We start from the raw sequence: 115,343 nt of genomic DNA, 5'->3' as shown, positions 1-115,343 counted from the left end.
CAATTTTCAATATACCTTTGACCAAATTACTGAAATAATGGAAGCCTTTATGAATCAGCTTAGGATTACTAAATATGCTTTATATGTCTTTGACTATGGAGCGCCGATTGGCTTTCGTTTAGCTATGCGCCATCCAGAAAAAGTAACAGCAATAATAAGTCAGAACGGCAACGTTTATCGTGAAGGACTTGGTCAAAAATGGGCGGCTCGAGAAGAATATTGGCGTAATCCAACACAAGAGAAACGAGATAGTTACCGGACCGCCTTTGCGCCTGATACAATAAAAAACCAATATGTTGACGGAACAAAGGAAAATCAAGTTTCCCCAGACGGGTACACTCTTGATATTGCGTATATGTCCCGACCGGGAAATGATGAAAAACAACTGGATTTAATTTTTGACTACCAAACTAATGTGAAGATGTACCCAGAGTTTCAAAAATATCTGCAACAATACCAGCCGCCTTTATTAGCAGCTTGGGGTAAAAACGATAGCTCTTTTATTCCGGATGGCGCTAAAGCTTTTAAAAAAGATTTACCCAATGCTGATATTCACCTATTAGATACAGGTCATTTTGCTTTGGAAACGCACGCGAAAGAAATTGGGGAGTTAATGTTGCGTTTTTTTGATAAAAACGGGATTTGATACATCGACGGGAGCAATCGATATGTTTACAGGGGTGGAGCTAGTAAGGAATGCATTCAATTGATAAAAACATAGGATAAAACAACAACGGGACTTCGTTTAGTTGATCCTAATAATGATTTCTTATCACCGGAATGCAAGCTTTTCCCTCGTGCTAAAGAAGTAGCAGGCTCCGTAAACGTGATAGGACATTTAAAAGAGATCCTTAGGCTATACACTCCTATCCAAATCCTATAGCACTATCATGAGTACGGGCCACCTTTCGGGGTGGTTTTTTTTTGATAATGATTGATTTGTCTGCAAAAAGGATGCGGCATGGAATATCGGATTCGAGTAGGTAGTAGCAATATCGACCGGAAGTTATAAATCTTGCAGGGGAGTTTTTTAATCAAAACCCAAATATATGATGACAAAATGGAATAGCGTGGTTCTCATTACCAACTCCTTGTACTTGTTAAAGATACAAGACGGAGGTCAACCAGTAAAGGTTGGCTGACCTCATCATGCGGGGAGCAAATTTATTCAATCATGATGTGCTATTAAGAAGGAGTATAAGAAAGAGTAGCGCTAAAGGAGAGTTGAGTGATATCAGCAGCTGAAGGATCTGTCGACAAGAGCGTCCTTATACGAATGCCTATACGGTCACCCGCTGCAACTACTAATGATCCCCCAACATTAATATTCGTTGCGGATCGGAAAGTACCAGCTGTTATGACATTATTGGGAAATCCGAATCTAACCGAACTAGTAAGCGGTGTGGTCACGTAAGATGAAGACAGATGATCTATGCCATTATTAGGAACTGAGGGTGCTCGGAATACTGTAAAATCATATTGAAGACCGAGAGTATTTATAGAAACCACAGAAGCAACCAATAAATCTACACTGATTTGTAAATTTTGAATGGTACCCGCAAATGGAATTGGGAAAGCAAAACCACCAGCTTCAGGTGGACTAGTCGATTCTCCAGAACCATCAATAACTTCGACTGTGTGACTACCAAAACCCATTAAAATTGGAGCGGCTGAAACTACTGTAGCACCGCTAAGAATGATCCCCGTTGAAAATGGAATTAATCCTCCAGCTCCAGTTGCTCCAGTTGCCCCGGTTGCTCCAGCTGTTCCTGCAAGTCCTGCTGGTCCTGCTGGTCCTGCTGCTCCAGTCGCTCCGGTTGCTCCTGCAAGTCCAGCTGCTCCAAGTGCTCCTGCGAGTCCCGCAAGTCCAGCAGGTCCAGCTTCACCAAGTGCTCCTGCAAGTCCTGCTAATCCAGCTGGTCCAAGTGCTCCTGCCAATCCTGCGGGTCCAGCTGCTCCGATTGCTCCTCCAAGTCCTTGAAGTAATTGCTGTCCTTCTGCTATTGGTCCTTGGGGCCCACGCGGTCCTTCAGGTCCAGGAGGACCGGGGGGACAATTACATCTACCCATCATTTCATCTCCTTATTATCAATCTATTTCATCATATTAAAAGCCTAATAAGAGAAACACTCCAAATACCTATCAAACTTAAAATAGGAAAATAAAGTAAGATATTCGCTGATATATGTTCGTCTATGTTATTGTCCCATACCATTGCGTCTGTGCCAGCATTAGATAATAAAAGTGATTGAAGGCCAGGGAGTGAAGAGGATTGGAGAATCGGCCGTTAGTAGGGATTTTGGTGAGCAAAAAAAACAATAGAAAAAGTGTTCTGAAGCTTTATCAGCGATATGATCATTTAAACTTAAAGCTATTCGTTTTTACACCTGCGGACATTATTTGGGAGAAACAACGAATTAATGGACTCAGCAAGATTAAGGGCGTATGGAAACAAGGCTCTTTCGCTTTTCCCCATGTCGTCTATAACCGGTGCTTTAACAAAGAGACAAAAACGATTCAACGTCTTGAAAAGGTGATCGGCAGTAACAAATGCTTCAACAATATCAACTTTTTCAATAAATGGGATCTTTACAATTTTTTAAAACAGTCTGTGCTTAATCCTTATGTACCAGACACGGTATTATACGATCAAGCAAATGTATCAGCGTTATTAGAAAAATATCATGTCATATATTTTAAGCCTGACTATGGATGCAAGGGGAAGTCAGTGTACCGGGTTGAACGAACGAATGATGGGGATGTCAATATATCTTTGCACGCTTTGGCTCCGAGGTATATTTGCAGGAAAAATGAAAGCATTGAGGAAAAATTAGATGAACTTCTTGGATCAGAGAAATACATGGTTCAGCAAGGGGTTTGTATCCAGCAGATTAATCAACGCTATTTTGATATTCGTGCCCTTGTTCAAAAAGATATTTTGGGAGAGTGGAAGGTTTCCACAATCGCATGCAGAGTGGCCTATGAGCATTATTTCAACACGAGTATGTGTGAGTTCATTTTTGATGCCGCAGAAATTCTCCCCTTATTATTTAGTGAGGACAATACAGATGAGATTTTCCATTCTCTTCATGAGTTAAGCATAACGGCTGCGCAAGAAGCAGAAGCTCATATGGGTTCATTGGGAGAATTGAGTGTGGATTTCGCTTTAGACGAACAAAGTAAGCTATGGATTATTGAATTAAACGGAAAACCACAAAAAGATATATACAAAGATCTTAAAAGTTTTAAAAACAAAAATTTAATATTTAGTAGACCATTGGAATATGCTTATTATCTCTCTCATTCATAAGAAATCTGCTGATTCATTAGATTTTCTCGACTCTTACCAATAAAGAAGAATATCATCTGACCTAAGCAGGAAAAACGATACTGCTTATGAAATCCCCATCCACCTATGGATGGGGATTTGGCATGCTCTTTTTTCAAGACGAACTATTTTACAATAATTACAAACTGATAAATTAATTAGTGATGATTAATAAAATACAAAAATTCTTATCGGTCCCCTAATGATTAGTGGATTTCTTGGTCGCGTTCTCGTACTAATACGATTTTTCCTTTAGTGCGGCCAGTTTGATTGGACATATGAGCTTCACGTACTCCTTCAACCGTCATCGGATATGTTTCAGTAACAGTCGGTTTTAGTCTGTCCATCTCTACCAACCGTTTGATGTGATGGAGATTAGACGCATCTGGACGCGTAAATACATATTCGATTCGGATGTTTTTCTCTATCGCTACCGGAGAGAAAGGTCTGGATTCATGTGGCCCGCCAAAAATGGTAGCAATCGTGCCATTTGGTTTCATCCAGCCAACGGCATCCAAATAGTGCTGGCCGCCAAGGGTATCAAGAGCGAAGTCGAATACATGAGGAAAGGTATGGCTTTGTGGCTGGTCATAGGTGATTACCTCGTCGGCTCCCAGGGAGCGGACGAAGTCTACGTTTCGAGTACTCGTCGTTGTCGTAACGCGGGCTCCAAGTGTTTTGGCCAATTGAATGGCAATTGATCCAATTCCGCCGCTACCGGCTAAGATCAGTACGTTCTGTCCTTCCGTGACATTACCGACCTCCACCAGCGCCTGCCATACCGTTAAGCCGACGAGCGGCAGCGATGCCGCTTCGGCATACGTTAGTCCCTTCGGCATTAAGCTGACGAATCTTTCCGGCACGTTGATTTCTTCCGCATAGGTTCCATGCTTTTCGATTTCCGGACGGAAAAAAACATCGTCCCCCGCTTGAAGAGAATGAACTTTTTCTCCCACTTCCAAGACGACTCCCGCACCATCCCAACCTAAAACGAGCGGCAATTCATAAGCAAAGCTATGTTGAAGCAGGCCTTCACGTATTTTCCAATCAACGGGGTTAACGCCGCTTGCCCGAATGGCAATACGAACCTCGTCCGGTTGAAGCGGCAATGTCGGCATGTCGATAACCTTCAGCTGTGAGACAGACCCGTACCGCGAAATCCCAATTCCTTTCATGCTAACAGCTCCTTTTTCATATGATGATAGATCCAAAAGTGTGTACGCTATTAAATGCTATTATCGTGCGGTGGAACATGCGGCAATACGCATTCTCCAAGTTCATGAATGAGCATGTCAGCCGAAATTTAGTTTTTAGAGCGAGCGTCGCTTGTTGAATTTGGCCATAATAGCATTCGATATTATTATATAACCATAAAAACGATATTGATAAGTACGTACTTTGAAGTGACATAGGCACTAACAAGTACCCTTTGAAGGTACGCTTGATGCTATTTGCGGCAAGTGGAAAGTTTGAATATGTGTCATTTGATTAAATAGCAATCACGCAAACATTCTAGCAAACATCTAATCCTTTAGATCGAATGATGGAGGTAATCATGAAAGCAGTGAGGCGCTCAGCTAATAATCAAATAAATAATAAAATAAAATTTTATTCATTATTTACAATAAGAAAATATAATTCTATAATGAAAGCGTAATGAACGGGACTAAAATAAAGAATGAGCTATGCGAGGGGGTGGAAATTACGGAAAATATTCGTACGGTTCTAGGGGATATACCAAAAGAACAATTAGGCTTTTGCCATAGTCATGAACATCTATTTATTGCCAAAGGAACGCCTTCACAGACCAATCCTGTACTGCAAATCGATGACTTTGAGAAAACGAAACAAGAATTGCAAGTCTTTCAGCGTCTAGGAGGCAAAGCCATCGTGGATGCGCAGCCCATTGGCTGCGGTCGAATGGCGGATTGGCTGGCAGAAGTATCAAGGCAAACCGGCATTCACATTATAGCTTCTACAGGATTCCATAAGCAGAGCTTTTATCCGGAAGATCATTGGCTGCTTCGATGGAGCGAAGATCGTTTGGCAACGCTTTTCATCAATGAAATCGAATCGGGGATGTATATTCATGCAGATAATCGTGACCCAGTTGACCGGATTGATGCCAAAGCCGGGTTAATCAAAACCGCGATTGAGGAGGATCGGCCAGGCTTGATGGCCATCAAACTGTTAAATGCCGCGGCGCAAGCTTCGCTTGAAACCGAGACTCCCATCATGTGCCATACGGAGACGCATCGCCAAGGTATCGTTGTGGCAGAACATTTCATGAAGCTGGGTGTAGCTACTGAGAATCTGATCATTTGCCATTTGGACCGTACGCTTGAGGATTACAGCGTCCATAAACAGTTGGCTGAGTACGGCGTTTACCTAGAGTACGATACGATCGGCAGGTTTAAGTATCACAACGATGAGGAAGAAGCGGATTTGATCATTCATATGCTGGACTCCGGATACGGGGAGTCTTTGCTCATGGGTCTTGATACGACCCGAGCGAGGCTGAAGAGCTACGGAGGCGAGATCGGTTTGGATCATATGACGGCTAAATTCATCCCGTTGCTGCGTCAACGCGGGGTATCGGAGTATGCCATAGCAGATATGATGGTTCATAATCCTTCCAAGGCATTTACAAGGAAAAAACGAAGAGGTGAAAACAAATGGCTTATAAAGTGATGGTAACTCCTCGTTCCTTTGGAAAGGGTAATTCCCAACCGATTGATATTTTAAGGGAGAACGGCTGCGAGCTTGTTCTTAATCCGTACGGCCGCATTCTTAACAAACAGGAAATGGCGGAGATGATCCGGGATGCAGATGCAGTCATTGTCGGCGTTGATCCTATCGATCAAGAGGTACTTGAGCAAGCGACCAAGCTTAAAGTTATTTCCAAATACGGTGTCGGCACCGATAATATCGACTTGAATTATGCGCGGGACAAGGGAATACCCGTAACCGTAACGAATGGAGCCAATAAGGATGCCGTTGCAGATTATACGATGACGCTAATGCTCGCTGCCGCAAGAAAAATGATTCCGATTGACAAAGCCTGCAGGCAACTGAATTGGAATAAGATTACCTCGGTCGACGTATGGGGGAAAACGCTGGGTCTCATCGGACTCGGTGCCATTGGGAAAAGCGTTGCCGCTAGGGCAAAAGGGTTTAACATGGACATCATTGCTTATGATTTGATGAAAGATGAAACCTATGCTTCTGAAAATCAGATTAAATATGTAAGTTTGGACGAGCTTCTGCGCTGCGCTGATTTTATTAGCCTGCATTTGCCGTTAACGGATAAAACGTTACATTTGATAGGTGCGCAAGAGCTTGCAAGCATGAAAGAAACGGCCGTTATCGTGAATACGGCTAGAGGCGGTCTTATTCATGAACAAGCGCTTCTTGAAGCTTTGAAGGAAAAACGGATATGGGGAGCAGGTCTCGATGTATTCGAGCAGGAGCCGCCGCAGGATAAAGGTTTTCTGGAGCTGGACAATCTGATCATCGGATCGCACTGTGCCGCTTCAACCTATCAAGCTATCGAGAATATGGGAATTATGGCTGCAGCAAATGTTCTGGAGCATCTAAAGCAATCATCTTTGATGGAGGGGAAATGAGATATGAGCATGAATAAGCTGAAAGTGATCAATCGATTGTGCGAGGAAGGAATTGTCGCTGTTATTCGTGCGGATCATAGCGATCAAGCTGTCAAAATCGCAGAAGCATGCCTGCGAGGCGGTATTTCGAGCCTGGAAATTACGTTCACAGTTCCTTATGCTCAACGAGTCATCGAGAAGCTGTCGAATCACTTCGCGCCTGGAGAGGTTACGATCGGTGCTGGAACGGTTTTGGATTCAGAAACGGCCCGTATTGCGATTTTGTCAGGCGCACAATTTGTTGTCAGCCCGTTCGTCAATACGGATGTGATACAGTTATGCAACCGTTACGGTATTCCTTGCATGCCGGGAGCCATGACGGTGAAGGAAGCGCTCGAAGGCATGGAAGCGGGTGCCGATATCATTAAGCTTTTCCCCGGCGAGACTTATGGACCTCCGATGATCCGTTCCCTAAAAGGCCCGCTGCCCCAGCTGAATCTGATGCCGACTGGCGGTGTTAACGTCGATACGATTACAGAATGGCTTGAGGCGGGAGCGGTAGCCGTAGGCGTCGGCGGATCTTTGATTAGTTCGGCTAAACAGGGAGATTTTGCAACTATTACTGAAAAAAGCCGGCAGCTCGTGGATAAAGTGAAAGCTTTCCGAGGAGTATAAGATCATGAGAATTGCTATATTTCGTGATGCGGGGCAAGCCGATCATATAGGAGCGGAAATTCTAATCCACACCATTCGTGAAAAAAACAATCCCAAGCTTGGGTTAGCAACAGGCTCTTCGCCTGTCGGGATTTACAAAAGAATGGTTGATATCGTTAGAAAAAGCAAGGTCAGCCTTAAGCATGTATCCACCTATAATTTAGATGAGTATGTAGGTCTGTCTAAGGATCATCCCCATAGTTATGCGGCATTTATGGAGGAGCATTTGTTCCGGCATGTCGACATCTTGCCTGAGCATGTTCATATACCGAGTGGAACCGCCGAATCTGTCGAGAAGGAATGCATTCGATATGAAGAGCTGTTGCGGGAGACCGGTAATTTGGATATCCAGTTGCTTGGCATCGGGTTAAACGGGCATATCGGTTTCAACGAGCCGGGAGAACATCTTTCCAGCGAGACTCATCTCGTGACGTTAACGGAAGAGACCCGTTCGGCAAACGCCAAATGGTTTCATTCGGATGACCAAATCCCAAGGCAGGCCATTACAATGGGCGTCGGTCCAATCATGAAGGCTGGAAAAATATTGTTTATAGCGAGCGGCGAAGGTAAAAGCAACATCATTAAGGAAGCGTTTACAGGTCCTCTTACGACCAGGTGTCCGGCGTCCTTCCTTCAATTGCATCCCGATTTGATTGTGCTATTGGACGAAGAAGCGGCAGCTGGCTTGACTTGCGGCAGCAAACCGTCTTTTCGGATGAATGGGAACAAAAAAATCGAATTTCTATATGACCCTAATGAACAGGATTTAGTTGGAGTAGTCTGAGCGAAAAAGAGTATCATGCCTTAAATAGAATAAAATTTTATTTTATTATTGACAGTGAAGAATAATATTCTATAATGAGGATATGAAGTCCTTATTCATTAGCTAGAGAGTCAACCAGAACAGATTTTAAATGAGAGAGGAAGAAGTAAATGTACGCTCAAGGAACTCAATTGGAAGGTAAAGTTGCTATCGTCACTGGAGCTGCTTCTGGAATTGGTGAAGCTGTATCGAAAATATTCGCAGCAAATGCAAGCAAGGTTTTATTGGTGGATATCGACGAGAACCGCATGAAGCAAGTTGCGGCAGAGATCGAAGCTAATAACGGAATTTGCGATTGGATCGTTGGTGATGTTACCGAAGAGCAAACGGTTGCCGATTTCTTTAAATATGCAAAAGACAAATGGGGCAGCGTCGATCTGCTTGTAAATAGTGCCGGACGCGATTCGTTGTCTCCTCCGATCAGCGATACGACGCTGGAAGAATGGAACAAGACGATCGGACCAAATTTGACGGCGGTCTTCTTATGCTGCCGAGAAGCGTTCCGTTACATGGAAAAGCAAACGACTGGCGGTAGAATTATTAATATGGGATCTTCTTCAGCCAAAGTAGCATCTTGTCCTGGACATAGTCCTTATCGCGCTTCTAAGCATGGCATGATGGGGCTAAGCAAAAACATTTTGCTAGAAGGCAAAGACAAGAACATCGGCGTAACTGTAATCAATCCGTCTCATGTTAAGACGCCAATGACAGAGGTTATCGACAAAGGTATTTACGACGGAGAAATTCCTGCTTATATCGATGGATGGTTGGATGAAAAGGAACTTAAAGAGGGAATCTATAATAGCTGCATCGACGTCGACAATGTTGCGGAAGCAACCTTATTCGTAGCAACGAGAACGCCGGACGTTACGATTCCTTCATTCTCCTTCTATCCGACGCACAAGGTACATCGTTACGGGATGGAAGTATAGAGCACGGATAGTAAATTAAAAAAACAAGCCATGATTAGCTCGATCATCCATTGCAGCAAGCCATTATGCCGCATCGGTCAGTCGAGCTAATCATGAAATGGATAGGATGAGGCTTAAAATAGTACTTAAAAGAGCAGATTGATTTATGATAGTCATTATTGAAAGCGTTTAAATAGTGCAGACTTCTTCAATTAGCACAGGAAAGCGGGAGGTTTGGCGTGACAAAGAAATATGTGATGTCATTTGATTGTGGAACGACTAGCGCAAGAACTATTTTGTTTGACCATAATGGCAATATCGTTTCAGTGGCTTATCAAGATTTTGCCCAAATTTATCCGAAGCCAGGCTGGGTGGAACATAATCCGATGGATATCTGGGAGGCCCAATTAATAACTGCAAATGAAGCGTTGAAGAAAGCGAACGCAAGCGCACTGGATATAGCAGGGATCGGAATTACCAATCAGAGAGAGACCACTATTATATGGGAAAAGGCAACAGGAAAACCTGTGATGAACGCTATCGTGTGGCAGGACCGCCGGACTTCCGATGTTTGCCAACAGCTGAAAGAACAAGGATTGACTGATTACGTTAAGGAAAATACAGGCTTGCTGATCGATTCCTATTTCTCGGGGACGAAAATTAGATGGATTCTCGATCATATCGAAGGGGCAAGAGAGAAGGCTGAAAGAGGCGAGCTGCTCTTCGGTACTGTAGATTCTTGGCTTATATGGAATCTGACCGGCGGGAAGGTGCACGTTACCGACTACTCCAATGCTTCGCGAACGATGCTATTTAACATCAACCGGATTGAATGGGATGACAAATTGTTAAAAGAGCTGGACATTCCGCGAGCATTGCTTCCCGAGCTTCGTCCTTCCAGCGAGGTTTACGGCAGGACTGATGAATCCCTGTTTGGCGCAAGCATTCCGGTTGCAGCAGCTGTTGGAGACCAGCAGGGAGCGCTTTTCGGACAGGCATGCTTTCAAGAGGGGATGGTGAAGGCGACTTATGGAACGGGAGGCTCGCTGCTCATGCACACCGGATCTAAGCCGATCCGATCTGATTCCGGTCTCCTTACTACTGTAGCTTGGGGATTAAACAACAAAGTGGAATATGCGCTTGAAGGTCTGTTATATGTAGTAGGCGCTTCCGTACAGTGGCTTCGAGACGAGCTGAAGCTGATATCCGATGCTAACGAGACGGAGCAGCTCGCTCAAGAAGTCCCGGATACAAACGGCGTTTATGTCGTACCGGCTTTTGTAGGGCTTTCCGCGCCATACTGGGATCAGTATGCGCGTGGCGCAATCCTTGGATTGACCCGCGGCGCGAACCGCAACCATATCGTTCGAGCAACGCTTGAATCGATCGCATATCAAATTCGTGATGTCATTACATGTATGGAGTCGGATTCCGGCATTACGAATCGCGAGCTCAAGGTCGACGGCGGCGTTTGCTGCAATAACTTCGTCATGCAGTTTCAATCCGACCTTCTCGGTGTTCCGGTTATCCGCCCGAAAGTTGTAGAATCAACCGCGCGTGGAGCCGCATTTCTGGCAGGTTTGGCAACAGGTTTTTGGAGGAATCAAAGCGAGCTGCTTGACACGTTTGAACTTGATCGCAGGTTCGAGCCTTCAGTCGAAGAATGTAAGCGTAATCAATTGTACGCCGGATGGCAAAAAGCAGTGGATAGATCGAAAGCATGGGAAGAGCATTAAACCTATTTTAAAGGGGGATATATTCTATGAAAACAGGAAAAGGAATTAAGTCTTTAACCCTTGTTCTTGCGATGGTTCTAACGATGGCGACCGTATCGGCTTGCGGAGGAAATACTCAAAATACGGCTGATTCGGCCGGTTCGAATGGAACGAAAAAACATGTGTTTGCTGCCTCTTATTTTACATTAAATAATCCGCATTTTATTGATTGGAGCAAAGGGCTGAAATCCGAGATTGTGGATAAACACGGCGACAAGCTGATAGAGGTTGATGCACAGCTTGATATCAACAAGCAGATTTCCGATGTCGAGGACTTCATTCAACAGAAGGTAGACGCTATATTTATTGCCCCCGTCGACAGTAAAGGGATCAAGACGGCGCTAATATCCGCGCAGAAAGCAAATATTCCGGTCATTATTATGGATGTTCCCCCTCAAGACATTGAGCTTATAACAGCTCTGGTAACCACAGATAACTTTATGGCCGGTAAGGTTCTTGGAGAAGCAATGGTTAAAAACACGGATGGCAAAGCTAACGTAGCCATTATCGATTGGTCGGTCGTTCAGGCAGTTGTGGACAGAACGGACGGTTTCTCCGCTGCTGTTAAAGACGCTCCCGGCATTAAAGTTGTCGCAAGACAAGATGGCAAAGCTTCTACGGAATCCGCCCTGCCGATCATGGAAAACTTCCTGCAGTCCAACCCTGAGATTAATACCGTATTTACAATAAATGATCCGTCAGCCGTAGGCGCACTGGCTGCCATTGAAGCGGCAAAAAGAACGGATATCAAGATTTATTCCATTGACGGGTCGCAAGATGTGCTGAAGCTCATCCAAGATAAGAAGATCGTAGGCACATCCGCACAGTTCCCGGTTAAGATGGGCGAGGTTGCCGGCGCTCTGGTATACAAGATCCTGAACAAAGAAAGCTTCGAAAAGTGGGTTAAAGTTGAAAGCGTATTCGTAGATGAATCGAACTTGCAACAGTATTTGAAATAGAGATTTTGTACTCTGTAATAAAGGAAGGTATCCTATGGAAAACAATACACCTCTATTGCAAATGAAAAATATATGTAAGAGCTTCCCGGGAGTCAAAGCGCTTGACAACGTTCGCCTTGATGTCCAGTTAGGCGAGGTTCACGCTCTGCTTGGCGAGAATGGGGCAGGGAAATCGACACTGATCAAAATCCTTGGCGGAGTATTGATTCCAGACGAAGGAGAAATTTACTTTGACGGTAGGAAAGTGGAGATTAAGGATGTAAGTTTTTCAGAAAGTATCGGGATTGGCATTATTCATCAGGAGCTTTGCCTCGCGCCAAATATGACGGTAGCTGAAAATATTGTTTTAGGAAGAGAGCCCTCGAAGGGCCCATTCCATCTTGTAAATTCGAAAGCGATTACTCAGTTCGGACAGAAAATTCTCGATCAATTTGGATTGGATATCGATGCGGGCGAGTATGTAAGCAATCTAACGGTTGCGCAACAGCAAATGGTTGAAATTGCAAAAGCGTTATCCAAAGATAATCGTATCATCGTTATGGATGAGCCAACATCATCGTTGACGGAGAAGGAAGTCGTGAAACTGTTGGATACGATACGGGGACTGAGTCAAAAGGGCGTTTCTGTTATTTATATATCCCACCGAATGGAGGAATTGTTTGCAATCGCGGACAAAGTAACGATCATAAGGGACGGCAATTATATAGGCACTAGAAGCATGAAAGATACGAGCTATTCGGAACTCGTCCAAATGATGGTCGGAAGAGAATTGTCGGAAATTTATGCAAAGCCGATTATGCAGCGGGGAGAGAAAATTTTCGAGGTTCGTAATCTTTGGTGCGGCACGCGAGTGAAAAATATTAGCTTTAGCTTGCACAAGGGTGAAATTCTCGGATTTTACGGGTTGGTGGGCTCTGGGAGAACGGAACTGATGAGGGCTATTTTCGGAATCGACAAACTCGTCAGCGGCGAGATCTATCTTAATCAGGACAAGATAAGCATTCAAAATCCCTGGGAAGCGATACAAGCGGGAATCGGATTCGTGCCGGAGAACCGGAAAGAGCAAGGAGCAGTCCTTATTCAAAGCGTTTCTTTCAATATCAGTCTCAGCGTGCTTGGTTCTTTAGTCAAGTTGTTTCAGGTGAACAGGAGACAAGAGGATCAATTGGTGGATGAATATATCGCTAAACTATCGATCCGGACGCCTTCGCCCGAGCAGAAATTAATGAATCTTAGCGGAGGGAACCAACAAAAAGCAATCATCTCCAAATGGCTAGCCATGAAGCCTAGCATATTGATTTTAGATGAGCCTACCCGCGGGATCGATGTCGGCGCCAAAAAAGAGATTTACTCTATTATGTCGGCTTTGGCGCAGTCGGGAGTAAGCATTATGATGGTCTCTTCTGAGCTCCCAGAAATCATCAATATGAGTACGCGAGTGATAACCTTGAATCAAGGGGAAATCAGTGGTGAATTAACGATGGAAAGCGAGATTACCCAGGAGAATATTCTTACTCACGCAACTGGAGGTTTAAAAAATGAAAGCCAACTATCAACGCTTTAGCCAAGCACCCCTAAAGAAGAAGGATTCATGGAAAAAAAATCCCGCCGTGCAGTATTTCATTTCGAACTCTGGCATATTAATTGCCCTTCTTAGCCTCATTGTTTTTTTTGCCTTAACGACTTCGACGTTTATGACAACCAGCAATATATTAAACGTCCTAAGACAGATTTCTATTAACGCTATAATCGCGTTTGGAATGACTTTTACGATACTGATTACTGGCATTGACTTATCTGTCGGATCGCTTCTCGCTGCTTCCCAAGTGATTACGATAGGTTTGCTGTTTATGGGCGTGCCCATCGTCCCGGCTCTTGCGGGCGGTGTGTTAATAGGCGGCGTGCTTGGTCTAATAAACGGGTTCGTTATTACAAAGGGCAAGATACCTCCCTTTATTGTTACCTTATCGATGATGATTATGGCACGAGGCTTATCGTACGTGCTAACCGGCGGCAGGCCGATGAGCTTCAATAATGATGTGCTTTCTTTTATCGGAAACGGATATATCGGTCCCATACCCGTACCGGTTATCATTATGATTATCTGCCTTATGCTCACATCATTCCTATTAAATAAAACAAAGTTCGGAAGACATGTATATGCTGTAGGAGGGAATCGCGAGGCTGCAAAGTTCTCAGGCATTCGCATCTCGAAGATTGAAATGATGGTATATACGCTATCAGGGCTTTTGGCAGGATTAAGCGGAGTTATTTTAGCTGCGAGAATGTCATCCGCCCAACCGACATCCGGCAGCGGATTCGAGTTGGATGCCATAGCGGCCGTAGTCTTAGGCGGAACAAGCTTCTCCGGGGGAATAGGTAAGATTGGCGGAGTATTCATTGGTGCGCTCATTATCGGGGTTCTGAATAACGGGCTGAATTTGCTGCATGTATCGTCGTATTGGCAGATGATCATCAAAGGACTTGTTATCGTAACAGCCGTTTATGTCGACTCTCTTAAGAAGAAAAAACGGAGATGATGGATTTCTTGCAGAAAAGGGGGGCTTCGAGTTGATAAATAGGTTCTACTTGAATAGAATAGTTTGTATCGCCCCTTAGGATGGATGAAAATCCTGGTGAATATTCATGATACGAGGTGCACCGCAAATGGAAGAAGGAAACCAAGCCCCATACCAGGACGTTTTTAGACTTATTAATAAGAAAATAGCCTATTTAAATCCTGCTCTTCGCCGAATTGCGGAGTATATTATTGAAAATCCGATACAGTGCAAAATCATTACGACCAAGGAACTTGCGGCTGCATGCAACGTGGCAGAATCCACAATTACCCGTTTTGTCAAAGAGATTGGATTGGATAGCTACCGGGAGTTGAAAATCGGTATCGCCGAGTCATTAACGATGAACGATACCTCTAGCATAGCAGCTGAAGAGAAGTATGTTTATGAAGACATTACTCAAACGGATACAATGGAAATGATTCTTGAGAAAGTGCTGTACCGTAACGTGCAGACGATGACGGAAACCAAGCAGCGCATAAACCTTGAAGAGCTAGGCAAAGCGGTAGAAGCAATCGACAAAGCAAATGTGATTCTCTTCAGCAGCATGGGTTCCTCGAAGGCAGCCGCAGCATCGGGCGTTTTGCGCTTCACTCGTGCTGGCAAGAAATGCATGCTGCTTGGGGACCAAAGCTCTTTACTGATGAGCGCCGCGATTGCTGGCCCCGAGGATGTGATGATTGGAATCAGCAACTCAGGCCGTTCGAAGGATGTCATCGATTCCATGAAACTTGCTCAATCGAGAGGAGCTCGCACGATTGGCATTACATCCTTTGAGGATTCACCTTTAACGAAGTATTCGGACATCTCTCTGTTCACGTCAGCCAAATCGTCTAACGATGGATCTGCGCTTTACTGGGAGGCTGCGGCATCCAAGACAGCCCAAATCTTGGTGCTTGATTTGATTTACGCATCCTACGCAGCGAAAAATTCCACTCAAACATTAAATTATATGGAAGAAACGTATAAGGTGCTTCGCAGTTCGAGAGAGAAGTGACTTCAGCATCTAGTAGTTGACTCTGTCAAAGTAGGCTGCAGCTACTTTGACGGGGGAGTCTTATGTCATGAATAAAATAAAATAATATTTTATTGTTGACCTAATAGAATAAAATTTTGTATAATCCAGTTGATTGAAATGCTATTAGAGAGGGGCTTTTATATGAAAGCAGCGTATTATTACGGCATCGGCGACATTCGTGTTGAAGATGTGCCAATCCCGGAAATTCAAGAAAACGAGATGCTTGTTAAGGTCAAAGCATGCTCCGTTTGCGGAACGGACAACCGCATCTATAGGCACGGGCACTTCAAAGTTCCCGAAGGTGTAAAACGCGTGCTTGGCCACGAAACCTCCGGTGAGGTAGTCAAGATCGGATCGAATGTCAATGGCTTTAAAGGCGGAGAACGGGTCGCCCTGCCGCCAAACGTAGGTTGCGGCACCTGCCATATGTGTATACGGGGCTACAATCAGCTTTGTCCGAACTATCAAGCTTTCGGAATCAGCATGGACGGCGGCTTTGCTGAATATGTGAAAATCCCTTCCTTTGCGGTAAGCAACGTCATTAGAATCCCGGACCATGTAAGCTACGAAGAGGCAGCTTTGGCAGAACCGCTTTCTTGCGTGCTGCACGCCTACGAATCTCATAAAACGGTCCCGGGCGATACGGTTCTTATTATCGGACCCGGCCCAATCGGCGCCCTACATGTCATGATGAACAAAATGGCCGGCGGACGCATTATCGTTGCGGGAAGATCGGACTCGCGCCTCGAGAAAATGAAACGATACGGAGCGGATATCGTCATTAACAACCGCGAATCGGATTTGAAGGAAGAAATCGATAAAATAACGAACGGTTTCGGCGTGGACGTCGTGATCACTTCTAATTCCGATCCCGAGATGCAGAAGGTCGCGCTTGAAGTTGCAGGTTATCACGGCCGGGTCTCGTATTTCGGAGGCTTACCGAAAGGCAAGGAATATGTGACTTTAAATACAAATCTCATTCACTATAAAGAGCTTCTCGTGACTGCCACTACAGGCTCCAGCTTATTGGATGTGCACAAATCTATGGACATGATTTCCACAGGCAAAATAGATGTTAAATCGCTCATTACAGCAAAATTTTCGATCGAAGAAACCGTTGCCGCTTTAGACTATGCGGCACAGGGATCAGGCATGAAGGCTCTTATTACATCCGAACGTTAACTTTTAGGAGGAAGCATATGAACATCAAGGTTATGAATGCTGCTGTCTTGCATGCGCCTGCCGATTTACGATATGAGGAGGTAACGGTGCCATCCTATAATGAGGACGAGGTTCTGGTGCGCGTACGGGCAGCAGGGGTTTGCGGCTCCGACTTGGGACGTGTGATGAAGACCGGAACGTACAGCTTTCCGACTATTCCCGGCCATGAGTTTTGCGGCGAAGTTGCGGCGGTCGGAGCTAACGTGAAAGATTTCAAACCGGGTGACCGGGTTGCCGTTGCTCCGATTCTCCCATGCGGAAGATGCAAGTTTTGCGAAGCGGGTGATTACGGTCTATGTGATGATTACAATTATCTCGGCTCCCGAACGCATGGCGGATATGCGGAGTACGCGGTTGCTCCGTCTAGAAACCTGATCCGATTGCCGGATAGCATGAGCTTTATCGAAGGGGCCATGGTAGAACCAGCAGCTGTCACTCTTCATGGCATGATGCGCGTAGGCATCAACGTAGGCGATACGGTTGGGGTACTAGGCTGCGGGACAATCGGACTCTTTGCGATACAATTTGCCAAAATTATGGGCGCAACACATGTGATTGCGACAGATGTCGCTCCGGATAAGCTTGACTTAGCGAAGCAATTGGGCGCTGATCTATGCCTGAATTCTAGTGAACTCGATGCTGTCCTGAAAATGAAGGAGTTGACCGGAGGTAAAGGAGTCAATGTGGCGGTAGAAACCGCAGGAGTGGTGCAAACACAGGAGCAATGCTTGAGAATTGCCATGAAGAAAGGCCGTGTTCTTTATCTGGGAACCGCTCACCGGGACGTTGTCTTACCGCCAAAAAGCTTCGAATGCATAGTGAGAAATGAGCTTACCCTTGTCGGCTCTTGGAATTCTTACAGCGCTCCGTTCCCTGGCGTAGAATGGCAAGCAACGATCGATTATGCGAAGAGCGGAGCTTTAAGGCTTCAACCTTTAGTGACTCATATCTTTAATCTCTCTGAGGCTCCGCAAGTGTTCGTTGATCTAGTTGACCGCAAATATCCGTTTACGAAAGTGATTTACGTAATGAAGTAAGTGGTTACGCTGCATTCATCAAATACGTTTAGGAGAATGAATATGAATCTACCATCTAAAGCAACCCAGCCGACGATGTACTTTATTGGGGTAACGACAATAAAATCGTCCATCATGAAACTTTTCCCGCTGTGGGCAGAAGCCCTTGGATTGAATGGTGCCGTAATCAAAGGAATCGATATCGACATTCACGCGAAACCGGAAGCGTACAGAGAAGTCGTGGAATTTATTAAAAACGATGAATTGTCACTTGGCGCTTTGGTGACTACTCATAAAATCGATCTCTATCATGCCGCCAGCGACCTGTTCGACTATTTGGATCCCCATGCGCAAATGTTCAAAGAGCTTTCTTCGATTTCCAAGAAAAATGGGAAATTGGAAGGTTACGCGAAGGATCCGATATCGAGCGGATTAGCGATGGAAGCTTTTATACCGGACAATTATTGGACTGACCACGGCGGTGAAGTATTGATTTTAGGCTGCGGGGGAAGCGCCCTTGCGATTAGCTCTTATTTAACGGAAAAAGAGCATGGCAATAATAAGCCTTCGAAGATTATTCTTACGAACCGCAGCAAGCCGAGATTAGATTCAGCCAAGGAGCTGCTGTCGCAGATACACACGGATGTTATCTTGGAGTATCATCTTTGTCCGGATTCTGCCCAAAATGACGAGGTATTAGCTGCACTTAAGCCCCATTCTATGGTTATAAATGCCACGGGACTTGGCAAAGACAGACCAGGATCCCCGTTAACGGATCAGGGCATCTATCCGCAAAACGGATTGGTCTGGGAGCTGAATTACCGTGGTGAGCTTGATTTTATGTTTCAAGCTTTAAAACAAAAAGACGAGCAAAATCTTCATGTGGAAGACGGCTGGATTTATTTCATACACGGTTGGACCCAGGTTATTGAAGAAGTGTTCCATATCGATATAAAAGGTGACTTGCTGAACAAATGCGCGAAAATTGCGGAAAGCATTAAATAACAAAATCAAAGACCGAGGGGTGTTTAGGATGACTAAGGAAATATCAGTTAAACCATTTTCGATGTATTTTGATTTGATCAGCGGTATGTCAAACGAGAAGAGTACGACCAAGCGATACCTATCTAATATGAGAGGCATGTTTTCAGACAGTGAAGCGCTGGAAGCCATGATCCAAAACGAGAATACGCTGATATATGAATTTTTCGAATTGGAGATGCCGGAAAAAGACGGTCACTTGTTATTTGGCACAAGCATCGTATATCCGGGCAAAGTAGGCAACGAATATTACATGACTAAGGGACATTTTCATACGATTCTAGATACAGCCGAAGTCTATTACTGCCTGGGAGGCAAGGGTTATATGCTTATGGAAAATCCTGAAGGTGATTGGATCGCCGAAGAAATGACCCCGGGAAAAGCCGTTTATGTACCGGGGCGATACGCTCACCGAAGCATCAATGTGGGCGATGAGCCCATGATTACTTTCTTTGTCTTTAGAGCGGATGCAGGTCATGATTATGGAACCATTGAATCAAAAGGCTATAGAAAATTAATTGTAGAAAATGACGGCAAAGTTGAAATCGTAGACAATCCTAAATGGGGGGGTTAAAGTCACCCTAGAATGTAGAAGACAAAGCATCAAAACAGCCATTGCTGCTATAGCAATGGCTGTTAATGTTAGGTGGTGAATATTTCTAGATCAATTTTGTCATAATATGGTGACACAAATAATGGAATTGATGTTTCTGTTCAAATCGCAAAGCGGCAAAGAGGGGATTTAAGTGGCTGAGCAGTACGAAAAAGGCATTATTTCAGGTAATTTGATCAGCGATGACGCACGTTTTCGTACTCTTTTCGATCGATGCGATGATATCGTATTTCGAAGCATCCGCTTGGGAGGGGACTTAAGCTGTCTACTTGTCTTTGTAGACGGCATGGTGGATGAGCATCGGATAGAGTCACAATTGCTTCAGCCGCTGCTTTCATGTTTTCTTTCGGAAGAAGAATGGGAAAAAGGCAAATGGGCAGGGTTGATTCACAAGGTGCTGCCGACGGAAAAAATCAACGTCATCATGAACGAGGATCAAGCAACAGAAGCGATATTAAATGGAGAGGTTCTTCTGCTGGTCGATGGCGTGCCAGGCGCTCTTCTAATTGGAATGACTTCCATTATAACGAGATCCATCGAAGAGCCGTCGTCAGAACCAGTCATACGGGGACCGCGAGATGGATTTACAGAATGTATTCAGATTAATGCCACCTTAATTAGACGCAGATTAAAAACGCCAAGATTAAAGAGCGAATCTTATCAGGTCGGCGAACTATCCCGAACAAAACTAACGGTCATGTACGTTGAAGGAATTGCGGCGCAAAGCCTAATCGACGAAGTAAAAGCGAGGATTCAAAACATTCATTTGGAAGTCGTGCTTGAAAGCGGATTTATCGAGGAGCTTATGGCGGATAACCGTCATTCCCTTTTCCCACAGATGATGCCTACCGAACGCCCGGATCGAGCTGCGGCTGCACTAGCCGAGGGGAGAGTGGTTATTCTCGTCGATAATACGCCATTTACGCTAATCGCACCTAATACAACGTTTGAGATGCTCCAAGCGGCGGAGGATTACAGCCAAAACTATATTATAGTGACAGCTACTCGCTGGCTTCGCTTTTTTTTGGCCTTGATCGCCCTTATATTTCCCTCTATGTATATCGCAATAACGACGATGCATCAGGAAATGCTGCCAAGCGACCTTTTGCTAAGTATCGCTTCATCTCGGGAAGCTGTGCCTTTTCCGGCTATCGTGGAAGCTATCATTATGGAGCTTGCTTTTGAAGGCTTAAGGGAAGCTGGGATACGACTGCCTCGCCAAGTGGGACAAGCCGTAAGCATCGTTGGGGCATTGGTTATCGGACAAGCGGCCGTGCAAGCAGGTCTCGTATCAGCCTCTCTTGTTATCGTTGTATCCTTTACAGGAATTGCATCCTTTATCTTTCCGACTTACAGCCAAGGCTTAGCGATTAGATTTCTTCGTTTTCCTTTAATGATCATCGCGGGGACTCTCGGCCTATACGGCATTTTCATTTTTATGCTCGCTTTACTTATTCACTTGTCTAAATTGAAATCCTTCGGTGTGCCTTATCTTACCCCCGTGTCTACGATGAATAATTTCGTTGGCGTGAAGGATGTTTTCATGCGAGTGCCTTGGTGGAACCGTAATAGAGAAAAACGAACGTAAACGGCAGGGAGAGAATGAGGATAAGACTGCTTTCAGGCGATACGAGTACTTCGAAAGGAAAAGTTGCCGATGCTGCATTTGATCAATCGAACGATCATTTTTGTACTCGCTTTTATTCTGCTCTCCGGTTGTTGGGGCAGAAGGGAAGTAAACGATATTGCTATCGTTGCCGCTACAGGCGTTGATTTGGTGCAGAACAACCTCATTCGAGTGACTCTTCTCCTTGCCGTTCCACGGCTTGTTGGCACCTCATCCTCGAACGACGGGGGAGACTCAGGGCTCGAAGCAACCGCCGGCTGGGTCGTTTCGGAAGAAGGGGAGACCGTGACGGAAGTATTTCAAAAATTGCAAAAAAAGCTCTCCCGAAAAATTTTTTTCTCCCATAATCGAATAATCGTCATCGGAGAGTCGCTAGCGATGCATGGGATGTTCCCGATTACCGATTTTTTCATTCGCAACAGACAGTCGCAGCTAAAGAGCTATGTCATTGTCACAAAATCAGAAGCGTCAGATTTACTAAGCTACAAACCGAAATTCGAGAAGCTTGTCTCTGAAGTCATAAGGGGAGAGTTGAAGATGAATGTGGGTTCCTCCGTTCAATTAAGCAGGTTTTTAGCTATGTTGACGGATGTAGGACAGGAAGCATATGCTCCATTAATCTCGATTGCCCCTCCTCAGAAATGGGTTGCCAACTCAACCAGTTTAATGGTTTCCAAGGGCGCAGCCATCTTTCAAGAAGACAGACTCATCGGGTGGCTAAACGAGACGGAAACGATGGCTTTGCTATGGATACGCAATGAGATGAAAGACGGCGTAGTCGCCGTGAACGTTCCGGAAGAGCTCGGCGGCGGACACGTCATTGGGGAAATATCGAGCGTGAAAAGTAAAATATCACCCATTGAAGGGAATGGTGCGCTTAAGATGGCCATCAACATTTCATCCTCGCTGACCATCATTGAAAATACGACGAAGCTTGACTTGAAATCAGCCTCTAATCGGAAAATGCTAAACCGCTTATTTACGGATGCCGTAAAAAAAAGAGTTGAAATGTTATGTGCGAAAGTACAGAAAAAATTACATTCAGATGTTTTCGGTTTTGGACAAGCCATCTATCAACAAGACCCTCAATCGTGGAATAAATATTATTCAAAAAATTGGTCAACCTTGTTTCCTGACATCAAAGTCGATATTTTGGCGAAATTAAAAGTCGTGCAAACCGGATTACTCGAAGGCGGCAGTACAAGGGAGGATATTAAATGATAAATATATCGTCTTATCATTTGTTTTCACTCATGGTTTTGTTTCAATTCGGGACAACGGTAATCTTCGGCTCCGGTTCCGACTCAGGACGCGATGCTTGGATTACCGTAATGATATCGTCATTGTTGGGTGGGATACTCATTGCGGGTTATGTCACGATCGCCAAGTTCAATCATTTTGATCCATTTGTGCAATGGTTTCAAAGAAGGTTAGGGAAATGGCTCGGAACGCCGATCGCTTGGCTTTATCCACTATTATTCATCTATACCGCTGCGCGTATCATATGCGACCTTAGATTCCTGCTCCCGCTGACGCTACTTCCAAAAACACCGGAATGGTTCTTCATAGGCGTTCTGATTCTATTGATTTTGTATATATTGTACGCTGGGATTGAAGTTTTGTTTAGAATTGCAGGAGTCCTTTTGCCGGTGCTGATCCTATTTATTTTGTTTGAAACTATCGTGCTTTTGTCTTCGGGCAGTTTGCACAGCGGATATCTAAGGCCCGTGCTAGCCGATGGATTCGGCAGAGTACTCAACAATGTTTGGCCGGTAGGCATAACGACGACATATGGAGAATGTTTTGCCATGGCTGTATTTTGGTGCATGCTTAAGAAAAAAGGATATTTAGGGCGCATCAGCATTGGGGCTACCCTATTTGCCGGTTTATTTATCGTATTATTTGATGTATTAGCCATAACCGCATTAGGAGAGTATCTGTTCCAGAAAATGGTCTTTCCTGCCTTTACCATATTGAAAATGACTAGCGTTGCCGACTTTTTAGAAAATATGGAGGTTTTTGGAGCCATGTATTTTATTTGCTCAGCCTTCATTAAGATATCCGTTTACTTGTTTGCTGCAGTACTTTGCATTCGCGATCTGACCTATTCGTCCAATGATCGACTAGCCATATGGATGACTACGTTAATTGCATATGTAATGGCAATGTCAATGGCTAACAATCTAACCGAACATTTAGAGGTTTGGCTGGGCAGCATTGCGAATATTGTTGTGGTTCCGATGTATATCGTCTTGCCGGGAATCATTCTTATGCTGTCATTGTTCGGTAAGCGGAAACGCAGGAGGGAGGCGCAGTGAGCATTCATTTTCCATGGGTATCAAGCGTGTTGATTCAATGGCCTTGGGCACTGCCGATCACGATGGTTGCAGCGGCTTTGCTCCTATCATTAATAAGCTGGTTTAAACCAAGAAAGAAATAAGGTGAGCCGTTTAGAGCGATCCAAAGGCTTTTTTTGTGCATTTATCTCTTATTGTGACGAAATGGATGTAACAAAGCGAAGGATGATTTGGAGCTTGATTATGTGATTTGTAAAAGATGCGACTCCATTAATCGCCATTCTACCAACAAGCCGTGTGAAACGTTTCTATGGCGAATGCTCTGAAGGCTGTAATAGCGAATGGGGTGGAACGAGAGAATTTGACTAATATGAAGAGGTTTTTTCATTTAGGAGGATTGACCATAATCGGCAAAGCATTGGATGCTTAACGGGCCCATCTCTGACAGCATGAACATCGACGATGTCGTACAAGCACTGACCGTGAAAAATTAAACAGCCATTAACTATTTAACTGAATGTTATGTAGTAATAATCAAAAAACACTCGGAATAGGAAATATATCCGAGTGTTTTTTTTGATGTTTTCATATAGGCTTTCATAGAAATGTAAGACTTAATAGGGAAAAGGTAGGCCATGAATGAATGGAATGCTATATTACCCGTTGACGTTGTGTGGCGGGAAATGTGGCAATACGAACTCTCCCAGTTCTTGTATAACCTCATCAGCTGGTCTCTGACTATCAAAAAGAGCGAAAAAGAGATGATTTACGCCAATGTCTTTATATAATCCGAGCAATTCTATTAATTTATTGCGACCAACTTTAAAACCTAGCCGAATCGGCGTAGCATCTTCATCTGGGTCTTCTACTAAGTCGAGATGCATAGGCATGGAAAATGGTCGGAATTCGGTATGATTTTGGCGAGCTGCTGACTCTCTCCATGCTTTTATGGCTTCTGACTGTCGTATTGGTCCTTGCGGATAATACATCCACCCGTCACCATGGACACCAAGCCAATCAAATTCTTGCTGGGCAACTCCGGTTATCATAGTAGGGATTCTTCGCTCTAGTTTCGGAACGAGAGTCGCCTGTTGAATTTGACCATAACGAGAGTCGATTTTAGGATAATGCTCATAGAGTGCCTTTTCGAGATAGGACAAGGATTCACGGAACTGAATGCCGCGGCTCGGATGGTCGACTCCAAGACCTTGGAAATCAGCACGCCTATCGCCGGAAGAGATCCCCATGATGAGCCTTTCGGGAAAAAGCGCTTCAATCGTAGCGACCTCTTTTGCCAGCCTTAACGGATGGCGAAGAGGAAGCACGAGCGCAGATGTTCCAAGCGCGATTTTTTTGGTTTGACTAAGCAAATGAGTGCCAAAAATCAAAATATCATGAATTTGTCCTACAGCAGGATCTCCAAAAAGCGGATCTTCCAAAATAACGTCTCTGAGCCATAGTGTAGTAAAACCGTAGGCTTCAGCAGTCTGCGCCAACTCAATTTGATTAGCCATCGTTGGAGCTTTCATTTGATAGTTTTCAAGCGGAATATGGAGACCAAGCGTTAGCTCGCCTTCTTTGTACATGCTTTGGTAAGATTGATGATTGCTAAACATTCGAATTCCCCCTTACATTAATTCCGTTCAAGCTTTGCCGAAATACCTGAGAGTATAATCGCGATGGCAACCATAATTGCACCGATCCATGGCGTATGCACAAGACCCAGCGAATCGATAACGATCCCGCCTACTATTGACCCAACAGCAATACCGATGTTAAATGCTGCAATATTAATTGCGGAAGCCACATCAACAGCCGATGGCACATACTTTTCGGCAAGCTGAACAATATATAACTGAAGACCAGGCACGTTCATAAAGGCAAGCAGACCCATTAAAATGACACCAATTATGCCAGCTATTTTAAATGGAGCTAAGAAGGTTAACAGAACCAATACAGCCGCTTGAACGATAAACATCCAAAATAATACGCGTATTGGGTTTTTATTTGCTAGTTTTCCGCCTAAAGAGTTACCAAATGCTACAGCGATACCATAGGCGATCAGAAGAATATTAATGAAGCCATGGCTTAGGCCGGTTACATCATGTAGAAGAGGCGTTAGATAAGTGAAAGCGACAAAGGTTCCTCCATAACCGAATGCCGTAATAAGGAAGCCCAGCATCAATCGCCCATTTGTAAGCAGTCGGAACATATCTGATAATTTGGATGGTGGAGATTGTTTTAGATTTTTTGGGATAAGCACAGCGCTTGAAATGATCGCAATAACACCAAGCAAGGCAACACCCCAAAAAGTTGCTCTCCAGCCAAATGCCTGTCCGATAAATGTTCCGAGAGGGACACCGGTCACAATTGCGATAGTAAGTCCGGTAAACATAAGCGCGATGGCACTACCCTTTTTTTCTGGTGATACTAATTGAACTGCAATGGTCGCTCCAATGGAGAAAAAGACGCCATGGGAGAAGGCCGTGATGAATCGAGCAACAAGTAGAAGTTCAAATGATGGAGAGAGTGCGGCGACAATGTTTCCGACGATGAATACAACCATGAGCGTCATAAGCAAGGATTTGCGGCTCATGCGATTGGTGAGTGCGGTAAGGATAGGCGCTCCGACAGCGACCCCGATGGCATAACCTGAAATAAGAAGCCCGGCTAACGTGATACCGATGTTTAAATCTTCTGCAATAGAAGCAAGAAGACCTACAGGGACAAATTCTGTTGTTCCAATACCGAATGCGCTAATTGCAAGCGCAAGAAGCGCCCATGTGCCCGTTTTTGGTTTTGCTTCATGACCAGAAGCTGATGATTTTGCAATCGTATGACTCATGTTTATTCCTCCTGAGATTAATTTTTTTTGACCGGTTCATGAGTGCTATTATATAACCATATAAATGTTATTGGTAAGTACGTACTTTTTAGTTATATAGACACTTAAAAGTACCTATAGATCAGCTCTGCCACGAATGGCGCTCCAAGATCACGAAGCTCGTATCCCAGCAGGAAAGGAGGATGCTTACCGGGAACCATTTCTTTTGCCCCAGACAAGAGGTTATCAAATCGATAAAGCAACAACCACTAAACCTAACGGTTTGTGGCAAACGGCTGCTACTTTTTTTTTCATTCATAAAAATCACGCTGCAAATGTTGACAGCTATATCCCTGTCCTTTTTCCTTCATGAATATCCGTATGGTTAATGACAACGGTCAACACTTTTTTTGACATTTGCTTATCCCCCAGTAGTATTTGATTATTGATGTATCCCTATTCTAAGGTCTGAGTCATATATAAAACAAATTATGAAATAGCATAATACAGATAAATATATTTATATATAGCTTTGAAAATAAGAAAAGACAAACAAAGTAACGTATAACGAATGTTCTACATCGTATAAGTATAAACAGCCAACATATTAAACCTTTCCGTACCACTCACATCATGGATCGACATGTCTAGTGTGACGCGAACGCTTACGTACAGTGCCAACAATCCACAGCAGGAGGGGGATGCCGGTCAGCACGATCGGCATGAAGTAATGAAGCCCCAATTGAACCTGAATTTTGGATGCATAAAGTCCAGTTTGAGGAAACTTCCATGCGATAAGAAACACTGCCGGTGCGATCACCCAGATTGAACGAGTCCAATGCTTCAAGCCTAACCATTGGGATATCCCGTAGCATGTCGAGAATAAATAAACGCTTAATTTAATAAATACGCTAAAGAACCAGATAACCGTTGAAAAAATTTCGATGTTTTGTATGAATTCCATGAGTGAGACGTACCGTATCATCTCAAAAGTCGGGAACAGCATTTTGGACGCTAAAGCAGGACCGAAGATTGACAAAGCCGTCAAGGTCAGGACGGAGGAAATGACTGAGACTACCGCAACGCCCCATACGACCTTTTTCGTTCCTTGACGAGGATTCTCCATGAACTTAGTCAACATAAGAAGGAATACGGCATCACCAAATACCGAAGCAGGTGTCAGGCTTCCTCGAATAAGCGCTCCGACACCGGAATCGCTAAAGACGGGCAGAATTTGCTCAAATTCGAAGTTGTTAAAGCTTAGGCATATGATCAAAACGACGATTACCATAATAATAGGACCTACGATCTGGCTGCAGCGCGCAATCGATGCAATCCCTCCAGTCCATACCAAGCCAGATACGATCAACATCATCATAAGCATCAGTACGCTTGTAGGTGTTTGATCAAACATGATCATTTGGAAAAAATCAGAAAACTGGCGAAGCAGAGTACTCGAGATGAATATCCACATCGCCAGAAAGGGAACGACAATTATTTTTCCAAGCCACCGGCCTAGAATCGTCCGACTGAATTCGACGAGAGTCTGGTCTGGGTATAAACGAGCCAAGGCCACGGATAGGAGTGTAATTCCGCAGGCTATAACGCCCCCGATCAGGAAAGACATCCAGGCATCCTGCTTCGCCGTGTGGATGACAAGCGATTGGGTCAAGTACAAGGTCATCGCCATTTCAATCGAAAACGTCATCCAAAACACTTGATTTACAGATATTTTGGGCTTGTTCATCGTTTTGTTTCCTCCTCCCGCCAATGTAAGCCAGGCCCAGTCAGCCCTATTTGAGTTACCGTAAAATCCGCTTTTACATCAAATTCTGCCATAGTAAAATGGTCATTCCAGTTTCCTTTCCATTTTTTCCAAAGAGAAGGGTTTCTTCTATGCAATACTTCACCAAAGCCGAAAATATCTTCGCGATATGTATTTTGCATTTTGAATATGATCTGTTTTATTTCTTTTGCTGCTTCGGATTCCAGAGCTTGCTTGACCAGCTTGGCATTTTCAGGATCGCGTAGATTAAGCCGGCTTTGGTTCTCGCGAATCATTCCTTTGCCGGTCAATCGGACGTGAAAGACAAGCTTGCCGTTTTGGACGTCCGTTCGAATTTTGCGACCAGCCCGCGAGAGGTGCAAGCTGACACTTCCTTGCCCATTCGGAATGAGGGCTGTTACCGTTGTGCTTCTCAGAACACCTGTAATCCAATTCACATTCAGCGCTTCCTCTTGACGGATAAATCCTTTCAATTTCAGCTTATTATCAAAAATGGCCATACCATTGATCCGAAAAGCATGTTGTTTTGTTGCATCTTGATTTTCGCCGTCTTTTTGTTCCAAAGAAATCACGGGCATTACGGGACTAGCGCCTTCGCTACTAGCTGCTCTCAGAAATCGCATAAACGTCGTCTGTTTCATGCCGCTGGTAAGCTCCAATATTTTATAAGCGCCGATCGCGGGAATCTTCTCCAAGGGATATCCGGATTGGAGTAGTTCCCGGGCTGTGCTGCCTTTAACGACGAAGATATCTGTGCGCAACCTGACTTCTGGATTACGGGTATGCTCATCCAGCAGGTCGGTAATCCCTTCCTTTGCGAAATGTTCCCCGATAAAAACAGCTCTTCGGTGGCTAGGAAACACTTGGCGAGAAAGCTTACCCTGCAATTCACCCGCTGCTTGGCTTACATTTTTACCCTTTCCTGAAACGATGAAAAATCCGGTGCTGTTACCGGAGGAATTACCTTTTCCTCCTGCTTGGCTCTGTTGGCCTGGTATTAGTATTTGCCCGCTCAGGATGATATCTCGATTCGGGGCACGGTCAAAACCTGAGCCAATCCAGATGGACCGGTTGCTCAACTCCTTCTGATCCCAGCAAGCAATCGTGAGAAGTTGTAACATCACTAGGACAACCCCGAATTTACGATACATGAACCATCACCTTCTTTTGGAAATTCGGCTGCCTGAACATCATTAAGTGAGATTGTCGTTATTTCCTGTCGTTTTTTTCGGACGACGACGGAGGTTCCATCTCGGCGCGCGATGCATAAGACTTTTGTCAAAGCCTGCTATTTCGGGAGTTACAGGGGTGAGGTACGGAACGCCGAATGAACTCAGGCAAGTTAAATGGATGAGGATCACCGTAATCCCGACAAGGATTCCGTAAACTCCGATAAATCCTGCTAGCAGAAGCATCGGAAAACGGAGAATCCGGAACGCATTTCCCAAATTGTAGCGAGGTATTCCAAAGGATGCGATGCCGGTAGTAGCTACAATGATGACCATGGGAGCGGAGATGATGCCTGCTTCTACAGCTGATTGTCCGATGACTAGGGCGCCTACGATGCTGACGGCTGAACCTACCGTTTTCGGCAGCCGGACTCCGGCTTCACGAAGGGCTTCAAACATAAACTCCATCATTAGCGCTTCTACAACGGCTGGAAAGGGCACGCCCTCTCTTGCTGCTGCGATGCTGATAAGAAGGACTGTCGGGATAATCTGCGGATGAAAGGTCGTTAGAGCAACGTAAATCGACGGGAGCAGCAGTGCGATCATGAGCATAAAATACCTGACCCAACGCACAAGCGTCGTGAAAACCGCTCGTTCGTAGTAGTCCTCCGATGCTTGAAGACCGGTCCAGAAGGTCATGGGAACGATGAGCACGAAAGGCGTATTCGCTGTGACAATCGCCACTTTGCCTTCCAATAGAGCACTGCACACGACATCGGGACGCTCGGTGTTCTGAATTTGTGGAAAGGGAGAATACGGAGTGTCCTCGATCTTCTTCTCGATGTATCCCGATTCAAGGACCCCATCGATTTTGATCTGACTGATGCGCCGTATTACTTCTTCCACGATGGATTCATTGGCGACCTCATGCAGATAGATAATTTCTACTTTTGTACTTGATTTTTCCCCGACTTGGAAAGACTTGTTGACCAATTGGGGGGTACAGAGCCGTCTTCTTATCAAACTCGTATTTACTCGAATAGACTCGGTAAAGCCGTCACGAGGACCACGGACTACGACTTCGCTAGAAGGCTCTTCGACGCTGCGCTCTTGGTAGTGCTGGAAGTCCGCCAGCATGGCCTCGGATTCGCCTTCGGCGAGGAGGGCCACGTTACCCGAAAGAATTCCCTCGACTACTTTCCCGGCAATCGTTACCGAGGATACTTTCAATACCGGAAGCATCAGCCGTTGAACCACCTGAGAAAAATGGGAATCCTCGTTGCTATCGCCCGGAAACCCTTTGTATAAAAAGGGTTTTAGAATGATTTGTTCTACCAAATTAGTATCGCATAAGCCATCAACGTATACGAAAAGCAGTGTTTGACCATCCGTTTGAAGCTTCCGGAATACCACATCAGACGAATTGTGAAGGATATCCTTCAGAATAGCCTCACTCTCTGCAAGATCCGATGTAAGTACCTTCTCTGTAAGTTTCATGAATCACCACTCCAATTCATGGTTAATTTGTCTCTGGAGGGGATTAATTATGCATATAAAATATTAACCCAAACTAGCCTAGCTTAGGCAGTTCGGGTTTTTTTTATATTGACCGGGGTTGATCCCCGTAGCGGATTTGAATGTTTTGGAGAAGTGATGAACATCCGTAAAGCCACAAAATTCGCTCGTTTTTTGGAGAGATAGACCTTCCTTCAATAGTTCCTGCGCATGCTCGATTCGTAATTTCAACAAGTATTGATAGGGAGTCATGGCAAATTGCTGTTTAAAAAGCACGGTAAATCGAGAAGGCGAAAGGCAGGCCCTTCTTGCCATATCGCTTACGTTGATAGGTTCAGAGATGTGAAATGCGAAATAAGATAAGATCCAGTTCAGGAATGGCTGGCGGGATAATGAGCCAGGTTGAGGCTTCATGTATTGTTTGAATAGAGCGGTCAGAAATTCGTGGGCAAGTCGATTGGCTTCCATGATTCCCAACAAAGTTTGCAGCTGCCAGCATTCAATCATTTTAAATAGAAGATCCCGCATGTACGCATGGTCTTTCTCTAGTTTGAAGGGGATTCGAATCGCCTCGAAATCATGCAGTCTAGGCTGCATGAAAGACGCATACGAAGTCATGTCCACTTGACCGGGAAGGGTGATGAAGCTGCTTTCCCTTAGCGGATTATAGAAAAAATCGAGGTGAACGTACGGATTAATCGTATTTGTAATTCCCTTAATGGTATGCACGTCGCCTGGTTGAAGCAGGCATAGATCTCCTTCCTTTAATGCGTGCAGTTGACCGTTAATCTGAATCTCAAACTGGCCTTCTTGGACGTAAAAAAGGATGTAGTCCAGCAGATTGCGTTCTCCTAGCATAAACGGCTGCCGGATCGCATAATCCGAGTTGCGAATATAGGGGGCTATGGCATGGTCTTCTAATCTCATCCGTAATAACCTCTCTCATAAGCAAAAGATGATTGTTTTATACATAAAAATGAAGACGAATATATAAAGGAATATAGTTGCTTTCCCATTATGATTAGTAGATTACGTTGCTTAAGTATATCATAGATGAAGAGAGGCTAAACATTTGGAAAACGTATACATTGGCGAAAAAACAAGGGAAATCAGCTTTCCGCTCGGAGGAATAGGCAGCGGATGTATCGGTTTGGCGGGCAATGGCAGATTGGTGGACTGGGAAATCTTTAATCGCCCCAATAAAAAGAGCTTCAACGGTTTTAGCCACTTCGCGGTTAAGGCGGAGCATGCTGGCAAGTTATTGGACGCTCGGGTGTTAAACGGCGACATGCAAGCTCCCTACATGGGGGAGCATCTTCGCGGTGCTCCTTTGCACAGCGGGTATGGCTACGGGCCTGAAAGCCAGACGATGGCAGGCATGCCACATTTCCAAGAGGTTGAATTCAGGGGCGAATTCCCGTTGGCGAACATGTCTTTCGCGGAATCAGCGTTTCCGGGACGGGTGCGATTGCTTGCCTTTAACCCATTCATTCCGCTGCAAGCAGACGATTCAAGCCTTCCGGCGGCATTCTTCGAGTGGGAAATTGAAAATACGCACAAAGTACCAATCATATACACGCTATGCCTCTCGGTCGGAAATCCCATTCCGACGGAACAGGTCTATCACCGATATAGCGAAATCAAAGGGTCGCAAGGACAGAGCATACATATGATCAAGCTAGGAACCAATCAGTTTGGCGAGGATGATCCTAGCTTCGGAGATATCACCATATCTACGGATGCGGCAGACGTCAGTTATCAAGAGTTTTGGTACCGAGGCGGATGGTGCGATAATTTGGAGATGTTTTGGCACGATTTCAAACAACCGGGGCGTATGAAGAACAGGCAGTATGATGCGGCAGACCAGCCTAAGGCTAGGAAGGACTCGGCATCGCTAGCTGCGCATATAGAGCTTGCGCCCGGAGAGAAGAAGAAGATCAGATACACAATCAGTTGGCATTTTCCCAACGTGGACAATTTTTGGAACCCGAATCCGCAAGGACCAAACAGCTGGAAAAATTATTATGGAACACTGTTCGAAGATTCCCGTGCAAGCGCGAAGTATGCCTTCGAGCATTGGGATCGCCTGTACGGAGACACGATTAAGTTCAAAGAAGCGCTATTCTCTTCGACGGTGCCAGCGGTTGTCAAAGACGCGGTTTCCGCCAACTTGTCCGTCATTAAATCGCCAACCGTATTGCGCCTGACTGACGGTTCTTTCTACGGATTTGAAGGCTGCATCGAGGATGTCGGCAGTTGTGAAGGTTCTTGCACGCATGTATGGAACTATGCTTACTCGCTGCCCTTTTTGTTCCCGGGTTTGGAACGCAGCATGCGGGATTTGGATTACAAATACAACGCGGACGAAGACGGTAGAATGTCATTCCGGCTCATGCTGCCAATTGGACGAAAGAGAAACGATGATCGAGCCTGCGCGGACGGTCAATTCGGCGGGGTCATCAAAGCTTATCGCGATTGGAAGATTTCCGGAAACACGGAATGGCTTAAATCCAACTGGCCGGAAATCAAGAAATCCATCACGTATGCGTGGGCGGATACTAACGAAGACAAGTGGGATCCCGACAAGAAGGGTATTCTGGAAGGCAGGCAACATCACACCTTGGATATGGAATTGTACGGACCGAATTCTTGGCTGAGCGGTTTTTATTTGGCTGCTCTTAAGGCAGGCGCCGAAATGGCGGCGTTCTTGGGCGAACAGGTAACGGCGGACGAATTCGAAGGCTTGTTCCAAAAGGGCAAACGGTGGGTCGATGATTGCTTATTTAATGGTGAGTATTATATTCAGCAAATCAATTTGTCTAATAAATCCGTAGTAGACTGTTTCGATGATGAGACCCTTAATACCTATTGGAACGAGGAACTGGGAGAAATTAAATACCAGATCGCAGAAGGGTGCGCTATTGATCAGGTCGTAGCCCAGTGGCATGCCAATCTGAGCGGGCTAGGCGAGATCTTCGATAAGAATCAAACGCGTACAGCTTTGAAATCCTTATATCGGAATAATTTCAAGCCAAGTATGAGGCATGAAGCGAATACTTGGCGGCTTTTCTCGCTGAATGACGAAGGCGGAATCGTCATCTGCACTTGGCCGGAAGGCGTAAGCAAGCCGGCGATTCCGCTTACGTATAACTCGGAAACGATGACAGGTTTCGAATATCAAGCAGCGTCTCATATGATTCAAGAGGGACTCGTCGAAGAAGGCCTTTCCATCGTGAAGGCCATTCGCGAACGTTACGACGGAGAGAAGCGCAATCCATGGAACGAGATCGAATGCGGCAGCAACTATGCCAGATCGATGGCCAGCTATTCCTTGCTGCAGGCGTTCAGCGGCTTCGAATACGATATGGTCAAAGGCATGATCGGCTTTAGCCCCGTACAAACGACGAATGGCGTGTTCCGTACCTTCTGGTCGCTCGACATGGGCTGGGGAATATTCGAGCAAAATTTGGAACAAGCACTGATTCATGTGATAAGCGGCAGGTTGGAGCTCCTCGTACTCAAGCTCTCCGAAGAGCGAACGAACGCGGTAACTAACATGCAATCGGGAGGCGTTAACTTGGAATACCGGATCACCGCTAACGAAATCCATTTTGCCAGTCCGGTTATACTAGATGGTAATAATCTATTGGTTATTAAGTTTAATTAGGCGAGTAACCCCGATCATCTAATGGTCGGGGTTGCTTTTTTGCTGAGAAGCTCAAGCGAGTTTCCGGAAGGTAAAATAATCGAGGAGAGGCAACTGTACATTTGCATTTCATTTATGTTGTAATAATGTGTAAATTGAATTGAATGGATGTCTTGTTCACTTGAAGTGGAGGAATCAAGAATGCCTTTTATAAATGGAATAGAATTATGTCGCCGATTTGATATGGAAGTCGTTGAGCCGGTCTTGACGGACACCTATCCTTACTTGTCCTATTCATCGGCTCTAATGGGTCCCGGTAGTGAAGTGCTTGGCTATGATACGGAAATGTCAACTGATCACGATTGGGGACCTCGAGTATATCTATTTCTTAACGAACAAGATATCGGGTATTCCGACCAAATACAAGGATCTTTACACGCACGAGCTCCGGAACGGTTTTATGGCTTTCCGGTTGATGTACGAATGAGCGTAATTACAACGGTGCCAAAGTTCATTGAAGGCTGCTTGGCTATTAACAGAGATGAACCAATAGAGCCAGTGGATTGGCTTACGTTTCCTTCGCAGTCTCTTCTTGAGATAACTAGAGGAGCTGTTTACAGGGACGATCATCGACTACTTTACAATTTAAGGAATCAATTCGATTATTATCCTCAAGATGTTTGGTTGTACTTAATGGCATCAAGTTGGCAACGCATCGGTCAAGAAGAACATCTAATGCTTCGTTCAGGCTTTATAGGCGACGAACTTGGCTCAGCGATTATTGCCTCACGTCTTGTCCGTGATATCATAAACCTTTGTTTCCTAATGGAGCGTCAATATGCCCCTTATCCGAAATGGTTTGGTACAGCATTCAAGCATTTTAAATGCAGTGATCAACTAATGCCTTATCTTTGGATTGCGCAAACGGCAACTACATGGCGAGAACGTGAGCATGCATTTAATGATGCTTATAAACATTTATCAAAGATGCACAACGGACTAAAGGTCACAGAGAAGATTCCTAATGATGTTTCATACTTCTATGATCGCCCTTTCAAAGTGATGAATGGTGAAGGAGTTGCCAGACTTATTGCGAATCAAATTGTAGATGCCGATATGAAGCTGTTAGCAGAAACACGCTTGATCGGTAACATAGACCAGATTACAGACAATACTGATTTCAGAAAAATAAATGGGTGGACGGATGGAGAAGGACAATACGCAAGAACGGCTTTGAAAAAACTAATATTGCCTAAAAAGATGGAGGATCATTAGTTCATCAGCCTGAGCAGCTTTGTAAGCTTCTGTTAAGCAAGATTGCTTATGCAGGTTTGCCGGTCAAGCTATTTTCAAACATATCGATGATTACAAGGAAATGTTCGGCCTCCCGAAATACGTGATCAGCTAATAACGGATGAATGATACTTTTTATACGACAGGCTTCAATGAGGTCTCGGGCTGTCCTCTTAAAGTCACGAAGCGATTTAACTGACACCCTGTTCTGATCAAGAAATTGGTCAAGCAGCGGAACCGTTTGCGATTGAGGACGCATAGATTCCAAGTCCTTTGCTTGAAATAGTAAAGTATCAAATTCTTGACTGAAATTATTTGCTTGTTCCACTAGCTGCCGCTCGGAAGGATCAAGTAAATGACTGATGAATTTGGCGTGATCAGCCATGATTCTTAAAAAGAAAACATTCTCGTCAATTATTGCATCAGGCAGCGGCTCAAGCCGACCGGAATTTAATTCCGACAACCGATTTCTGAAATAATTAGCTTCTCTGCTCACATGATCGACCAACAATGGGAAGTTGTTTGCACCCGGAAGTTGACACGTCAGTATTAAACCGAGTACTTTTCTTTTGAAAGCCCAAATATATGAGACCGCAGTATGCACTTCTTCATTAAATCTTTTAATTACAGCGGGATCTGTTCCAATGGTGAAGGCATTGGATTTATTTTCGATGGCTTCAAAAATGGCATAGAAATGATTTGCTTCATTTATTAATTGGGTATCCTCACAACGGAAACCCAGTTTAAGGAAAAGAGAATGCTCTTTCATAATTCGAGACCAAAATCTAACTTCTTCTAAAGAACGAGCTACAAATGACTGATCTAACAATGGCAGCATCTCCTTCATCAATCTTTAAGGTACTGTATGAAAGAAGAATTTGTACTATTCCCTATCTAGAATTATTCAAGTGGCATTGAAGATCATAATCGGTTTTAATTATTTGCATTCTTGTTCGGATGTAAAAAATCCAATTTATTGAAGTATTGATGGATGCTTACGATTCCGCTGATATTCACCTTGAAGACCTGGATCGCGCCTCCCAGCTCCTGGGCGGCGTTTTGCTTGTTGCCGAGCTCTTAATTTCTTGTTTCAATTCGGTTGAATAGGCAGCCTTGTTCCATCACATCCTCTCGCATTAATGAGCGGGGTTTCGCGCGTGTCAAAGGATTATTGCTCTATGACTATGCTGAAAAAGGCTAAGGCTTCGTCAGCTGTTTACAAGGATCTTAAGACAGCAATATACTGTAAATACATTTATGTGTTCGATGTACAAGCATGGATTACGGGTGGCTTCATTGCTTGCCCGCGTCCGCTTTAAATAGGAAGGAGGCAAATACAATATGAAACTTCGCTGTGCGATATTAGACGACTATCAGCAAGTGGCATTTACTGCCACGGATTGGTCTCGGATTTTGGACAAGGTGGAGGTCAAGAGTATCGATCGGCATATCGATCAACCGGATGAGCTGGTCAAACAGATCGAAGACTGCGAGATTGTCGTGATTATGCGTGAGAGGACGCCTTTCCGAGCATCGCTTCTTGCTCAGCTTCCCCGCTTGAAGCTGCTAATTACCACAGGCATGCGCAATGCGTCGATCGACATGACCGCAGCCACTTCGCAAGGGATTATCGTTTGCGGCACGGAAGGCGCAGGTAACGCAACAGCCGAGCTCACGTGGGCTTTGATTTTGGGTCTGGCCCGCAACATTGTGCAGGAGCACAACGCGATTCGCAGCGGTCAGTGGCAAAGCACCATTGGAGCAGATTTGTACGGCAAGACGCTGGGCATAATCGGGCTCGGCAAATTGGGCAGCAAGATCGCCAAATTTGGCCACGCGTTTGGCATGAACGTTACGGCGTGGAGCCAGAATTTAACGAAAGAGCGGGCCGACGAGATTGGAGTGAGATTAGCCGCTTCTAAGGGTGAGCTTTTGGAGAGCAGCGACTTTGTATCCATTCATCTTGTATTAAGCGATCGGACAAGAGGGTTGGTTGGTGCCGCAGAGCTCGAACGCATGCGTCCTTCGGCATATTTGATCAATACGTCCCGCGCTCCGATCGTAGATCAAGGTGCACTTGCCGAAGCTTTGCAGAATGGCCGGATTGCCGGCGCCGCGGTAGATGTGTTCGAGGTGGAACCTTTGCCGAAGGACGATATCTATCGATCGCTTCCGAATCTTCTTACTACGCCGCATATCGGCTATGTATCGAAAGCGAATTATGAGGCTTTTTATAAAGACGTGGTTGAAAATATTGAAGCTTATCTATCCGGGACGCCGGTTAGAACGCTTTCTTGATATAAGCTAAGACGGGTAGGGAGAGCTCATTTACCATGCTAAGATCGTACAAAATCGGGGATACTCGGCAAATTTTAGGTCATTTCTTCGTATGGCGGAGAATTCTTTCAGCAGTCTACAAAACAAGAAAAACCTATTCATGATACGGCAGTCAACGAAAAAGTCATTCAATTGAAAAGCTTTAGAATAAATTCCGAATCTACAGATTTGAATACATCCGCTAAGGGAACCGCTTTTGTCAAGGGAAATAAAGCAGGGGTCGAACATATACAGATTGTTGCTTCGATTGTATATTTTGTGTTCAAACGAGGAAGCAAGCTGACGTCGATTCTCCATCGGCGTCAGTTTTTTTAGTTTTCTTCGAGGATATAATGGAAGTGATTAGCACGATTGAGCTAGCAACAGCTTTCTATTGTGCCGGTCTACCTGTTCGAATGGTAGAGCCGATGCGAGCGCTAGTCATGGCCGTGTCTCCAAATCCAAGCAGGCTATTGAAGGCTTGAACCGCAGCATTGGCCACCTCGATGTCTTGAGCGCTCGTGCCCCCGCTTACCCCGATTCCACCGATGATTTTGTCTTTACTAACGAGAGGGATGCCACCGCCCAAGATGACAAGTCTGCCATGGTTGGTCGTATTGATGCCGAACGAGGGACCGCCCGGAAGCGCCGATTGCGCAAGGTTGGCTGTCGGCATCTGCATGGCTACGCTAGTCCAAGCCTTGTTCTGGGAGATGTCGATACCAGCAATTCGGGCATTGTCCATACGATGGAACGCGATTAGGTTGGCCCCTTCATCTACGATCGCGATATCGCTCGACAGCCCCATTTGCCGGGCTTTCTGTTCTGCGACTGCAAGCAATTGTTTTGCAGCTTCTAAAGTCAATTTGACCAAAACATTCACTCCTCAGAAATTCGGTACTCCGTTATTTTATGGTCATTCCCCTAGGATGGTGAATTCAACGAGCAAGATAGCTGCAAGCAACCTTCCAGATAGCTTTTTTTATTGCTCATATAAATTAGTGAGATCCTTAGGGATCTCTTTTTTGCCATTAATAAAATCAATCGGATAATGAGCAAGATTTAGGGGCTTGTTCGGTTATTCTCTGAATAAATTAAACATAAGGAGTGTTATATCTTCATTTTATCCATGAAGGAATGTTGAGCTTGACGCTTCTAAATCAGCTGAATCGGAGTAAGTTACAGTAATAGCGGGGGACGTGTGTACGTTGGATAACGGGAGATCCTTGAAACTATTTGGGCTTGTAGGCGGAGTTGCGATCCTTAATACTATCGTTCTGTCACCGGGAATTTTAGGTGTGGAAATAGGAGGTGAAAGTGTACTTGAAACAGCTTCAGGCATAACTTTGTTGGCGGTGAGCTTCCTTGTACTGCTTTACGGGAGTTATGCGTTACTCTTTAAAGCTCCTGCTGCGGCGCCTGTCAAGAAAATAGTGACGCGTGAGGATTTTATCGCTGCGCTTAACCATTATCGAAATGCAAAAGGGCTAAAGAAGGATATTTCCCTTGCCCTTGATCAGTTGGAACGAATTGAAAAGAAGAAGCTCACTTTGTCTGAGGTGCTTAGCCAGCGATTTGATCAGACGGAGATAAGCTACAAGAAGTTTGCTTCGGTTATCCATGAGGTTGAGAAGCTTTTCTATCTCAATATTCGGGGCATTCTTAATCAATTATCTGTATTCGATGTCTCCGGGTACGCAAGCTTTGCCAGTCAGCAAAAGTCCGCGAAGTTCTCTGACAAACTTGTGAAAGAAAAAAACGATTTATACAACGAGTACTTATCTTACGTCACTGGTTATCTTGGTGCAAACGAAGAAATTCTATTAAAGTTAGATAAATTATTATTGGAAATATCTCTATTAAACAGCGCTGATTATAGAGATGTCGAGGAAATGCCGTGTATGAAGGAAATTGATTTGTTAATCAAGCAGACCAAACTTTATAAGCATTGAGAGGGGACAGCTATGGCAGGTAAAGGAAAAGCTTTTGTGGTGTTAGTCTCGATTGCTGTGATTGTATTTTTACTTGTATATTTAGGGATCAGTTTAACGTCCAATTTAGGCAAAACCCAGACTCAGGTCACCTCGGAGGATGCGGCTAAAAAGCTTGATAAACTATATAAAGATGTTTCTGTGACGACTACGGAACAGATAAAGGGCCAAATCGACCTTGATCCTGTAGAGATCGGCGATTCATTACCCGATATTTCTAAGTTCCCAGTATCGGTAACCAATACGACCGACAGCTTCGTAGAGATTTTCTCATCCACAGAGAAATCTGGTACAGGTGTTGACGGCTGGTTAAATGAAGTGGCCACCGATTTCAATAAATCCAATATCTCTATAAATGGAAAACCGGTATCTGTCATGATCCGTAATATCGCTTCAGGTACAGCTACCGAATATATAAGGTCAGGTAAATATGTACCAGATGGATTTACCCCTTCAAATGAACTATGGGGAGAAATGGTAAAATCGGATGGAATCGCTGCTCAGCTTGTATCTAAGCGTCTTGTCGGTAATGTTACGGGTATTGTAACAACAAAGAAAAAGTATGATGAGCTGGTAAGCAAATATGGTGCTCTGAATATAAAGACGGTTACAGATGCGATTGCGGATAATGAGCTGGCTATGGGGTATACAGATCCATTTGCCAGTTCTACAGGTTTAAATTTTCTGGTGACTGCCCTCAGAACCTTTGACAGCACTGACCTTCTTGGGGAGAAAGCGGTTCAAGGCTTCGAGAAGTTTCAGGCCAATGTCCCTTTTATTGCATCAACCACGCTGCAAATGCGTGACGCAGCAAAGACAGGCATGCTGGATGCTTTTGTTTTAGAATATCAAACCTTTGTGAATGCGACGGATTTTAAAGCAGGTTATGTGTTCACTCCTTTTGGCGTTAGGCATGACAGTCCACTTTACGCTTTGGGTGATCTGCCCAATGATAAGTTGGAGATAATACAGAAGTTTGCCGATTTTGTTGAGCAGGAAAAATATCAGCGTATAGCTGAGGAGAAGGGTTTTAATGGTCTTCAAGATTATCAGTCTGAGCTTGAAGTGGTGGATGGCAGTCTCTTGTCTGCCGCGCAGAAGCTGTGGAAGGAGAAGAAGGATGGGAGCAAGCCGATCGCGGCCGTGTTCGTAGCGGATGTGTCGGGAAGCATGGGCGGTGAACCGTTGAACCGACTGAAGGAATCGTTATTGAAAGGACAAAAGTATTTAGGCCGTGACAATAGTATTGGTTTTGTTTCTTACTCCAGCGATGTTGCCATCAATCTTCCTATCGGGAAGTACGACACGAATCAGCAGTCCATGTTTGTCGGAGCGATAAACAGTCTTCAGGCCAGCGGGGGGACAGCTACTTTTGACGGCATCGTGGTGGCGATGAAAATGCTTCAGGATGAGGTGGCTTTGCATCCGGAGGTGAAGCCGCTGATCTTTGTCTTGAGCGATGGAGAGACGAATGAAGGGCATTCGCTTAAGGATATCAGAGGATTGATTGAGACGTTCAACATCCCTGTCTATACGATTGGCTATAATGCGAACATCAAGGCTCTTCAAAGCATTTCAAGCATTAATGAGGCGGCAAGCATCAACGCAGATACAGAGGATGTTGTTTATAAGATCGGCAATTTGCTCAACGTTCAGATGTAATACGAACCCATGAGGAGGCGCTGCAATGTCTTTTACGATGGAAGTAATCAGCGAGGAGAAGCTGAAATCGGCGATCGAGGAGCAGGTAAAGCCTGAGCCTGAGGAAATAAAGCAGCTAAAAGAGCTGGCCTTAAACAACGTTTCAACGATTTTGGCACTCGATATGGAGTCATTGGAGAAGCGGAGAGCGGTGCTGCAATCCATTGATAGTTTCGGAATGGGATCAATGAGGTCGTCCTCGGAAAAAAATGCTCTCTTACAGGTAGCTGTAGGAAACTTATCCAAAACAGGGGATGAAGGCGGGCAAGTAGCCAAGGGCTTGACGGAGCTGCATCTTCAGCTAAAAGATTTAGATCCAAGCGTCGTGGATTTTGCCAAAAACGGTCTGTTAGGCATGCTGTTTAACCCATTACGGCGTTATTTTGTGAAATACCAGAAAGCGGATGCGGTCATTTCGGACATTATATTATCTTTGGATAAGGGGAAAACGGTATTAAAGAATGATAACACAACTTTGGAGCTCGAACAGTATGGGCTCAGGGAGCTCACTAAAAAGCTTCAAAAGGAAATCCAGCTAGGCGTGTTAATGGATGCTGAGATTGAGTCTCAGATTGAAGCGGCAAAGCTTCGCCAGGAGTCTGAAGATAAAATTCTCTTTATCACGGAGGAGGTATTGTTTCCTTTGCGCCAGCGCCTAATGGATTTGCAGCAAATGTTGGTCGTTAATCAGCAGGGGATCATGGCCATTGAGGTTGTTATGAGAAATAATAAGGAGCTCATCAGAGGGGTAGACCGAGCTAGAAACGTTACGGTCTCCGCCTTGAAAATCTCAGTTACGGTGGCAAGCGCCCTCTACAATCAGAGAATTGTCCTTAAAAAGATTGAGCTTCTCAATCAGACTACTGACAATCTAATAAGCGGCACTTCAAAAATGCTGAAGGATCAGGGCGCAGCAATTCAAAAGCAGTCACTCGAAACGAATATTTCAGTCGATACGATGAAACAGGCGTTTGTTGATGTGCTGTCGGCGCTGGATTCGATTAGTACGTATAAGCAGGAGGCGCTCCCAAGGATGCGTGAAACCATAAATCAGTTTAGAGAGCTGGCTAATGAAGGGGAAAGCAGAATTCTAAGGCTGGAGAAAGGTCAAAAATTAGGGTTATAGGACTTTGTATTTTATTTTTGTTTAGCATCTCAAAACGATGTAGACTAACCCAAAATAAGAAATATTAAACGAGAAACTTTCTCTTTATCAATAGGGATTTCACCTTTATTCTTGGTTTAAGTCAAATGAGCGGCCTACATCGCGATTACACATGTCCATTTGATGAATCGTACGATTAAATGGGCATGCAGAGGAGATAAACAGAATTGAAACCGATCATTCAACTCTTGCATTTTGGTTATCATCAGGCGATGAGCTGCATTTTTCCTGTTGCGATCTTTGGAACTTTAGCTCTCTCAAGCGTAATAGAGCTGCCCTTCATTTATCGTTATGATGCCATTCTTCTGATTCTGCTTGGTGTGCAATATTTCATGTACCGCAGCGGATTAGAGACGCTTGATGAAATCAAAGTAATCTGTATTTTTCACATTATTGGTCTGTGTCTGGAAATCTATAAAGTATCGATGGGATCGTGGGAATATCCTGAGCCAGGATATACGAAGCTGCTCGGTGTCCCGCTCTATAGCGGATTTATGTATGCAAGTGTAGCAAGCTTTATGTGCCAGGTATGGCGGAGACTGCGAATGGACATGACAGGGTGGCCGGGGCTTACGCCTGCGGCTCTGCTTGGAGGGGCGATCTATTTCAACTTTTTCACGCATCACTTTATTCCTGATTTTCGTTGGTGGCTGACTGCGCTTGTATTTATCGTCTTTTGGAAAACACGGATTATATATCGGGTACGGACTGCTGCTTATCGAATGCATTTAACGCTCGCCTTTATCCTTGTAGGTTTTTTTATCTGGCTAGCGGAGAATATAGCTACATTTTTTGATGCTTGGAAATACCCTGATCAGCATCAAACCTGGCAGTTGGTTAGTTTCAGCAAGATCAGCTCGTGGTTCCTCCTAGTTATCATTAGCGTCATCATCGTGGCCCAGCTTAAATATGTTAAAGCTAATCGAACAAAAAACGATTGATTTAGGTAGAGCTAATCGCCTATTCGCCGGCTATATCGGCGGATTGGCGATTTTTTAATGCTCAAAATCAAATGCTCTAAGAAAACTCCGGTGGCTGCCGTCCCGATAATTTCAGGCGGCGAAATGCGGTTGGCGATAGTCCGCAGCTTCTTTTAAACAGTTTTGAAAAGTGAAATTCGTCATAAAAATGCAGCGTAGCTGCGATTTCCTTAACCGACAAATTTGTCGTTTCGAGGGATGCTTTTGCCGACTCCAGCTTTAGCTTTAACATATAGTTGCTTGGAGACAGTCCGGTTATGGAACGAAAACGGGTAAAGAAAGACGTGCGGGACAAGCCGCTTTTTTTCACGAATTCCTCGACCCGGAATGGCTTGTCCATATTTTTATGCATATCGATAAGGATCTTGCTCAGCTCCGTATGACGGAACGTATCTTCTATCGATAGTTCCCGGGCGAACAAGAGCAGTATTTCTTGCAGCAAAATATTAGCGGAATAAGCGTATCCGGTCGGCTGTGCAATCAGATTGTCAATCATTCGCTCACAGAGTTGAATGGCCTCTGTCATTTTATCCGTTGAAAGGACCTCACCGACGGGAAGCTGGAGAAAGTGCGCGATTTCCAGGCTGCTGAAGTCAAGAAAATAGAACTTCCAATCATCATTTTGACACCTATAAGTAGACGCAACAGCTTCCTGAACGAAAAAATATGAACCTGCATTCAGTTCAAACCGATCTGTTAATTGAGTCAGGGTTCCTTTTCCGTTATAGGTAATAAACAAGCCGGGGGCAGCGAATCCCTCTCCTTTGGTTACTTGGTACGCGTCGTTTGCTTGTACTTTCCAGATGGAATTAAAATGGCAAGGAGGAATTGCTGATTTTCCTTCTAAACCATAGGGGATGTTCATGTAGGACATTGTGTCTGTCACCTCTAATAAGTTCTAAACTACATTGAAACATTGGCTTATATACATTTATTAGATCTTATTTTGTACAATTATACATGAAAAAAATACCGTTATCCATGGATGAGCACATTGATTTATCCTACAATCAACCTATAGAAAGCAAGCAAAATCCAGAAAAGTTTGGTGACAAATTAGCAGGGGAGTGTATTCGCAATGATGGTCAAGGTAGGCAGTCGTGAACTCGAGATGAATGGTCCGCACTTAATTGAATTGAGAAGCTCAAACGATATTATCCATGATATGGCGGCACTGCGTAAGCGGATGGAGGATGACGGATATTTGCTGATTCGCGGGTTTCATGAACGGGAGCAAGTGCTTCGTGCCCGAATGAGCATTTTAGAGAAAATGGACAGAACCGGGAAGATCGCTCGGGACACGCTGCTAGAGGAAGGAGTCATGGCCGATGGCAGCAAAAGTATTTTTATGGGTGGCACCAACGAGGATTTGCCTGAGTTGCTTAACGTATTGAACGGGGAGCATGTGATGCGCTTCTTCGATGATTTCCTTCGCGAGCAAGCTCTTACTTACCAATATAAATGGCTCAGAGCCGTTGGAAAAGGAGATTTCACAGGGGCTCACTATGACATTGTGTATATGGGCAGAGGCACACAGCATGTATACACCGTTTGGTCTCCTCTAGGTGACGTTTCGCTTGAGATGGGTGGTCTTGCCATCTGTCTAGGATCGCACCGGTTTGAACAATTGAAGCGCACGTACGGCTCGAAGGATTCGGACCGGGATGGCATTGGCCACTATACGGATGATCCGCTTGTAATTACGGAAAAATTCGGCGGCAAGTGGGCGACAACGGCTTTTCAAGCTGGAGATGTTCTCATCTTTGGGATGTATTTGCTTCATTGTTCGCTCGAGAATACGACAAACCAGTATCGAATCAGCGTAGATGCGAGATATCAATCGGTAAACGAGAAGGTGGACGAGAGATGGAGCGGTAAAAAGCCTCGAGGTCATTTTAAATAGTGCCCATTATGCGAGTCATTCCTGAAGTTGTCTCTACAAATTTTAACAACTACATCCCCAGACGGAGGTATTAGTAGACGGATTATTATACTATTATTGTGAATTTTAAGTTGGAGAGTAACCCTAGGATGACCGATCGTTATAAGGAGGTCTTTCAGTTGACGATGCTAGGCAAATGTATAGGTATAGGCTCAAGTTGTGAAGTTTACGAATGGGGTGGCGACGACAAAGTCGTCAAGCTGTTTCATTCAAGCACGCCGCCGGAGGCTGTTCAGCTCGAATATCGGAACTGCTCCGCTGCTTGGGAAAGCGGGCTTCCAGCCGCTCGCCCGTTTGAACTTGTGACCTGTGATGGGCGCCACGGTATTATTTTCGAAAAGATAGTCGGGGAAACGATCTTGAACCGAATATTTGAACATTTGAATTCTTTTCGAGTGATCGATTTTAACGAGGCAGACAGCGATCTACGAAAATATGCGAGAGTGCTGAATGACATTCACAAAGCAAACGTCTCCGGCGTAGCTACTGAACAAATGGAGCATTTAAAAGCGATTATCGGCCGGCCTGCAGCATTTACCAATGACGAAATCACTTCCATCCATGCGTATATGGATCTTTTGCCTGTTAAACGACAGCTTTGCCACGGTGACACGAATCCAGGCAATTTGATATTAAGAAACGGTATGCCGTTCATGGTAGACTGGATGCATGCTTCGCTTGGCAACCCAGCCGCAGACGTCGCGGAAGTTTGTGTGATGATTGAATATGCCGTCTTGCCACCGGAAACACCGGCTGCCGTCAATGCTTTTTTTGAAACTTGGCGCCATGCAGCCTATGAAATTTTCGTCGACGAGTACGGTAAGCTATCTGGGGTAACAGAGGAAGAAATACGGGCTTGGTACGTTCCGGCCGCCGCACGTTCAATCGCGTCGGGTGCATTATCGGGCGAGCAAGTTGCAAAACTGGTTGCTATGATTCGAGATGATATTCGATCCGAAGCGAAAACACCGAATAAACCATAAATATCGCAAGAACTTGTTATGCAGATTAATAGGACGAGCCTCGAGAAGCGATTCTGAGGCTCGTTTTTTTTCAGACAACTAAATTTTCTAAGGCTGCGACCGCTAAAATACGATTACTCGAAGCTTTTTCAAATTATAAATAGGTGATTAATTGATTGACGAACTTCTCTAGGTAATGCTGGTCAACCTCATCAAAGCGATCGAGCACAGGGCTATCAATATCGAGAACGCCGAACAACTCGCCGTCTTTTATGATAGGAATAACAATTTCTGATTGAGAAGCGGAGTCGCATGCGATATGTCCCGGGAACTCATGGACATTTCCAACTCTGACGGTCAGTCTTTCGCTTGCAGCTTTCCCGCAGACGCCTCGATGTAACGGGATACGAACGCAGGCCGGCAAGCCTTGAAACGGTCCCACAACGAGCTCGTTCCCCCGATAGATGTAAAATCCAACCCAATTGATATTATCTAAAAATTGATTTAGCAACGCCGATGCATTAGCCAGATTAGAAATAACATCGGTTTCACCATCCAGCAAAGCTTGTAGCTGGCGGATCGCTAGCTCGTATTTTTGTTCGAGAGTTCCTTCGTATTGTTCAGGATGAAACATAATTCGACTCCTTTATCGTATATGGTGTTAAATCTGCTAATGCTTGTTGTTAATATAGTTTAACATACAATAAACTTTTCACCCATGGGTAGAAAAAGCAATTCTCAAAACCGATTTACGATATGCCGTCAAAGTATAACGCTAAATTCGACAGCAACATTCACTTTTTTATTCGGAATCTTGTTAATTTCTTCATGTTCATTGTACAATTTATTTAGCAAATAATTGGGCTTTGTGTTAGATAAAAGATGCATGTCCATGTTATTCAAATGGATGGTGAGGTGGCGGCATTTGAGCATAATCAAAGACTTCTTGCTGCAGTTATCATTAGTCATTGTGCCAGTTGGCATATATCAGGCCTATTTGTTAGGCCATATTCAAATCAGAAAAAATACTAACCTTTTTCTAGCTTTGCTTTGGGGAAGTTCAGTTTTCCTTTGTATGTCATTTCCAATAAGTTACGGAAACGGCATGCATCATGACTTCAGAATCGTTCCCTTGCTGATAGGTACATTGTATGGCGGTCAAAGAACGGGTGTGTTCTTATCGCTTTTGGTCATTATATATCGATATTATTTAGGCGTCGATACCGGCTTTTACAGCTCGCTGCTGGCTATTGCCTGTGGATTTTCTGTTATTCTTTATTTTCAGAAGACATTCGTTAAAGTATCCAGAAAAAACAAGCGAATTAAAATTGCCGTTTTGCTATCGTCGTATTATTGCTTGGCGGGTACTGTATTTGTCTCGGTCCTTAAGGGAATTACAACTGAGAGCCTAACGCTGCAAATTTTGCACTTCGGATGTGCAGCTGGAATAGCTTGGTTGATGACCGCTTTAAATGAGAACATGGCAGAGATCCATACGATGCGCAAAGAGCTTCAAAATGCGGAAAGGCTGCGGCTGATTGGAAATTTAACAGGTGTATTTGCCCATGAAATCCGTAATCCGATGCAGGTAGCCCGGGGCTTTCTTCAGCTGCTCGATACGCCTGATATGCCTGATAAGAAGAAGCAGTATATTAAGCTGTCTATTGAAGAATTGGATCAAGCAAACAACATTATTCATCAGTTTTTGAGTTTTGGGAAACCGCTCTCGGATTTAGATGTTGACGTGGATGTAGCTGATCAACTAAGACGAGCCGTGGCTTTGTTGCAAAATTATGCGCTAAGCAAAAACGTGATTATCCAAACCCATATTGAGAGCAACTGCATCGTTCACGGAAATGCCCAAAGAATGAACCAATTCCTAATTAACATTATGAAAAACGCGATTGAATCCATGCCTGATAGCGGAACGGTCTGGGCCTCATGCATCGCTTTGGATCAATCACATGTGGAAATACGTGTAAAAGATGAGGGAATAGGGATGTCGAAAGAGGAAGTAGAACGACTGGGCTCACCCTATTATTCCTTGAAGGAAAGCGGCACTGGCTTAGGTATGATGGTATGCTTCCAAATTATCAAATCATTTAATGGAAAATTAAAGGTGCTCAGTGAACAAAATGCAGGTACAGAAGTCGTAGCGAGAATTCCGAAGGCTTAATGCTATTCAGCTGTGATTTAATCGTTTTTATTGAAAGGTGATGCCCTTGAGTTTTAGCAAGTGGATGATCGTTTTTATCAATATCGTGCTTCTGTTGGTGATGATATTAAAATGGAATGAGCTAATCGCGTGGCTTAGAGAAGAGGAGGATGTTTTCTTTCCACTCGTATTTATCATTGTTGTGCTTCTAGCGGCTGTACCCGGGGTGCCATTCGGTTTAATTGGTGGAATCATTGGCGCGAAATACGGGTTGTTAAATGGCGGAATCATCAATTTAATAGCTTCGACGAGTGCAGCAGTGCTCGTGTATTTTTTAGTGCGGTATTTATTTAAGGATATGGGCATGCTTTGGCTCGAAAACTCAAAAAAATTACGCCGTATGGATAATTTTTTACGGACGCGCGTCTTTTGGTCGATTTTATTGGCAAGGCTGATCCCCATCATGCCAGCGGCACTCATTAATATTTATGCGGGCACATTTGGTTTGTCATTCAAAATATTTCTAACCGCAACGCTCCTAGGTAAAATCCCATTTATATTGGTTTTCACTTATCTTGGAGATAGCATTCAATCCGGAGCAATGGGATCGCTAGTTGTCATCGCGGTTTATGGGGTTTTTCTGATGAGTGTATATTTAATCTATCAACTCATTACGAAGCGTCAGCGTATTTGATGAAAAGCATGGATAAAAGGAAAGCGGTGAATGGGTTGCAACATTCAGGTATATAATAACTCGAAGCCAAATGATTGATTTTCGATAGTTATCAGCATGCATGGAATACAGCCGCAATAGTAAAGGGCTAAGATTCAGGAGGTAAAAATAATGGATAAACAAAATAGTTTTATCTATTTAATGAAAAAAGGGAATATGTCATCTGGAACTGCCGCTATCGGTAACACTGCATTAGCTATCGTAAAAGGAATAGCTGCTGCAATAACAGGGAGTGGAGCCATGTTTGCATCAACAATGCATTCCGTTGCCGATGCGGTTAACCAAGCCTTTGTTTTTACAGGGAGCGTATTAGCGGAGAAAAAACCTACACCCAAGTTCCCCATCGGCTTTGGCCGGGTTATAAATATTTTTTGCATGATTGCGGTAATTGTCGTTACCGTTATGGCTTACCATACGATTATCGAAGGGTTTCATCTCTTGCATAATCCTGTGGAAGCGCACGGTTTTTGGCTTAATTTTATAGTTCTTCTGCTCTCGATTGCGGTTGATGGTTTCGTCCTGATAAAAGTGATGAAGGAAGTTGTTCGGGAGTCGCGTACAGAAGCGAGCGGTTTTGGAATTATTAGCGCTTCATTCCGAAATGTAGGCCGTGCTGCTCCACCGACACGATTAGTGTTTTATGAAGACATTGTGGCAACGCTCGGAGCATTACTAGCTCTGTTGGCAGTAGTAGTAACTTCGGTAACTCGCTTTGAGCTGCTAGATGGGATATCGACGATATTGATTGGTTTACTCATGGTTGGCGTCGCTTTTCGGGTAGGTTATGATAACATGGTCGGGCTGATCGGCGTTGCGGCACCTCTTGATGTAGAGGTTAAAGTGGAAAAGCTTATACGTTCAGATCTGAATGTCACCGATATATTTCAAATGCGAATTTTGCAAGAAGGCAGATATTATCATGTTGATGGCCTAATCGAACTTAAGCCGGGGCTAACGCTTGCCGAAGCCGATGATATTAAGTTTCGCATAAGAGACAAACTGCTTACCGATCCTGACATCACGGATGTAACGCTTGGCATTCTTGAAGACAACGGTTTTCAAAACTGGGTTCCAGACAAAGAGGGCTAACAATGCTTGCGAATGAATTTTTACATAAAATCAAATCTTTATCGTACGTCCCACCCTTCGGGGTGTTTTTTTTGCTGAATGATAAGCAACTCTAAAAAGCTATTAGGATGTATATCAAATAAAAATTTGAAGCGAATACTGTCGAAAATACAAACTAAAATAATGATTTTGGAATAAAATAAGTTAGACTAATTTTTTTTTGAACGATAGACCGATCAACCATTTATTTTATTATTAATATACGATATGATGCAAAAATAGATGGAAAATAGTCTGTGACATAATTGAAAAAGGGTGATATTTATTAAAGATTTTTTTTCAACATTAAATAAACCCAGACTAATATTATCTTTCCTAAATATTACTTCTGACGGAGTCGTTATCGTAGATACAGAAGGAAGAGTACTCGGTATCAACAAAAAGTTCGAGGAACTTCATGGATGGACCGAAGAAGAAGTGATTGGCAAGATTTTGCCGATGACGCCGGAAAAAGATAAAGCTATGGTGTTTGAGTTATATGAGAAAATTATACAAGGCGAAGAATACAGCGGGCGGGAAGTTGAAAAGCTAAGAAAAGATGGCAGTACTTTTTATGCGAATGTGACTATTTCTGCGATGCGAGATGATAGCGGAGAGGTCGTTGCATTCGTTGGCGTCGAGAGGGATATTACGGAAAAGAAACAGGCAGAAGCGCTGATCAAAGAAAGCGAGGAGCGGTATCGCCTGTTGGTCGAAAACTCTCCTGAGCCTATCGTGGTATTACAGAATAATAGGATTGCTTTTGTAAATCCTGCAGCGGTAATCCTCATTGGCGTTTCAAAACCGGAGGAACTGATAGGCGAAAATGCAGCTCGTTTTTTTCATCCTGATGATTTAGACATCCTGCTCGGCGAAATCAATCAGTTATATACGTTCAATCAAGCTTGTTCGCTTTTGGATAAAAGGCTCATACGGTTAGATGATGAAATTATCCATATCGAAGTCAAAGCCGTACCTATTCAATTTCAAGGCAATAGATCGGTTCAGCTATTATTTCGAGATATTACAGAAAGAAAAAAAGCAGTGTTTGAGCTTGCTCAAAAAGAGCGGGAATATAGCCGTGTACTGAAGCTATCTCCTGAGCCTATCATACTTCACAGAAACTGTATCATTACCTTCGTTAATGATATGGCGTTAAAATTGTTTAACGCCCAAACGACAGAGGAGCTTATAGGACGCTCAGTCTTCGAATTTTCCAGTATCAGTTACCATGAGAGAATATTGGAAAGATTTGCACAAGCTATAGAAACCGATGGCTTTATGGAGTTTACAAGCCTTGAATTGCAGCGATTGGATGGGACTGTAGTGGATGTCGAGGTGTCATCTATTTTTATACATAGGCATGATGGAGAACCCGTCATTCAAACCGTAATTAGAGACATGTCAGAACGCAAACGGTCTGATCATATCATTCGAAGAGCGGAGAAGCTATCCATCGTGGGCGAGCTTGCTGCTGGAATAGCCCACGAGATACGCAACCCGTTAACGGCGTTAAAAGGGTTTTTACAGCTTTTAAAGTCAAAAGAAACAGCTTACGTCGATATTATGCTCGTAGAAATTGAACGAATCAACCAGATCGTGAATGAATTTATGAGTATGGCGAAGCCCCAAGCTGATAAGTTTGTGGAAACCGATTCAAAAGACCTGATTGAGAACGTCATATTTATGATGCAGCCACAGGCCATTTTATATAATGTTCAATTGAATTTCTATCTGGATGCGATGGATTCACGGATTTTTTGCGAGCCGAATCAACTGAAACAAGTTTTTATAAATTTGATCAAAAATTCAATAGAAGCCATGCCATCCGGAGGTACAATAAGTGTGAGGATCATTGCCAAGAATACGTCTGACTTGCAAATTGTGTTCAGCGACGATGGCTTGGGGATCCACCATGATCAAATTGCTAATCTTGGAAAACCGTTTTTCACAACGAAAGAAAAAGGAACGGGACTAGGCTTGATGGTTTGTTTCAAGATCATTGAAGCCCATCACGGGCACATCGATATTCAAAGCGAACTTGGTAAAGGAACCACAACGACAATCACATTGCCGTTTCCGTAGCCACCCCTTGGGGTGGTTTTTTTATTTTTAGGCAAGGGTTACCGATACCTATTTATGTTAAAAATAGATTCCAACCTAATCGTACTTGATATTTAGTCCATACCTCAAAGCGATCGTAACATATCATATATACATGAATGTAATAGGGAGTGATATGGCTTGGGTAGGAAATTAGCTGCAAAGAAGATAATACGGACAAGAAAACATAAATGTAACGAGAAATTATGTTCAACATCAGGGGTGAAATGGAGATACTCTATTTCTAGCAATAGAAAAAAATGCGATAAGAAAATCATTCCAAATCGTCCTCGAAAAAGAAGGAAAAAAAATAAAAAGATCATTATTGTAAAACGGAATCCTGTTGTTATTGATCAACAAGGCATACAAGGACCTCAGGGAATGCAAGGGCCACAAGGGCCACAAGGTGAAAGAGGCGCGACGGGGACTGTTATCATCCCTGACATCATCATTTTGCCTACTGTTCAAAGATATTTTCATGTGATAGCCGAAGACACCCAAACTCAAGTAACGATTCCAGCTAATGCATTCACTAATGATGAGGGAACACCTATTACCGCATTTTTAGACATTGGACCAAATAGCTACAGCAATCTTTATATCAACGGGATCCTGCAAGAAGGTGGTATATATCTTTTGAACGAAAGCGCTTTGACCATTATGTTCAACAATCAAGATATTTTTTCGGGTACGCCAATTATTATTGAAATCGTTAGGTTTTTAGCTCAAGTTATCGCTTAATAGGGTTCTAATCAAATATATTTTTCCAGCCCTTCCCTTGCCAGCAATTCTTAATTTTGAGGATTGTCGGCATTATCTTTTCTTTGTTTATCGAGCTTCGTACATAATTGCTGCAAATCATGATGAGAAAGGAAATGAGTATAATGCCGATCATATTGCCGATCTCCCCCCCAATCATATCCGGATTTATTTATAATCTAAGCGCTCAGACTGTACCATAAGCGACAGATGTTATTTTTGATACAAATGTTATCGTAACACCCGGAATTGTACATGTTCCTGGAACAACGCAGATTATTGCTGTTAATGCAGGAAAATATGAGGTTTCTTTCTCGATCTCTGGCGTTGAACCGAACCAATTCGCACTCTTTCTAAATGGAGTTCTGGCTCCAGGGACCGTATATGGATCAGGGGCAGGGACTCAGCAAACCAATGGACAGGCAATCATATCTCTGGCGGGACACAAACTAATGTAAATGCTTCGGTAATAATTAAAAAATTAGGTTAATTTCTAGATAAATGTGAACGATGCTAGATACGATCGTTTCCGTTAAAGAGTCTGAGCATTGCTGTAAAATTTTCAAGCTGCTCATCATCCCATTTTGAAAGGCGATCATAGAATGCAGACTCTTTCTCTCTTAGGGCATCAATTGTCTTTTGTCGTCCAAGCTCCGTAAGAGATAACCGTATTCCTCGACGATCCTCAGGGGAAGGCTCACTTTTTACATAGTCCAAGAGCTTAAGTTGATTGACAAGACGAGTAACTGAGCTGCGGTCCATTGCTGTTGATTCCGCTAAAATGGTGGCACTTGTTGGGCCGAACGAGAAAAGCCAACGAACAATAAGAAAAGCTGCAGGCTGCAGCGATGAATCAAAACGTGCCGCCGCTCTTACATTGAGCGCATGCGAGGCGCTAATGAGTGCATTTATCTGTTCGCCGAGCTGAAGTTCAAGCAGCGCTCTCGGCGTATTTTTGTAGGGATCATCATGCTCCATATTATTCACCTCGAATGGGTTAATACCATATGTTTGACATATATCAATCAAAAACATATAGTTGATATATATCAATTATAAAGCGGCACCTGTTAGGTGTCAAAAGTTTGAGGTGAAGGGGAATCATGATGACTACTAGTTCTACTATTGTAATCACAGGCGCAACAAGCGGTTTGGGGCAACTTGCAGCAATTGAACTAGCAAAGCGTAATACGCATTTGGTATTGACAGCTAGAAGCAGAGATAGGGCGGAAATGACGAAGAAATTATTATATGATCGTTCACCCGAAACAAAAGTGGATTTCTATTATGGAGACTTATCCTTGCTGGAGGATGTCAGGCGAGTCGGAAATGAAATAAAAAATGGCTATAGAAAAATAGATGTATTAGTGAATAATGCAGGGCTGCATGCATTCGAACAGAGGATAACTAAAGAAGGGTTTGCAGAAATGATAGCAGTCAACTATTTGGCTCCGTGGTTATTGACGCATACCTTAAAGCAATCCCTAATGAACGCAGGAAATGCCAGGATTGTAAATGTTGCTTCTGAAGCATCGCGCAGCCATGGTAAACTTAAGCTTCCAGAGGATCTGGTCGATACGTCTATGTTTACTTCCAGAGGCTCATCGGCGATATATGGAAAAACGAAACTGCTTGATATTATGTTTACGGCTGAATTGGCACGTCAATGGAGTGGAACCGGGATTACGGTCAATGCACTAAATCCAGGATTTAATGTAACGGGTCTGGGGCGTGAGCTTTGGTTTGCATCTATGCTGGAGCACCTACTTCATTTTTTGCGGATCGGTGATCCTCGCAAAGGAGCGGATATCATAACCCGGTTAGTTGCGGAGCCGCAATACGAAGGGGTGACCGGCGGATATTTTAACGTTGGAACAGGAAACGCGATTGTGCCTGCATACCCGGGCGGAGATATCGCTATGCAAAATATACTGTGGAATTCTACGAAACAATTATTAATACAAAGAGGCTTCTTATTTGAAAGCATAGATTAATATTGTTTGTTGAAGTGAGTATGGATGATATCTACCTAATGGTTGTACAATAAAATGGTTTCATCAGGACCTTACTAATTCGTTGCAAAGCTCAAGGACGTTTTTCACTATGATTTGGATTGGAGGTTTTGGTTGTGAAAAACATGGTTGTCTCTGAGTGGGCAGAGTCTCACTTTCCATTATATACGGCTGACAACATTCTTTCGGTTTATAGCACTTCTAATCTCCCGCTGTATGAAATTAATGAGCGTTCAACTGTTCTCATTGCGATCGCCAGCGGCAAGGGGAGCCTCCAGGCCAATGATGATACTTACGAGCTGACGGCAGGAAGCGTCATCCTTCTCCCGGCTCATACCGAGGCTGCTCTTATTGCGAATATCCAGCATCCTCCCCATGTCTATAAGCTTGCTATTAGTACAAGGGAGCAATCGAGTTCACTGCCGGAAGGTACAATGGTGCGGAAGAGCGAGGCAGCCTCGAATTCGAATATTCAATTTTTCGCCTATGAACCTGCGATCACAGCCTATGTGGAGGAGCTATATATCCATCGATTGCCAGAGAGCGAAATTCGGCATGTGCAAAATCAAATTGTGTTCCACCAAATTTTACTCCAATTGCTGGAGGGGCAAAAGGCCAAAAATGCTTCTAGCGAAAAACCTTCGATGGAACGCAGCATTTCTTACTTGGAGAACCACTACAGCGATAAAATCACGCGTGAGCAATTAGCTGGCATTGCAGGCGTAAGCGCATCGCACTATTCGATTCTCTTCAAGCAGCATACCGGCTTCTCGCCGAATGAATACTTGTCGCGGCTTCGTGTTCACCGTGCCAAGGAGCTATTGCTTAGCGGTTCGGGCACGCTTAGAGAGATTGCGCTGAAGGTTGGTTACAAGGATGAGTTTTATCTCAGCCGCCGTTTTAAGCAGCAGACAGGCGCAGCGCCCTCTGCCTACAACCGAGGATCGTTCCAGCGAGTGGCCGTATTGCTTACGCCTTATGCCTGCCATCTGCTTCTGCTTGGCTTAGAGCCAGCTGTGCTCATTTCGGAAAGCAGCGAATACGTTAACACGTTTGGTCTTCAGCCGCCGCAAACGATGGTGTTTATAAATACGACCAGTTCTGCAGAACAGGTGAAAGCTTCCTTGCTCGATAACAACATCGAGCTGATTATTGCGGCAAGCCAGCATCTGCATCATTATGGATTGAATGGAGAACATTTGCGTGCAGTAGCGCCGGTTGTGGAAATTTCTTGGATGGAATTAGGCTGGAAAGAGCATATGCGTCTGATCGCGGAGGTCATACAACGAAGTGATAAAGCCGAGCAATGGTTGGCCGATTTTGAGAAAGAGGAACAGGCAGCACGTTCGAAGGTAGAGCAAAGCCAAGCTGCAAATGAAGTGATTACGATTCTAGTTATAAAGCCGGAAGAATTGCTCGTATATGGAGTTCGCAATGTAGGATGTGTTATATATCAATCGCTAGGATTGCAGCCACCTGCAAGGATCAAGCGGGAGATGGAGACGCGCGGGGATCAATTTCATTCCATTCCCATTGAGATATCGGAGCTTGCAGATTATGCAGGGGATAGAATACTTGTCATTGTGTTTCCGGATGTGAAAGGATCAACCGCGCATTCTGAGGCGATATTCAAGTCCTACTATTGGAGCAAGCTTCCTGCCGTACAGCTTAATCATGTGCATTTGCTCGACCGGGATGAATGGATTCCTTACAATCCGGTATCTATTCGCTTGCAGCTTCAAAGGGCGGTAACGTTGTTTACAGGTAACCAATAGTCCAAATGATTTTTCAAACAAAAAGGCATGGCTCGACGTATACGGGATCCCTATAATAGTTTTATGGAAATGAAAATGATAATTATTTTCAATGCCGTAAAAAAAGGCAGCACTAAAAAAGGGAGAGAGTCATCTTATGAAAAAGCTTTATTTACCACTCGTTTTGATCTTAGTTATGGTTTTGAGCGCTTGCGGAAGCAATCAATCGAACAAAGCTACCAATGCTAGCAACACGACTTCCGATTCTTCCTCGAACGCACCGTCCGGTGAGGAGTCACCTACAACCGCCACGGATTCGGACACTTTTACTTATCAATCCGAGAATGGGCCTGTAGAGGTTCCGACTAATCCACAACGTGTTATTGTGATCACACGATTTTTAACGGGGAATGTTATGGCGTTAGGTGTGCCGCTTGTCGGCGTGGACGAAATGTCCAAGTCCAACCCGAATTTCGTAGAGAAGCTAGCTAATACAGAAGCAGTTACGGACGAAAGCCTTGAGAAGATCATCGAGCTGAATCCGGATCTCATTATCGGTCTATCCGATATTAAAAACATCGACAAACTCAAGCAAATCGCGCCTACCGTTACTTACACATACGGCAAAGTTGATTTCCTGACGCAGCAGCTTGAAATCGGCAAGCTGTTGAATAAAGAGCAGGAAGCTAAGGATTGGGTCGAAGATTTTAATGCGCGTACCAAAAAGGTCGGAGAAGAAATCAAAGCGAAAATCGGCGCGGATGCGACGGTTTCGGTCATCGAGACGTTCAATAAGCAGCTCTACGTTTACGGTGAAAATTTTGGCCGCGGAACGGAAATCCTCTATCAGCAATTCGGCCTAGGCATGCCTGAGAAAGTGAAGGAAGCGACGAAGAAAGAGGGCTACTTTGCCGTATCGACGGAAGTTTTGAAGGATTACACAGGCGACTATATTATTTTCAGCAAAAACGCGGATGAAGACAACTCGTTCCAAGATACCGAGACATATAAAAATATTCCGGCTGTCAAAAACCGGCATGTCTTTGAAGCGGATGCGAAGGCATTTTATTTTAACGACCCGCTTAGCATGGAATACCAACTGGAATTTTTCATAAAAAACTTTCTCGGCCAATAACGAAAAGAAGAGAGTCCAATGAAGAGTAAACGACACCTTGTTCCTATTTCATACAAGCTCCTTGTCTGCGCAATTGTGCTTATGCTGAGCTTCATCGCGTCGATGATATTTGGTGCCGCGGATACGACGTTCGAGGATTTTTGGCTTGCACTAACTTCCGACTCGAAAAGTGACAGCATTCTCGTCCTGCGTGAGATTAGGCTGCCCCGTGAGCTTGCGGCGATTTTGATCGGCGCCGCTTTTGGCGTATCCGGCGCTATCATGCAGGGGGTCACGCGCAATCCGCTTGCTGATCCGGGCCTGCTTGGCCTAACTTCCGGCGCCAACATGGCGCTTGCGTTAGCTTTCGTATTCATTCCGGGGCTGAACTATTTCGGCATCATGGTCGCTTGTTTCCTTGGCGCCGCTCTTGGAGCAGCTTTAGTCATCATTCTTGGCTCGACGAGGCGGGGAAAATTGTCTCCGATGCGAATCGTATTGGCAGGTGCTGCTGTTTCCGCATTTTTGTATGCCATCTCGGATGGCGTCAGCATCTTTTTCAAAATTTCCAAAGACGTAACGATGTGGACCGCTGGAGGTTTGATTGGAACAACATGGGGCCAGCTCCAAGCTATTGCACCGGTGATTTTAATCGGAATCGCGGTGGCACTGCTTATGTCTAGCCAAGTGAGCATACTTAATTTGAGCGACGAGGTGGCGATGGGTCTCGGACAAAAGCTGATGCTGATCAAAGCCATCTTGTTTATTCTTGTCATTGTACTTACTGGGGCCTCGGTAGCGCTTGTCGGCAATATGGCATTTGTGGGTCTGATGATTCCGCACATCGTCCGTAGATTCGCAGGCACCGATTATCGGCATATCATGACTTTCTCGGCTGTTGTGGGAGCAACGTTCATGCTGCTTGCCGATATGCTAAGCCGTACGATTAACGCGCCGTATGAGACACCGGTGGCAGCTATAGTAGCTTTGCTAGGCTTGCCTTTCTTCTTATTCGTCGTGCGCAGAGGAGGCAAAGCTTTCTCATGATACGGTTAGCGCTCATTCGTAAACAACGCTTAATCCTGCTTGTTAGTTTAGGGCTTATCGTTGCAACAGCTGCAGCCAGTATGGGGATCGGTTATTCCTCTTTGTCGTTTGACAGGCTGATACCTGTTTTATTCGGCCATGGTACATTCAAAGAAGATTTTGTCTTGTTCTCCGTCCGGCTGCCGCGGATTGTAATTACGCTGCTGTCAGGTATGGCGCTTGCGCTCTCAGGTTCCATTTTGCAAAGCGTCACGCGCAACGACCTGGCAGATCCCGGTATCATCGGCATTAACTCTGGAGCGGGCGTGGCGATAGCCGTCTTCTTCCTGTACGTCCCGATCGACGTGGGATCATTTGTTTACGTCCTGCCGCTTGTTGCTTTTGTAGGCGCATTGGTAACGGCCGTCCTTATCTATTTATTCTCGTACAGCCGATCGCGCGGGCTTGATCCCATCCGGCTAGTGCTGGTTGGCGTCGGCTTCTCCATGGCGCTGTCGGGGATTATGATTGTCATCATCTCGTCTGCGGAACGCTCGAAGGTTGATTTTATCGCGAAATGGATTGCGGGCAATATATGGGGGGCGGATTGGCCATTTATTTGGGCATTGCTTCCATGGTTGTTCCTGCTCATACCGTTTACCTTATATAAGTCTCATAGACTTAATCTTCTTGCGTTAAACGAAGAGACGGGAATTGGCGTTGGTTTAAAACTTGAAAAGGAACGCCTTGTGTTAATTCTGACCGCAGTTGCAGCTGCTGCTTCTGCGGTATCTGTAACAGGCGGAATTGCATTTATTGGACTAATGGCTCCGCATATTGCCAAAGCATTGGTAGGTCCTCGCAATCAGCTGTTCATTCCCGTTGCGGTTTTGCTCGGGGGCTGGCTGCTGTTAATCGCGGATACGCTTGGACGCAATCTCGTCGATCCTGACGGGATTCCGGCAGGCATCATGGTTTCATTAATCGGCGGGCCGTACTTTGTTTATCTATTGCTAAAAAAATAGCCGAGACCAAGCGGCGATACTAATAAAGACGACATTCAATTCACCAATTGAATGTCGTCTTTTTGTTTCTTCGACTTCAATGGGACGATTAGGCGTTGGAATAAAGGAACCATATGCTGGTAACAATACGCTGTGAAGAAAAGAGGAAAGGGGTGCCGTTATGGGGTTTTTCAGTCAGATCTTTTCTAACAATCATCGTAAAAGCACGGGCATGTCCAGTACTAACCGAAAAAAGCCGATTTTCCATAACGTGGCTGATACCATTGATAAAAATGTTTCATATGTAAACGAAGCCCTCTTCCATACTGAAGACCTTGTTAACCGCCCCATTCATTTTCTAGCTGAGCAAAGCTGCCTTCTCTATCTCAATTCGGCATGTGATCCGGGCAAAATCGAGGAGATTATCCTAAAGCCGCTTCAGCGAGCGCAGGAAGCGAATCCAGATCGAGATCTAACAGGTGCAATAATAGAGAAACATAACAATCTAGAGGATGTCATCGATCTCATGATTCGCGGATATGCCGTTCTCTTCCTTGAAGGCCGTCAAGAAAGCCACGCGATTTATGTTCCTTGCATCAACATTAGAGCAGTAGATGAGCCTGCTAACGAAAAATCAATTCAAGGTGCGCATGACGGATTTATTGAGAACATGCATGTAAATCTACAGTTAGTCCGCAAGCAAATCAACAGCCGGAACTTGGTCGTGCGCCGATATACGTTGGGGAACATGACGAAGACCGAAGCGTCCCTCGTATATTTGAACGACCTGGCGAGCCCGGAACTAGTTGAGGAGATTGATCGCAAAATGAAGGCGGTCAACGCGGATAACTTAATGAATGCCTATCTGTTGTTCGAATATATCGAGAACCGTTCGTTTTCTCCTTTTCCGCAAATTCTTCAAACCGAACGGCCTGATAGAGTGGCGGGTAATCTGTTGGAAGGCCGCGTTGCACTTCTAATGGAGGGAACGCCTGCCGTACTGATCATGCCTGCAACCTTCTTCGTATTTTATCAATCGCCTGACGATTACAATAGTCGATCCCTGGCTGGTTCATTCCTAAGATTATTACGGCTGTTAAGTTCCTGATCGCCATTACTCTACCTGCCTTCTATATTGCGGTCGTGTCGTATCATTATGAAGTCATCCCAATGGAACTGTTTTATCAAATTAAAGGCAGCGTTGAGAAAATTCCTTACCCGTCCATTCTGGAAGCGTTGTTCATGGAGCTTACGATAGAGCTGCTCAGAGAAGCTGGAATGCGATTGCCCGCGCCAATCGGCCAGTCGATTGGCATAGTAGGAGGTCTGGTCATCGGAGACGCGGTCGTTCGGGTCGGACTCGTATCGTACCCGATGATCATCGTGGTTGTATTGACTGCAATCGCGTCATTCGTCGTTCCCTCTCATGAGATGAGTTATTCTGTGCGGCTGTTAAGGTTTCCGGTGATGATTGCGGCAGCGCTGTTCGGATTTTTGGGCATCGTGTTTTCTTTAACGGCGATTGCCGTGCATCTATGCAAGCTTGAATCGTTTGGTACTCCTTACTTCGCCCCAGTTGCTCCTTTGCGGCTGAAGGATTGGAAGGACGCTATTGTTCGGCTTCCCTTCTGGAAGCTGAATGAACGTCCTATTGACGCGCATCCACAAAAGCTGGTTCAAGAAAGCAGTTCGAAGGAGGAGAGGAGTGATGATCGCGGATAAGGAGAAAATAACGCCAGGACAACTGACGGTTATCGTTATTCAAGCCCAGATCGGAGTAAGCGTTTTGTTTTTACCTTCCATCGTTGAAACCGTTGCTAAAAACGATTCTTGGATTTCCGTCATTTTGGCAGGACTCGCGGTATGTCTCATGATCGTGATCATGTGGGGGCTGAGCCGGAGATTTCCCGCGATGATATTGTTTGATTATTTACCTCTGCTGTTAGGGAAATTCGTGGGGAAAATCGTGCATATCATTTATGTGCTGATGTTCATTTTTGAATGCAGCCTCATGTTGGTCCAATTCGCCGACGTGATCAGGGATTGGATTTTTCTAAGAACTCCCGCCTGGGTAATCTTGGCTCTCATGCTGCTCACATCCCTATATATGATCAGGGAAAATATTCGATTGATTGCGCGGTTTTTAGTGCTGACATTTGTGCTGATCTTTGCCTTAATCTTTATCGCGACATATGCGTACCGAGACGCGGATATTATGTATATTTTGCCAATCAATCAAGCCGGGTTTTCAAATATCGTAAATGGCATGCTGAAATCCATGAATTCATTGTACGGCTTTGAAATTCTTTTGTTCTGTTATCCCTACGTACAGGGGAAAAGCAAACAAATTTTGAAAGCAACGCTCTACGCTAATCTATTCTCGACGCTAATGTATACCTTTTTGGTGTTCACCTGCTTTATTGTTTTCAGCCCGGAAGAGCTTAGGGTTATTCCTCAGCCTGTTCTGTACATGGTGAAGGGGTTGTCATTCACCATATTCGAGCGTGCCGATTTATATTTCTTAACGATCTGGACAGTCGTGGTCATCTCGACGGTAATGGTCTTTCTGTACATGTCGGCTAAGGCGGTATCCACGCTGTTTGGTAAAAAAAATCATGCGGGGACTGCGCCATTTGTTGCCCTAATCATCTTCTGTATTTCGCTTGTCCCACACGATCAAGACATGGTTAATACACTGCAGAGAATTGTAACGATCCTAACCGGCGTCTCTCTTGTAGTGATTCCGGTCGTTTTACTGAGCATCTCCTTGCTCTTGAAGATCAAAAGGAAGGAACAGGCGGAAGCATGAACAAACACCTCCACTGGGTAATGATAGGTTCAATTGCCGCTTTGTTATGCGGATGCTGGGATCAACAGCTTTTAAAGAACGAGAGAAATGTGAGCATAAGCGGCATGGACCAAGGTACCGATGGCATGCTTCAGTCCACGGTATCCATTCGGGATATTACGGTGACAGAAGCAGGCAGCAAGGATAGGAGCGAAGTCCATTCCGTGATGGCGAGAAGCAGCCAGCATGCAACGGAATTGATTGACGAGGAAGTATCCGGCGGCTATTCTTCAGCCAAATTGAGAGTGCTTCTGATCGGCGAAGCTTTAGTGAAAAACGCAGATATCAAACCTTACCTTGATCTGTATTATCGTGATCCGAAAAGTCCCTTAACCGCGAGAATCGCCGTTACGAAAGGAAAAGCGAAGGATATGATCGAGCTTCAGCATATTGGGACGAAGACGATCGGCTTGTACATCGACGATCTTCTCAGCAGTATGGAAGAATCGTCGGCCATTCCCCGGGTCAATATTGAAACGCTTCATCCGCTGGACCGCGGGTTTGACTTTGCCTTGCCCTATCTGATCAATCATAAAGGAATGCCAACCGTTAGCGGCATTGCGATGTTCAGCGGTACCAAGATGACGGGAAAGCTAGACCGGGACGAAGCTAGGGTGTATCTTCTTTTGTCGGGCAGTAAAAACAAAAACGCGAGGCTGACATTAAAATCGGTGGATTTAAACAAAACAAACAGCTACAACTACGTCACCTTCGAAGTAAAGAAATTAACGCGAAAGCTTAAAGTAATCGTATCGGACAAGCAGCAAATTAGGGTTAAGCTAGATTTAAAGCTTAGGGTTTCTATTTTAGAAGATCCAAGCGACCATTTATATAAGATGAGTGTGATGCATGATCTTGAACGGTTCTTATCGGAACAGATGAGGGACGAATCGATAGCCATTATTCAAAAGATGCAATTGGCCAAGCACGACGGTTTTGGAATTGCCCGCAGACTTATGTCGTTTCACCCCGAACTATGGAAGCAGATCGACTGGAAGAAAGAGTACCCGCAAATTCCTTTCGATACAAGTGTCTCCTTGCAAATCGTGAACACGGGCATTACAGAGTGAATTCAGGTTACGGGCGATTCCGAATTATGGTAATATAGTTGAGATCCATATTCGTAAATCTAGCATAGCAGCCTCTTAAAAAAGATTTGCAAAACCTGTGAATATAAAGGGGGGGTAGTGTTGAGAGTAGTTGCCGCAACGGAATCAGACTATGAATACATTAGAATCCATGATCACCATCTTTTAGAGCGTTTAATTTTACCGAAAATTCAGGGTAATGAAATATATCTATTACAAAATGATGATGAAACGAATATCGGATGGATGAGGCATGGTTATTTTTGGGACAATACCCCTTTTATGAATATGATTTGGATTAATGAACCATATCGCAGCAAGGGGATAGGGAAGCAAGCTGTGCTCTTTTGGGAAGAAGAGATGAGACAAAATGGTTTTAAATGGGTGATGACATCTACTATGGCGAACGAAGAGGCACAGCACTTTTACAGAAAATTAGGTTATAGGGATGCAGGCTGTTTATTGCTTGAAAATGAGCCATTGGAAATTCTGCTGACCAAAGGATTAATCTAGCGTAATATCGAAGGGCTGCCATGTGGCAGCCCTTCTTTTAAATAAAGCTTGTAGGTGACGTTACGTCACCTTATATAATGGAAATCACGAAAGGAGGATGTGTGTTTGAAGCCAGGGGAAGTTCAATATCTGACGACAGGCCAGCTTGCGCAGCGAACGGGGATGACGCTCAGAACACTCCGTTATTATGATAAGATCGGTCTGCTGAAGCCCGCAAAATACAACCATACATCCATCCGACTATACAGCAAAGATGATGTAGCACGACTGGAAAAGATCCAGATGCTTAAGTACATCGGGTTATCCCTAGCCGAGATCAGTCAAATTATGCTGAACGACACTGCGCCAGAACGAGACTTAAGAAGCTCATTGAAGATGCAAAAAGACATCATCCAGCATAAGATCGCTCATATGATGTACGTATCTAAAACCATTGAAGAAGCGCTGGGTATGGTTGATGAGCAAGGTGAGGAAGTGGATTGGGAAGGTTTAGCGGGCATAATCCAATCGATTCATAAGGAAAAGGACTGGAGTGAGCAGTACCAAAACGCATTTCGGCTGCAAGCGAGAATAAGTCTGTACGATCAGTTTAGCCTCAATAAGATCGGATGGCACAGGTGGTTCTTTGAACATCTGGGCTCGGCTCCCCATTTAAAGGTGCTGGAGCTTGGTTGCGGTGATGCTGCCTTATGGCGGCGAAACGTAGACCTCATCCCCGAAACCTGGAACATTACGCTTACGGACCTGTCGCCAGGAATGCTTGATGAGGCAAAGATAAGTTTGGGTGCGCACAGCGGGCGATTCAAATTTCTAGTTGCCGACGCCCAGGCGGTACCTTTTCATGACAATGAATTTGATATCGTAATTGCCAATCACATGCTCTATCATGTACTCGATATTAACCGGGCTGTCCCTGAAATGCATCGGATACTAAAGCCTGGTGGCTGCTTGTACGCCTCAACGATGAGCAGAGCCATTTGCGGGAAATCGAGCAGTTGACGCAAGCCTTTGACGCAAATATTCAGGTGCTTGATCCTGTAATGGAACGTTTCCATCTGGATAACGGGAAAGAAGCGCTGCAGGACTCGTTTGCAGAGATCGAACAGATCCGCTTTGAGGATCACATGCTGATTGACGATGAACAGCCTCTCATCCAATACATTACTTCAACGCCGATGAATGCGAGGACGGTTCTTGTCGGCGGGAAGCTCGACCAATTCACAACTTATTTGCGTGCCAAGATAGCGGAAAAAGGAGCTCTCTACATCACGAAGGATTCGGGATTTTTTAAGGCAAAAAAAATGGTTGAGGATAAGGAGAAATACATATGAATCCGAATATTAAAATCGTGAAAGAAGAAATTTTATCTAATAATTGGTATGTTTTGAAGAAGATGATTTTCAAGTATCAAAAGCGCGACGGCAGCTGGGAAACGCAAGAAAGAGAAGCGTATGACCGTGGCAACGGCGCTGCGATTCTGCTGTATAACTTGGAAAAGCAAACCGTGATTCTGACCCGGCAATTTCGAATGCCGACTTATATAAACGGAAATGAGAACGGGATACTTATCGAGGCTTGCGCCGGACTGCTGGATAAGGACTCGCCGGAGGACTGCATACTCCGAGAAGCGGAAGAGGAAACCGGATTCCGGTTGGCTAATGTCCAGAAGGTTGGGGAGGCTTATATGTCTCCGGGCTCGGTCACGGAAATATTATATTTTTTTGTTGCGGAATATGCCTCGCATATGCAGACGGGACAGGGCGGAGGCGCAGAAAAAGAACAGGAAGAGATTGAAGTGCTGGAACTGCCCTTCGAGCAAGCGCTGAGCATGGTGGAGAACGGTGAAATACGAGATGGGAAAACGATTATGCTGCTTCAATACGCTCAGCTTAACGGGTTGATTCAGCCAAAGAGCAAGTCTCTGCATATATTGGTAGCGGGGCCTTACCGTTCCAATACGGGAGACGATTCAAAGCTAATCGAGGCTAATATGCGGCTGATGAATGAAGCGGCATTACGCGTTTATGAAATAGGGCATATGCCGGTACTTGGCGAATGGTATGCGCTGCCGCTCATGGCAACGGCAGGATCACGACGGATCGGAGATGAGATTTTCGACCGTATGTTTCACCCATCGTCCGTTCGCTTGTTATCCCATTGTGACGCGGTATTGAGAATTGGGGGACCGTCAAAGGGTGCCGATGAAATGGTCAGAACAGCTGAAACTATGGGGAAAAAAATATTCTGTGATCTCAATGAGATACCGGTTAGCAGCCTCTAAAGTTATGAAGCTAGCATCAAATTAGCCCCCTCCTGTTGAATAGGCGGGGACTGCTTGGTATTAATACGGCAGCATATTGACGGGCTTGCTCTACTTGAGCTCACACCTATTCACGGAATATAACAAAAAATTCCTTTTTTTGTAAATACACATAGCTATGGGGTCAAGTATGCTGATGAAGCGCACCCATTAAAAACTAACTGCAGAATGCGCCATCCATTATCGTATATGTTGTGTTTAATAAGGGGTCGGGACAATTCGACAATGGCGGGAATTTCACGAGAGAGGCTATCGCACTGAGGGCAGCGGCTTAGATGGGACCTGAACCATGACGGTAAATTCTCGATTGGCGATTTAGCGATCGTTGCCAGCCACTACGACAAGAACAGTAACAGTCCAGACTGGAACGCAGCGAAGGCTGCTGACCTAAGTGGCGATAACCAGATTGATATTGAAGATTATGCAAAAATGGCGAAAAGATTTTGAATGTGTAAGTGTGAAGGAATCATGGTATAAAAGGGGGATTTAAAATTTTGTGAGATGAAGCACTGGTGGAATAAGACCGGCAGCCAAGCAGAAATTTTGCTTTGGCTGCTTTTTTTTATTTGCTTCTACAACCCTGACATCATGCTGTCAGGGTGGATGCCTTATCATAAGAAGTGTAGAGCAGAACAACGAAACAAACCCAAATCCGAGGAGGCAATAACAATGACAACGTTTAAAACAAACCAAGCAGCTAACGCTTTAGATACGGAAATTCGCCCATTTCAAATTAATATACCGCAGGCACAGCTTGATGATCTGCAATATCGTTTAACGAATACGCGCTGGGCGAATGGTTTGCAGGATGCTGGTTGGAAATACGGGGTATCGTCAGCATATGTAAAGGAGGTAGCTGAGTATTGGAAAAATGAATATGACTGGCGCAAGCATGAAGAACGCTTGAATGAATTTCCGCAGTTCACAACGACTATTGATGGCGCAAATATTCATTTTATGCATGTACGCTCGCCTGAGCCTAATGCGCTGCCGCTGCTTCTCACGCATGGCTGGCCGAGCTCCATTGTGGAGTTTTGGAATCTAATCGGTCCGTTATCCAATCCTCGTGCTTATGGCGGCGATCCGGCGAATGCTTTCCATCTTGTTATACCTTCGGTGCCGGGCTTTGGCTTCTCGGGCGGGGAGCTTGATGCAGGCTGGAATATTTCTCGCATCGCGAGAGCATGGGCGGAGCTGATGAACCGTCTAGGATACGAGAAATATGGCTCTCATGGAAGCGATTGTGGCGCGCTAGTATCCCGTGAGATGGGCATTCAAAAGCCGAAAGGACTGCTCGCGATTCAAGTTCTGCAGCTGTTCTCGTTCCCATCCGGCAATCCGGAAGAGATGGTTGACCTATCGGAGGATGATCAAAGCCGTTTGCAATTTTTGGCGAACTTCCATGAGCGCGCAGGCTATAACGCTATACAGCAAACGCGTCCGCAGACGCTGTCCTACGGGCTCTCTGATTCCCCGATTGGTCAGCTTGCTTGGATAGCGGAGCTGTTCAACGGCTTCGGTGATCATATCGATTTTATTGACCGTGATGCGCTGCTTACAAATGTAATGATTTATTGGCTGACCAATACAGCCGAATCCTCTGCCCGCCTTTACTATGAGAATGTCCATCCACAGGAGGCAGCTTCGCAAGAAGCAAACACGACGGCGACGGGAGTGTCGGTGTTCGGGCATGATTTTAAATCGATGAAACGTTTTGCGACTCGGGACAACACGAACATTGTGCAGTGGTCGGAGTTTGAGCGGGGCACCCATTTTGCCGCATTAGATGCGCCTGATCTTCTAGTTCCCGAGCTGCAAAGCTTCTTCAGCCGATTCAGATAAGATTAGCAAAGAAGGTTAAAGGCAGGCAGGCGTAGAACTATTTTAGAAACTTAAGCCAGTAACCATATTTCCGGCAGGGAGGAACCTCGAGTGAAACTAGATAGATTGCTCGCTATAACGATGTCGTTATTAAACCAAACCCGCGTGAGCGCAACTGAGCTGGCCGAACGCTTCGAGGTCTCCTTGCGCACAATATACCGAGATATGGAATCCATTAACCAAGCAGGCATTCCGATCATATCATTTCCGGGTTCGGATGGAGGGTATGAAATTATGTCGGGTTATCGCATCGATAAACAGGTTTTGTCCTTTGACGATTTTTTGGCGATTTGCTCTGCGCTTCGAGGAGCCAAATCCGCTACGGACAGCTCAGACATTAACGAGCTGCTGGAGCGAATAGGCGCATTAATGCCTGCTCCGGCAAGCGGAGCAAGCTCCGTTCAAGTTGATCTTGATTTTAAACCGGCACCAAACGACAAAGGGAAAATAGAACTACTTCACAAAGCGATTAAGGAGCTGAAGGTGGTTCGATTTCATTATTTGGACAATAAAGGGCAGGAAACGGAGCGGATGGTTGAGCCGATGGGCCTTTTTCTCAAAGGGTATGTCTGGTATTTATATGGTTATTGCCTTACACGATCCGATATTCGTGTATTTAGGCTCTCCCGCATGCTTCATCTTAGCAGCTTGCCGGATACCTTTATTCGCCGGAACTACACCATGAAGGATGTTGAACAGCAATTCATGGAAAAAGCGGATTTTCAAAAGGTGAGAGCAGTCCTGCGCTTCCAGCCAGAAATGAAGACACGGGTTAGAGATGAATTCGGCTATGATGAGGTATCAGATCATTCGGACGGGACATTATCAGTCATTGCACACTATTCCTCAACGGAGCGGGCTGTTCGCAGTATTTTGAGCTATAGCAGCTACGTTATGGTTATTGAGCCGGCTGAATTGATTGAGGAGCTAGCCGGACATATAAGGAAAATGGCTCGAATCTACAACATAAATGAATGATCCAATTGGACAAAAAGAGACCCACAGCATTCGGTGCTGTGGGTCTTCACTATATATATAACACAAAAGGGGTTGTTTTTATTATAGGCGTACTTCCTTAAAACGAGATGAAAAATAGATTTCATCTTTATTACATGCAGCGGATAAAAAGTAGTAAATATAGTCTCGTATTAGTAAAGATTGTCTATTATTGAAGCCATCATTTCCAGTATAGAATGGATGGATACAAAACGTATCATTCAACAACAGCTTGGCGATTCGATTCTCAACTGCCCGTACAATGAAATGAGGAGGAATTTCAATGATGGAAGTTAGGTTCAAACGTTTGAGGATTTCGCAGGCCATGTCAAAAATACTGATCGCAGCTTTAACATTACAGCTGCTTGGCTCCATGATCAGTGTGGGCCAAGGAAATGCCGCTTCTTCGGATTTGCACACAATAACAGCACGGCCAGATGGGAAAAATCTCGTATTCCCAGTTGTTAGCGACATTCATATTGGCAAAACGTCAAAGGATGTCCCCAAATGGCAAATGGTCCTCAATCAATTGAAACAAATTGCGCCGGGCTATGATGCATTTGCTGCAGTAGGCGATATTACCGATACCGGCACGGCAGCGCAGTACGATACTTTGATGAGCAATTATCATGCACGAAAAGAGCCGAATGCGGTTCCGCTGTTCACGATTGGCAACCATGATTATATTAGCGGCACGCAGCAGCGATTTAAAGAAAAAACAGGCATGAGCAGCATTTATTATGACCAGTGGATCAATGGCTACCATTTTATAATACTTGGCAGCGAGGATGGCACACGTGACGGAACGCTGTCCGATACGCAGTTAGACTGGCTTGATGTGAAGCTTGCGGAAGAGCAGGACGCGAATAAACCAATCTTTGTTTTTTTGCATCAGCCTATAACAAACACGGTTTACGGCAGCGACTTGTGGGGACATAAGCAAAATGCGACAAAGCTGTATAACACGTTAGCGAAGTATCCTCAGGTGATTACGTTCTCCGGGCACTCTCATTATGTGCTGGATGATCCCGGTTCTGTTATGCAGAAGGATTTCACATCCGTAGGCACATCTGCGGTGCGGTATCCTGAGCTCGAGCCCGGCAAGATCCAAGGCATCCATCCAACGGATGAAATCACGCAAGGGCTTGTCGTCGAAGTGCTTGATCATGAGGTACATATTAAGCGCAGAGATTTCCATACGAATGCTTGGACAGGCGACGATTGGGTGATTAAATATCCTGCGGTTAAAAGCGAATTCACGTATACAAGCGACCGAGATAAAGTTAAACCTTCATTCCCGGCTGCTGCAAAAGCTGCCATTGACCCAACCAGCATAGGTACGAACAAAATGAGCGTAACGTTCGAACAGGCCACCGATAATTTGTTCGTCAGATCCTATGAGGTGAAGGCCGTCAACGCAACGACAGGCGCGGCGGCTCAATCTTTTCTTGCATTCGCGCAAATGTATGATGATCCTGCTCCATCGCAGTTGTCATTCGAAATAAGCGGCTTGCAGCCAGCGACAAAGTATAGAGTCGAAGTTACAGCTATCGATGCATTCAGCAATCGGAGTGACGTTCCGTTAACGGCGGAGGCGACGACGAAGGTAAGACCTCCTGCAACCGAGAGGCCCGTTGCTGATGTCATTGATATCGATTTCTTAGACGGTACGGCGAATGATCGCTCGCCTGCAAGGAATCATGCGACATCGACCGGCAGCAGCGCCAAAATCGTTTACAGCCCCGAGTTTAGGCAATTCGTTGGGCGCATGAACGGAACGACGAATGAATATTTCGCCATTCCCAAAAGCAGCTCGATCAAAGCGGTGACGAAAGCATTTACGATTGAATCCATGTTCAAGTTGAATACGATCCGTACGCAAGATGTGTTCGGCAACACCCAAAGCGGAGGGCTGGGCTTCGAATCAACATCCACAGGTAAAATGGAATTATGGGCGCATATCAATGGCGGCTACAAGCGTGTAGGAGCTCAATTGCAGGCTGGGAAAATCTATCATTTAGTTGCTGCCTATGATGGCGGGCAAATCGTTATGTATTTGAATGGCGTGAATGTAGGTTCAATAGCGGTCACAGGCACTTTGAGCCAGCCTGACATTCAATTCGCGATCGGCGCGGATCCCGAGGCAAGCAATAGAGGGAACTATGTGCTGGATGGGGACGTTAGTGTAGCTCGGTTGTATAGTAGTGCTATTTATCCGGAGCAAGTGCAAATGCTGTACGATGATCTCACGCAGCGTATGGCGATCACCGAAATTGACACGTTATACAGTGAGATCCAAGCTGCAAGGCAATTAGCGGACAATACCGAGCTTGTAGGCTCAGCTCCAGGACAATATCCAGCGTCAGCGATGAACACGTATAAGAAAAAAATAGCTGAAGCAGAGCAAACATTTGCATCCAAAATCGTAACAAAAGAAGCGGTGCAGCAAGAAATTGCCCAAATCAAAATAGCGAAGACGGAACTAGACACCCATATCAATGTCGAGCTCCCTGACAATGCCACGAAGTTGGTTCTAAACGAAGATGCGGTCGCTTCAGGCCAAGCTTTTACTGTGAATTTGGAATTAAACCGCGTGACAACCAGCACTTACGCAGAGGATTTCACCTTGCAATATGATGCTTCCGCATTGGAATTTGTCGATGCCAAATCGTTGAATGGTGATGTGAATCTCGTATCCAAATCAGAAAATACACCAGGCACGATTCGGCTCATCTCAGCAAGCTTAGGGGATGGAAAAGCGATAATAGGCAGTACGCCGCTCATCGAGTTAACGTTCAAGGCAAAGCCGGTTGAAGAGGCGATCACGGTAACGATCGCGATTACGGATGCCTTGCTAGGAGATGCGCAAGGCAACGAAGCGAAAGCGAAGCCTTCCACGCTTGCCGTTACTATTATGCCAGACCAAGCGGAAGGTTCGCCTGACGTCAATCATGATGGCAAAGTAAGCGTTGGTGACTTAGCGATCGTTGCGGCTCAATATGGGAAGACGATAGCAAGCCCAGACTGGCAGCAAGTGAAGATTGCCGATATAAACCGTGATGGCAAAATTGATATTCTCGATCTATCTGCTGTTGCTTCGCAGATTATAGGCAAATAAAGCTAGGGAAAAAGGGGTTGCTTATTACGTCATTCTGGCGTAGGAGCACCCTTTTTTTCGAATAAACACATGATTGGTTGGAGATAATCCCCGCTTCAACACAAAAGATTAAAAGGAGTAAAAATAGTCTCGTATAAGTAAAGTTTGTCAATTATTGAATAGATGAACTCAAATTACAATGGATACATAACGTATCGCATTGTTTGAAAGCGCTTTCCGGTCAACGCTTCGAAGTAATGAACGAAAATGGAATGGATAAGCTTATTTACACTTCATTCTCTTGAGGTGAAACAATAAGAAATAAAAATAAGGGGGACGAAAGGGAGCACGTTTCAGGATGGATCGTTTTTATTGTTAGTCAGGGATCGTATGGAAAAATGACGGTAAAGAGGAGTTGTAAAATGAGAAAAAGACGGATTTATAAGACGAACCGCACTTTTATTATGATTGCGCTTATGATCGCCTTACTTGTTCCCACGATATCTCCAAAGGAAGCGCACGCTGCTTCCGGCACAACCTATTACATCAGTTCTTCTGAAGGCAATGACAATAATAACGGTTTATCGCAAGCGAAGCCTTGGAAGTCGCTAGAGAAGATTAGTACCGCAGCTATGCAGCCGGGCGATAAATTCCTGTTTAAAGCAGGTGATGTATGGGCGGGCAGCTTAAAGCTAAAGAACATAGCCGGAACTGCAGAAGCGCCGATTATCTTCGATAAATACGGCAGTACAGATCCGAATAGCAGGCCAATCCTTAATGGAAACGGTACGACAACGACTGAACCTTTCTCACTATATACGTATTACAGCGGGGTATCGGACAAAACGCAGTCTGCGGTAATCGATATTACAGACGGCAGTTACCTAGAAATCAATAACTTTGAGGTAACGAATTATAGTGAAACGATCATTTCGCAAAGAGCAGGTATCGCGATTAAAACCTCTGCAACAAATCAGGCACAGTGGCTGGCTAACGCCCACAAAGGCATTGTCATAAAAAACAACTACGTCCACGACGTTAACGGCAATCCCAAAGGACATAAAATGGGCAGCGGCGGAATTCTTCTGCTAGGCAATATCAGCGATGCACTCGTGGAAAACAACAAGGTCATTAATGTTGATATTGAAGGCATAAGAAATGCAGGATTGTATAAGGAAGGGGACGTAACGGCTAACTTCCCGAAAGTGCTGACGAATGTGCAATTCATAAATAACTATATCGAGAAGGTGCAAGGCGACGGCATCGTCATGAGCAATATCGGGACCAATGGCAGAATCGAATATAACACCGTTGTTGATCATTCCTTCAAAAACGTCGGCAATGTCAATTATGCGGGCTTGTGGGTTATCGCCGTAAAAGATACGGTCATTCAATATAACGAGGTTTATGGCGGCAAGTTTGGCTATAATGACGGCCAAGCATTCGACGTTGATATGTTTAGTGAAGGTACGCTCTATCAATATAATTACAGCCATGATAATAGAGGAGGCTTTATCTTATTCATGGGCGGCTCAAGAAATTCGCTAGTCCGTTACAATATTAGCGTGAATGACGGCAATGGAGCGTATTTGCTTCATTATTTGCCGACAACCGCAAATGATGCACCGTTGATCCATAATAATACGTTCTTTGCCGATTCGAACATCAACACTAAAATCTTCAGCCATACGAATCGATATGCCAAGCTCTATAACAATATCTTTATGGCAAAAGGCACGATGAATATGGGTTCGAACACGTTCGCCGGCGGTGAGATTAAAAACAACGCATTTTATCCGGGGAGCGATATTAAAGGACAAAGCTTCTCAGGCGTTGTGTTGGAAAACAGTATTTTTGAAAGTCCTAGGTTCGCGAGACCGGGGGAAGAGCCGAAAAATATAATCTCCGGTTTGGATGCATTCAACGCTGCCGCATTGGATGGTTATAAATTGCTCAGCGATTCGCCGCTAATTAATGCGGGGGCGGATGTTTCCAGCTTGACGCCATCTGTATGGGCAGCAGCATCAAAGGACTTCTTTAACAATAATATTAGCGGCGCTGCAGATATTGGCGCTCATGAATTTTCGAATGATCCGCCTGTAATCGTTAAGCCAGAGGTTTTGCCGACGGAAATAAAGCTTAATCAAACGGCAACGGAGCTCTATTTAGGACAGTCGGGTGCTGCTCTTACCGCAACCGTGCTGCCTGCCGATGCTTGGTTAAAGGGAGTGAAATGGTCCAGCAGCAACCCATCCGTCGCTTCGGTGGATGCAAGCGGCAAGATTTCGGCTATTTCTGTTGGCACTGCGGCGATAACGGCACAAAGCGTTGTGAATGCCAGCGTGAAAGCGACTAGCCAGGTCACCGTTCATCCGAGCACACCGGTAAATAAATATATCGTCGCTTCTGATGACGCATATTTGTCCGAGGATAAGAAGACTGTACAGCTCAGAATTGACGGTGAAATGCAGGGCGGCGGTACAGTAAACAATCCGCCGTATTATAAAGTTTCTTATGAAACCGACAACCCCCATGCTGCCGTTGATCCGCTTACCGGCAAACTTACCTTCACAGGCGATTTAGCGGGAGTAAATGAAATTGGCGTAACTGCTGACATACAAGAATACAAAAATCTTATCTATTCGGAAAGCTTTGAAAATGGTTGGGGAGATTTTGTGACGGAGCAAAATCCGCCAACGAGCGGGTCAGGCGGCAAGCTATCGGATAAAGTGGCCTATCATGGCAAATACGGCGTCCTATATGACAATCCGCCAGCTGTTGAAAAAGTATTTGGACCCAATCAGCAAGGCATCGTAACGATGATGTTATATGATGACGGTTCGAAAGACGGACGTACGAGAGTCGTATCCCATGTCGGCAATAAACGAGAAAATCTTTTTGCTGCAATGGGCATATTTTTTGACGGCGGCACTGTAGGCAATTTGGACAATTATTCGATAAGAGCTAGCAGTTCCGCTACCGCTTGGGAGAAAACCTCCATTCCGCGCACGGTTGGCTGGCATGAACTTAAATGGGATTATACGTCGGGCACAGATTTAAAGATGTATATCGACAATCAGCTTGTTAAGACGACCACGGCCATAAAAAGCTTTGACCGGATTTCACTTGCGTTTGTTTGGGATAACGCGAGCGGACGGACATTCGGATTCGATAACATCAAATATGCATCATCGGATGTCAAAACGACTTACAAAACGGAAAGGCTCAAAGTATCCGTAGATAAGCCGGAGCGTTTAGCGACTACATTAACCGGACCGGAATCTATCCAGAGCGGAAAATCATTCGCGATAAAATACGGATTAAGCGGAGTCGAACAAAAGGTTTATGCGCAGCACATCGCATTGAATTACGATGCGAACCTCTTCGAATTCGTGGAGGCGGCTTCGTTAATCGATGGCGTAACCATAGTGGACTCGGAAGTAGGAGCAAGCGGAAAACTCCAATTCATTATCGCCAGCCTTGGAGCAGGGCAAGCACTGACGCAGGACGCTGAAATAGCGCTGCTTACCTTTAAGGCTAAGGAGGTTGCGGAGACAGCAACAGGAACGATCTCCATTGCTTCTGCTACTCTGGGCGATGAGCAAGGAGCTGAGACAACAGCTGAGTTAGCTTCTCTTGGCATTAAGGTGATTGCAGAAGAGCCTGGCATTCCTGGCGATTTCAATGGTGACGAGAAAGTAAGCGTAGGCGATTTGGCCTTGATTGCCGTACATTACGGCAAAGATACGACAAGTTCAGATTGGCAAGATGTGAAGCGCTTCGATCTCAATCATGATGGCAAAATTGATATTGTCGATTTGGCTGCAGTTGCCAAGCTTATGATCGGTTAGCGAAAGCCCAAATGAGGAGGAGAACCATTCTCCTCCTCATTTTACTTGAAGGGAATACGAAGGGAGAACAATATGCGGAAAATACGTCTTTTTTTTCTTAGCATGTCATTGTTAATCGGTCTCATTGCACCTGGGGCATCCATTGCCGTGGCTGCAGATCCGCCCCAAAATGTAATACCTAATGGCAGCTTTGAGGAGACGAGAACAACAGCAAGAAATAAATGGACGGATAATATCGAGCCTGTCGGGTGGACGGAGTGGTATCCGAGCGGTAACCCTATCGCTTCTGTAGATAGCTCCGTATACCGCGAAGGTTCTAAATCGGTCAGAATTGACGCTCCGACAAGCAGCAGGGGATCGATCGGAGCTACGGTGCAGGTAACGCCAGGGAAATCGTATAAGCTGAGCGTGTGGATGAAAACAGCAAACGTAGTTTCAGAGAATGGCGTATTCGTTCGCACCCAGTATTTGACCAGCACAGGAAGCAAGGTAAGTGACGGTCCCAAAACGGTTGTATTAAAAGGTACGGAGGATTGGACAAAGCACGAAGCGGTCATGACCGTTCCGGCAACGGCGAGCAAGCTTAAAATTGAACCGTTTCTCGAAACCGGAACCGGTACGGCTTGGTTTGATGATCTTCGGCTTGAGGAGTGGGACGGTATGACAGCCATTAAAATTGAACCTTCGTCCATAACGTTGGAGGTGAGGAAATCAGCCGTTCTGACCGCTAATACGATTCCGAGCGGAGCCTCAAGCAAGCCAATCCTGTGGAGCTCATCAAATGAAGAGGTTGCGTCGGTCGATGGTGGATCAGTAATTGCGAAAGCAGCAGGGACAGCAGTCATTCGGGCGATGACGGAAGACGGTTTATTTTACAGTGAAAGTACGGTAAGCGTGGAGTCAGAGGATATGCTCGGGGCGTATGACACAATGCGCCAGAAATGGTTTGTAAGACTAACAGGGTTACCAAATAACGATGGCATGGATGCCGATGCAACCGCATATTTGGATCAGTTGACTCATAGCGTCAGCAATAATGAGCATACCGGCTACTGGGACACGATGGACAAAAACGAAGGGAGAACCACCCTTTGGACCGACCTTGCGAGCAAGACGGATCCTTATCAATTCGGCCAATCCTATGAGCGTTTAAAAGCGATGGCGCTGAGTTATTCGATTCAGGGCTCTGCTTTTTACCAGAATGAAACGCTGAAAGCAGCTATTATCAAGGGCATGGATTGGCTATATGTCAATCGTTATAATGAACGGTTAAATGAATACGGCAACTGGTACGTTTGGGAGATTTCAACGCCCCGTACGTTGAACGACTTGATGGTGCTCATGTATGCGGATTTGTCTCCGGAGCAGCTTCAAAACTACTTGAAAGCGTTCGATCGGTTTTTGCCGGACCCGACCAGACGCGATGTAAGCGGGGTTAAGGAAGTCGGCGCTAACCTGATGGATAAAGCGTTTAATGTGTCGCTTCGCGGCGTCATCGGTAAGTCCGCGGCAAAGATTGCACAAGGCCTCGCCCCGATCGGCAATGAGTACAAGTATACGGATAAGGGAGACGGCGTATATCGGGATGGATCTGTCGTTCAGCATTTCTACGTTGCTTACACGGGGGGTTATGGTGCGCAATGGTTGGCGCGTACTGCGGATATGGCGTACATACTTAAAGATTCGCCATGGCCGATTACCGATCCGAACGTCAGCAACGTGTACGATTGGGTTATAAATGCTTTTCAACCGATCATTTATAACGGCTTGTCGATGGATATGGTTAACGGACGCGGCATCTCGCGAGCTGCCGACGGAAGCGCCAAATCGATGATTTTGTCCATCCTGCGATTGGCGGATACCGCTCCGGGGAACAAGGCACTGGCGTTCAAGCGCATGGTGAAGGAATGGATTCAGAAGGATAAACAAGCGAGTTATGTGGAGGACGTGTCGCTATATGAGATGCAGCTCGTAAAGTCCTTGATGAATGACAATTCGATTTCGCCGAGAGGGGAATTGCTTAAACATCAGGTGTTTGCCGGAATGGATCGAGTCGTGCATCTACGCCCAGGCTTTGGTTTAGGAATCAGTATGTTCTCGGACAGAATCTCAGCCTTTGAATACGGGAACACAGAAAACAAGAAAGGCTGGTATACCGGCATAGGCATGACTACGCTGTACAATCAGGATCAAACACAGTACCGTGACGCATTTTGGGCGACGGTAGATTCCTTCCGATTAGCGGGAACGACGACAGACCGTTCGGGTGAGGGGAAAACGCCGGGAGAATGGGCGAACTATCCGAATACGAAAAAATGGGTCGGAGGTTCTTCTTTGGAGGGGCTATATGGCGCTGCAGGGATGGATTTCTCCTTATCGAAGGTGACTGGCAGTTCGCTAAGCGGCCTGAAATCCTGGTTTACATTCGATGATGAAATAGTGGCGTTAGGGGCAGGCATCACTAGCACGGACAACCGTCCAGTTGAAACGATTGTAGAGAATCGCAAGCTCAATGAGCTTGGCGGTAACAAGCTGACTGTTGATGGTGTGTTGAAGTCGAGTGAACTAGGCTTGTCAGAGACTTTAACGGGGGTACATTGGGCGCATCTCGCAGGCAATGTACCCGGATCGGATATTGGTTATTATTTTCCGGGGGGCGTTAACCTGAAAGGGCTGCGCGAGGCGAGAACCGGCAGCTATGCCGATATTAACAAATTAGATGGCACGACGGATCTCATCACTAGAAATTACTTGAGCCTAGCGGTAGAGCATGGCGTAAAACCAAGCCATGCAGATTATTCTTATGTGCTGCTGCCAGGGAAGGACGAAGCGGCTTCTGCCCATTATAGCGGTAATCCGCAAATCGAGATTATTAGCAATACGCCGGACGTTCAGGCCGTTCATGAAAAAACGCTAGGCATTACGGCAGCGAATTTCTGGAAAGCAAGCACTGCTTCCTTCATTACGTCGAATCAGCCGGCTTCCGTGATGGTCAAGGAGAAAAATGGCGAGCTCACCATCTCGGTCTCCGATCCAACCCAGTCTCAAAGCAAGGTAACGGTTGAAATTGCAAGGGAGGGCTATGCTTTGGTCAGCAAGGACAGCACGGTAGATATCCTGCAAGTATCACCTGCTATAAAGCTGGAAGTGAATACGTCCGGGGCACTTGGCGCGACGCACACGATTTCCTTGCGCAAAGAAATGGTTGCCAATGTGGTGAAATTGGCTGCCCAAGATACGAATGTCATACCTGGCCAAACCGTTATCTTAGATTTAAGCTTAAGCCAGTTGACGAAAGCTGTTGTTGCGGAAGATATTACGATCAACTATGACGCAGCGAAGCTAGAGTTTATAGGTGAACAAAATCTACGTGAAGGGTTAGGACTTATTGAGAAGGAAATGAACAGTCCAGGGGAAATCAGGCTGTTGCTCGCGAGTCTAGGGGCTCAACATGCGATTGCAGATGATGCTACTTTGCTTCAGTTAGCTTTTAAAGTGAAACCGGAAAGCTCCGGCAGCAGCGAAATCAGCATTGCAGAGGCTGTGTTGGCTGATGAAGCAGGTGTCGAAACCGCTGCCGAAACGATGTCGATCGTGTTAAATATCTCAGGCGGCAGTACGCTTGTCGGAGATTTGAACGGGGATGGCAAGGTAAGTATCGGTGATTTGGCAATCATCTCGAAGCACTACGGAGAAGATAAGAACAGCCCGAATTGGAATGAAGCTAAGGCCGCAGACATTAACGGAGATGGGCAGGTTGATCTGGAAGATTTGGTCGGGGTGGCTCGAAAAATTTTAGAGTAGTCGCAATCATTCGAAAGGGAGTGCTCACATGAAACGAAAAATGATCTTTATTCTATTAATGAGTATAATTTGTTCCCCAAGTCTATTGCCTTTCGCTGCCTTTGCGGCGGACTCTCCAGCGTTTCAATTGACCGCTGACAAGCAGAAACTAAAAGCAGGCGAAACCGTTACCATCAGGATGGACGGCAAGCATATCAAGGATATGTACGCATACGAGGCTAAGTTCACCTATGACCCCAAGAAGCTGGAACTACTCGAATCCAAATCGCAAATGAAAGGCTTCTCGGTCTCTCCAATTAAGAAGGACCAAGAAATTACTATTGCTCATACGAAAATCGGCAACATTGCGGGGGAAGAAGGAGATGTTTTTATTGGAACTTTGAAATTCAAAGCTAAGACAAATGAAGCCGCTGCTATAAAATGGGATGCCATGAAGGTTGTAGATAGCCACCTGCAATCCCTGACCTACACATTGGACAAAAAAGTGTTAATCGCTGCGGCGGCGGCAATCTCGTTTACGGATATCAAAGGTCACTGGGCGGAAGATAGCATTATGGAGGCGGCAAGCAAAGGGATGATAGCCGGGTACCCAGATGGCAGCTTCCTTCCAAACGGCTCGATCACTCGGACACAGTTTGCTGTAATCCTGTCCCGTGCTTTGCAGTTACAGGAACAAAGCAGCCTAACGTTTACCGACGCGAAGAAAATCCCTGAATGGGCAAAGCCAGAAGTGGCGAAAGCGGTAAAAGCGGGACTCATTCAAGGTTATGAGGATCACTCATTCCGGGGTGATCAAACGATTACGAGAGCGGAAATGGCAGCAATAGTCGCTCGAAGCTTGAAAATACAAGAGAGTGATGGCACGCAAATCACTTTCGCGGACAACAGCAGCATTCCGAGCTGGGCCAAGGAATGGGTAGAGATTGTTGCTCAAAAAGGCATCATGCAAGGCCGTGGAGGCAATAGGTTTGTACCGGGTGATCAAGCAACAAGAGCGGAAGCTACGGTAATTGTATTGAGATTGCTGGAGACTAATCAAGCGCTTTAACTACGAACATGTCTGGGGTAGATGGAAGTGCGGTTATACCTTTGGCGGGGGAAATGCGCAGAGTAAGGCTAACTTTTAGACTTGATTTTGGAATTTCCGCTTATTTGAATGAAATAGAGCTAGTTTCTAGCTCTATTTTCATTCGGAAGCGCCTTGGCAGCTCATTTATGGGGGGATTGAGTAGAGTTAAGGTTGTTGACGTTTGTTCTTTACATACTCCACCCATTGATCATACAACTCGGGCTCAGATCGTTGAAAGATTCCATTAAAATCATTCGGATTTCTAATCACCTTGTTTAATGCGTCTAAACCATATTTATCGATAACGAATTCCACGATTAAATATGAAAATTGAAATCCTTTCATCGTTTCAAAATCCCAAGTATCATTATTTAACTCCTGAAAAGACGGGATAACAAGCGTATCAATGATATCCAAAGTACTGCTCCTGATGAATTCTTCGCTCATTCCTTTTGACTCATATCCTCCAATGCCTTGACGAACCCATTTTGGAGCAAGCGGATTAATGTCAGTGATTAACCACATTGTAAACAAGTGCACGGTGGATTTTAGAATGGATTGATACGTATGCTCCGGTCCGGGATTCAAAGGAGAAACAATTTTCAAATCGTTTTCCTCAAAGGTGCCCATGAACCAATTAGGCGCATTTTCTTCTCCCACGGCTTGATGGAAGGTAGGTAGGTCCGGATAAATTTCAATGATGATTTTTCTTGACGGCTGGTGCTTATACTTCAACGAAATGGTTTCGACCTTATCCTTAAGCTCATGAAATAAGTCTTGATGAACCTTCTTCAGACGATCAGCCATGTCATTTGTTTCACTTTTATTTACGATTGATATCATATCTTGAATAGACATTATAGTAATGTCACCCCATTCTTTTAATTCTCTTCTTAATTTCTCTAAAGACCGGTACAGTCTGTTTTTGACCGCACTCTCGCGCATCCCAACGATTTTGGAAATTTCCAATAAGGTACAATCAACAAAAAAACGCAAAGTAATAATTTGTTGGTCCAGCTCAGTTAGTTTTTTTAACGCAGCACCAATATCAATACGAATCTCAACATTTTTTGCAAAATCAAGAGAGATAGACTGTGATTCATATTTTACAAAATCATAGGGTATTTCTTTTTTTCGTGATAAGCTTCGAAATTCATTTTTCACCGTGTTCTGAGCAATCTTGAAAATCCAAGTGAATAAACTCGCGTTTTCTTTGAAGGTATGGATGTTTTCGATTGCCTTTAAAAAAACCTGTTGTGTTAAGTCATCTGCAACGATCGGATTTATTTTCAATGCGAAATATTTGCAAATTCGATGGCGATATTGCTCGTAGGCGATTTGAAAATTTTTGATGTTACCCTGTTCATCCGGATAAACAGAGTAGTTGTCTTGAGCTCCAGACATGGTAAGTACCTCCTCTTGACCTTACATTCAATTAGACACCGCAGCTCAACAAAAAGCCACAAACAAGCAAAATAAATTTTTTGAGCTTACTAATCGATGGCGTTGCGTGCTGGCTCCAGCCTACGTGCTGCTGGCATCAGACGATGCATCCTGCATATCGGGGAAAATGATTTTTGTAAATGGCGGCTCGATCTTCATCTGAATAAATCGAAAAGGAATGGTAGGAGCAGCTTGCCATGGCAGGCTGTTCTTTGTTTATGGGGTACTACAAATGATAGAACTAATCTTTATTTGAGATGAAGGGTATAGTTTTTAATAGATACATAAGAGGGGAGCAGAAGAATGGATGATCAAACATCGTAAGTATGGTGCCGTTGACTTATTCGTGGGACTAATTGGGGTTTTAGCTTTGATAGCGGTTATTGCTGGCTTCTGGCTTACGAGAACCTCTTCGACGGATGATATTTATTTAATCCCGGAGGGCTTTGAGGGAAATATTCAGGTGAATTACAACGTTAAAGGAGCACCAATGCTTGTTAAGGAAGGAAAATTTGATGTCATACCGATAAACGCTGACGGAACATTTGATACGTCCAAACCCGATATGGAGTATGGACTGGTGACCGACCAATATTATTATGTCAGCCAAGACGGGCGGCGAACGCCCATAGATACGCTTTGTGTTTATGGCAAAGGAAATGGTTCATCCGAGATCGGGTCTATCATTACGAGACATACGTATCTGCAAATTACTAAAACAAAGTGCAGTGAAGAATTTAGCGTTTGGGGAAGGTGATATGGATTGCCTAAACGTAGCGTTTAAAAAAAGCATTGCTTGACACATCCTAAAAATCAAGGATATTATAGATATAGTAAGTCTCTAATACTGGCGCTGCTAACATGAGTTTTTCAAAAGCAATGAATGATGCACCGCACATGCCGCGAATGCTCGTTCATGCTTTCGGGTTAAGCCGGATTGTGTTTGGCGTATATAATATGCGTTTTTTTCGCTATATTATAGACAAAAAGAGTCTTTAATATCCACATAACAGGAGATGAGTTCATGATTTACGATTGCGCTATTATTGGCGGAGGTCCCGCCGGGCTAAATGCAGCCCTTGTGCTTGGCAGAGCAAAGAGAAGCGTTGTGTTGATCGATAGCAATAAACCAAGAAATGCCGTTACGCATGCGTCTCACGGCTTTATTACGAGAGATGGCGTAACGCCGTCTGAGTTCCGCCGCATTGCTTATGAGGAGGTGCTGCGTTATCCGTCTGTCGAGCATCTGCAGATCGAGGTAGTTTCGGTTGAAAAAAAAGAATCGGGATTTGAAGTAAATGTATCCTCGGGCGATCGAATCCTAGCGAGAAAAATAATCTTGGCAACCGGCGTGAAGGAGATTTTTCCTGAGATCGAAGGGTTTTATCCGCTGTATGGGAAAAGCTTGTTTAACTGCCCGTATTGTGATGGCTGGGAGCTAAGGGACCGGCCGCTCGTCGTCGTTTCCGATCATCCGTCCCTCTTTCACTTGGCCAAAATGATTTTCAATTGGAGCAAGGATTTGGTCGTCTGCACGAACGGTAAAGCATCCCTGTCCGAATTACAGCGAAAGCAGCTGGAATCAAAAGGTGTCGTCGTGATGGAGCAGCCTGTGTCGGCGTTCATCGGGCAAAATGGGCGGCTAGAGCTTGTTCGGTTTGCGGATGGTACGGAGATTCCAAGGTACGGCGGCTTCGTGTCTCCAAAATTAGTGCCAAGCGCAGCGCTTGGAGAAAATTTGGGCTGCGAGAGGACGGAGTCTGGCGGCATTAAGACGGATGAATGGGGAAGATCCTCGATACCTGGCATATACTCCGCGGGGGACGCTGCAAACGAAATGCCATCCCAATTAATATTTGCTGCGGCTTCCGGCAGCCGCACCGCTGCGGGCGTCAATATGGATTTGACGGAGGAAGATTTCGAGTAACGTAACCTTTACAACAATAGGCTGCCGAACGATCGGCAGCCTGTCCAACAAAAGAAGATTATTGTCCTTCTGTCACGAATTTTTCGATGCGCGACTTAATGGCATCTCTAACGGCTCGGAACTGTTCCATAATTTCGTCTTCCGTGCCCGTTGCTTTAGCGGGATCATCAAAGCCCCAATGCCACTTTACTACATTCGGATTGGAAACTACAGGGCAGTGCTCGTCGGCGTGTCCGCATAACGTAATGACATAATGAGCGCGATTCAACAACACAGGGTCTATAACGTTAGAAGCGTTTTGGCTAATATCTACGCCTGCTTCCTTCATTACTTGTACAGCTCTCGGGTTCAAGCCGTGTGCTTCGAGACCAGCGCTTTTCACCTCGTATTGTTCGCTTCCGAGGGCATTAAGAAAACCATCCGCCATTTGACTTCTGCATGAATTGCCTGTGCACAAAAAATAGACCAGCTTCTTTTCCATATTGTATATCTCCTTATGATTTCGTTTAGTGTATGATGCTAAGCCATAAGTAAAGGCCAACCAATGTAATGAAAAGCACGGGAAGCGTGAGCACGATTCCAATTTTAAAGTAATAGCCCCATGTAATGTTCACGCCTTTTTTGGACAGAACATGCAGCCATAACAAAGTAGCCAACGACCCGATTGGCGTAATTTTAGGGCCTAGATCAGAACCGATAACATTTGCATAAATGAGCGCCTCTCGCAAAACACCGGTTGTGGTCGTTCCTTGGATAGCTAAAGCATCAATCATAACCGTAGGCATATTGTTCATGAGGGACGAGAGGATGGCCGCGATGAAGCCTGTACCGATGGTGGCCATAAATAAGCCTTGATCCGCTGTCCATTGAAACACTTCGCCAAGCTGATCCGTAAGTCCGACATTTCGCAGTCCGTAAACGACGACATACATGCCGATGGAAAAAACGACAACCGACCATGGAGCGCCTTTAATGACAGCGCCAGTATGGATAACAGAGCTTTTGCGCGCCGCAATAATAAAGACGATAGCTGCCAGTCCAGCGATAATCGATACAGGAACATGGATAAACTCGCTAACTAGATAAGCAATGAGCAAGACGGCTAAGACCATCCAAGACAGCTTAAACAAGCGCATATCTTTAATGGCTTCTCGAGGCTGTTTAAGCTGGCTCAGATCATAGCTTTTTGGGATCCTCTTTCTGAATAGAAGAAATAAAACGAGCAAACTGGCGCCAACCGCAAAGAAGTTCGGAATAATCATCCTGCTTGCATACTCGGCAAATCCAATCCCAAAAAAGTCGGAAGAAACGATATTAACCAGATTGCTGACTACAAGCGGCAACGACGCCGTATCGGAAATAAATCCGCTCGCCATAATAAAGGGAAGGATCATGCGGTCATCAAATTTTAAAGCTCGTACCATTGCGAGTACAATCGGCGTAAGAATGAGTGCAGCGCCATCATTTGCGAAAAAAGCAGCGACGGCAGCACCCAGCAACACGACGAGGGTAAACATGAGATAACCGTTTCCTTTGGCAAAACGCGCCATATGGAGCGCTGACCATTCGAAAAAACCAATCTCATCCAAGATCAAGGAGATCAAAATAACGGCGACAAAAGCGAGTGTGGCGTTCCAGACCATGCCGGTTACATCCCACACGTCCTGCAAATTAACGACGCCGCACAGCAAGGCAATAACAGCCCCGCCAACAGTCGAATAGCCGATATTCAAACCTTTTGGCTGCCATATGACGAAGATGAGTGTCACTACAAAAATAACAGATGCAAGTACTAACATATCTCCTCCTAAAAGCTTTCTTCAGAGCTGCTGTAATGAAAGCTGCTCATTAATTGCAACAATCAGGACACAACTTCCCAAGCTCTTCTTTCATCGATGGAAGTTCATCCACGATTGCACGAAGATAAGGCTTGTCTTCGATATTCAAAGAATAGTAAATCCATTGTGCGCGCCTAGTTTCATTGACCAAACCGCCCACTTTTAATTTCTTTAAATGCTGGCTTACATTAGGCTGTGTCGTTTCTAAAATAGCGACGATATCACAGACGCATAATTCTTTTTCTTTAAGCATGGCTAGAATAGTAAGGCGAGTTTTGTCAGACAACAATTTTAAAGTTTCGGAAAGAGAGTCGATCGGTTGTTTCATCAAATCACTCCTGTATCGGATTAGAATGCGTACATCAAGCTAGCTCTTCCTGTGCCATTTCTTCTCTCGCTAATATACTCCGCTTTTTAATATAAGTAAAGGATTATATAAGTATGAACGAATATAAAAAAACAACTTGCATATTACAAGTAAATCCGTTATAAATAGAACAGGAGGTATGAATAATGAACAATCCACGTGAGCTACTGCAAATCCTTGCAAGACAGTTTGGTTTGTTAAGCAAGAACTGTTGCCAGATCGGCGGGCAAGATATATCGCTCATACACAGCCATATCTTATACGAAATTAACCGCCAGTCCATGCCGTCCATGCAATTGGTCGCTGATACGCTTGGTGTAGACATCACCACCTTTAGCCGGCAAATACAGTCATTAGTAAAGAGGAAGCTAGTTAAGAAAACAGCATCTCCCGAAGATGGAAGAGTGTATTTGTTGTCACTTACTACGGAAGGAAAGTTCGTAGCGGGTTCGATTGATAAAATGATGACGGATTATCTTGACGAGGTTTTTTCATTTATGAATGAGTTTGAGCGAGATACGGTGCTGCGATCCATTCAATTGCTTAACACAAGTATGCAAAAATCAAAAATGTGCTGCACACCGATGGGGTGATATTTGGCCTCATCTGTTTTTTGGACAAATACTTGCAATATGCAAATAAAATTAAATCATTGGAGGCATTTATATGAAAAATCAATTACCGGTAGCCATCATCGGAGGCGGGCCAATAGCTCTGGCAGCCGCAGCTCAATTAACGATAAGACAAATACCGTTTGTTCTTTTGGAACAGGGGAAATCGGTTGGCGCATCCGTACGGGAATGGGGGCATATCCAAATGTTCTCGCCTTGGGAATATAACATCGATTCTGCTGCGAGGGAGCTTCTTCTTGCAGAAGGATGGAGCGCTCCAGCCGCGGAAGAGCTGCCCACCGGCAAACAATTGTTTGTACATTATTTAAAGCCTTTATCTGAGTTAGCTCGGTTGCAGCCTCATATGAAAACAGAATCGCGCGTGATTGCCATTCACCGAAAAGGTTTCGATAAGATGAAAACCTCGGGCCGCGAAAAAGCGCCTTTCGAAGTCGTCTATCTGCACAATAGTACCGTGAATCGTTTGGAGGCTGCCGCGATTATGGATGCTACGGGAACTTGGGGCTCGCCTAATCCGGTTGGCGTCAGCGGTGATTATGCAGATAGGGAGATGGATTTGCACGCATCTATTTATTATGGAATTCCAGACTTAAAAGGCGCTCATTCTGCACGTTACGCCGGCAAAACCGCAGCTGTCGTAGGGAGCGGACACTCGGCTATCCATACCGTTCTTTTGCTCCATCATTTGAAGTTAACGAACCCAACTACGGAGATCCATTGGATTTTAAGGAAACAAACGATTGAGGAAGCGTTTGGCGGAGGAGAAAATGATGGATTTTCCGCGAGGGGGGAGCTGGGGATGCGCGCGTCTCAGCTCGTACGGGAAGGTGCTGTAAATGTGCATACCCCGTTTCATATCCACGCTCTGGAGAGAGAAGGTAATCAGCTAAATATAGTTGGAGCCGATGCTTCGATAAAGGGTGTTGATGAGATTATCGCGGCAACGGGAGCAAGACCGGATTTTTCTTTCCTTCGAGAGCTTAGGTTCGAAGCGGATTCATCGATTGAATGCGTTCCTAAGCTAGCGGAGCTCATCGATCCCAACATTCATAGCTGTGGTACGGTAAGGCCGCATGGCGAAGCAGAGCTGAGACAGCCGGAGCAGCATTTTTATATCGTTGGGGCCAAGAGCTATGGACGTGCGCCTACCTTCTTGTTAGCAACGGGATATGAGCAGGTTAGGAGTATCGCAGCTTATTTAGCCGGAGACAACAAATCCGCGCTCGACGTGAAGCTCCATTTGCCAGAAACAGGCGTTTGCAGCCTTTCAAAAGCTAAGACCACACTAAAAGCACCAAATTCCTGCTGCGGACCGGAGTGAAGCCTGCGGCAAATCAAATTCGTAAGGGCTGCGTATCAGCAGCTCTTTTTGCTGTGCAGACTAACAGGTGCGAAGAAGCATTTCGCTCGTTTCCAAGCTAAAGCAACTGTATCGGAATAGAAAAATGAAAAAAGTACCAAAATAGAGTAGCAGCTCATGCTTTGTACAGATATGGATGTGATAAAGATTGATATCTTCGAGCAATAAAATTAATTTTGTACAAGTATTTATGATGTTTGCTTTGATGAACGGTTTAGCCAGCCATGTGATCGTAAATCCGATGATTTTATCGGCGTCAAAGAGGGATTCATGGATTACGGTTTTAGCTAGCGGAGCGTTCTTCCTCATTTGGATTCTATTATTAGTGTGGCTGATGAACCGTACTGGACAGCAGGAATGGAAAAAATGGTTATCAAGAAGGACATCACCTTTTGTCTCCTGGCTGCTCATTTTGCCTGTTTGCATACAAATGTATTTGATTGGCGGAATGACTGTCGTTCATACCGCTACTTGGCATATTACAAATTATTTGCCATCAACGCCAAAGATGCTGTTAGTTATTTCTTTGGTGTTATTTTGTACAGCCATAACTTTGTGGGGCATAAGAGTTATAGCCATCGTAGCCGGCGTATTGCTGCCGATTGTCGTCTGTCTAGGCATATTTGTAAGCACCTTTAATGCACCGATGAAAGATTATGCGCTTCTGAGGCCAATATTAGAGAACGGGTGGGAACCCGTTTGGGATGGGATGGTTTATTCCGGAGCCGGCTTCGTGGAATTATTGGCTTTGATCGTGCTTCAGCATCATTTGAAGTCGAAAGTTCGTTCGTGGCAATTGCTTCTGTATGGACTTTTCTCAATCGTGATATCGCTGGGTCCGATTATTGGCGCGATCACAGAATTTGGGCCGTTAGAGGCCGCGCATCAGACGACATCACCTTACGAGCAGTGGAGACTAGTGAAAATTGGTCAATTTATCGAGCATCTTGACTTTCTATCGATCTTCCAGTGGCTATCTGGTGCAATCATCCGGATAAGCTTATCCGTTTTTTTATTTGCTGAGCTGCTTTCGCTTCGTCAAGCGCGCAGTCGCTACATCGCTATTTGTGCCATTATGGCAAGCTACATGATTTTGTCGCTATTTCCGGTGAACGAATATTCCTTCTATTTGTGGATGGTTCATTATTATATGCCTCTTTCGTTAGTTGTCTTGTTGTCCATTTCTTTCGTATGGATGATTATCGCCTTGTTCGCAGGATCTGCTCCAGAGGAGGGCAAAACATGACTGAACCAATAAAGTCAAAAACAGAGAGCTGGAATGAAGAGACCATTACGTCGCTCTTCGCGGGATCTTCCGATGTAAAAATTCAGGCTTGCCCGTTTGGAGAAGAGGGCAGAGCGGTAGTCGTGATCGTATACGCTGAAGGACTTAGCAATACTGCGGATATCGGAAGGGTCATTTTACCGGAGCTGAATCGGTTATTTAAGGAACAAGGCTCGTTCAATGATCCGATTGCCCATTTGTCGAATGCGCTCTCGATAACGGAATTGGCAGAAGCATCTTCAGAGACATTAGCGGAGTCTCTTTTTCAAGGCAATCTTCTGCTTGTTTTTACAGATGAGAGCAAGGTAGCTTACGTGAGCATTGCTGATCGGCCAACGAGGCAGCCCTATGAATCGAGCACGGAAATTTCCGTCAAGGGACCAAGAGATGGTTTCGTTGAAGATATTACCGTCAATATTGCCTTAATCCGCAAACGTCTTCGCAGTACTTCGCTCCATGTCGAGAATGTTACTTTGGGAAGGAGAACAAAGACGCAGATCGGCATTCTCTATTTTTATGACATCATTAATCCCGCCATTTTGAACGAGGTGCGCAGCCGCCTAAATAAGATCGATATTGATGGGGTATTCAGCATCAGCCATTTGGAGGAAATGTTGTCCGATTCCAAATTCAAGCTATTGCCCATTATGGATTTTACGGGAAGGCCGGATTATGCCGTTCAAAGCTTGTTATCGGGCAGAGTGGTACTTGTTGTAGATGGATTGCCGATGGTGCTAATTGCGCCGGCGGGATTAACCTTTATTTTAAAATCGCCGGAGGACGCTCATTTCAACTATGCATACGTTTCTTTCTCACGAATCATTAGGGGCATCAGCCTATTTCTGTCTATCTTCCTTCCCGCGATATGGGTTGCGCTTATGTCATTCCATCAAGATCAGATTCCGTTTCAAATGATGGCGACCATTTCCGTTACCCGGCTTGGGCTTCCGCTATCTTCGCATATGGAGATGTTTCTCCTGTTAATGCTGCTTGAAATATTCAGAGAGGCGGGGGTACGGCTTCCGAACGCAATTGGCCAGACACTGACCTCAATAGGCGGGCTCATTATTGGCGATGCAGCGATTCGCGCAGGTCTAGTATCCCCATCCGTAGTGGTTGTAGGAGCTATTACGGCGGTATCGGGCGTGACGCTGGTCAATCAGACGTTAAGTACGCAGGTCAGCATTCTGAGACTGTTCTTTTTTTTCTTATCGGCGATTCTGGGCATGTACGGTGTCATCCTGGGAATGATTTTGCTCGTTGGTTACATGGGCTCGTTGAAGTCGTTTGGCGTAAGCTACTTGGCGCCATTCTCACCGCTTTCAGTCAGAGAAATGATCATTTCGTTCTTAAGAGTGCCATGGGATCTGATATCGAGAAGACCTCTTGGATTAGACACGGTCGATAACGATAGGAAGAAGGAGGATACGGAATGAAGGTGTTCCGGACTTTGGCTATCCTTTTGTCCAGCATTCTTATTTTAAATGGCTGCTCGAAGACGCCGGAAATTCAAAATATGGCCTATGCGACGGCAATCGGCGTTGACTTTGATAAAGGGAAATGGATCGCTTACGCTCAAATTTTGAATTTTGCGAATATCTCCCATAGCGAGCAAGTCAATATTGGCAAACCGGTTCCGATCTGGGTCGGCAAGGGCAAGGGAGATACGCTGGCACTGGCGCTAACGGATATCAGCAGAACATCCCAGCTGCATGTATTTTGGGGGCATGTAAATGCGGTGGTCATGACGGAAGCTGTCCTCAAAAAAGGGGTCACCTCCGTTTACAGCGCAATTAATCGGTATAGGGAAGTGCGGTACAACATTTTGATCTATGGTACAAAACGGGAGCTTCCGGAAATCTTAACGCAAAAATCGCTGCTGAATTTATCGCCGCTTTCTACGATTATGTTCACGGCGATGCAGTCTGATTCACCATACTCGATCATTATGCCGGTGACAGGCAATCGCATCATTGCAAATTTGAATGAACCGGGCGAACCGGGCTTGATCCCATCCATCGATATTGATGCCAAAGATTGGACCGAGGATAAAAAGGCTAAGCCGCTGTTCAACTTATCCGGCGGCTATTTTTTTCAAAAAAATAAAATGATTGGATGGATGTCCGAGAAAGATTTGCAAGGAATGAGGTGGGCAGAAGTAAAGCTGGAGCGAATGCCGCTTCAAGTGGACGTTAATGGGTCGCCAGCAGCCGTCATTATGTGTATGACTCCTAAAATGGTCATTCAACCGGCAAGCGTCAAAGGAGATGTTAAATTTAATATAGAAGTGGATGCCAAGGGTTACGTGATTGAGCTGCTGCAGGATGTTCCAATGGATCAATTGAAGCGGCAAGCAATTGAAACGATTCGCAAGGAGATTATAACCACTCATCTCAAAGCGATTAAGGTTAAATGCGATCCTTTCCGGCTGCGGGAGTCGCTGTATCGTTCCGATCCTTCCGAGTTTCATCGTTTGTCCCGTGCGAATCCGTTTTTTTTGACCGATGGTTCGATAGGTGACATTCATGTGGATATCCATTTAATGAATACCGGCAAATATAAAGGGACAGAGCGCTAGCCTATAGAATGAGCTTATATCATGATGAACAGGACGTTAAAGTCTCTGTTCTTTTTTTGCTTGAAAAAAAGGATAGAAAATCGTAAAAAAGGTCGGGATATTACAAATATATAATTTTAAAAAGGTGATAAGCTTTAGGCACACAGTTAAATAAGGAGGAAATCGTATAAGGAAAAAAACAGTGATACATAAGCGTTTTACCGATAGAACATGAGTGATTAGGAGGAACAACGATGAAAAAGATTTTAGGAATATTCATGGCCATCATCTTATTTGCAGGCATGATTAACCTGCCTACGAATGCCCATGCCGCTGATCCTAATATGGATGGTCATGGATTGTTAGGCGAATTTTTTAAATGTGTAAAAAACCCTAATAATCGTGAAGATATTTCGGTATTTACCTTTGACGATTTTCGGGGGGAAAGAGCGGTCGCTAATTTAAATGGTGATTCTTTTGGAAGCATTTTCAACCAACTGACTGGATCGCCCGACTATAATACGGCACGTTTTACAGGAACGATCGTACCCCAATATACAGAAGACTATACTTTCCATATGGTAGGCGATGACGGATTCAGGCTTTGGGTTAATGGCGAGTTGATCATTGACTTTTGGCAGCAAACATGGGAAAAGCCGCAAGTGAGCGTCCCCGTTTCTTTGGAAGCAGGCAAGCATTACGATATTAAAGTCGAATATTTACAAGGCTGGGGAGGCACATGGCTTCGTATGGAATGGGAGAGCGCAAGCCAGAGCAGAGAAGTCGTACCGGAATCAGCCCTTTATTTGCCGCCAGACCGTTTGATCACAACTAAAAAAGGCGATTTGACAGCAGAAATTCAAAAGATCGATTATTTAACTGGAAATTTTGCCGACAAAGTTAATGAAAGCGCATTAAATAACTTGAACGGGGCAAAAACGATTGCGGAAGAATTGCTTGGCACGATTGACGGCAAAGAAATAAGCGATCGGGAAAAGGTGCAATTATTAATAGAAGCGATTGAAAGCTTGTCTATTGCACGCTCCGATTTTATGAAAGAGATGGGTGTTACGAGCTCGACTATATCTGATAAATTTAACAACCCGTTATATCAAGGGCAGGACCCTTTTGTAACGTATAAAGACGGCTTTTATTACTTCGTGTCTTCTAGCAACTTAGACTCTAACAATAAAGTTTATGTATCGAAATCAAGGACGCTTATCGATCAGGGCGAGAAGGTCATGGTCTATGATTCAAAAGGTGACCAAACTCGTATATTCGCACCGGAAATCTTTTTCTTCGATGGCAAATGGTATATTTATTACTGCGCTGACTTAAAAGAATTTGGCTATCAGCATATGGCTACCGTATTAGAATCCGTAACCGCTGACCCGCAAGGGGCATACGTGGATAAAGGCGCATTATATGCAGGCGAAAACGGCGTGTATAAACAAGCAAACGATTTTACGGTATTTGAAAATAAAGGGAAGCTGTATGCGGTATGGGGCACCTTAGGCTCCGGGGAGCCCATTGGACCCGCAATCGCACCAATGGATAACCCGTATACGATTACGGCAGACCGCTCGTTTTTGCCGGGTGGCGGCGGGGAAGGTCCGCGCGTTCTGCAAAGAGACGGAAAAGTATTTATTACGATGTCAGAAGGCGACTATGCTTCCGACGGTTATCGATTATCATATTTTACGAATACGGACGGGGACTTCTTGAAGCCAAGCTCGTGGACTCGCACAAATGATGTGTTCGTTGCAACCGGCGATGTATCTGGTCCAGCGAGAGCAGGTTTTGTCAAATCGGCTGACGGCAAGGAAGACTGGATGATTTATCATTCTCGTGTCTATCAAGATACGGGACGTAACTGGTGGCGCCAAGTCAATATTAAGAAAATAGGCTGGAATGCCGATGGAACGCCACATTTCGGCCAGCCGGTTTCTCCTTATGTATGGCAGCAGCTGCCTTCCGGCGACTTGGGACTTGGGGACATGTATCAAGCAGAGGATGCTATTCTATATGGTGAGATTACAAAAGACAATAGCCATAAAAATTACCAAGGAACAGGCTATATTCACTTACCCAAAAAAGCAGGTACTGAAGCAAGCTTTGTTGTAAATGCAGAGGAAGCAGGCGATTATATCGTAGGCGTGAGATATGCTTATGGTGTACAAGTGGACGGGGAATCCACAAATAATCCTACTACGCAGCTGCCTGCGAGAGCCAAAATCAATGTTTATGTAAATGGCAAGCACGTAAAAACAATCGCACCGGATAAAACGGCAATCAGCTGGGATGAATGGTTTACAGGTTCCGAGCGATTGGATCTAGAAGCGGGCAAAAATGTGATCAGCTACCGTATTGATTCGGATAGTATAGGCGATCTGAACTTGGACTTTGTGACGATGTATAAAGCGGATGTTCCAAATCAAACTTCTCCTGTCGAAGGCGATTTAGCAGGTACGCTAACAGGTTCAGCTCAAGTTCAGCTTGGCGGCAACGTCGAAGTGAACTATGGACTAACCCATGTATCGGCGGGCGCGGATGACGCTATTTTTGCTCAGGATCTAATATTCAACTATGATTCCGATAAGTTGGAATTTGTTTCAGCCCAATCGTTAAAGGAAGGTCTTATGGTCGTTGAATTCAATACGGATGTCCCTGGCCAAGTACGTATGCTAGTGGCAAGCCAAGGGGAAGATAACGCCGTTACGACCGATGGGGATCTGATTAAACTTAACTGGAAGGCGCTCAAAGAGACAGCGAAAACAAGTGTTACACTCACGAAGGCGTTAATTGCGAATGCTGCGGGCGTGGAGACGCCACTCGCTCCTGTCACGTATAACGTTCGAGTCACTGGCACTGTTGATTTGAACAAAGAAGCATTAAATGCGTTAATTGCTCAAGCACAGGCTGCTGTGGATGCCGCGGCAGAAGGCAGTGCGCCGGGACAATACCCTCTCGGTTCCAAAGCAACGATGCAAGCGGCGATCGATGCAGCCAAAGCGGTATCGGACAGCGCAACTAGCCAAGCCGCAATTGATCAAGCTGTGAGCATTCTTAATCAAGCGCTGCAAACCTTTAAAAATGCGGTCAATCCTGCCGTGTCGGGAGATATTAACGTAGATGGAAAAGTGACCATTGGCGATCTCGCCATTGTAGCGGCCAGCTACGGCAAAAATTCGACGAGCCCGGATTGGCATTTGATCAAAAAATCTGATGTTAACCATGACGGTATCATTGATATTGCTGATCTAGCGTTTATTGCAAGGACGATTCTGCAATAATGCAAGGTGTATCGAAAGGTCTCGAAAGGTCTGCAATGACCTTTCGAGACCTTTCTTTTTTTTCACAGCGAGCGGATTTCCATAGTACGATATAATCAGCACTGTTAATCTGAAAGTGAACAAAAAGAAACCGTTCTTTGGTAAAATGGAGATACTGCCCACCCTTTTACGAAATGAACGATGTACTAGCTATGAATTATTTTCGCCAGTCAAATGCTAATGAATATTATGAAATGCGAAGAGGTGCGATACGTTTGAACATTAGAACTGCTACAATTAATGAACTTGAAGGAATTGTGCGTTTATTGGTTGATGATGAGCTGGGAGTAAGCCGGGAACAATATGAATTGCCACTGCCGCAAGCTTACATAGATGCTTTCTCGGAAATCCAAAAGCAGGATGGAAATTCGATTGTAGTTGCCGTAGAAAACGAAGAGGTCATTGGCTGCCTGCAGCTTACCTTCATACCGGGACTTGCCCGACTCGGAATGAAAAGAGCTCAAATTGAGGGAGTTCGTGTGGATAAGCAATATCGGAGTAAAGGTATTGGAGAAGCTCTTTTTCGCTACGCTATCAATATCGCAAAGGAAAGCGGCTGTGGACTCGTCCAATTAACCACGGATAAAAAACGCAGCGATGCCCATCGATTTTATGACCGATTAGGATTTGTTTCCAGCCACGAGGGCATGAAATTAAGCTTATAGGCTATTAAACATGATGCTGAAAAATGTTGGCCACCCCGCGGGGTGGTTTTTTTGTTTATCTGCACCAGTGGATGATTTGTGACATTTGAGCCTTGTTAAGGAGCATTATTTATCAAGTAGCTCTAACGAGTCATGTGCGATCATGGGGGAATAAGAGACAATAGCTTTAGCGCAAGCGAAGAATGTCATCGATTCGCAAAGGAGGCTATTGGAGCTGTATAAACAAATCAAATGGTTAATTCTTATTATCCCAACATTAACGATCTGGATTTGGGAGTTCGTCCGGCATGAATACCTGCTTCCCTATCTATCCATGGACGCTGGCAATTGGCTGTCGCCGTTAATTGTGTTTCTAATCACATTGCTCCTCTTAACAAAGCTTTTTGCTATTTTGGAAACGATTCAAGCAGAGCTGCAGCATTCGAAGCAGCTGCAGGCGGCGCTGCAGGAGCGTGAAAATCTTGCTAAGGAGCTGCATGATGGCATAGCGCAGTCCTTATTTTTAGTCTCTGTCAAGCTAGATCAGGTTAACCAAAACAAGGAACAAAATGAACAGCTGCTTTCCATAAAGAAAACCGTGCTTGAAGTGAATGAATATGTGCGCCAATCGATCGCCCATTTAAAATATCCGCCAGAAGCCGTAACCGTGCCTTGGGAAAATTCAATCAGCGATCTTATCAATGAGATGCATCTGGATTCAAAGGTAAAAGTCGAGTACAAATGGCCAATAACAGAGATTGATTTGACCGTGAAAGAAAAGCTAGGCTTGTACGAGTTTCTTAGAGAAGGCTTGCTTAATATTAGAAAACATGCGGAAGAAGCGAATCATATTCGTATTCGTTTAGAGACGAGGGAAGCGGGCTGGCGATGCGTGATTACGGATAACGGCTTAGGGTTTGCCGGCAATCCTTTGTTGAAGGAAGGCAGCTATGGTTTGAAATTTTTAAAGGAAAAAACGTTTGAACTGGGCTGGGAGCTGGATTTGAGAAGAGAATCGGGCAGAACAACACTGTCAGTCTTAAAGAAAAGGCAGGTGGAGCAGCGATGAACCAACAATCGGTACGTGTCCTAATCGTAGATGACCATCCCCATGCGAGAGAAGGCATGAAGGAAATTCTTAGCGGGGATTCCTTGTTTGAAATCGTAGGAGAAGCGCAAAACGGCGAGGAAGCTATTTTTTGGACGGAGCAGGTTATGCCGGATATGATTTTAATGGACATTAACATGAAGAACAAGGGCGGTCTGGAAGCAACGAAGGAAATCAAATCAAAGTTCCCTTATGTGAAAATCGTGATGGTAACGGTGTCCGATAATATAAGTCATCTGTTTGAGGCCCTTAAGAAGGGAGCGCAAGGATATTTGCTCAAAAACTTGAATCCGAGCGCATGGCTGGAATATTTAAGAGCGGTCGCATTTGACGAGGCGCCGATGTCGCAGGAGCTTGCCCAGCGCCTTTTAAGCGAATTTTCCCGAATCGAAAAACCAAAGGTTGAGGAATCCCCGTTAACCGCAAGAGAGAAAGAAATTTTATCGTTGGTTGCAAGCGGGATGTTGAACCGGGATATCGCTGCGGAGCTGATTATTTCTGAGCATACGGTCAAAAATCATTTGAAAAATATTTTGCAAAAGCTGCATTTGGAAAACCGGGTCCAGCTTGCCAGATATGCTTATGAACGAGGATATTATTAACGGTAGGAGGTTATTTGATTATGCGTAAATTAAAATATGTTTCGGCATTATCTGTTATTTCGTTTGTATTATTGCTCTCCGCTTGCGGGGAGGCAACGACCGGCGATAAGCCGGCTAGCGGCAAAGGTGAAGGCGAGAGCGTGGAGAGCAGCGAAGGGGAGGCGCTATACAAGAAAATGTGTATTTCTTGCCATGGCAACGAGCTGCAGGGAAGAGCCGGCCCGAACTTGCAGAAGGTTGGAGCCAGACTAACGGAGGATGAAATAATCGAAATCGTCTCGAATGGCCGCAAGGGTATGCCGAAATTCGGAAAAAGCATTTCGGCTGAAGAAATACAAAGTCTAGCTACATGGCTTGCGGAGCATAACTGATCGTAAAAATGAAACAGCGGAGGACCAAGACTTGAAAAATAAAGTCTTGGCCCGCCGCTGTCTTTATTGAACAAACGTTTCCCGTTACTTAAATAGCAATTGAATTACAACGCGTTACTTCTCCCAGAGCTCGACCAGTCGACCGTCAGGATCTTCAATCCAAATAAACTTTCCATATTCACTGATCTCTTGTTTCTTTGCAAGAGGTACACCAATATGCTCAAGATGCTGAATAGTCTCGTCTAGATTATGCACTTGGAAATTTAACATCACTTGTTGTTCTGTCGGAAAATAACGGTCATTCTCGGTAAAGAAAGAAAAGATAGTCTCATTTCCTAATTGGGGTTTTATGATCGTCCCATTCCAATTTCCGATTTCAATCTTCAACGCTTCACTGTACCATTTCTTTGTAACTTCAAGATTGTTAGTTCTCCAAAATATTCCTCCGAAACCTTTTATCATGGCATCTAACTCCTGTCTGTCATCACGTTTTTAGCTATCCGATTACATAAGATATTCGAGATTTATTTTTAATTTCCTTTTTCGACTATACTTCCAGTTAGCTTATTGCTGCACCTTATTTCTTGGGTGACGTTTGGCCTTTGGCGCCCCATAGGAAAAGGAATGCTATCGCCATGCCTACGATTAACAGCGGGGCAATCATAATTAAGAAAAACTCCATGCGTAACACCAGCCTTCAATTTGAGTTTTCATTTGCCTTTGACGTAATTGGTGTTAAATAGAAACAGTCTCATCAGCAGGTAGAGTGAAGGAATCAAGAGCAGCAGACCGAGCACAAAAGCAGTGATAAGCGCAATGGCCATCGATTCATTTGTGAAATTGTCGTGTATGGTCAAATAAGGATACAGAATGTAAGGCAAATGCGCAGAGCCGTATCCATAAAACGCGAAAGCAAATTGCAAAATAACGAAGATGAACGATAAGCCGAGCCTCTGCTTTTTCCAAACGAAATAGACAGCAAGCATAAAAAAAAGAAAGGAGAGCCCGAACATCCACGCTCGGTCCATCATTTTCTCGAAATGCTCAAGGTTATGGCCATGTATGGCAAAAAAGACGAGAAGGCTGCTCAATATTGTCGGCAAGCTCCACACAAGCGCATACTTCCGAACGATCTGGAATGCCGGGGCGTCTCCCGCTTTATGGGCATAAAAGCTTAGAAACATAGCCGAAATATAGAGTACGCTGACGAGCGCGAGCAAAACGACTGACCATGAGTAGCTGCTGGTAAACAGCTCACGGACTAGAAATATGACTTTGCCTTCCTTCGTTACCTCGATATATCCGCCTTCCGATATCGTCAGTACGGTGGATAAGGCTGCAGGAATAAGCAGGCCGCTTGCGCCGTACATGAGCGTATATATTTTTCTGCTGCGTGAGCCGTAATGGTTAAAAGCATAATAAGCGCCGCGAATGGCAAGCAGCACAATCGCAACACTGCCCGGAATGAGCAAGGCAGTCCCGTAATAATAGGCCGTATCCGGAAAAAAGCCGATAAACCCGACAAAAAAGAAAACGAGGAAAACGTTCGTAACCTCCCACACCGGAGAGAGATAACGGTCGATGATCGAGTGAATCAAATGTCTCGTTCCTGTAATCGAGCTGTAGTAGCTGAAAAAACCGGCACCGAAGTCAATAGAAGCAATGATGAGATAACCGAACAGAAATGTCCAAAGCACGGTAATGCCAATGACCTCGTAGCTCATCGTTTAGCGGAAGCCTCCTTTTCAAAATTAGCTATTTCATCCTCGGCTTGATTGTTTCGGAACATTTTAAGCAGCACCCGAACCGAGGAAACCCCTAGCACAAGATATAACAATGCAAATAGCAAAAGCATTAAATCAACATGATTGGATGTGGTTGCGCCTTCCGTTGTACGCATAATGCCGCGCAGAATCCAAGGCTGCCTTCCTACCTCGGAGAAAATCCAGCCATGCTCAATCGTAAGTATCGCAATTGGCGCTGCTAGCATAATCGCGCGTAATAGCCAGCGACGGTACGTATTTCCTTTTTTTCGGATCATCTCCACGAGGAAGATAAGGGAGACGAGCACCATATAGCCGACGTAGCCCATTTTGATATCAAATAGATAATGAATCCAAAGCGGGGGCCGTTCGTCCTCCGGGAATTCATTTAGCCCGATCACCTCCGCAAAGGGATTGCTATGGGCAAGGATGCTAAGCCCATAGGGGATTTTGAGTCCAAAACGAACCTCATTGTCTTCGGTAAGCACGCCCCCGAGCACAAGCGGCGCTTTGCCCATCGTTTCGAAATGCCATTCCGTTGCAGCAAGCTTCTCCGGCTGGTATTTGGCGAGATATTTGCCCGATAAATCACCGATAAGCGCCGTGGATACCATGAATACAAAAGCGCAAACCATAGTAAGCTTCAAAGCCTTCTTATAATAAACATGGTTTTTTCCTTTAAGGAGCGACCAAGCCGTGATTGCTGCCAGTACGAATGCACAGGTCAAGTAGGCAGAGGAGAGGACGTGGGCTACTTTAGTTGGCATCGCTGGACTTAGCATGGCTGCAATCGGATTCACATCCGTTATTTCGCCATTGGTTAAAGTGAAGCCAACTGGATAATTCATAAACGCATTTACGATAGTGATGAAAAAAGCAGATGCGGATGAGCCTATGACGACGGGAATCAACAGCCAGAAATGCGTCATCCGATTTTTGAAGCGATCCCATGTATAGAGATAGATCCCAAGAAAGATCGCCTCGAAGAAGAAAGCGAAAGTTTCAAGAAATAGCGGCAATGAGATCGATTGCCCCGCTACTCTCATAAAGCTTGGCCATAACAAGCTTAGCTGAAGCCCAATCGCAGTCCCTGTTACCACGCCGACTGCAACGGTGATGACGAATCCGCGCGCCCAGCGCCGAGCGAGAAGCAGGTAATGAAAGTCGTTTCGCCTAATGCCGATCCATTCAGCCAGCGCAATCATCAGCGGGACGCCGACACCGATCGTTGCATAGATGATATGAAAGCCCAAAGTCAAAGAGGTTAGAATACGGCTGAAAATAACGGGATCATATCCGTTTAAAAGCATGACATTCACTCCTTCGAAGATTTAATGGATAGGGTTTCATTATGGCAATTGACCTTAACCCATGAACTTGCGAATGATCGATAACAGCATGAGCATCGCTACGACCGCGCATAACATTATCAATTTTCGCTCCTGCCGACTGGAACGATTATTTTTACTCGAATTCATACCTTCACTACCTTTCGAATTATGTGATGTATTTCACAAACTATGCTGGACCTTAGCTTTGAAAAAAGGATCTTGGATTATTATGCCCTTTAAGTCGTAATCGTAATATGGCTCGATAGGGCTAAAAGGACAGACAATTGTAACGATTCATTGAACATTGGCAGCGGATATATCCGGCGAATGGAAAGAGCCGTCCCCAAGCTTGATTCACTTGGTTGGACGGCTCTAATTGGCAATAAGCTTGCTACATTGATGAATATTATTTTTCTTTTAAAAGGGTGTTAATATCTTTTAAAACAAGCGAGTTGTCCATTTCGTCACCCATGCGATAAACCTTGCGAATTTGCTGCTTGGCATCGACGAGCATGAGGGAAGTAACCGTATGAACGAACTGGCCATCGTCTAGCTTTTGGATAGCGATGCCATATTGTTTGGCCGTCTCGATCGTATAAGCTTCGTCTCCACGCAGCAGCTTCCAGCCCGCTTGATCGATTCCCATACGCTGTCCGTATGATCGCAAAACGTCAGGCGTATCCGTATTGGGGTCAAAGGTGACGGAGGCAAACTGCACCTTGCTGCCAAAGCTGCCTTGCTTTTTTAACTCATCCTGAAGCAGCACCATGTTATACGTGGTAACCGGGCAGATGTCGGGACAGCTCGTGAACATGAACTCGATAAGCATAACTTTGCCTTGGTTGCCTTTGAGCTCAAAATTGGAGCCGTCTAGCTCTTGCAGCGTGAAATCAGGTGCCTCTTTGACGATCGGAAGCTTGCTGCCGCTGCTTTGAAGCGTATAAAATAAGTAAGCAGCCATCGCAATGAGCAGTACAATAACCGCGATAAGAAAGGGGCTTATTTTCTTAGTTGTCATGTGGGTGAATTCTCTTGCATCCCAGTTGAATAGGACTGTGCCGCCTTGTCCTGCAGTCTATTATCTTCTTGGACCAGCTTTGCTCCATTCAGCATCACGTAGGCCCCGCCAGCTAAAAATAACCCGCCTAAAATAAACCAATAAAGCATATGTTTTAGTCTCCTTTCGATTCTAACGATCTTCTCATCATTATAGGAGGAAAGGGCACAACCCTATAATGACTCGAACGAGCTATTTTCGCGTTAATTGTGACGCTTATGTTTCGTTTGTGCCGAATATTTATGGTAATATTTTGATTAGGAAAAGAATCGATAACAAGTAATGCAACGGAGGTTTGTATGATTAGCTTAAAAAGAACGACTTCAAATGATCCGGATTTTTGCCGTTTAATCGAATTGCTGGATAAAGATTTGTGGATTCGATACCCGGATACACAACAAAATTTCGTCGCCTTCAATCACGTTAAATTAGACGCAAATGTAATCGTTGCTTACGATGATGGCAATGCCGCTGGATGCGGCTGCTATAGAGTCACCGAGAATGAAAGCATAATTGAAATAAAAAGAATGTTCGTCATGGCAGAAAATAGGGGAATGGGCATCGCCAAAGCCATCTTATTGGAGCTTGAAGCATGGGCGCTGGAAGAAGGGAAAGCAGGCGCGATATTGGAAACCGGCACGAACAATCCTGAAGCCGTTGCACTCTATTATAAATTCGGATTTGAACGGATTGAAAATTATGAGCCGTATGTAAATAGTGATGATAGCATTTGCATGAAAAAGATTTTCTGAAAATAAACAAGATCAAAATGCTGAAATGAAAGGGGAATCATTTTAAAATGAGCAATGGATCAAACACGGTTCCTGGAGCGGCTATAAGAGGGACGGCTTCGGGCGTTATCTTCATGGCTTTGTTCGGCACGTTATGGGCGTATACGGGCGTTATGGGCTTGCAAGGCTGGGGAACGGCATGGTTGTTGATTATAGCGGTGGCGATTGGCGTCTCCTTGTTGGTTGGAGCAGGAGCACTTATACGTGCTTCAAAAAAGCTAGCGAATCAAGGCTCAAAGTCAGATTCCGGCTTCGGCAAACCAAACAAGAAGACGTTTAACCTCATATTCGCGGCTGAGGGCGTCGCCATTTTTATAGCGGTTGCCATATGCAATATGATGAATCACAGTGAACTGATTCCCATACTTATTGCCATTATAGTTGGCGTTCATTTTTTTCCGCTGGCGCCCTTATTTCGAGTTAAGCTGTATTACATAACGGGCTCTTTGCTTTGCTTGCTTGCGGTAGGCACATGGCTGTTCGCTCCTGAAACGCTGACCGCTGGGGATCATCAGATTCTTGCGTATATGTCCATTGTTGGTCTCGGTTCTGCCTTGATTTTATGGGGAACAGGATTGGCGGTATGGCTAATGGGGAAAAAGCTTCTTTCATCTGCTGTTAGCCAGCAATCTGGAAATAGCTTTGGAGCTTAAAGGGTATTAAGTTAATGTAGAATGAGAGGTTGCTTCGTAAGGCATACAGAGTGTTAGCCACCCTTAGGGGTGGTTTTTTTGTGATAAACCTTTTATAGTAATAAAGCGTTTATAACAAATAATACAGCTCATCTTATCATGCATATACAAGTATGTAGGAGAGCTCGCATGAGCAAGCACCCTAAGAAATTAGAAATAATGTTTACATGAGCGCTGATGTTTTTTACCGATAATAAGAACTTTTTGACCAGGCTTCACAAACACGACTTTTACATCTTTTTGTTTCTCTTTATGATTGCATTTACAATATCCCATTCCGATCGCCTCCTTTTGATAAGTTCATTTACTATATTCATAGTTTAATAGATTTGACTGTGGTATTTGATTAATATCTCCATGCTTCAAACAAAAATGAAAGCTTAAAAAAGGGGATGCCCTTCTTCTAGAAGAAACTAACTAGAGTATTTCCAACTAAACAGTAAGCGTTTACATTCTCCTGATCAACCTAAATGGGGAAATTCGGTCAAATTAAGATGTTGATGGAGGTTTCATATGAAATTGCAGGCTGCCGGCAAAGCAAAGTGGTTCGTTTACCAGAAAATAGTCATCGTATTTATCGTGTTTCTTGTTCCGCTCATTACGATGAACATTTTGGTGAATTACAAAGGGATGTCTTTTTCGAAAAATACGATATTGGATTCAGCCGCTGCAGGGGCGTCGTTTTATGCTAAGCAATTGGATAAAGAAATGTATTTTATCCGCAACCAGCAATTGCAGTTTCTAAATGGCGACGATTTACAGAAGCTAAGCTTCAGAGGAAGAAGCCTGGCGAAATATGATGAGGTCAAATTAATCGAACAAGTGAGGGATCGGTTAAATCCAATCCTGAACGCCAGTGATTACGTCGTTAACGCAGGTACTTATGTTGCGTCAGTCGGCAAAACCATTTCGAGCATGACCGGCGTTACGGATACTCCGAATGAGGAATATAAGCTCATATCATCGCTATTGGAGAGCACTGAAAAACCTTCCTTTTACAGGGTCGGCGATCGGATTTTCTTTATTGAGTCGTTGAACAATATTTGGTCATACATTGAGATTTCCCAAACAAAGCTGCTCGAAGAGCTGAATCAAATTGCCACCTTGTATCAGGAATCCGAGGTTTTGCTAGGGAGCGAGGGGCTGGGAAGCATTTTATCCACGTCACAAAACGAGCATGCGAGCAAGATTGAGCAGCAGCTGGTTCATGAACAAAGCGATCATGTGGAGAGCGTCTCGGGTATTAAAAAGGTGGACGGCATTAATTATTTTATTACGCATAATTTTGTCAGTTCTTTAAATCTGTCGTTAATTATGTATGTGAATCAGAATGAAATTACTAGGCCGCTCAGCCAGTTTTATACGTTGTATTACTTCTTGTTCGGCATTACAATTCTCATACTGGTACTGTATTCCTTATCGGTAAATGTCATGATCCACCGTCCGTTATCCAATTTACGCAAGGCATTTCGAATGATCGAAACCGACAATTTAAACTTAGTCATTGAATCCAAGACCAAGGATGAATTTCATTATTTATTTCAAAGCTTTAACCGGATGGCGCACAGATTGAAAACCTCGATAGAGGAAAATTACGAGCAAAAAATCGCGCTGCAGCACTCGGAGCTTAAGCAGCTGCAGTCTCAGATCAATCCGCATTTTCTGTATAACAGCTTCTTTAATATTTATATGATGTGTAAAGTAGGCGATTCGGACAGCGCGGCGGAGCTCTCTCAGAAGCTTGGAAGCTACTATCAATACATTACAAGAAGCGGCTCAGATGAAGTGCTCTTGGACAAAGAGTTCCAGCATGCGCTTGATTATTGCGAGATCCAATGCATCCGCTTCTCTAATCGGATCTCGTATGAATATACGGACATATCCGATCGGCTGCATACCGTTTACGTGCCTAGGCTCATCATTCAACCAATCGTTGAAAATGTGTTTGATCATGCTTTTGAAGATGGCACGAATCAGGGTGTTGTCTATATCGGCGCTAGCTATGAGGACGAGACGGTTCGCATCACAGTTGAAGACAACGGTCAATTGTTAACCGACGACAAAATGGAGCAGCTGCAGGAGCAGCTAGAGGTGAAAACGAAGCAAGTTGAAAAGACGGGATTAATTAATGTCAGCAATCGGCTGGAACTCATATATGGCGCGGGGAGCGGCTTGTTCGTCTCTCGAAGCCAATACGGCGGCTTAAAAGTAGAGCTTATTATCCATCTGAGGAACAAAGGAGAATGAATATGTACCGATTATTAATCGTGGATGACGAGCCGGTCATTGTAAATGGTTTAGTGCAGCTTTTTCAGCAAAATCCGGATTTTGAACTAGATGTGTGCAAGGCGTATTCCGCAAGCGAAGCGCTTGAGATCGCGAAAAAAATGAAACTGGACATATTGGTGAGCGATATTCGGATGCCGCAGAAAAACGGGCTGCAGTTAGTCGATGATATGGTCTATTATTGGCCATCATGCCGAATTATTTTTCTCACGGGATACAGTGAATTTGATTATGTGTATGAAGCGATTCGCAAAAATGTAGAAAACTACATTCTGAAAACGGAAGGGATGGAGCCGATATTTCAAGCGGTGAAGGGAGCTATTCATAAACTGGACGATGAGAAACGCCAAAGGCTTCATCAGGAAAAGGCGCAAAGGCATCTTCAAATCGCCGAGCCTTTTCTTAAAAAACAGCTGATGGAAGCCATGCTGAGCGGAGAACCGATCAATTCGCTATTGACCGATCCGCTTTATGCGGAGGTGGATTTTAACATCTTGTTTGACCGTCCTTCCTTGTTTGTCGTTGGACAGGTTGATCGGCTGGATGTCCACCAGTTAAAGGTGCTGCAATCGGTAGAGCGGATATTTGACAATCATTTGCCATCGTCTATAACAAGCGAGAAAGCCGTTTATGACGGGTGTGTGCTAGCGTGGCTTATTCAACCGGATGAAGATTTATTGAACCGTTTTGCCAATGAACGATCCGATGCGGAACGGGATTGGCAGGGCTTTGTTTCTTATATGAAAGGTATTCTTGAGCTGGTACAAAACGAATGTGAAGAGGTGCTGGACGCTTCTGTCTCATTTGGCATTTCAGGAAATTTGATGGGGAAATGGGACGTGATCCATCAGCAAGCGGAAGCCGTTCGCGCCATGATTCAGAAAAGAGTTCAGCTCGGGCAAAATATGGTCATTGTTGATCTGGAAAAGTCCTCCGGTTATGAAACTGCGCTGTGCAATAGCGGGGGGATGGAGCAGGATGAATTCACGAAATTACTGATTGAACAAATCCACCAATTCGTAAATAAGCATTTATCGGGGGATGTATCCTTAACGGCCATTGCGGATGAGGTGCATTTTAATCCCTCTTATCTGTCCCGATATTACAAGAAAAGCACGGGGCATAATTTGCTCGAGTTTATTCAATCCACGAAGCTGAATGTCGCGATTGACCTGATGATGACGACAACCTTGAAGCTCAATGAAATTGCGATTAGGACAGGCTTTGATTCGCCTTCTTATTTCACGACCTTTTTTAAAAAAATGACGGGTTTATCCCCTCAAGAGTACCGAAACTCACGATAGGTAAAAAAAGTGAAAGCAAAGTAAAAATAGTGAAATTGAAACCGTTTTCTCCCGAAGCCTATAATAAATGCAGGGAACAAAGTCATGAACAAGATCAAAAGGGGGAACGTGTTCGATATGAAAAATGATAAAAAATTAAAAATGATTTTGTTGTTAACGCTGTCGCTTTCAGCAATTACGGCATGCTCGGGTCAGGGGAATGACAAGGCTAATACGCCGGCTTCCACAGAGGATGCCAAGAACGACGCCGCTGCGCCGGATCCATTTGGCAAATATGCCGAGCCGGTTACGGTTACCGAAGTGCTCGGCTTTAATCCGCCGGAAGATTCAAGAACGCCAAAAGGAATTACGCCGGAGCAGAATGCTTACTTCAAGGATCTCAAAGAGATGATGAATATCGATGTGAAATATAAGTGGACCGTTCCTTCCGGCCAATATGAGCAAAAGTTTGCACTTGCCATGGCATCGGGCGATTTGCCTGATATTTTAGAGCTTGATCCAAAAAACTTCGAGAAGCTGAAAAAGCAAGACATGCTGGCTGATCTTTCAGAAGCCTATGAGCAGTATGCATCGCCGACTCTCAAAAAATATATGGAATCCGATGGCGGGTTTGCAATGAAGACGTATAGTTCGGATGGCAAGCAGCTAGCGGTCCCGGCTTTTGAAGATCCATTCCTATCTACGCAGCTGCTTTGGATTCGGAAGGACTGGCTCGATCATTTGAACCTGCAGGCTCCGAAGACGATCGATGAGCTGGAGAAGGTTGCAGAAGCGTTCGTAAAAAATGATCCGGATCAAAATAGCAAGGATGACACCTACGGCATCTCATTGCAGAAGACTTTGTTTTTCTGGGGCTTTGACGTACGGGGACTCTTCAACGGATTCGGTGCATACCCTTCCATTGGCGATGCCCAGACCGCTTGGCTGAAGGATGGCGACGATAAATTAAAGGCCGGACTAATCCAGCCTGAAGTGAAGACCGTTCTAGGCAAGCTGCAAAGCTGGTATCAGAATGGCATTTTAAACAAAGAGTTTGCTTTGAAGGACGAGAATAAGGCAGTAGAAGATATTACGGCAGGCAGGGTAGGCTTGGTATTCGGAGAATGGTGGTACCCGAACTGGCCGCTTAACTTGAACGTGGACAATGATCCGAAGGCCGAATGGATCGCGGTTCAAATTCCAGGTCTGGATGGACCAGGCAAATCGCTTGTACCAAAGATCCGTGCAGGAAAGGTCTTCGCCGTGAACAAAAAATTTAAAAATCCGGAAGCGGCGATTAAAATGATCAATTTCTACATTGAAATGGGCAATAAGCAATATTTGGAAAAGAACAAAGCCGAGAATGGTTACGTATATAACTGGTTTAACCCACGGATTTACAATCCGGCTCAGATTGACACGATTTATACAGAAGTTAACAAGACGATGGATGCCAAGCTGACTGAGATTGAGCTGGATGACGAGAACTATAAGAACGTAGCCGATGTCTTCAAAGCAGGCACCGACTATCTTGCAGGGAATACGGCTAATGCTTCCAAAGGCGTCAATTGGGGTCAATATTATAGCCGTGCGGCCAAAGAAGGCGGCTGGGGAACGACACGGAAAATTAAAGAAACCCAAGCTTTTGTGAACAATGAATTTTTTGGCCTTCCTACCATAACGCAAGTGGAGAAGGGCGCGCAGCTGGATAAGCTGATGCAAGAATCCTTTACCAAAATCATCATGGGCGCGCCAATCGATGAATTCGATAAGTTCGTTGCAAGCTGGAAGTCGCTTGGCGGCGACCAAATTACCCAAGAGGTTAATGAGTGGTATAGCAAGCAGCCGAAAAATTAAAGCTTTGTCCCAAAAAAAGCGGGAGAGAAGAGTCGAGCAGTCGACAACGCCTCCCGCTTTACCTTTAACATCCGGTTAGGAGGGTCATCTATGAGAACGTTGAAAAAAGAATATTTGCTCCATTTGATGTTATTGCCCGGTGTTGTCGCTACATTGATTTATGCGTACGGTCCGATGGCCGGTCTTGTCATGGCTTTTCAACAGTTTGAACCGTTGTCCGGATTTTTTAAATCTGATTTTGTCGGGCTTGATAACTTCCGTTACGTGTTTAATCTACCGGATTTTAATCAAGTGCTTTGGAATACGTTGTTGATCTCGCTCATAAAAATGGTGCTGTTCCTGCTTGTGCCGCTCATTCTTGCGCTATTGCTGAATGAGGTCACGAAGACATGGTTCTCGCGCTTCATTCAGTCCGCTATTTTCCTGCCTTTCTTCCTGTCATGGACCGTGCTGGGCGGCGTCATTATTGAATTGTTTTCTCTAAATGGACCGATAAATGGCTTGTTGTCCGCAGCGGGAGCGTCACCGATTATGTTCATGCTGGACAATGACTGGTTCAGAGGCATCATCATTGGGTCAGACGTCTGGAAGGGAATGGGCTACAACATGATCGTCATGCTTGCTGCCATCGTCGGAATTAATGCAACGCTCTATGAAGCGGCAGAGGTGGACGGGGCAGGAAGGTGGAAGCAGGTCATTCATATTACGCTTCCCGGCATGGCACCGATTCTTATTTTGCTTGGCGTTTTAAGCTTGGGAGGCATTCTAAATGCAGGCTTCGAACAAATTCTGATCATGTATAACCCGACTGTTTATGAAGGGGCAGATATTATTGATACTTTCGTATACCGGTTAGGCATATTCAGCCAGCAATTCGGACCCGCATCCGCGATAGGTCTCTTTAAATCTGTCTTATCCTTAGGACTGGTATCCATCACCTACTATGCGGCTTACAAGTATAACAACTATCGAATATTTTAGGCGGAGGTCATACTATGGTACACAAACCATCAATCAGCAGAAAGCTATTTGTCGTGCTCAATACGTTGTTGTTAACCTCTGTCACCTTGCTCGGCATTATCCCTTTTATTCATCTGCTTTCTATTTCACTTAGCTCCAATACGGCTGCGATGGCCGGGGATGTAAGCCTGTGGCCTGTCGGATTCTCCACGGATGCCTATGTCTATTTGGGAGAAAAAATTGAGTTTTTCCGTTCGTTATGGGTTTCCGTAAAGCGGGTCGTACTCGGAACGGCCGTAAATATGCTGCTCGTGTTCATTACTGCGTTTCCGTTATCCAAAACGAATAACCAGTTTAAATTTAGAACCCCGTATGTATGGTTTTTTGCGACTACGATGTTTTTTGGCGGCGGATTAATTCCTACTTATATTATCGTCAAAAATACAGGCATCATAGATTCGATCTGGGCGCTCATTCTACCGGGAGCCTTGAATGTATGGAATATGGTCCTTATGTTGAATTTTTTCAGATCCATTCCGAGAGAGCTGGACGAGGCGGCTACGATTGACGGTGCAGGCCACTTGCGAGTGCTTTGGCAAATTTATTTGCCGGTATCGCTTCCGTCGATCGCCACGATCGGATTGTTCACCATTGTCGGGCATTGGAATGCTTGGTTTGACGGGATTCTTTACTTGAATTCACCGGATAAGTACCCGCTTCAAACCTATCTGTCCACACTCATTATGTCGATCAATGCCCAAATGTCTTCCTTGTCTATCGAGCAGCTCAAAGCGATGGATAACTTGAGCGAGAAAACGCTGCGGACGGCGCAAATCTTCATGGGCGCACTGCCCATTATGTTGGTGTATCCGTTCTTGCAAAAATATTTTGTTAAAGGCATGACCGTAGGAAGCGTCAAAGAATAGCTGAAAAAGTTTGCAGCAGCGGGGGAGAGGGATTGTTTTATGAAAAAAGTTACAGTTGCCATAATCGGAGCGGGATTGCGCGGAATCAATTATTTGGAGTATGCGCTCTCGCATCCGCATGAGCTGCAGGTCGTAGCGGTTGCCGAGCCGGTCGCCGAACGCAGGAACAGCTTCCAAGAGAGGCATGGAATTGCAGATGACCGGTGTTTTGAGAACTGGGATGATTTTTTTGCTTTGCCGAAGCTTGCGGATGCCGTGCTTATCTGCACGCAAGACAAGCAGCATTTCATTCCGACCATGAAGGCGCTTGAGGCAGGTTATCATGTCCTTCTAGAGAAGCCAATGTCTCCCGATGCCAAGGAATGTATGCTAATGGGAGAGATGGCGTCTCAATACAACCGCGTGTTCTCGATTTGCCATGTGCTGCGGTACACGAATTTTTTCTCTACTATAAAAGGTTTGCTGGATGACGGCGCAATAGGCAAGCTGATGGCTATTTCGCACAATGAGAACGTAGGCTATTGGCATCAAGCACATAGCTTTGTCAGGGGGAATTGGCGCCGGAAAGAGGAGTCCAGCCCAATGATTTTAGCGAAGTCCTGCCATGATTTGGACATTCTGCTCTGGCTGGCGGGTTCAGAATGCGTTCGCGTGTCCTCCTTCGGGTCACTCTCGCATTTCAAATCCGATCAAGCGCCGGCAGGGGCGCCGCTGCGCTGCTTGGACGGATGTCCGGCCGCGGATGACTGTCTCTATTATGCTCCTAATGTTTATTTGACAGACGATACGAATTGGCCTACATCGGCAATTAGCAATGACCTCAGCTACAGTGCCCGTTATAAGGCTCTGGAAGAAGGCCCTTACGGCAGATGTGTCTATCATTGCGACAACGATGTCGTTGACCATCAGGTTGTCAATTTGGAGTTCGCTAATTCGGTCACTGCGGCATTTACGATGAGTGCGTTTACGAGAGACGTCAGCCGTACGATCAAGCTGATGGGGACGAAAGGCGAAATCCGCGGCGCCATGGAGAAAAATGAAATTGAGATTATTCATTTCGGCAGCGGCAAGATCGAGCGAATCGTATTTGAAGATAGGGGAGGCCATGTCGGCCACGGCGGCGGCGATATGGGTTTGCTCAAGGATTTCTTAAAGCTGGTAAGGGATGACGGCAAGAGCGAGGGCCTTACCTCGGCCAACCAATCGATTCAAAGCCATCTCATGGCGTTTGCGGCGGAACAGTCAAGATTGGACGGCAACAGTATCGATCTTAAAGATTTTGCACAAAGCATCTTATGCGAAGAGGTGAAATAAGGATGAGTGTACCGTTGCCGTTTCAAACGATGCTGTTAAGCTCTTTGGCAAAGGTTTTCGCGGATGAAAAGCCTGCTAATGAAAGCTATAAATACGCATCGGCGCTTCTAGGCGAAACGTTCTCCTTTCAGGTAGCCTACACCTCGGACACCCTTCTGAAAAATATGGTTTTGAAAATAGATTCGCCTATCGCAGAGCATGCAACGATTAGATCCGTCGGACTGGTTCCATCGGAGATGCCCTGCTACAGCGATCCGGATACTGACGTCTTGCGAACGGCGCCTGGATTATATCCAGATCCATTATACGAGCTGGAACAGCAATCGGTCGTATCGGTACCCGGACAATGGCGTTCAGTATGGGTGAGCATCGCTCTGGATAAATCGGTTCCTGCGGGTGTTCACCCGGTACGGATCTCCTTTCAATCAGCTGATGGCGAGCAGCTAGCGAAATCCGATGTATTAGAATTGACTGTCATTCCGGTCACGCTGCCACCGCAGCAGCTCATTCACACGGAATGGTTTCATGCGGATTGTATTGCTACGCAGTACGGGGTCGAGGTGTTTAGCGAAGCGCACTGGTTACTTCTGGAACGTTATGCAGATACGATGGCAAGGCATGGGATGAACATGATATTGACGCCTTTGTTTACGCCTCCGCTCGATACCGCTATAGGAGGAGAGCGTCCGACGGTTCAACTCGTTGAAGTGGCGGCGAATGGAAGCACTTATTCATTCGGATATGACCAGCTTGCGCGGTGGATAACGATGTGCCGGAAGCTGGGCTTCAAATACTTTGAGTTTTCCCATTTATTTACGCAGTGGGGAGCGAAGTGCGCGCCGAAAATTATGGGAACGATTGATGGAGAAGAGCGGCAGCTATTCGGCTGGGAGACGGATGCATCCTCTGAGTCGTATCTGGGCTTCTTGGACCAGTTTCTGCCTAGTCTGGATCGTTATTTGAAAGAGAATGGGCTGGAGCAGCAAAGCTGGTTCCATATATCCGATGAGCCTGCACTCGAGCATATGGAATCGTACCGATCGGCAAGCGAGATCATTTATAAGCATCTATCCGATTATCCCGTAATGGATGCGCTGTCCGATCTGGATTTATATAAAGAGGGTCTAGTGAAGAGACCGATTCCAGCGAACAATCATATCGAACCGTTCCTAGAGCATCAAGTTCCGGACTTATGGACTTATTATTGCTGCGGGCAGCATCAACAGGTGTCGAACCGTTTTTTTAACATGCCGTCTGCCAGAAATCGGGTCATCGGATTACAGCTATACAAGTTTGGATTGCAAGGATTTCTGCACTGGGGCTATAACTTTTGGTACTCGCAATATTCGCTGGATCAGCAGTTAGACCCCTTCCGGACGACCGATGCGAAGCTGGCTTTCCCATCGGGAGACGCTTACTTGGTTTATCCGGGCAAAGAAGGCCCGATAGAGTCGATTCGTTTGGAAGTGCTCTACGAGGGCATACAGGATTTGCGGGCTCTAGAGCTGCTGGAGCAGAAGATTGGCAAACAAAAGACGGTTGAGCTCATGGAACAGGATTTGGCTGAGC

97 protein-coding genes and 1 pseudogene (2 of these 98 running past the window's edge) are annotated in these 115,343 nt (G+C 44.9%); 74 read left to right on the top strand and 24 right to left on the bottom strand.

The annotated features are described in order from the left end of the window. A protein-coding gene (locus ADU23_RS26480) for an alpha/beta fold hydrolase (protein ID WP_053376497.1) crosses the window boundary here: on the top strand, nt 1-646 show its 3' portion. The gene continues 209 nt to the left of window position 1, outside the view; only the last 646 of its 855 coding nucleotides appear in the window; its start codon lies beyond the left edge, outside the window; the stop codon is at nt 644-646. A 539-nt stretch (nt 647-1,185) separates the two neighbouring features. Here ADU23_RS26480 and ADU23_RS33775 read toward each other — a convergent pair. Next, nucleotides 1,186-1,656: a hypothetical protein gene (locus ADU23_RS33775; protein ID WP_218061007.1), complete on the bottom strand. Its 471-nt coding sequence runs from the start codon at nt 1,654-1,656 to the stop codon at nt 1,186-1,188. A 62-nt stretch (nt 1,657-1,718) separates the two neighbouring features. Next, complete coding sequence (locus tag ADU23_RS33770) at nt 1,719-1,901, bottom strand: hypothetical protein (RefSeq protein WP_231637538.1); 183 nt, start codon at nt 1,899-1,901, stop codon at nt 1,719-1,721. Nucleotides 1,902-2,272: 371 nt separating this feature from the next. Between ADU23_RS33770 and ADU23_RS26470 the strand changes: the two genes are divergently transcribed. Then, a complete protein-coding gene (locus tag ADU23_RS26470; protein WP_053376495.1) occupies nt 2,273-3,310 on the top strand; it encodes a YheC/YheD family endospore coat-associated protein in 1,038 nt (345 codons plus the stop codon). Between the two features lie 224 nt (nt 3,311-3,534). Here the strand turns inward: ADU23_RS26470 and ADU23_RS26465 are convergent, their stop codons facing one another. After that, nucleotides 3,535-4,503, bottom strand: coding sequence for an NADP-dependent oxidoreductase (locus ADU23_RS26465; RefSeq protein WP_053376494.1), 969 nt, complete (start codon nt 4,501-4,503; stop codon nt 3,535-3,537). A 520-nt stretch (nt 4,504-5,023) separates the two neighbouring features. Here ADU23_RS26465 and ADU23_RS26460 point away from each other — a divergent pair. The 18 genes from ADU23_RS26460 (at nt 5,024) to ADU23_RS33980 (ending at nt 23,667) form a co-directional block, all read left to right on the top strand. Beyond that, nucleotides 5,024-6,019: a phosphotriesterase family protein gene (locus tag ADU23_RS26460; RefSeq protein ID WP_053376493.1), complete on the top strand. Its 996-nt coding sequence runs from the start codon at nt 5,024-5,026 to the stop codon at nt 6,017-6,019. Then, complete coding sequence (locus ADU23_RS26455; protein ID WP_053376492.1) at nt 6,004-6,954, top strand: phosphoglycerate dehydrogenase; 951 nt, start codon at nt 6,004-6,006, stop codon at nt 6,952-6,954. Before ADU23_RS26460 ends, ADU23_RS26455 begins: the two co-directional genes overlap by 16 nt. A 3-nt stretch (nt 6,955-6,957) precedes the next feature. Further along, entirely contained in the window at nt 6,958-7,608 is a 651-nt protein-coding gene (locus ADU23_RS26450) for a bifunctional 2-keto-4-hydroxyglutarate aldolase/2-keto-3-deoxy-6-phosphogluconate aldolase (protein WP_331459288.1), read from the top strand. Between the two features lie 4 nt (nt 7,609-7,612). Next, the gene (gene nagB, locus ADU23_RS26445; RefSeq protein WP_063846108.1) at nt 7,613-8,431 is read left to right on the top strand and encodes a glucosamine-6-phosphate deaminase; all 819 of its coding nucleotides are present in this window, start codon (nt 7,613-7,615) and stop codon (nt 8,429-8,431) included. Nucleotides 8,432-8,580: 149 nt separating this feature from the next. Then, nucleotides 8,581-9,402 carry an SDR family oxidoreductase gene (locus ADU23_RS26440; protein WP_053376491.1) on the top strand — a complete coding sequence of 274 codons (822 nt, stop codon included), beginning with the start codon at nt 8,581-8,583 and terminating at the stop codon, nt 9,400-9,402. Between the two features lie 218 nt (nt 9,403-9,620). Continuing rightward, complete coding sequence (gene glpK / locus ADU23_RS26435; RefSeq protein WP_231637537.1) at nt 9,621-11,117, top strand: glycerol kinase GlpK; 1,497 nt, start codon at nt 9,621-9,623, stop codon at nt 11,115-11,117. 26 nt (nt 11,118-11,143) lie between these two features. Next, entirely contained in the window at nt 11,144-12,115 is a 972-nt protein-coding gene (locus tag ADU23_RS26430; protein WP_053376490.1) for a sugar ABC transporter substrate-binding protein, read from the top strand. Nucleotides 12,116-12,149: 34 nt separating this feature from the next. Beyond that, entirely contained in the window at nt 12,150-13,679 is a 1,530-nt protein-coding gene (locus ADU23_RS26425) for a sugar ABC transporter ATP-binding protein (protein ID WP_053376489.1), read from the top strand. Then, nucleotides 13,654-14,655, top strand: coding sequence for an ABC transporter permease (locus tag ADU23_RS26420; RefSeq protein WP_053376488.1), 1,002 nt, complete (start codon nt 13,654-13,656; stop codon nt 14,653-14,655). The genes ADU23_RS26425 and ADU23_RS26420 overlap by 26 nt, the downstream gene beginning before the upstream one ends. A 127-nt stretch (nt 14,656-14,782) precedes the next feature. After that, a complete protein-coding gene (locus ADU23_RS26415) occupies nt 14,783-15,688 on the top strand; it encodes a MurR/RpiR family transcriptional regulator (RefSeq protein ID WP_053376487.1) in 906 nt (301 codons plus the stop codon). A gap of 162 nt (nt 15,689-15,850) precedes the next feature. After that, the gene (locus tag ADU23_RS26410) at nt 15,851-16,891 is read left to right on the top strand and encodes a zinc-dependent dehydrogenase (RefSeq protein WP_053376486.1); all 1,041 of its coding nucleotides are present in this window, start codon (nt 15,851-15,853) and stop codon (nt 16,889-16,891) included. Between the two features lie 17 nt (nt 16,892-16,908). After that, nucleotides 16,909-17,967 carry a galactitol-1-phosphate 5-dehydrogenase gene (locus ADU23_RS26405; protein ID WP_197286109.1) on the top strand — a complete coding sequence of 353 codons (1,059 nt, stop codon included), beginning with the start codon at nt 16,909-16,911 and terminating at the stop codon, nt 17,965-17,967. 42 nt (nt 17,968-18,009) lie between these two features. Beyond that, a complete protein-coding gene (locus tag ADU23_RS26400) occupies nt 18,010-18,951 on the top strand; it encodes a shikimate dehydrogenase family protein (RefSeq protein ID WP_053376485.1) in 942 nt (313 codons plus the stop codon). Between the two features lie 28 nt (nt 18,952-18,979). Beyond that, nucleotides 18,980-19,561 carry a glucose-6-phosphate isomerase gene (locus tag ADU23_RS26395; protein WP_053376484.1) on the top strand — a complete coding sequence of 194 codons (582 nt, stop codon included), beginning with the start codon at nt 18,980-18,982 and terminating at the stop codon, nt 19,559-19,561. Nucleotides 19,562-19,733: 172 nt separating this feature from the next. Next, a complete protein-coding gene (locus ADU23_RS26390; protein WP_053376483.1) occupies nt 19,734-21,188 on the top strand; it encodes a spore germination protein in 1,455 nt (484 codons plus the stop codon). A gap of 69 nt (nt 21,189-21,257) precedes the next feature. Continuing rightward, a complete protein-coding gene (locus tag ADU23_RS26385; protein WP_053376482.1) occupies nt 21,258-22,448 on the top strand; it encodes a Ger(x)C family spore germination protein in 1,191 nt (396 codons plus the stop codon). Further along, the gene (locus ADU23_RS26380) at nt 22,445-23,545 is read left to right on the top strand and encodes a GerAB/ArcD/ProY family transporter (RefSeq protein WP_053376481.1); all 1,101 of its coding nucleotides are present in this window, start codon (nt 22,445-22,447) and stop codon (nt 23,543-23,545) included. The genes ADU23_RS26385 and ADU23_RS26380 overlap by 4 nt, the downstream gene beginning before the upstream one ends. Next, nucleotides 23,542-23,667, top strand: coding sequence for a hypothetical protein (locus ADU23_RS33980; RefSeq protein ID WP_269433135.1), 126 nt, complete (start codon nt 23,542-23,544; stop codon nt 23,665-23,667). The genes ADU23_RS26380 and ADU23_RS33980 overlap by 4 nt, the downstream gene beginning before the upstream one ends. A 513-nt stretch (nt 23,668-24,180) precedes the next feature. On the opposite strand, the gene ADU23_RS26375 is transcribed toward ADU23_RS33980, so the two are convergent. From ADU23_RS26375 to ADU23_RS26345, 6 genes are all read right to left on the bottom strand, one after another. After that, nucleotides 24,181-25,140 carry a TIGR03571 family LLM class oxidoreductase gene (locus tag ADU23_RS26375; protein WP_053376480.1) on the bottom strand — a complete coding sequence of 320 codons (960 nt, stop codon included), beginning with the start codon at nt 25,138-25,140 and terminating at the stop codon, nt 24,181-24,183. A gap of 17 nt (nt 25,141-25,157) precedes the next feature. Next, nucleotides 25,158-26,369 carry an MFS transporter gene (locus tag ADU23_RS26370; protein ID WP_053376479.1) on the bottom strand — a complete coding sequence of 404 codons (1,212 nt, stop codon included), beginning with the start codon at nt 26,367-26,369 and terminating at the stop codon, nt 25,158-25,160. Between the two features lie 610 nt (nt 26,370-26,979). Continuing rightward, nucleotides 26,980-28,095, bottom strand: coding sequence for a GerAB/ArcD/ProY family transporter (locus ADU23_RS26360; protein WP_053376477.1), 1,116 nt, complete (start codon nt 28,093-28,095; stop codon nt 26,980-26,982). Beyond that, the gene (locus tag ADU23_RS26355) at nt 28,092-29,285 is read right to left on the bottom strand and encodes a Ger(x)C family spore germination protein (protein WP_053376476.1); all 1,194 of its coding nucleotides are present in this window, start codon (nt 29,283-29,285) and stop codon (nt 28,092-28,094) included. Before ADU23_RS26355 ends, ADU23_RS26360 begins: the two co-directional genes overlap by 4 nt. A 42-nt stretch (nt 29,286-29,327) precedes the next feature. Further along, the gene (locus ADU23_RS26350) at nt 29,328-30,800 is read right to left on the bottom strand and encodes a spore germination protein (RefSeq protein ID WP_053376475.1); all 1,473 of its coding nucleotides are present in this window, start codon (nt 30,798-30,800) and stop codon (nt 29,328-29,330) included. A gap of 78 nt (nt 30,801-30,878) precedes the next feature. Next, nucleotides 30,879-31,745 (bottom strand): AraC family transcriptional regulator, encoded by an 867-nt coding sequence (locus tag ADU23_RS26345; RefSeq protein WP_053376474.1) that lies wholly within the window; start codon nt 31,743-31,745, stop codon nt 30,879-30,881. A gap of 145 nt (nt 31,746-31,890) precedes the next feature. On the opposite strand from ADU23_RS26345, the gene ADU23_RS26340 reads away from it, so the two are divergent. Further along, a complete protein-coding gene (locus tag ADU23_RS26340) occupies nt 31,891-34,485 on the top strand; it encodes a GH116 family glycosyl-hydrolase (RefSeq protein WP_053376473.1) in 2,595 nt (864 codons plus the stop codon). 180 nt (nt 34,486-34,665) lie between these two features. After that, nucleotides 34,666-35,739 (top strand): DUF4037 domain-containing protein, encoded by a 1,074-nt coding sequence (locus ADU23_RS26335; RefSeq protein WP_053376472.1) that lies wholly within the window; start codon nt 34,666-34,668, stop codon nt 35,737-35,739. Nucleotides 35,740-35,785: 46 nt separating this feature from the next. Here the strand turns inward: ADU23_RS26335 and ADU23_RS26330 are convergent, their stop codons facing one another. After that, nucleotides 35,786-36,586, bottom strand: a complete 801-nt coding sequence (locus ADU23_RS26330) for a DUF2935 domain-containing protein (protein ID WP_442950628.1) — start codon at nt 36,584-36,586, stop codon at nt 35,786-35,788. A gap of 512 nt (nt 36,587-37,098) precedes the next feature. On the opposite strand from ADU23_RS26330, the gene ADU23_RS26325 reads away from it, so the two are divergent. Further along, nucleotides 37,099-38,055, top strand: a complete 957-nt coding sequence (locus ADU23_RS26325) for a D-2-hydroxyacid dehydrogenase family protein (RefSeq protein WP_053376470.1) — start codon at nt 37,099-37,101, stop codon at nt 38,053-38,055. A gap of 409 nt (nt 38,056-38,464) precedes the next feature. On the opposite strand, the gene ADU23_RS26320 is transcribed toward ADU23_RS26325, so the two are convergent. Further along, entirely contained in the window at nt 38,465-38,947 is a 483-nt protein-coding gene (locus tag ADU23_RS26320; RefSeq protein WP_053376469.1) for a GlcG/HbpS family heme-binding protein, read from the bottom strand. Nucleotides 38,948-39,281: 334 nt separating this feature from the next. Here ADU23_RS26320 and ADU23_RS26315 point away from each other — a divergent pair, with 334 nt between their 5' ends. From ADU23_RS26315 to ADU23_RS26300, 4 genes are all read left to right on the top strand, one after another. Next, nucleotides 39,282-40,025: a hypothetical protein gene (locus ADU23_RS26315; RefSeq protein ID WP_053376468.1), complete on the top strand. Its 744-nt coding sequence runs from the start codon at nt 39,282-39,284 to the stop codon at nt 40,023-40,025. Between the two features lie 12 nt (nt 40,026-40,037). Further along, complete coding sequence (locus tag ADU23_RS26310; RefSeq protein ID WP_053376467.1) at nt 40,038-41,726, top strand: vWA domain-containing protein; 1,689 nt, start codon at nt 40,038-40,040, stop codon at nt 41,724-41,726. Between the two features lie 25 nt (nt 41,727-41,751). Further along, the gene (locus ADU23_RS26305) at nt 41,752-42,891 is read left to right on the top strand and encodes a toxic anion resistance protein (protein ID WP_053376466.1); all 1,140 of its coding nucleotides are present in this window, start codon (nt 41,752-41,754) and stop codon (nt 42,889-42,891) included. Between the two features lie 206 nt (nt 42,892-43,097). Further along, complete coding sequence (locus ADU23_RS26300) at nt 43,098-43,871, top strand: DUF817 domain-containing protein (protein WP_082311209.1); 774 nt, start codon at nt 43,098-43,100, stop codon at nt 43,869-43,871. A 76-nt stretch (nt 43,872-43,947) separates the two neighbouring features. Here ADU23_RS26300 and ADU23_RS26295 read toward each other — a convergent pair whose 3' ends face one another. After that, a complete protein-coding gene (locus ADU23_RS26295) occupies nt 43,948-44,784 on the bottom strand; it encodes a helix-turn-helix domain-containing protein (RefSeq protein WP_053376465.1) in 837 nt (278 codons plus the stop codon). Between the two features lie 204 nt (nt 44,785-44,988). On the opposite strand from ADU23_RS26295, the gene ADU23_RS26290 reads away from it, so the two are divergent. Both ADU23_RS26290 and ADU23_RS26285 read left to right on the top strand, forming a co-directional pair. Next, the gene (locus ADU23_RS26290; RefSeq protein ID WP_053376464.1) at nt 44,989-45,813 is read left to right on the top strand and encodes a phytanoyl-CoA dioxygenase family protein; all 825 of its coding nucleotides are present in this window, start codon (nt 44,989-44,991) and stop codon (nt 45,811-45,813) included. Between the two features lie 128 nt (nt 45,814-45,941). Next, nucleotides 45,942-46,835 carry an aminoglycoside phosphotransferase family protein gene (locus ADU23_RS26285; RefSeq protein ID WP_053376463.1) on the top strand — a complete coding sequence of 298 codons (894 nt, stop codon included), beginning with the start codon at nt 45,942-45,944 and terminating at the stop codon, nt 46,833-46,835. Between the two features lie 133 nt (nt 46,836-46,968). Here the strand turns inward: ADU23_RS26285 and ADU23_RS26280 are convergent, their stop codons facing one another. Then, nucleotides 46,969-47,448 (bottom strand): GAF domain-containing protein, encoded by a 480-nt coding sequence (locus ADU23_RS26280; protein ID WP_053376462.1) that lies wholly within the window; start codon nt 47,446-47,448, stop codon nt 46,969-46,971. A gap of 252 nt (nt 47,449-47,700) precedes the next feature. Between ADU23_RS26280 and ADU23_RS26275 the strand changes: the two genes are divergently transcribed. The 5 genes from ADU23_RS26275 to ADU23_RS32395 all read left to right on the top strand — a co-directional run bounded on the left by ADU23_RS26275 (nt 47,701) and on the right by ADU23_RS32395 (nt 53,653). After that, a complete protein-coding gene (locus ADU23_RS26275; RefSeq protein WP_082311208.1) occupies nt 47,701-48,990 on the top strand; it encodes an ATP-binding protein in 1,290 nt (429 codons plus the stop codon). 46 nt (nt 48,991-49,036) lie between these two features. Next, nucleotides 49,037-49,663 (top strand): TVP38/TMEM64 family protein, encoded by a 627-nt coding sequence (locus ADU23_RS26270; protein WP_053376460.1) that lies wholly within the window; start codon nt 49,037-49,039, stop codon nt 49,661-49,663. A gap of 150 nt (nt 49,664-49,813) precedes the next feature. Beyond that, nucleotides 49,814-50,791 (top strand): cation diffusion facilitator family transporter, encoded by a 978-nt coding sequence (locus tag ADU23_RS26265; RefSeq protein WP_053376459.1) that lies wholly within the window; start codon nt 49,814-49,816, stop codon nt 50,789-50,791. 294 nt (nt 50,792-51,085) lie between these two features. Then, nucleotides 51,086-52,894 (top strand): PAS domain-containing sensor histidine kinase, encoded by a 1,809-nt coding sequence (locus ADU23_RS26260; RefSeq protein ID WP_053376458.1) that lies wholly within the window; start codon nt 51,086-51,088, stop codon nt 52,892-52,894. 159 nt (nt 52,895-53,053) lie between these two features. Further along, nucleotides 53,054-53,653: a DUF4183 domain-containing protein gene (locus ADU23_RS32395; protein WP_053376457.1), complete on the top strand. Its 600-nt coding sequence runs from the start codon at nt 53,054-53,056 to the stop codon at nt 53,651-53,653. Between the two features lie 531 nt (nt 53,654-54,184). Here ADU23_RS32395 and ADU23_RS26250 read toward each other — a convergent pair. After that, entirely contained in the window at nt 54,185-54,649 is a 465-nt protein-coding gene (locus ADU23_RS26250; RefSeq protein ID WP_053377840.1) for a MarR family winged helix-turn-helix transcriptional regulator, read from the bottom strand. 128 nt (nt 54,650-54,777) lie between these two features. Here ADU23_RS26250 and ADU23_RS26245 point away from each other — a divergent pair, with 128 nt between their 5' ends. The 19 genes and pseudogenes from ADU23_RS26245 (at nt 54,778) to ADU23_RS26165 (ending at nt 82,027) form a co-directional block, all read left to right on the top strand. Further along, nucleotides 54,778-55,665 carry an SDR family NAD(P)-dependent oxidoreductase gene (locus ADU23_RS26245; protein WP_053376456.1) on the top strand — a complete coding sequence of 296 codons (888 nt, stop codon included), beginning with the start codon at nt 54,778-54,780 and terminating at the stop codon, nt 55,663-55,665. Between the two features lie 143 nt (nt 55,666-55,808). Next, nucleotides 55,809-57,458, top strand: coding sequence for a helix-turn-helix domain-containing protein (locus tag ADU23_RS26240; protein WP_053377839.1), 1,650 nt, complete (start codon nt 55,809-55,811; stop codon nt 57,456-57,458). Between the two features lie 136 nt (nt 57,459-57,594). Then, on the top strand, nt 57,595-58,572 hold the full coding sequence (locus tag ADU23_RS26235) for an iron-hydroxamate ABC transporter substrate-binding protein (RefSeq protein WP_053376455.1): 978 nt from the start codon (nt 57,595-57,597) through the stop codon (nt 58,570-58,572). Between the two features lie 18 nt (nt 58,573-58,590). Beyond that, nucleotides 58,591-59,598, top strand: a complete 1,008-nt coding sequence (locus tag ADU23_RS26230; protein ID WP_053376454.1) for a FecCD family ABC transporter permease — start codon at nt 58,591-58,593, stop codon at nt 59,596-59,598. Further along, the gene (locus tag ADU23_RS26225) at nt 59,595-60,602 is read left to right on the top strand and encodes a FecCD family ABC transporter permease (protein WP_053376453.1); all 1,008 of its coding nucleotides are present in this window, start codon (nt 59,595-59,597) and stop codon (nt 60,600-60,602) included. The genes ADU23_RS26230 and ADU23_RS26225 overlap by 4 nt, the downstream gene beginning before the upstream one ends. A 160-nt stretch (nt 60,603-60,762) precedes the next feature. Next, nucleotides 60,763-62,303 (top strand): annotated as a pseudogene (locus ADU23_RS34375) (spore germination protein). Beyond that, on the top strand, nt 62,290-63,390 hold the full coding sequence (locus ADU23_RS26215) for a GerAB/ArcD/ProY family transporter (RefSeq protein ID WP_053376452.1): 1,101 nt from the start codon (nt 62,290-62,292) through the stop codon (nt 63,388-63,390). Before ADU23_RS34375 ends, ADU23_RS26215 begins: the two are co-directional and overlap by 14 nt. Further along, nucleotides 63,387-64,499, top strand: a complete 1,113-nt coding sequence (locus ADU23_RS26210) for a Ger(x)C family spore germination protein (protein WP_053376451.1) — start codon at nt 63,387-63,389, stop codon at nt 64,497-64,499. The genes ADU23_RS26215 and ADU23_RS26210 overlap by 4 nt, the downstream gene beginning before the upstream one ends. Nucleotides 64,500-64,619: 120 nt before the next feature. Then, a complete protein-coding gene (locus ADU23_RS26205; protein ID WP_053376450.1) occupies nt 64,620-65,030 on the top strand; it encodes a GNAT family N-acetyltransferase in 411 nt (136 codons plus the stop codon). Between the two features lie 105 nt (nt 65,031-65,135). Beyond that, nucleotides 65,136-66,029: a MerR family transcriptional regulator gene (locus tag ADU23_RS26200; RefSeq protein ID WP_231637535.1), complete on the top strand. Its 894-nt coding sequence runs from the start codon at nt 65,136-65,138 to the stop codon at nt 66,027-66,029. After that, nucleotides 66,008-66,361: a hypothetical protein gene (locus ADU23_RS33750; protein WP_231637534.1), complete on the top strand. Its 354-nt coding sequence runs from the start codon at nt 66,008-66,010 to the stop codon at nt 66,359-66,361. Before ADU23_RS26200 ends, ADU23_RS33750 begins: the two co-directional genes overlap by 22 nt. Continuing rightward, nucleotides 66,358-67,311 carry a GDP-mannose pyrophosphatase NudK gene (nudK, locus tag ADU23_RS26195; protein WP_053376449.1) on the top strand — a complete coding sequence of 318 codons (954 nt, stop codon included), beginning with the start codon at nt 66,358-66,360 and terminating at the stop codon, nt 67,309-67,311. Before ADU23_RS33750 ends, nudK begins: the two co-directional genes overlap by 4 nt. Nucleotides 67,312-67,632: 321 nt before the next feature. Then, on the top strand, nt 67,633-67,797 hold the full coding sequence (locus ADU23_RS34370; RefSeq protein WP_197286167.1) for a dockerin type I domain-containing protein: 165 nt from the start codon (nt 67,633-67,635) through the stop codon (nt 67,795-67,797). A 222-nt stretch (nt 67,798-68,019) separates the two neighbouring features. Next, the gene (locus ADU23_RS26190; protein ID WP_053376448.1) at nt 68,020-69,192 is read left to right on the top strand and encodes an epoxide hydrolase family protein; all 1,173 of its coding nucleotides are present in this window, start codon (nt 68,020-68,022) and stop codon (nt 69,190-69,192) included. A 90-nt stretch (nt 69,193-69,282) separates the two neighbouring features. Beyond that, nucleotides 69,283-70,209 carry a helix-turn-helix transcriptional regulator gene (locus ADU23_RS26185; RefSeq protein ID WP_053376447.1) on the top strand — a complete coding sequence of 309 codons (927 nt, stop codon included), beginning with the start codon at nt 69,283-69,285 and terminating at the stop codon, nt 70,207-70,209. Between the two features lie 301 nt (nt 70,210-70,510). After that, nucleotides 70,511-73,345: a LamG-like jellyroll fold domain-containing protein gene (locus ADU23_RS26180; RefSeq protein WP_053376446.1), complete on the top strand. Its 2,835-nt coding sequence runs from the start codon at nt 70,511-70,513 to the stop codon at nt 73,343-73,345. Between the two features lie 401 nt (nt 73,346-73,746). Further along, nucleotides 73,747-77,175, top strand: coding sequence for a cohesin domain-containing protein (locus tag ADU23_RS26175; RefSeq protein ID WP_053376445.1), 3,429 nt, complete (start codon nt 73,747-73,749; stop codon nt 77,173-77,175). Nucleotides 77,176-77,247: 72 nt separating this feature from the next. Next, complete coding sequence (locus ADU23_RS26170; protein ID WP_053376444.1) at nt 77,248-80,979, top strand: polysaccharide lyase family 8 super-sandwich domain-containing protein; 3,732 nt, start codon at nt 77,248-77,250, stop codon at nt 80,977-80,979. A 28-nt stretch (nt 80,980-81,007) separates the two neighbouring features. Beyond that, entirely contained in the window at nt 81,008-82,027 is a 1,020-nt protein-coding gene (locus ADU23_RS26165) for an S-layer homology domain-containing protein (RefSeq protein ID WP_053376443.1), read from the top strand. Between the two features lie 186 nt (nt 82,028-82,213). Here ADU23_RS26165 and ADU23_RS26160 read toward each other — a convergent pair whose 3' ends face one another. Next, nucleotides 82,214-83,452 carry an RNA polymerase sigma factor gene (locus ADU23_RS26160; RefSeq protein ID WP_053376442.1) on the bottom strand — a complete coding sequence of 413 codons (1,239 nt, stop codon included), beginning with the start codon at nt 83,450-83,452 and terminating at the stop codon, nt 82,214-82,216. Nucleotides 83,453-83,798: 346 nt separating this feature from the next. On the opposite strand from ADU23_RS26160, the gene ADU23_RS26155 reads away from it, so the two are divergent. Both ADU23_RS26155 and ADU23_RS26150 read left to right on the top strand, forming a co-directional pair. Continuing rightward, the gene (locus ADU23_RS26155; protein ID WP_053376441.1) at nt 83,799-84,248 is read left to right on the top strand and encodes a DUF6843 domain-containing protein; all 450 of its coding nucleotides are present in this window, start codon (nt 83,799-83,801) and stop codon (nt 84,246-84,248) included. A 267-nt stretch (nt 84,249-84,515) separates the two neighbouring features. Continuing rightward, the gene (locus tag ADU23_RS26150) at nt 84,516-85,418 is read left to right on the top strand and encodes an NAD(P)/FAD-dependent oxidoreductase (protein ID WP_053376440.1); all 903 of its coding nucleotides are present in this window, start codon (nt 84,516-84,518) and stop codon (nt 85,416-85,418) included. Nucleotides 85,419-85,476: 58 nt separating this feature from the next. Here the strand turns inward: ADU23_RS26150 and arsC are convergent, their stop codons facing one another. Genes arsC through ADU23_RS26135 form a run of 3 tightly spaced genes read right to left on the bottom strand, consistent with a single transcriptional unit; the run spans nt 85,477 to nt 87,584 of the window. After that, nucleotides 85,477-85,899 carry an arsenate reductase (thioredoxin) gene (gene arsC, locus ADU23_RS26145; protein WP_053376439.1) on the bottom strand — a complete coding sequence of 141 codons (423 nt, stop codon included), beginning with the start codon at nt 85,897-85,899 and terminating at the stop codon, nt 85,477-85,479. 25 nt (nt 85,900-85,924) lie between these two features. Beyond that, nucleotides 85,925-87,217 (bottom strand): arsenic transporter, encoded by a 1,293-nt coding sequence (locus ADU23_RS26140; protein ID WP_053376438.1) that lies wholly within the window; start codon nt 87,215-87,217, stop codon nt 85,925-85,927. Nucleotides 87,218-87,266: 49 nt separating this feature from the next. After that, nucleotides 87,267-87,584 carry an ArsR/SmtB family transcription factor gene (locus ADU23_RS26135; protein WP_053376437.1) on the bottom strand — a complete coding sequence of 106 codons (318 nt, stop codon included), beginning with the start codon at nt 87,582-87,584 and terminating at the stop codon, nt 87,267-87,269. Between the two features lie 185 nt (nt 87,585-87,769). Between ADU23_RS26135 and ADU23_RS26130 the strand changes: the two genes are divergently transcribed. From ADU23_RS26130 to ADU23_RS26085, 10 genes are all read left to right on the top strand, one after another. After that, nucleotides 87,770-88,216 (top strand): MarR family winged helix-turn-helix transcriptional regulator, encoded by a 447-nt coding sequence (locus tag ADU23_RS26130; RefSeq protein WP_053376436.1) that lies wholly within the window; start codon nt 87,770-87,772, stop codon nt 88,214-88,216. A 73-nt stretch (nt 88,217-88,289) separates the two neighbouring features. Beyond that, nucleotides 88,290-89,576 (top strand): NAD(P)-binding domain-containing protein, encoded by a 1,287-nt coding sequence (locus tag ADU23_RS26125; protein ID WP_053376435.1) that lies wholly within the window; start codon nt 88,290-88,292, stop codon nt 89,574-89,576. 187 nt (nt 89,577-89,763) lie between these two features. Next, nucleotides 89,764-90,861 carry an endospore germination permease gene (locus ADU23_RS26120; protein WP_157265968.1) on the top strand — a complete coding sequence of 366 codons (1,098 nt, stop codon included), beginning with the start codon at nt 89,764-89,766 and terminating at the stop codon, nt 90,859-90,861. Continuing rightward, nucleotides 90,858-92,336, top strand: a complete 1,479-nt coding sequence (locus ADU23_RS26115) for a spore germination protein (RefSeq protein ID WP_053376434.1) — start codon at nt 90,858-90,860, stop codon at nt 92,334-92,336. Before ADU23_RS26120 ends, ADU23_RS26115 begins: the two co-directional genes overlap by 4 nt. Beyond that, the gene (locus ADU23_RS26110; protein WP_053376433.1) at nt 92,333-93,478 is read left to right on the top strand and encodes a Ger(x)C family spore germination protein; all 1,146 of its coding nucleotides are present in this window, start codon (nt 92,333-92,335) and stop codon (nt 93,476-93,478) included. The genes ADU23_RS26115 and ADU23_RS26110 overlap by 4 nt, the downstream gene beginning before the upstream one ends. Before the next feature lie 233 nt (nt 93,479-93,711). Next, entirely contained in the window at nt 93,712-96,750 is a 3,039-nt protein-coding gene (locus ADU23_RS26105; RefSeq protein WP_053376432.1) for a family 43 glycosylhydrolase, read from the top strand. 191 nt (nt 96,751-96,941) lie between these two features. Next, a complete protein-coding gene (locus ADU23_RS26100; protein WP_231637533.1) occupies nt 96,942-97,454 on the top strand; it encodes a GNAT family N-acetyltransferase in 513 nt (170 codons plus the stop codon). A gap of 208 nt (nt 97,455-97,662) precedes the next feature. Further along, entirely contained in the window at nt 97,663-98,502 is an 840-nt protein-coding gene (locus ADU23_RS26095; RefSeq protein ID WP_053376430.1) for a sensor histidine kinase, read from the top strand. Beyond that, entirely contained in the window at nt 98,499-99,143 is a 645-nt protein-coding gene (locus ADU23_RS26090; protein WP_053376429.1) for a response regulator, read from the top strand. Before ADU23_RS26095 ends, ADU23_RS26090 begins: the two co-directional genes overlap by 4 nt. Before the next feature lie 20 nt (nt 99,144-99,163). Continuing rightward, on the top strand, nt 99,164-99,514 hold the full coding sequence (locus tag ADU23_RS26085; protein ID WP_053376428.1) for a c-type cytochrome: 351 nt from the start codon (nt 99,164-99,166) through the stop codon (nt 99,512-99,514). A 114-nt stretch (nt 99,515-99,628) separates the two neighbouring features. Here the strand turns inward: ADU23_RS26085 and ADU23_RS26080 are convergent, their stop codons facing one another. From ADU23_RS26080 to ADU23_RS32965, 6 genes are all read right to left on the bottom strand, one after another. Continuing rightward, a complete protein-coding gene (locus ADU23_RS26080; RefSeq protein WP_053376427.1) occupies nt 99,629-99,976 on the bottom strand; it encodes a VOC family protein in 348 nt (115 codons plus the stop codon). A 115-nt stretch (nt 99,977-100,091) separates the two neighbouring features. Beyond that, a complete protein-coding gene (cydS, locus tag ADU23_RS34365; protein WP_442950627.1) occupies nt 100,092-100,196 on the bottom strand; it encodes a cytochrome bd oxidase small subunit CydS in 105 nt (34 codons plus the stop codon). 28 nt (nt 100,197-100,224) lie between these two features. After that, a complete protein-coding gene (locus ADU23_RS26075; RefSeq protein ID WP_053376426.1) occupies nt 100,225-101,238 on the bottom strand; it encodes a cytochrome d ubiquinol oxidase subunit II in 1,014 nt (337 codons plus the stop codon). Next, nucleotides 101,235-102,587: a cytochrome ubiquinol oxidase subunit I gene (locus ADU23_RS26070; protein ID WP_053376425.1), complete on the bottom strand. Its 1,353-nt coding sequence runs from the start codon at nt 102,585-102,587 to the stop codon at nt 101,235-101,237. Before ADU23_RS26070 ends, ADU23_RS26075 begins: the two co-directional genes overlap by 4 nt. Nucleotides 102,588-103,014: 427 nt before the next feature. After that, on the bottom strand, nt 103,015-103,626 hold the full coding sequence (locus ADU23_RS26065; RefSeq protein ID WP_053376424.1) for an SCO family protein: 612 nt from the start codon (nt 103,624-103,626) through the stop codon (nt 103,015-103,017). Next, nucleotides 103,623-103,775, bottom strand: coding sequence for a hypothetical protein (locus ADU23_RS32965; RefSeq protein WP_157265965.1), 153 nt, complete (start codon nt 103,773-103,775; stop codon nt 103,623-103,625). Before ADU23_RS32965 ends, ADU23_RS26065 begins: the two co-directional genes overlap by 4 nt. 189 nt (nt 103,776-103,964) lie before the next feature. Between ADU23_RS32965 and ADU23_RS26060 the strand changes: the two genes are divergently transcribed. The 9 genes from ADU23_RS26060 to ADU23_RS26020 all read left to right on the top strand — a co-directional run. Continuing rightward, on the top strand, nt 103,965-104,417 hold the full coding sequence (locus tag ADU23_RS26060; protein WP_053376423.1) for a GNAT family N-acetyltransferase: 453 nt from the start codon (nt 103,965-103,967) through the stop codon (nt 104,415-104,417). Between the two features lie 47 nt (nt 104,418-104,464). Continuing rightward, complete coding sequence (locus ADU23_RS26055) at nt 104,465-105,109, top strand: DUF7010 family protein (protein ID WP_053376422.1); 645 nt, start codon at nt 104,465-104,467, stop codon at nt 105,107-105,109. 552 nt (nt 105,110-105,661) lie between these two features. Continuing rightward, nucleotides 105,662-107,395 (top strand): sensor histidine kinase, encoded by a 1,734-nt coding sequence (locus ADU23_RS26050; protein WP_053376421.1) that lies wholly within the window; start codon nt 105,662-105,664, stop codon nt 107,393-107,395. Between the two features lie 2 nt (nt 107,396-107,397). After that, nucleotides 107,398-108,738: a response regulator gene (locus tag ADU23_RS26045; RefSeq protein WP_053376420.1), complete on the top strand. Its 1,341-nt coding sequence runs from the start codon at nt 107,398-107,400 to the stop codon at nt 108,736-108,738. A 117-nt stretch (nt 108,739-108,855) separates the two neighbouring features. Next, complete coding sequence (locus tag ADU23_RS26040) at nt 108,856-110,574, top strand: extracellular solute-binding protein (RefSeq protein ID WP_053377837.1); 1,719 nt, start codon at nt 108,856-108,858, stop codon at nt 110,572-110,574. A gap of 90 nt (nt 110,575-110,664) precedes the next feature. After that, nucleotides 110,665-111,555, top strand: a complete 891-nt coding sequence (locus ADU23_RS26035) for an ABC transporter permease (protein WP_053376419.1) — start codon at nt 110,665-110,667, stop codon at nt 111,553-111,555. 14 nt (nt 111,556-111,569) lie between these two features. Next, complete coding sequence (locus tag ADU23_RS26030; RefSeq protein ID WP_053376418.1) at nt 111,570-112,460, top strand: carbohydrate ABC transporter permease; 891 nt, start codon at nt 111,570-111,572, stop codon at nt 112,458-112,460. Between the two features lie 39 nt (nt 112,461-112,499). Further along, a complete protein-coding gene (locus ADU23_RS26025; RefSeq protein ID WP_053376417.1) occupies nt 112,500-113,774 on the top strand; it encodes a Gfo/Idh/MocA family protein in 1,275 nt (424 codons plus the stop codon). Nucleotides 113,775-113,776: 2 nt separating this feature from the next. Next, on the top strand, nt 113,777-115,343 hold the 5' portion of the coding sequence (locus ADU23_RS26020) for a DUF4091 domain-containing protein (RefSeq protein ID WP_053376416.1). Its footprint extends 95 nt past the window's final position; 1,567 of the gene's 1,662 nt are visible here — the first part of the coding sequence; its start codon is at nt 113,777-113,779; its stop codon lies beyond the right edge, outside the window.

Origin of the sequence: Paenibacillus sp. FJAT-27812 (genome assembly GCF_001273905.1) — a bacterium.
GTDB lineage: Bacteria > Bacillota > Bacilli > Paenibacillales > Paenibacillaceae > Pristimantibacillus.
The sequence above is the reverse complement of the archived record's forward strand: the minus strand, read 5'-3'. Positions and strand labels throughout refer to the sequence as shown.

Coding starts and splice junctions, on each gene's coding strand:
- ADU23_RS33775 (WP_218061007.1), bottom strand. CDS start 1,656: ATGGGTTTTGGTAGTCACACAGTCGAAGTTATTGATGGTTCTGGAGAA.
- ADU23_RS26465 (WP_053376494.1), bottom strand. CDS start 4,503: ATGAAAGGAATTGGGATTTCGCGGTACGGGTCTGTCTCACAGCTGAAG.
- ADU23_RS26455 (WP_053376492.1), top strand. CDS start 6,004: ATGGCTTATAAAGTGATGGTAACTCCTCGTTCCTTTGGAAAGGGTAAT.
- ADU23_RS26450 (WP_331459288.1), top strand. CDS start 6,958: ATGAGCATGAATAAGCTGAAAGTGATCAATCGATTGTGCGAGGAAGGA.
- nagB (WP_063846108.1), top strand. CDS start 7,613: ATGAGAATTGCTATATTTCGTGATGCGGGGCAAGCCGATCATATAGGA.
- ADU23_RS26440 (WP_053376491.1), top strand. CDS start 8,581: ATGTACGCTCAAGGAACTCAATTGGAAGGTAAAGTTGCTATCGTCACT.
- ADU23_RS26430 (WP_053376490.1), top strand. CDS start 11,144: ATGAAAACAGGAAAAGGAATTAAGTCTTTAACCCTTGTTCTTGCGATG.
- ADU23_RS26425 (WP_053376489.1), top strand. CDS start 12,150: ATGGAAAACAATACACCTCTATTGCAAATGAAAAATATATGTAAGAGC.
- ADU23_RS26420 (WP_053376488.1), top strand. CDS start 13,654: ATGAAAGCCAACTATCAACGCTTTAGCCAAGCACCCCTAAAGAAGAAG.
- ADU23_RS26415 (WP_053376487.1), top strand. CDS start 14,783: ATGGAAGAAGGAAACCAAGCCCCATACCAGGACGTTTTTAGACTTATT.
- ADU23_RS26410 (WP_053376486.1), top strand. CDS start 15,851: ATGAAAGCAGCGTATTATTACGGCATCGGCGACATTCGTGTTGAAGAT.
- ADU23_RS26405 (WP_197286109.1), top strand. CDS start 16,909: ATGAACATCAAGGTTATGAATGCTGCTGTCTTGCATGCGCCTGCCGAT.
- ADU23_RS26400 (WP_053376485.1), top strand. CDS start 18,010: ATGAATCTACCATCTAAAGCAACCCAGCCGACGATGTACTTTATTGGG.
- ADU23_RS26395 (WP_053376484.1), top strand. CDS start 18,980: ATGACTAAGGAAATATCAGTTAAACCATTTTCGATGTATTTTGATTTG.
- ADU23_RS26385 (WP_053376482.1), top strand. CDS start 21,258: ATGCTGCATTTGATCAATCGAACGATCATTTTTGTACTCGCTTTTATT.
- ADU23_RS26380 (WP_053376481.1), top strand. CDS start 22,445: ATGATAAATATATCGTCTTATCATTTGTTTTCACTCATGGTTTTGTTT.
- ADU23_RS26375 (WP_053376480.1), bottom strand. CDS start 25,140: ATGTTTAGCAATCATCAATCTTACCAAAGCATGTACAAAGAAGGCGAG.
- ADU23_RS26370 (WP_053376479.1), bottom strand. CDS start 26,369: ATGAGTCATACGATTGCAAAATCATCAGCTTCTGGTCATGAAGCAAAA.
- ADU23_RS26360 (WP_053376477.1), bottom strand. CDS start 28,095: ATGAACAAGCCCAAAATATCTGTAAATCAAGTGTTTTGGATGACGTTT.
- ADU23_RS26355 (WP_053376476.1), bottom strand. CDS start 29,285: ATGTATCGTAAATTCGGGGTTGTCCTAGTGATGTTACAACTTCTCACG.
- ADU23_RS26350 (WP_053376475.1), bottom strand. CDS start 30,800: ATGAAACTTACAGAGAAGGTACTTACATCGGATCTTGCAGAGAGTGAG.
- ADU23_RS26345 (WP_053376474.1), bottom strand. CDS start 31,745: ATGAGATTAGAAGACCATGCCATAGCCCCCTATATTCGCAACTCGGAT.
- ADU23_RS26335 (WP_053376472.1), top strand. CDS start 34,666: ATGCCTTTTATAAATGGAATAGAATTATGTCGCCGATTTGATATGGAA.
- ADU23_RS26325 (WP_053376470.1), top strand. CDS start 37,099: ATGAAACTTCGCTGTGCGATATTAGACGACTATCAGCAAGTGGCATTT.
- ADU23_RS26310 (WP_053376467.1), top strand. CDS start 40,038: ATGGCAGGTAAAGGAAAAGCTTTTGTGGTGTTAGTCTCGATTGCTGTG.
- ADU23_RS26305 (WP_053376466.1), top strand. CDS start 41,752: ATGTCTTTTACGATGGAAGTAATCAGCGAGGAGAAGCTGAAATCGGCG.
- ADU23_RS26295 (WP_053376465.1), bottom strand. CDS start 44,784: ATGTCCTACATGAACATCCCCTATGGTTTAGAAGGAAAATCAGCAATT.
- ADU23_RS26290 (WP_053376464.1), top strand. CDS start 44,989: ATGATGGTCAAGGTAGGCAGTCGTGAACTCGAGATGAATGGTCCGCAC.
- ADU23_RS26285 (WP_053376463.1), top strand. CDS start 45,942: ATGACCGATCGTTATAAGGAGGTCTTTCAGTTGACGATGCTAGGCAAA.
- ADU23_RS26280 (WP_053376462.1), bottom strand. CDS start 47,448: ATGTTTCATCCTGAACAATACGAAGGAACTCTCGAACAAAAATACGAG.
- ADU23_RS26275 (WP_082311208.1), top strand. CDS start 47,701: ATGTCCATGTTATTCAAATGGATGGTGAGGTGGCGGCATTTGAGCATA.
- ADU23_RS26265 (WP_053376459.1), top strand. CDS start 49,814: ATGGATAAACAAAATAGTTTTATCTATTTAATGAAAAAAGGGAATATG.
- ADU23_RS26250 (WP_053377840.1), bottom strand. CDS start 54,649: ATGGAGCATGATGATCCCTACAAAAATACGCCGAGAGCGCTGCTTGAA.
- ADU23_RS26245 (WP_053376456.1), top strand. CDS start 54,778: ATGACTACTAGTTCTACTATTGTAATCACAGGCGCAACAAGCGGTTTG.
- ADU23_RS26240 (WP_053377839.1), top strand. CDS start 55,809: ATGGTTGTCTCTGAGTGGGCAGAGTCTCACTTTCCATTATATACGGCT.
- ADU23_RS26235 (WP_053376455.1), top strand. CDS start 57,595: ATGAAAAAGCTTTATTTACCACTCGTTTTGATCTTAGTTATGGTTTTG.
- ADU23_RS26230 (WP_053376454.1), top strand. CDS start 58,591: ATGAAGAGTAAACGACACCTTGTTCCTATTTCATACAAGCTCCTTGTC.
- ADU23_RS26225 (WP_053376453.1), top strand. CDS start 59,595: ATGATACGGTTAGCGCTCATTCGTAAACAACGCTTAATCCTGCTTGTT.
- ADU23_RS26215 (WP_053376452.1), top strand. CDS start 62,290: ATGATCGCGGATAAGGAGAAAATAACGCCAGGACAACTGACGGTTATC.
- ADU23_RS26210 (WP_053376451.1), top strand. CDS start 63,387: ATGAACAAACACCTCCACTGGGTAATGATAGGTTCAATTGCCGCTTTG.
- nudK (WP_053376449.1), top strand. CDS start 66,358: ATGAATCCGAATATTAAAATCGTGAAAGAAGAAATTTTATCTAATAAT.
- ADU23_RS26190 (WP_053376448.1), top strand. CDS start 68,020: ATGACAACGTTTAAAACAAACCAAGCAGCTAACGCTTTAGATACGGAA.
- ADU23_RS26180 (WP_053376446.1), top strand. CDS start 70,511: ATGATGGAAGTTAGGTTCAAACGTTTGAGGATTTCGCAGGCCATGTCA.
- ADU23_RS26175 (WP_053376445.1), top strand. CDS start 73,747: ATGAGAAAAAGACGGATTTATAAGACGAACCGCACTTTTATTATGATT.
- ADU23_RS26170 (WP_053376444.1), top strand. CDS start 77,248: ATGCGGAAAATACGTCTTTTTTTTCTTAGCATGTCATTGTTAATCGGT.
- ADU23_RS26165 (WP_053376443.1), top strand. CDS start 81,008: ATGAAACGAAAAATGATCTTTATTCTATTAATGAGTATAATTTGTTCC.
- ADU23_RS26160 (WP_053376442.1), bottom strand. CDS start 83,452: ATGTCTGGAGCTCAAGACAACTACTCTGTTTATCCGGATGAACAGGGT.
- ADU23_RS26155 (WP_053376441.1), top strand. CDS start 83,799: ATGATCAAACATCGTAAGTATGGTGCCGTTGACTTATTCGTGGGACTA.
- ADU23_RS26150 (WP_053376440.1), top strand. CDS start 84,516: ATGATTTACGATTGCGCTATTATTGGCGGAGGTCCCGCCGGGCTAAAT.
- arsC (WP_053376439.1), bottom strand. CDS start 85,899: ATGGAAAAGAAGCTGGTCTATTTTTTGTGCACAGGCAATTCATGCAGA.
- ADU23_RS26140 (WP_053376438.1), bottom strand. CDS start 87,217: ATGTTAGTACTTGCATCTGTTATTTTTGTAGTGACACTCATCTTCGTC.
- ADU23_RS26135 (WP_053376437.1), bottom strand. CDS start 87,584: ATGAAACAACCGATCGACTCTCTTTCCGAAACTTTAAAATTGTTGTCT.
- ADU23_RS26130 (WP_053376436.1), top strand. CDS start 87,770: ATGAACAATCCACGTGAGCTACTGCAAATCCTTGCAAGACAGTTTGGT.
- ADU23_RS26125 (WP_053376435.1), top strand. CDS start 88,290: ATGAAAAATCAATTACCGGTAGCCATCATCGGAGGCGGGCCAATAGCT.
- ADU23_RS26115 (WP_053376434.1), top strand. CDS start 90,858: ATGACTGAACCAATAAAGTCAAAAACAGAGAGCTGGAATGAAGAGACC.
- ADU23_RS26110 (WP_053376433.1), top strand. CDS start 92,333: ATGAAGGTGTTCCGGACTTTGGCTATCCTTTTGTCCAGCATTCTTATT.
- ADU23_RS26105 (WP_053376432.1), top strand. CDS start 93,712: ATGAAAAAGATTTTAGGAATATTCATGGCCATCATCTTATTTGCAGGC.
- ADU23_RS26100 (WP_231637533.1), top strand. CDS start 96,942: ATGAATTATTTTCGCCAGTCAAATGCTAATGAATATTATGAAATGCGA.
- ADU23_RS26090 (WP_053376429.1), top strand. CDS start 98,499: ATGAACCAACAATCGGTACGTGTCCTAATCGTAGATGACCATCCCCAT.
- ADU23_RS26085 (WP_053376428.1), top strand. CDS start 99,164: ATGCGTAAATTAAAATATGTTTCGGCATTATCTGTTATTTCGTTTGTA.
- ADU23_RS26080 (WP_053376427.1), bottom strand. CDS start 99,976: ATGATAAAAGGTTTCGGAGGAATATTTTGGAGAACTAACAATCTTGAA.
- cydS (WP_442950627.1), bottom strand. CDS start 100,196: ATGGAGTTTTTCTTAATTATGATTGCCCCGCTGTTAATCGTAGGCATG.
- ADU23_RS26075 (WP_053376426.1), bottom strand. CDS start 101,238: ATGAGCTACGAGGTCATTGGCATTACCGTGCTTTGGACATTTCTGTTC.
- ADU23_RS26070 (WP_053376425.1), bottom strand. CDS start 102,587: ATGCTTTTAAACGGATATGATCCCGTTATTTTCAGCCGTATTCTAACC.
- ADU23_RS26065 (WP_053376424.1), bottom strand. CDS start 103,626: ATGACAACTAAGAAAATAAGCCCCTTTCTTATCGCGGTTATTGTACTG.
- ADU23_RS32965 (WP_157265965.1), bottom strand. CDS start 103,775: ATGCTTTATTGGTTTATTTTAGGCGGGTTATTTTTAGCTGGCGGGGCC.
- ADU23_RS26060 (WP_053376423.1), top strand. CDS start 103,965: ATGATTAGCTTAAAAAGAACGACTTCAAATGATCCGGATTTTTGCCGT.
- ADU23_RS26055 (WP_053376422.1), top strand. CDS start 104,465: ATGAGCAATGGATCAAACACGGTTCCTGGAGCGGCTATAAGAGGGACG.
- ADU23_RS26050 (WP_053376421.1), top strand. CDS start 105,662: ATGAAATTGCAGGCTGCCGGCAAAGCAAAGTGGTTCGTTTACCAGAAA.
- ADU23_RS26045 (WP_053376420.1), top strand. CDS start 107,398: ATGTACCGATTATTAATCGTGGATGACGAGCCGGTCATTGTAAATGGT.
- ADU23_RS26040 (WP_053377837.1), top strand. CDS start 108,856: ATGAAAAATGATAAAAAATTAAAAATGATTTTGTTGTTAACGCTGTCG.
- ADU23_RS26035 (WP_053376419.1), top strand. CDS start 110,665: ATGAGAACGTTGAAAAAAGAATATTTGCTCCATTTGATGTTATTGCCC.
- ADU23_RS26030 (WP_053376418.1), top strand. CDS start 111,570: ATGGTACACAAACCATCAATCAGCAGAAAGCTATTTGTCGTGCTCAAT.
- ADU23_RS26025 (WP_053376417.1), top strand. CDS start 112,500: ATGAAAAAAGTTACAGTTGCCATAATCGGAGCGGGATTGCGCGGAATC.